This is a genomic window from Ruegeria sp. G5 (assembly GCF_056533365.1).
This window is the reverse complement of record NZ_JBQFOK010000008.1, coordinates 1-113257: the sequence shown is the minus strand read 5'-3', so window position 1 is coordinate 113257 and position 113257 is coordinate 1. Positions and strand designations below refer to the sequence as shown.

108 protein-coding genes, 2 tRNA genes and 1 pseudogene are annotated in these 113257 nt (G+C 55.1%); 62 read left to right on the top strand and 49 right to left on the bottom strand.

What is annotated here, in order from left to right:
- Nucleotides 1-35: 35 nt before the first annotated feature.
- Nucleotides 36-1037, bottom strand: a complete 1002-nt coding sequence (gene dgcN, locus ACR0BD_RS14535) for an N-acetyltransferase DgcN (RefSeq protein WP_480831495.1) — start codon at nt 1035-1037, stop codon at nt 36-38.
- Between the two features lie 295 nt (nt 1038-1332).
- Between dgcN and ACR0BD_RS14530 the strand changes: the two genes are divergently transcribed.
- Nucleotides 1333-2295, top strand: a complete 963-nt coding sequence (locus ACR0BD_RS14530) for an L-malyl-CoA/beta-methylmalyl-CoA lyase (protein ID WP_480831493.1) — start codon at nt 1333-1335, stop codon at nt 2293-2295.
- 45 nt (nt 2296-2340) lie between these two features.
- On the opposite strand, the gene ACR0BD_RS14525 is transcribed toward ACR0BD_RS14530, so the two are convergent.
- Both ACR0BD_RS14525 and ACR0BD_RS14520 read right to left on the bottom strand, forming a co-directional pair.
- Nucleotides 2341-2925: a PA14 domain-containing protein gene (locus ACR0BD_RS14525; RefSeq protein ID WP_480831491.1), complete on the bottom strand. Its 585-nt coding sequence runs from the start codon at nt 2923-2925 to the stop codon at nt 2341-2343.
- Between the two features lie 412 nt (nt 2926-3337).
- Entirely contained in the window at nt 3338-4171 is an 834-nt protein-coding gene (locus ACR0BD_RS14520; protein ID WP_480831490.1) for an AraC family transcriptional regulator, read from the bottom strand.
- Between the two features lie 122 nt (nt 4172-4293).
- Between ACR0BD_RS14520 and ACR0BD_RS14515 the strand changes: the two genes are divergently transcribed.
- Nucleotides 4294-5256 (top strand): acetyl-CoA carboxylase carboxyltransferase subunit alpha, encoded by a 963-nt coding sequence (locus tag ACR0BD_RS14515; protein WP_480831487.1) that lies wholly within the window; start codon nt 4294-4296, stop codon nt 5254-5256.
- A gap of 3 nt (nt 5257-5259) precedes the next feature.
- On the opposite strand, the gene ACR0BD_RS14510 is transcribed toward ACR0BD_RS14515, so the two are convergent.
- The 3 genes from ACR0BD_RS14510 to ACR0BD_RS14500 all read right to left on the bottom strand — a co-directional run bounded on the left by ACR0BD_RS14510 (nt 5260) and on the right by ACR0BD_RS14500 (nt 7872).
- Nucleotides 5260-6387 carry a lytic murein transglycosylase gene (locus ACR0BD_RS14510; protein ID WP_480831486.1) on the bottom strand — a complete coding sequence of 376 codons (1128 nt, stop codon included), beginning with the start codon at nt 6385-6387 and terminating at the stop codon, nt 5260-5262.
- 111 nt (nt 6388-6498) lie between these two features.
- A complete protein-coding gene (locus ACR0BD_RS14505; protein ID WP_480698725.1) occupies nt 6499-7146 on the bottom strand; it encodes a GntR family transcriptional regulator in 648 nt (215 codons plus the stop codon).
- Between the two features lie 30 nt (nt 7147-7176).
- A complete protein-coding gene (locus tag ACR0BD_RS14500) occupies nt 7177-7872 on the bottom strand; it encodes a M48 family metallopeptidase (protein ID WP_480831483.1) in 696 nt (231 codons plus the stop codon).
- Nucleotides 7873-7972: 100 nt separating this feature from the next.
- Here ACR0BD_RS14500 and ACR0BD_RS14495 point away from each other — a divergent pair, with 100 nt between their 5' ends.
- The 3 genes from ACR0BD_RS14495 to ACR0BD_RS14485 all read left to right on the top strand — a co-directional run bounded on the left by ACR0BD_RS14495 (nt 7973) and on the right by ACR0BD_RS14485 (nt 10336).
- Entirely contained in the window at nt 7973-8299 is a 327-nt protein-coding gene (locus ACR0BD_RS14495; RefSeq protein ID WP_480698729.1) for a TIGR02300 family protein, read from the top strand.
- Nucleotides 8300-8439: 140 nt separating this feature from the next.
- Nucleotides 8440-8515, top strand: a tRNA-Ala gene (locus tag ACR0BD_RS14490).
- Nucleotides 8516-8797: 282 nt separating this feature from the next.
- A complete protein-coding gene (locus ACR0BD_RS14485) occupies nt 8798-10336 on the top strand; it encodes a site-specific integrase (RefSeq protein WP_170766400.1) in 1539 nt (512 codons plus the stop codon).
- Nucleotides 10337-10486: 150 nt separating this feature from the next.
- Here ACR0BD_RS14485 and ACR0BD_RS14480 read toward each other — a convergent pair whose 3' ends face one another.
- Entirely contained in the window at nt 10487-10933 is a 447-nt protein-coding gene (locus tag ACR0BD_RS14480; RefSeq protein WP_480831481.1) for an N-acetyltransferase family protein, read from the bottom strand.
- A 400-nt stretch (nt 10934-11333) separates the two neighbouring features.
- On the opposite strand from ACR0BD_RS14480, the gene ACR0BD_RS14475 reads away from it, so the two are divergent.
- A complete protein-coding gene (locus ACR0BD_RS14475) occupies nt 11334-11894 on the top strand; it encodes a recombinase family protein (RefSeq protein ID WP_480831479.1) in 561 nt (186 codons plus the stop codon).
- Nucleotides 11895-13130: 1236 nt separating this feature from the next.
- Here the strand turns inward: ACR0BD_RS14475 and ACR0BD_RS14470 are convergent.
- Nucleotides 13131-13751 carry a thermonuclease family protein gene (locus tag ACR0BD_RS14470; RefSeq protein WP_480831477.1) on the bottom strand — a complete coding sequence of 207 codons (621 nt, stop codon included), beginning with the start codon at nt 13749-13751 and terminating at the stop codon, nt 13131-13133.
- 382 nt (nt 13752-14133) lie between these two features.
- On the opposite strand from ACR0BD_RS14470, the gene ACR0BD_RS14465 reads away from it, so the two are divergent.
- Nucleotides 14134-15252, top strand: coding sequence for a linear amide C-N hydrolase (locus ACR0BD_RS14465; RefSeq protein ID WP_480831474.1), 1119 nt, complete (start codon nt 14134-14136; stop codon nt 15250-15252).
- Between the two features lie 142 nt (nt 15253-15394).
- On the opposite strand, the gene ACR0BD_RS14460 is transcribed toward ACR0BD_RS14465, so the two are convergent.
- The 6 genes from ACR0BD_RS14460 to ACR0BD_RS14435 form a co-directional block, all read right to left on the bottom strand.
- A complete protein-coding gene (locus tag ACR0BD_RS14460) occupies nt 15395-16975 on the bottom strand; it encodes a recombinase family protein (RefSeq protein ID WP_480831472.1) in 1581 nt (526 codons plus the stop codon).
- Between the two features lie 18 nt (nt 16976-16993).
- Nucleotides 16994-17320, bottom strand: coding sequence for a hypothetical protein (locus ACR0BD_RS14455; RefSeq protein ID WP_480831470.1), 327 nt, complete (start codon nt 17318-17320; stop codon nt 16994-16996).
- A gap of 82 nt (nt 17321-17402) precedes the next feature.
- Nucleotides 17403-17687 carry a hypothetical protein gene (locus ACR0BD_RS14450; RefSeq protein WP_480831468.1) on the bottom strand — a complete coding sequence of 95 codons (285 nt, stop codon included), beginning with the start codon at nt 17685-17687 and terminating at the stop codon, nt 17403-17405.
- Nucleotides 17687-18043 carry a hypothetical protein gene (locus tag ACR0BD_RS14445; RefSeq protein ID WP_480831466.1) on the bottom strand — a complete coding sequence of 119 codons (357 nt, stop codon included), beginning with the start codon at nt 18041-18043 and terminating at the stop codon, nt 17687-17689. Before ACR0BD_RS14445 ends, ACR0BD_RS14450 begins: the two co-directional genes overlap by 1 nt.
- A gap of 19 nt (nt 18044-18062) precedes the next feature.
- Nucleotides 18063-19724, bottom strand: a complete 1662-nt coding sequence (locus ACR0BD_RS14440) for a type IV secretory system conjugative DNA transfer family protein (RefSeq protein WP_480831462.1) — start codon at nt 19722-19724, stop codon at nt 18063-18065.
- A 75-nt stretch (nt 19725-19799) separates the two neighbouring features.
- Complete coding sequence (locus tag ACR0BD_RS14435; protein ID WP_480831459.1) at nt 19800-19928, bottom strand: hypothetical protein; 129 nt, start codon at nt 19926-19928, stop codon at nt 19800-19802.
- A gap of 164 nt (nt 19929-20092) precedes the next feature.
- On the opposite strand from ACR0BD_RS14435, the gene ACR0BD_RS14430 reads away from it, so the two are divergent.
- From ACR0BD_RS14430 to ACR0BD_RS14420, 3 genes are all read left to right on the top strand, one after another.
- A complete protein-coding gene (locus ACR0BD_RS14430; RefSeq protein WP_480831457.1) occupies nt 20093-21001 on the top strand; it encodes a hypothetical protein in 909 nt (302 codons plus the stop codon).
- Nucleotides 20998-21339 (top strand): hypothetical protein, encoded by a 342-nt coding sequence (locus ACR0BD_RS14425; RefSeq protein ID WP_480831455.1) that lies wholly within the window; start codon nt 20998-21000, stop codon nt 21337-21339. Before ACR0BD_RS14430 ends, ACR0BD_RS14425 begins: the two co-directional genes overlap by 4 nt.
- Nucleotides 21340-22273: 934 nt before the next feature.
- Entirely contained in the window at nt 22274-22993 is a 720-nt protein-coding gene (locus tag ACR0BD_RS14420) for an MT-A70 family methyltransferase (protein ID WP_480831453.1), read from the top strand.
- A 3-nt stretch (nt 22994-22996) separates the two neighbouring features.
- Here the strand turns inward: ACR0BD_RS14420 and ACR0BD_RS14415 are convergent, their stop codons facing one another.
- Both ACR0BD_RS14415 and ACR0BD_RS14410 read right to left on the bottom strand, forming a co-directional pair.
- Nucleotides 22997-23596 carry a MunI family type II restriction endonuclease gene (locus ACR0BD_RS14415; RefSeq protein ID WP_480831451.1) on the bottom strand — a complete coding sequence of 200 codons (600 nt, stop codon included), beginning with the start codon at nt 23594-23596 and terminating at the stop codon, nt 22997-22999.
- Nucleotides 23586-23828, bottom strand: a complete 243-nt coding sequence (locus ACR0BD_RS14410) for a helix-turn-helix domain-containing protein (RefSeq protein WP_480831449.1) — start codon at nt 23826-23828, stop codon at nt 23586-23588. Before ACR0BD_RS14410 ends, ACR0BD_RS14415 begins: the two co-directional genes overlap by 11 nt.
- Nucleotides 23829-24355: 527 nt before the next feature.
- Here ACR0BD_RS14410 and ACR0BD_RS14405 point away from each other — a divergent pair.
- Together ACR0BD_RS14405 and ACR0BD_RS14400 are read left to right on the top strand one after the other, a co-directional pair.
- Nucleotides 24356-25258, top strand: coding sequence for an ArdC family protein (locus tag ACR0BD_RS14405; protein WP_480831447.1), 903 nt, complete (start codon nt 24356-24358; stop codon nt 25256-25258).
- A gap of 32 nt (nt 25259-25290) precedes the next feature.
- Nucleotides 25291-25551, top strand: a complete 261-nt coding sequence (locus tag ACR0BD_RS14400) for a hypothetical protein (RefSeq protein WP_480831445.1) — start codon at nt 25291-25293, stop codon at nt 25549-25551.
- Nucleotides 25552-25601: 50 nt separating this feature from the next.
- Here ACR0BD_RS14400 and ACR0BD_RS14395 read toward each other — a convergent pair whose 3' ends face one another.
- The gene (locus ACR0BD_RS14395) at nt 25602-26915 is read right to left on the bottom strand and encodes a hypothetical protein (RefSeq protein WP_480831443.1); all 1314 of its coding nucleotides are present in this window, start codon (nt 26913-26915) and stop codon (nt 25602-25604) included.
- Between the two features lie 114 nt (nt 26916-27029).
- A complete protein-coding gene (locus ACR0BD_RS14390) occupies nt 27030-27209 on the bottom strand; it encodes a hypothetical protein (RefSeq protein WP_273072590.1) in 180 nt (59 codons plus the stop codon).
- 86 nt (nt 27210-27295) lie between these two features.
- On the opposite strand from ACR0BD_RS14390, the gene ACR0BD_RS14385 reads away from it, so the two are divergent.
- From ACR0BD_RS14385 to ACR0BD_RS14375, 3 genes are all read left to right on the top strand, one after another.
- Nucleotides 27296-27535 carry a hypothetical protein gene (locus ACR0BD_RS14385; protein WP_480831440.1) on the top strand — a complete coding sequence of 80 codons (240 nt, stop codon included), beginning with the start codon at nt 27296-27298 and terminating at the stop codon, nt 27533-27535.
- 222 nt (nt 27536-27757) lie between these two features.
- Entirely contained in the window at nt 27758-27988 is a 231-nt protein-coding gene (locus ACR0BD_RS14380) for a hypothetical protein (RefSeq protein WP_480831438.1), read from the top strand.
- Between the two features lie 77 nt (nt 27989-28065).
- Nucleotides 28066-28434: a hypothetical protein gene (locus ACR0BD_RS14375; RefSeq protein WP_480831436.1), complete on the top strand. Its 369-nt coding sequence runs from the start codon at nt 28066-28068 to the stop codon at nt 28432-28434.
- A 391-nt stretch (nt 28435-28825) separates the two neighbouring features.
- Here ACR0BD_RS14375 and ACR0BD_RS14370 read toward each other — a convergent pair whose 3' ends face one another.
- The 3 genes from ACR0BD_RS14370 to ACR0BD_RS14360 all read right to left on the bottom strand — a co-directional run bounded on the left by ACR0BD_RS14370 (nt 28826) and on the right by ACR0BD_RS14360 (nt 31166).
- Nucleotides 28826-30148 carry a relaxase/mobilization nuclease domain-containing protein gene (locus ACR0BD_RS14370; protein ID WP_480831434.1) on the bottom strand — a complete coding sequence of 441 codons (1323 nt, stop codon included), beginning with the start codon at nt 30146-30148 and terminating at the stop codon, nt 28826-28828.
- Nucleotides 30145-30567 (bottom strand): hypothetical protein, encoded by a 423-nt coding sequence (locus ACR0BD_RS14365; RefSeq protein WP_480831432.1) that lies wholly within the window; start codon nt 30565-30567, stop codon nt 30145-30147. Before ACR0BD_RS14365 ends, ACR0BD_RS14370 begins: the two co-directional genes overlap by 4 nt.
- A 236-nt stretch (nt 30568-30803) precedes the next feature.
- The gene (locus ACR0BD_RS14360; protein ID WP_480831430.1) at nt 30804-31166 is read right to left on the bottom strand and encodes a hypothetical protein; all 363 of its coding nucleotides are present in this window, start codon (nt 31164-31166) and stop codon (nt 30804-30806) included.
- Nucleotides 31167-31185: 19 nt separating this feature from the next.
- On the opposite strand from ACR0BD_RS14360, the gene ACR0BD_RS14355 reads away from it, so the two are divergent.
- From ACR0BD_RS14355 to ACR0BD_RS14335, 5 genes are all read left to right on the top strand, one after another.
- The gene (locus ACR0BD_RS14355) at nt 31186-31371 is read left to right on the top strand and encodes a hypothetical protein (protein WP_480831428.1); all 186 of its coding nucleotides are present in this window, start codon (nt 31186-31188) and stop codon (nt 31369-31371) included.
- 50 nt (nt 31372-31421) lie between these two features.
- On the top strand, nt 31422-32309 hold the full coding sequence (locus ACR0BD_RS14350) for an AraC family transcriptional regulator (protein ID WP_480831427.1): 888 nt from the start codon (nt 31422-31424) through the stop codon (nt 32307-32309).
- A gap of 112 nt (nt 32310-32421) precedes the next feature.
- Entirely contained in the window at nt 32422-33375 is a 954-nt protein-coding gene (locus ACR0BD_RS14345; protein WP_480831425.1) for an alpha/beta hydrolase, read from the top strand.
- A 65-nt stretch (nt 33376-33440) separates the two neighbouring features.
- Entirely contained in the window at nt 33441-33950 is a 510-nt protein-coding gene (locus tag ACR0BD_RS14340; RefSeq protein ID WP_480831423.1) for a nuclear transport factor 2 family protein, read from the top strand.
- A 10-nt stretch (nt 33951-33960) separates the two neighbouring features.
- A complete protein-coding gene (locus tag ACR0BD_RS14335) occupies nt 33961-34656 on the top strand; it encodes an SDR family oxidoreductase (RefSeq protein ID WP_480831421.1) in 696 nt (231 codons plus the stop codon).
- Nucleotides 34657-35232: 576 nt separating this feature from the next.
- On the opposite strand, the gene ACR0BD_RS14330 is transcribed toward ACR0BD_RS14335, so the two are convergent.
- Both ACR0BD_RS14330 and ACR0BD_RS14325 read right to left on the bottom strand, forming a co-directional pair.
- Nucleotides 35233-36375: a serine hydrolase domain-containing protein gene (locus ACR0BD_RS14330; RefSeq protein WP_480831419.1), complete on the bottom strand. Its 1143-nt coding sequence runs from the start codon at nt 36373-36375 to the stop codon at nt 35233-35235.
- Between the two features lie 610 nt (nt 36376-36985).
- The gene (locus ACR0BD_RS14325) at nt 36986-38623 is read right to left on the bottom strand and encodes a winged helix-turn-helix domain-containing protein (RefSeq protein WP_480831417.1); all 1638 of its coding nucleotides are present in this window, start codon (nt 38621-38623) and stop codon (nt 36986-36988) included.
- Between the two features lie 143 nt (nt 38624-38766).
- Here ACR0BD_RS14325 and ACR0BD_RS14320 point away from each other — a divergent pair, with 143 nt between their 5' ends.
- Nucleotides 38767-39240 (top strand): SRPBCC family protein, encoded by a 474-nt coding sequence (locus tag ACR0BD_RS14320; protein WP_480831415.1) that lies wholly within the window; start codon nt 38767-38769, stop codon nt 39238-39240.
- An 83-nt stretch (nt 39241-39323) separates the two neighbouring features.
- On the opposite strand, the gene ACR0BD_RS14315 is transcribed toward ACR0BD_RS14320, so the two are convergent.
- Nucleotides 39324-41171, bottom strand: a complete 1848-nt coding sequence (locus ACR0BD_RS14315; RefSeq protein ID WP_480831413.1) for a dihydroxy-acid dehydratase domain-containing protein — start codon at nt 41169-41171, stop codon at nt 39324-39326.
- An 808-nt stretch (nt 41172-41979) separates the two neighbouring features.
- Here ACR0BD_RS14315 and ACR0BD_RS14310 point away from each other — a divergent pair.
- Nucleotides 41980-42366, top strand: coding sequence for a hypothetical protein (locus ACR0BD_RS14310; RefSeq protein WP_480831411.1), 387 nt, complete (start codon nt 41980-41982; stop codon nt 42364-42366).
- A gap of 169 nt (nt 42367-42535) precedes the next feature.
- On the opposite strand, the gene ACR0BD_RS14305 is transcribed toward ACR0BD_RS14310, so the two are convergent.
- Entirely contained in the window at nt 42536-42922 is a 387-nt protein-coding gene (locus ACR0BD_RS14305) for a RidA family protein (RefSeq protein WP_480831409.1), read from the bottom strand.
- Between the two features lie 119 nt (nt 42923-43041).
- Here ACR0BD_RS14305 and ACR0BD_RS14300 point away from each other — a divergent pair, with 119 nt between their 5' ends.
- Complete coding sequence (locus ACR0BD_RS14300) at nt 43042-43518, top strand: Lrp/AsnC family transcriptional regulator (RefSeq protein WP_480831406.1); 477 nt, start codon at nt 43042-43044, stop codon at nt 43516-43518.
- A gap of 636 nt (nt 43519-44154) precedes the next feature.
- Nucleotides 44155-44790, top strand: coding sequence for a glutathione S-transferase (locus ACR0BD_RS14295; protein WP_480831404.1), 636 nt, complete (start codon nt 44155-44157; stop codon nt 44788-44790).
- A gap of 110 nt (nt 44791-44900) precedes the next feature.
- Here ACR0BD_RS14295 and ACR0BD_RS14290 read toward each other — a convergent pair whose 3' ends face one another.
- The 4 genes from ACR0BD_RS14290 to ACR0BD_RS14275 all read right to left on the bottom strand — a co-directional run bounded on the left by ACR0BD_RS14290 (nt 44901) and on the right by ACR0BD_RS14275 (nt 49481).
- A complete protein-coding gene (locus ACR0BD_RS14290; RefSeq protein WP_480831402.1) occupies nt 44901-45278 on the bottom strand; it encodes a hypothetical protein in 378 nt (125 codons plus the stop codon).
- A 534-nt stretch (nt 45279-45812) separates the two neighbouring features.
- Nucleotides 45813-46205, bottom strand: a complete 393-nt coding sequence (locus tag ACR0BD_RS14285; RefSeq protein ID WP_480831400.1) for a GtrA family protein — start codon at nt 46203-46205, stop codon at nt 45813-45815.
- A 7-nt stretch (nt 46206-46212) separates the two neighbouring features.
- Nucleotides 46213-48441, bottom strand: coding sequence for a glycosyltransferase family protein (locus ACR0BD_RS14280; RefSeq protein WP_480831398.1), 2229 nt, complete (start codon nt 48439-48441; stop codon nt 46213-46215).
- A gap of 14 nt (nt 48442-48455) precedes the next feature.
- Nucleotides 48456-49481: a glycosyltransferase family 2 protein gene (locus tag ACR0BD_RS14275; RefSeq protein WP_480831396.1), complete on the bottom strand. Its 1026-nt coding sequence runs from the start codon at nt 49479-49481 to the stop codon at nt 48456-48458.
- Between the two features lie 118 nt (nt 49482-49599).
- On the opposite strand from ACR0BD_RS14275, the gene ACR0BD_RS14270 reads away from it, so the two are divergent.
- Entirely contained in the window at nt 49600-50469 is an 870-nt protein-coding gene (locus ACR0BD_RS14270) for a ChbG/HpnK family deacetylase (RefSeq protein WP_480831662.1), read from the top strand.
- 8 nt (nt 50470-50477) lie between these two features.
- Here the strand turns inward: ACR0BD_RS14270 and ACR0BD_RS14265 are convergent, their stop codons facing one another.
- The 3 genes and pseudogenes from ACR0BD_RS14265 to ACR0BD_RS14255 all read right to left on the bottom strand — a co-directional run.
- A complete protein-coding gene (locus ACR0BD_RS14265; protein ID WP_480831394.1) occupies nt 50478-51791 on the bottom strand; it encodes a hypothetical protein in 1314 nt (437 codons plus the stop codon).
- Nucleotides 51792-52380: 589 nt separating this feature from the next.
- Complete coding sequence (locus ACR0BD_RS14260; RefSeq protein ID WP_480831392.1) at nt 52381-53358, bottom strand: serine hydrolase domain-containing protein; 978 nt, start codon at nt 53356-53358, stop codon at nt 52381-52383.
- A 189-nt stretch (nt 53359-53547) separates the two neighbouring features.
- A pseudogene (locus ACR0BD_RS14255) lies at nt 53548-54319 on the bottom strand (transposase); the annotation flags it as partial.
- Between ACR0BD_RS14255 and ACR0BD_RS14250 the strand changes: the two are divergent.
- Genes ACR0BD_RS14250 through ACR0BD_RS14235 form a run of 4 tightly spaced genes read left to right on the top strand, consistent with a single transcriptional unit; the run spans nt 54229 to nt 56208 of the window.
- A complete protein-coding gene (locus tag ACR0BD_RS14250; RefSeq protein WP_480831668.1) occupies nt 54229-54555 on the top strand; it encodes a hypothetical protein in 327 nt (108 codons plus the stop codon). The pseudogene ACR0BD_RS14255 and the gene ACR0BD_RS14250 overlap by 91 nt on opposite strands.
- Nucleotides 54552-54893 carry a copper resistance CopC family protein gene (locus tag ACR0BD_RS14245; protein ID WP_480831390.1) on the top strand — a complete coding sequence of 114 codons (342 nt, stop codon included), beginning with the start codon at nt 54552-54554 and terminating at the stop codon, nt 54891-54893. The genes ACR0BD_RS14250 and ACR0BD_RS14245 overlap by 4 nt, the downstream gene beginning before the upstream one ends.
- A 2-nt stretch (nt 54894-54895) precedes the next feature.
- The gene (locus ACR0BD_RS14240) at nt 54896-55762 is read left to right on the top strand and encodes a copper resistance D family protein (RefSeq protein WP_480831388.1); all 867 of its coding nucleotides are present in this window, start codon (nt 54896-54898) and stop codon (nt 55760-55762) included.
- Nucleotides 55763-55773: 11 nt separating this feature from the next.
- Complete coding sequence (locus tag ACR0BD_RS14235) at nt 55774-56208, top strand: c-type cytochrome (RefSeq protein WP_480831387.1); 435 nt, start codon at nt 55774-55776, stop codon at nt 56206-56208.
- A gap of 60 nt (nt 56209-56268) precedes the next feature.
- Here ACR0BD_RS14235 and ACR0BD_RS14230 read toward each other — a convergent pair whose 3' ends face one another.
- The 7 genes from ACR0BD_RS14230 to ACR0BD_RS14200 all read right to left on the bottom strand — a co-directional run bounded on the left by ACR0BD_RS14230 (nt 56269) and on the right by ACR0BD_RS14200 (nt 63795).
- Nucleotides 56269-57765, bottom strand: coding sequence for a mannitol dehydrogenase family protein (locus ACR0BD_RS14230; RefSeq protein WP_480831385.1), 1497 nt, complete (start codon nt 57763-57765; stop codon nt 56269-56271).
- Complete coding sequence (locus ACR0BD_RS14225; protein ID WP_480831383.1) at nt 57765-58538, bottom strand: L-iditol 2-dehydrogenase; 774 nt, start codon at nt 58536-58538, stop codon at nt 57765-57767. Before ACR0BD_RS14225 ends, ACR0BD_RS14230 begins: the two co-directional genes overlap by 1 nt.
- Nucleotides 58535-59539 (bottom strand): ABC transporter ATP-binding protein, encoded by a 1005-nt coding sequence (locus ACR0BD_RS14220; RefSeq protein WP_480831381.1) that lies wholly within the window; start codon nt 59537-59539, stop codon nt 58535-58537. Before ACR0BD_RS14220 ends, ACR0BD_RS14225 begins: the two co-directional genes overlap by 4 nt.
- 12 nt (nt 59540-59551) lie before the next feature.
- Nucleotides 59552-60382 (bottom strand): carbohydrate ABC transporter permease, encoded by an 831-nt coding sequence (locus ACR0BD_RS14215; RefSeq protein ID WP_480831379.1) that lies wholly within the window; start codon nt 60380-60382, stop codon nt 59552-59554.
- Nucleotides 60383-60394: 12 nt separating this feature from the next.
- Nucleotides 60395-61261, bottom strand: a complete 867-nt coding sequence (locus ACR0BD_RS14210; protein ID WP_480698793.1) for a carbohydrate ABC transporter permease — start codon at nt 61259-61261, stop codon at nt 60395-60397.
- Nucleotides 61262-61370: 109 nt separating this feature from the next.
- Nucleotides 61371-62675 carry an ABC transporter substrate-binding protein gene (locus ACR0BD_RS14205; RefSeq protein ID WP_480831376.1) on the bottom strand — a complete coding sequence of 435 codons (1305 nt, stop codon included), beginning with the start codon at nt 62673-62675 and terminating at the stop codon, nt 61371-61373.
- 94 nt (nt 62676-62769) lie between these two features.
- Nucleotides 62770-63795, bottom strand: a complete 1026-nt coding sequence (locus tag ACR0BD_RS14200) for a LacI family DNA-binding transcriptional regulator (RefSeq protein ID WP_480831374.1) — start codon at nt 63793-63795, stop codon at nt 62770-62772.
- A gap of 113 nt (nt 63796-63908) precedes the next feature.
- Here ACR0BD_RS14200 and xylB point away from each other — a divergent pair, with 113 nt between their 5' ends.
- The gene (gene xylB, locus ACR0BD_RS14195) at nt 63909-65345 is read left to right on the top strand and encodes a xylulokinase (RefSeq protein WP_480831372.1); all 1437 of its coding nucleotides are present in this window, start codon (nt 63909-63911) and stop codon (nt 65343-65345) included.
- An 82-nt stretch (nt 65346-65427) separates the two neighbouring features.
- Here xylB and ACR0BD_RS14190 read toward each other — a convergent pair whose 3' ends face one another.
- The 5 genes from ACR0BD_RS14190 to ACR0BD_RS14170 all read right to left on the bottom strand — a co-directional run bounded on the left by ACR0BD_RS14190 (nt 65428) and on the right by ACR0BD_RS14170 (nt 71135).
- Nucleotides 65428-66507 carry a metallophosphoesterase gene (locus ACR0BD_RS14190; RefSeq protein ID WP_480831371.1) on the bottom strand — a complete coding sequence of 360 codons (1080 nt, stop codon included), beginning with the start codon at nt 66505-66507 and terminating at the stop codon, nt 65428-65430.
- Nucleotides 66508-66731: 224 nt separating this feature from the next.
- Nucleotides 66732-68225 (bottom strand): cryptochrome/photolyase family protein, encoded by a 1494-nt coding sequence (locus tag ACR0BD_RS14185; protein WP_480831369.1) that lies wholly within the window; start codon nt 68223-68225, stop codon nt 66732-66734.
- A gap of 166 nt (nt 68226-68391) precedes the next feature.
- Entirely contained in the window at nt 68392-68523 is a 132-nt protein-coding gene (locus ACR0BD_RS14180) for a DUF2256 domain-containing protein (RefSeq protein ID WP_480831660.1), read from the bottom strand.
- A 2-nt stretch (nt 68524-68525) separates the two neighbouring features.
- Nucleotides 68526-70055, bottom strand: a complete 1530-nt coding sequence (locus tag ACR0BD_RS14175; RefSeq protein ID WP_480831367.1) for an FAD-binding domain-containing protein — start codon at nt 70053-70055, stop codon at nt 68526-68528.
- A 117-nt stretch (nt 70056-70172) separates the two neighbouring features.
- Complete coding sequence (locus tag ACR0BD_RS14170) at nt 70173-71135, bottom strand: LysR family transcriptional regulator (RefSeq protein WP_480831365.1); 963 nt, start codon at nt 71133-71135, stop codon at nt 70173-70175.
- Between the two features lie 81 nt (nt 71136-71216).
- Here ACR0BD_RS14170 and ACR0BD_RS14165 point away from each other — a divergent pair, with 81 nt between their 5' ends.
- The 5 genes from ACR0BD_RS14165 (at nt 71217) to ACR0BD_RS14145 (ending at nt 80296) form a co-directional block, all read left to right on the top strand.
- Nucleotides 71217-72746 (top strand): trimethylamine methyltransferase family protein, encoded by a 1530-nt coding sequence (locus ACR0BD_RS14165; protein WP_480831363.1) that lies wholly within the window; start codon nt 71217-71219, stop codon nt 72744-72746.
- Nucleotides 72746-75139, top strand: a complete 2394-nt coding sequence (locus tag ACR0BD_RS14160) for a GcvT family protein (protein ID WP_480831361.1) — start codon at nt 72746-72748, stop codon at nt 75137-75139. Before ACR0BD_RS14165 ends, ACR0BD_RS14160 begins: the two co-directional genes overlap by 1 nt.
- Nucleotides 75136-77514, top strand: a complete 2379-nt coding sequence (locus tag ACR0BD_RS14155) for a GcvT family protein (protein WP_480831359.1) — start codon at nt 75136-75138, stop codon at nt 77512-77514. Before ACR0BD_RS14160 ends, ACR0BD_RS14155 begins: the two co-directional genes overlap by 4 nt.
- Nucleotides 77511-78824, top strand: a complete 1314-nt coding sequence (locus tag ACR0BD_RS14150; protein WP_480831357.1) for an aspartate aminotransferase family protein — start codon at nt 77511-77513, stop codon at nt 78822-78824. The genes ACR0BD_RS14155 and ACR0BD_RS14150 overlap by 4 nt, the downstream gene beginning before the upstream one ends.
- Nucleotides 78825-79075: 251 nt before the next feature.
- Entirely contained in the window at nt 79076-80296 is a 1221-nt protein-coding gene (locus tag ACR0BD_RS14145; RefSeq protein ID WP_480831355.1) for an amidase, read from the top strand.
- Between the two features lie 108 nt (nt 80297-80404).
- On the opposite strand, the gene ACR0BD_RS14140 is transcribed toward ACR0BD_RS14145, so the two are convergent.
- Nucleotides 80405-81010 (bottom strand): helix-turn-helix domain-containing protein, encoded by a 606-nt coding sequence (locus ACR0BD_RS14140; RefSeq protein WP_480831353.1) that lies wholly within the window; start codon nt 81008-81010, stop codon nt 80405-80407.
- Nucleotides 81011-81124: 114 nt separating this feature from the next.
- Here ACR0BD_RS14140 and ACR0BD_RS14135 point away from each other — a divergent pair, with 114 nt between their 5' ends.
- The 7 genes from ACR0BD_RS14135 (at nt 81125) to ACR0BD_RS14105 (ending at nt 85789) form a co-directional block, all read left to right on the top strand.
- Complete coding sequence (locus tag ACR0BD_RS14135; RefSeq protein WP_480831352.1) at nt 81125-82315, top strand: LLM class flavin-dependent oxidoreductase; 1191 nt, start codon at nt 81125-81127, stop codon at nt 82313-82315.
- Entirely contained in the window at nt 82308-82985 is a 678-nt protein-coding gene (locus ACR0BD_RS14130; protein WP_480831350.1) for a glutathione S-transferase family protein, read from the top strand. The genes ACR0BD_RS14135 and ACR0BD_RS14130 overlap by 8 nt, the downstream gene beginning before the upstream one ends.
- Nucleotides 82985-83467, top strand: a complete 483-nt coding sequence (locus ACR0BD_RS14125) for a flavin reductase family protein (protein WP_480831348.1) — start codon at nt 82985-82987, stop codon at nt 83465-83467. Before ACR0BD_RS14130 ends, ACR0BD_RS14125 begins: the two co-directional genes overlap by 1 nt.
- Nucleotides 83464-84360, top strand: a complete 897-nt coding sequence (locus ACR0BD_RS14120; RefSeq protein ID WP_480831346.1) for an alpha/beta hydrolase — start codon at nt 83464-83466, stop codon at nt 84358-84360. Before ACR0BD_RS14125 ends, ACR0BD_RS14120 begins: the two co-directional genes overlap by 4 nt.
- On the top strand, nt 84357-84731 hold the full coding sequence (locus tag ACR0BD_RS14115; RefSeq protein WP_480698864.1) for a nuclear transport factor 2 family protein: 375 nt from the start codon (nt 84357-84359) through the stop codon (nt 84729-84731). Before ACR0BD_RS14120 ends, ACR0BD_RS14115 begins: the two co-directional genes overlap by 4 nt.
- Nucleotides 84732-84959: 228 nt before the next feature.
- Nucleotides 84960-85382 carry an SDR family oxidoreductase gene (locus ACR0BD_RS14110; protein WP_480831344.1) on the top strand — a complete coding sequence of 141 codons (423 nt, stop codon included), beginning with the start codon at nt 84960-84962 and terminating at the stop codon, nt 85380-85382.
- Nucleotides 85383-85399: 17 nt separating this feature from the next.
- A complete protein-coding gene (locus ACR0BD_RS14105) occupies nt 85400-85789 on the top strand; it encodes an ectoine synthase (protein WP_480831342.1) in 390 nt (129 codons plus the stop codon).
- Between the two features lie 221 nt (nt 85790-86010).
- Here ACR0BD_RS14105 and ACR0BD_RS14100 read toward each other — a convergent pair whose 3' ends face one another.
- Nucleotides 86011-86631, bottom strand: coding sequence for an imm11 family protein (locus ACR0BD_RS14100; RefSeq protein WP_480831340.1), 621 nt, complete (start codon nt 86629-86631; stop codon nt 86011-86013).
- Between the two features lie 1046 nt (nt 86632-87677).
- Here ACR0BD_RS14100 and ACR0BD_RS14095 point away from each other — a divergent pair.
- The 7 genes from ACR0BD_RS14095 to ACR0BD_RS14065 all read left to right on the top strand — a co-directional run bounded on the left by ACR0BD_RS14095 (nt 87678) and on the right by ACR0BD_RS14065 (nt 98041).
- Nucleotides 87678-88682, top strand: a complete 1005-nt coding sequence (locus ACR0BD_RS14095) for a substrate-binding domain-containing protein (RefSeq protein ID WP_480831339.1) — start codon at nt 87678-87680, stop codon at nt 88680-88682.
- A 75-nt stretch (nt 88683-88757) separates the two neighbouring features.
- Nucleotides 88758-90263, top strand: coding sequence for a sugar ABC transporter ATP-binding protein (locus ACR0BD_RS14090; RefSeq protein WP_480831337.1), 1506 nt, complete (start codon nt 88758-88760; stop codon nt 90261-90263).
- An 8-nt stretch (nt 90264-90271) separates the two neighbouring features.
- Nucleotides 90272-91261, top strand: a complete 990-nt coding sequence (locus tag ACR0BD_RS14085) for an ABC transporter permease (protein ID WP_480831335.1) — start codon at nt 90272-90274, stop codon at nt 91259-91261.
- A complete protein-coding gene (locus ACR0BD_RS14080) occupies nt 91258-92262 on the top strand; it encodes an ABC transporter permease (protein ID WP_480831333.1) in 1005 nt (334 codons plus the stop codon). Before ACR0BD_RS14085 ends, ACR0BD_RS14080 begins: the two co-directional genes overlap by 4 nt.
- Nucleotides 92259-93266 carry a sugar-binding transcriptional regulator gene (locus tag ACR0BD_RS14075; RefSeq protein WP_480831331.1) on the top strand — a complete coding sequence of 336 codons (1008 nt, stop codon included), beginning with the start codon at nt 92259-92261 and terminating at the stop codon, nt 93264-93266. Before ACR0BD_RS14080 ends, ACR0BD_RS14075 begins: the two co-directional genes overlap by 4 nt.
- A 113-nt stretch (nt 93267-93379) precedes the next feature.
- A complete protein-coding gene (locus tag ACR0BD_RS14070; protein ID WP_480831329.1) occupies nt 93380-94888 on the top strand; it encodes an FGGY-family carbohydrate kinase in 1509 nt (502 codons plus the stop codon).
- Nucleotides 94889-96250: 1362 nt separating this feature from the next.
- A complete protein-coding gene (locus tag ACR0BD_RS14065; protein WP_480831327.1) occupies nt 96251-98041 on the top strand; it encodes a hypothetical protein in 1791 nt (596 codons plus the stop codon).
- 749 nt (nt 98042-98790) lie between these two features.
- Here the strand turns inward: ACR0BD_RS14065 and ACR0BD_RS14060 are convergent.
- Entirely contained in the window at nt 98791-98988 is a 198-nt protein-coding gene (locus ACR0BD_RS14060) for a hypothetical protein (protein ID WP_480831325.1), read from the bottom strand.
- Nucleotides 98989-99587: 599 nt separating this feature from the next.
- Between ACR0BD_RS14060 and ACR0BD_RS14055 the strand changes: the two genes are divergently transcribed.
- The 12 genes from ACR0BD_RS14055 (at nt 99588) to ACR0BD_RS14000 (ending at nt 111403) form a co-directional block, all read left to right on the top strand.
- Nucleotides 99588-99743, top strand: coding sequence for a hypothetical protein (locus tag ACR0BD_RS14055; protein WP_480698895.1), 156 nt, complete (start codon nt 99588-99590; stop codon nt 99741-99743).
- Nucleotides 99736-99948: a helix-turn-helix domain-containing protein gene (locus ACR0BD_RS14050; RefSeq protein ID WP_480698897.1), complete on the top strand. Its 213-nt coding sequence runs from the start codon at nt 99736-99738 to the stop codon at nt 99946-99948. The genes ACR0BD_RS14055 and ACR0BD_RS14050 overlap by 8 nt, the downstream gene beginning before the upstream one ends.
- Before the next feature lie 168 nt (nt 99949-100116).
- Nucleotides 100117-101487: a hypothetical protein gene (locus ACR0BD_RS14045; protein WP_480831323.1), complete on the top strand. Its 1371-nt coding sequence runs from the start codon at nt 100117-100119 to the stop codon at nt 101485-101487.
- A complete protein-coding gene (locus ACR0BD_RS14040) occupies nt 101475-101795 on the top strand; it encodes a hypothetical protein (protein ID WP_480831320.1) in 321 nt (106 codons plus the stop codon). The genes ACR0BD_RS14045 and ACR0BD_RS14040 overlap by 13 nt, the downstream gene beginning before the upstream one ends.
- Entirely contained in the window at nt 101788-102846 is a 1059-nt protein-coding gene (locus ACR0BD_RS14035; protein ID WP_480831318.1) for a tyrosine-type recombinase/integrase, read from the top strand. Before ACR0BD_RS14040 ends, ACR0BD_RS14035 begins: the two co-directional genes overlap by 8 nt.
- A 157-nt stretch (nt 102847-103003) precedes the next feature.
- Complete coding sequence (locus tag ACR0BD_RS14030; protein WP_480831316.1) at nt 103004-104641, top strand: recombinase family protein; 1638 nt, start codon at nt 103004-103006, stop codon at nt 104639-104641.
- A 180-nt stretch (nt 104642-104821) separates the two neighbouring features.
- On the top strand, nt 104822-105973 hold the full coding sequence (locus ACR0BD_RS14025) for a tyrosine-type recombinase/integrase (protein ID WP_480831314.1): 1152 nt from the start codon (nt 104822-104824) through the stop codon (nt 105971-105973).
- Nucleotides 105974-106158: 185 nt separating this feature from the next.
- Nucleotides 106159-107517: a hypothetical protein gene (locus tag ACR0BD_RS14020; protein ID WP_480831312.1), complete on the top strand. Its 1359-nt coding sequence runs from the start codon at nt 106159-106161 to the stop codon at nt 107515-107517.
- Nucleotides 107518-107834: 317 nt separating this feature from the next.
- Nucleotides 107835-108614: a hypothetical protein gene (locus ACR0BD_RS14015; protein ID WP_480831310.1), complete on the top strand. Its 780-nt coding sequence runs from the start codon at nt 107835-107837 to the stop codon at nt 108612-108614.
- A gap of 143 nt (nt 108615-108757) precedes the next feature.
- A complete protein-coding gene (locus ACR0BD_RS14010) occupies nt 108758-108967 on the top strand; it encodes a helix-turn-helix transcriptional regulator (protein ID WP_480831308.1) in 210 nt (69 codons plus the stop codon).
- Nucleotides 108957-109265, top strand: coding sequence for a hypothetical protein (locus ACR0BD_RS14005; RefSeq protein ID WP_480831307.1), 309 nt, complete (start codon nt 108957-108959; stop codon nt 109263-109265). Before ACR0BD_RS14010 ends, ACR0BD_RS14005 begins: the two co-directional genes overlap by 11 nt.
- On the top strand, nt 109262-111403 hold the full coding sequence (locus tag ACR0BD_RS14000) for a hypothetical protein (protein WP_480831305.1): 2142 nt from the start codon (nt 109262-109264) through the stop codon (nt 111401-111403). Before ACR0BD_RS14005 ends, ACR0BD_RS14000 begins: the two co-directional genes overlap by 4 nt.
- A 185-nt stretch (nt 111404-111588) precedes the next feature.
- Here the strand turns inward: ACR0BD_RS14000 and ACR0BD_RS13995 are convergent, their stop codons facing one another.
- Nucleotides 111589-112521, bottom strand: coding sequence for a hypothetical protein (locus ACR0BD_RS13995; RefSeq protein ID WP_480831304.1), 933 nt, complete (start codon nt 112519-112521; stop codon nt 111589-111591).
- Between the two features lie 483 nt (nt 112522-113004).
- A tRNA-Met gene (locus ACR0BD_RS13990) sits at nt 113005-113081 on the bottom strand.
- Here ACR0BD_RS13990 and ACR0BD_RS13985 point away from each other — a divergent pair.
- Nucleotides 113045-113233: a hypothetical protein gene (locus ACR0BD_RS13985; RefSeq protein WP_480831303.1), complete on the top strand. Its 189-nt coding sequence runs from the start codon at nt 113045-113047 to the stop codon at nt 113231-113233. The two genes, ACR0BD_RS13990 and ACR0BD_RS13985, sit on opposite strands and share 37 nt — an antisense overlap.
- The last annotated feature ends 24 nt before the right edge of the window (nt 113234-113257 follow it).

The following is a 113257-nucleotide window of genomic DNA, read 5'->3' as shown; positions in this document are numbered from 1 at the left end:
AACGGATCGAAGTTAAGAGACCCGGATCGCTTAGATCACAGAGCCGCCAAAGCATCCACCAGTTTACCAGCGCCGAAGCGATAAGGATCTGTCGCAGGCAACCCCATCTCGGCCTCGACTTTCGCAATGTAGTCTTTCGCTTCGTCTTCACCCAGATTCTGTGTGTTGATCGAAACGCCAACAACCTGGCAAGCCGGGTTTGCGATCCGCGCCAGCGGCAAGGCAGTGTCCCGCAGCTCCTGCAAGGTAGGCAGAGAATACTCGGGCAAGCCCCGCATATGGGTCCGCGTCGGTTCGTGGCACAAAATCAGCGCGTCCGGCTGGCCGCCATGGATCAGGGCCATCGTGACGCCAGAGTACGACACATGGAACAAAGAGCCCTGCCCTTCGATATGGTCCCAGTGGTCTTCGTCATTATTGGGCGTAAGGTATTCAACCGAGCCTGCCATAAAGTCTGCGATCACAGCGTCCAGCGGAACGCCGCCGCCTGTGATCAGAATGCCCGTCTGCCCGGTTGCCCGGAATGTGGATTTCATCCCACGCTCACGCATTTCGGCATCCATCGACATCGCCGTGTACATCTTGCCCGCAGAACAATCTGTACCAACGGCCAGACACCGCTTGCCCGTGCGCTTCTTACCATTCGCAATCGGATAACCCACGGTCGGAACACGTACGTCATGCAGTGTGCAGCCGTGAGTCTGTGCAGCGGCAACCAGATCACCTTCGTCGCGCAAGAGATTATGCAAACCAGAGGCAAGGTCAAAGCCCATCTCCAGCGCTTCGATCAAAACCGCTTTCCACGCCTCGCTGATAACGCCGCCGCGGTTTGCAACACCTATGACCAGTGTCTTTGCGCCCGCCTCTTTCGCCTCGGCAAGGGTCAGGTCTTTCATCCCCAGATCGGCCTTGCAACCATCCATCCGGAATTGACCAACGGCGTTTTCCGGACGCCAGTCCCGGATACCAATGGCAACTTTTGCTGCGAGCTGGTCGGGCGCATCGCCCAAAAACAACAGATACGGTGTCTCGATCATTGCGGTGCACTCCTTTGATTCCGCCGCAGGCTATGGGACGTGTCGAACGAGTGTTTCTCGTTTTCGACCGGCAGCACTCAATTGGTCGGGAAAATTTTGCGCCCTTTAGTCATCTCACGCAAAAATCTGTCGAATTCTTAAAGTGATTAAACTTTAACCATCGAAACAACCACTGAATTCGGGGAATGCTGCGATTGCAATGCTGCATCCGCACAAAGCCCCTTGCGAAGGTGCGCGCAATTTAATACCCACATGGGCGACAAAAACGTAATTTCCTTTCTCGCACGAGGTCCCGATGAGCTTTCGCATTCAACCCACCGCCCCTGCGCGCCCCAACCGTTGCCAGTTGTTCGGACCGGGATCGAATACAAAGCTATTCCCCAAAATGGCGGCATCTGCAGCGGATGTGATCAATCTGGATCTCGAAGACTCGGTCGCGCCCACCGACAAAGACGCCGCGCGTGCAAACGTCATCGAGGCGCTGAATTCTGTGGACTGGGGCAACAAGTATATGTCCGTGCGCATCAACGGGCTGGACACGCCTTATTGGTACCGCGACGTCGTCGATCTGCTGGAACAGGCTGGCGACCGTTTGGACCAGATTATGATCCCCAAAGTTGGCTGCGCTGCGGATGTTTATGCGGTCGATGCGCTGGTCACCGCGATCGAGCGCGCCAAAGGCCGCACCAAACTGATCAGCTTTGAAGTCATCATTGAATCGGCCGCAGGCATCGCCCATGTCGAAGAAATCGCAGCGTCATCCCCACGTATGCAAGCCATGAGCTTGGGTGCTGCGGACTTTGCGGCGTCGATGGGGATGCAAACCACAGGCATCGGCGGCACCCAGGAAAACTATTACATGCTGCGCGAGGGCGAAAAGCATTGGTCCGACCCCTGGCATTGGGCTCAAGCCGCTATCGTTGCCGCTTGCAGGACCCATGGTGTGTTGCCGGTCGACGGGCCCTTTGGCGATTTCTCGGATGATGACGGGTTCATCGCACAGGCCAAACGCTCGGCCACTTTGGGAATGGTCGGCAAGTGGGCGATCCACCCCAAGCAGATCGCTTTGGCCAATGAGGTCTTCACTCCTTCAGACGAGGCCGTTTCAGAAGCGCGCGAAATTCTGGCCGCGATGGAACAGGCTAAAGCCAATGGTGAAGGGGCAACCGTCTATAAGGGCCGTCTGGTCGATATTGCGTCGATCAAACAGGCCGAGGTGATCGTCGCCCAGGCCGAATTGATCGCGGCGAACGGTTGATAGCAAAGGCGTCTCAAAGGCGCCTTTTCTTCATACAAGACATTGCTAGCGGCCGAACGCCTCGTTTGGCGTCCATTTCAACTTTTCTCCGCTTTTTCCCCACTTCATCATAAGGCACGCCGAGCCGTACTTTTGATAGTAGAAAATTTGCAATTTGTACCACCCCGCCTGCGGTACTTCGACCTCGACTTGCTCATTCGCGCTACAGGGCTGCGAAGCTCCTGCACTCCCAACTTTTTGGCCACCGACCCAAGCTTCTATTCCATCATTTGAATATGTGACCAGTTCGTAAAGGCCCGGAGCATCAAATTTTATGTATCCTTCAATGTCAGCCGCAACATTATAGTGCTCGGGATGCGTCATCACAGGATCGCCCTTTTTCGTATCCCGGTAATCTAACCCTCGCAAAGGATCACCAGGCTCGGCTTGTGCACGAAGTAGGTTCTTGGCGCTACCAATTGACTGAATTTTTTGCGGAGGTTTACCAAGCCACGCATATTTAACTGAAAGGCCGGGTTTGACGCTTGACGGCTGAGGACTGGCGGGCTCCAAAACCAACGGCTCCGCAAACGTAACGCTTGCAACTAAGGATAACGCCGCAGCCATTGCTGCAACTGCAAAGAACTTCATAGTCATCTCCCTGAGTGCATGCCGCATCTCCGACGGCATTTTTTCTTCACACTAGGCCAAGGCATTCGACCCGACAAGCAGGCCAAGGTTCACAATTTCGCTGCTATTCGCAGATTACACACCAACCGAACAGGTGATAAAAGCAACGAAACCCATGACACTCTCAACGGCGTGGGCATTCCGGCGGTCCAAGTCTAAGCGCTGTATCGCGGCAATGGCGGCGGAACAGAGGCACCCGTTATCCCTGCCTAGTTTGTCCATTGCGCTGTCAATCTCTCATCCATCAAAGTCAGGGCCGCTCCCCAACAACAATTGGCGCGGGCCTTCAACGCCCGCGCCGGGTTCTTTCATGCGATCAGGTCATTACCGCACTTTTGTGCGCTGCTAGACAAAGACCTCTGAGGCAGGCAATCTACTTCAACGGCAGGCAAATCTCGGTCAAAAGATCCTCAGGCGCGGTGTCGCGCGGATCGTTCAGATAGATCTCGTAACATGGCTGATCGGCGGGTTCTTCGCCTGAACCCGGCAGCCAGTTGCCAAACAGGCTGTGATAGGCCGCGTGGATCCCGGAATACGGGCCCTTGTAGGTCAGAACAGCCGTTTTACCGCCGGGGATTTGCATATCCTCCATCCCATCCGGCGTTGCCTCACCAGAGAATTCGGCACCGGCGTAGCTGCGCAGTTGGTCTTCGGGCACTTCGTCAGGGCTATCAAGATAAACGCCGATCACCGGACCAAGTTTGGGCCAAAGCTGGCGAGCTTCGCATAACGCGCCGAAGGCCTCAAAGCTTTTGCCGATCTCGGAATAAGTGCCGGTGTGTTTCAGGCCGACAATACGCCGGCTGGGCTCGGTGCGGGTTTCAATTGGGTGCATGGGATAGTCTCCTGTTTTGAAAAGTGGATTTGCGGGCAAAAACTGACCGGCCTTTCGAAAAGCGGCCGGGCTGGCGCCGTAGGCGTCGGTAAAAGCCCGCGCAAAGGAGTTGAGGTTCGGATAACCGACATCACGCGCAATCTGCGCGATCGCCATGTCGGACTGCACCAGACGGCTGGCCGCACGGTGCAATCTGATCCGGCGCACGGCCTGCGCGCAGGTCTCGCCCGTAATGGCCCGAAATACACGGTGCCAGTGAAACCGCGACATGGCAGCGACATCCGCCAAAGCATCCAATGACAGATCCCCGGCAGGGTTGTCGTGGATATAGGCCAAAACGCGCAGAATGCGTGCCTCATAGCTGTTTGCCATCCGATCCGGTCCTCTTTCCTTGCCATCTCAACTGAACATATTGCGCATCCACAAATCTTGCTGAGTTGCATCCCAAGCGGCGTCAGGTCATATAGCAGGGAACTTCCGCGTTGAGAGGCGTCATGACCCAGTATCTGGATTTCGAAAAACCCCTGGCCGAGATCGAAGGCAAAGCCGAGGAATTGCGTGCACTGGCGCGTGCCAACGAAGAAATGGACGTAGCCGAAGAGGCCGCAGCATTGGACGCCAAGGCCGCCAAACTGCTGGAAGAGCTTTATGAAGACCTGACCCCGTGGCGCAAGTGCCAGGTGGCCCGGCATCCGGAACGCCCCCATTGCAAAGACTATGTCGAGGCGCTGTTCACCGAGTTCACGCCATTGGCCGGTGACCGGAATTTCGCTGATGACCTGGCTGTAATTGGCGGTCTGGCGCGGTTTAACGATCAACCCGTCATGGTGATCGGCCATGAAAAAGGCTCGGACACTAAGTCCCGCATCGAACGCAATTTTGGCATGGCCCGCCCCGAAGGCTATCGCAAAGCCGTACGACTGATGGAGATGGCCGGCCGCTTTGGCCTGCCCGTCATCACATTAATCGACACGGCCGGTGCCTATCCCGGCAAAGGCGCTGAGGAACGCGGCCAGTCCGAAGCTATCGCCCGGTCAACCGAAATGTGCCTGAAAATCGGGGTGCCTTTGGTGTCTGTTATCATTGGTGAAGGTGGCTCTGGCGGTGCGGTGGCATTCGCGACAGCCAACCGTGTCGCAATGCTGGAACACTCCGTCTATTCTGTGATTTCACCGGAAGGGTGCGCGTCGATCTTGTGGAAAGACGCCGAGAAAATGCGTGAAGCTGCCGAAGCGCTACGCCTGACGGCACAGGACCTGTACAAGCTGGGCGTCTGCGATCGCATCATAACAGAACCCAAAGGCGGTGCACATCGGGATCGGACCGCGACGGTAGACTCTGTTCGCGCCGCGATTGCCGCGATGCTGCAAGAGCTTGAAGGTAAGGACGCCGCTGCACTGATCCGGCACCGGCGTCAGAAATTCCTGGACATCGGCTCGAAAGGGTTGGCCGCATAAGCGTCACCCCCCAAGTCTACGCAGCAGGGATACAGAGGGTTCTCCGGTCACCGGCAAGCCATTGGCGCTTTGATAACCACTGATGGCGGATTTGGTGTTGTTACCGATCACCCCATCTGCCCCTTGCGTGTCATACCCAGCCGAGGTCAGCCTACGTTGTAGTTCCTTGCGATCTTCCAGCGTCAAACCTGTTGCATCCGGCCCAAACGACGTCTGAAACGGTGCACCACCTGCAATCCGGTCGGACAGATGCCCAACCCCGATCGCATAACTGTCCGAGTTATTGTAGCGTTTGATCACCTGAAAATTGCGAAATACCGCGATACGCGGCCCCGGCACCTGCGGCTGTAATACGGCAACCGGGTTACCCGACACCGATCCGACCTCGCCCCCCCACGGCTGCCCACGCACCCACCCCGAGCGCGACAGGTAGGCAGCCGTCGACGCCAACGCATCGGTGGGATCCTCCGACCAGATGTCACGGCGCCCGTCACCAGTAAAGTCCACCGCAAAGGCCTGATACGATGTCGGGATGAATTGCGTATGCCCCATCGCACCGGCCCAACTGCCGGTCATGTTCGCAGGCGAGGTGTCGCCGTTCTGCAAAATCTCAAGCGCTGCAACCAACTGACTTTCAAAAAACTGACCGCGCCGCCCGTCATAGGCCAGTGTCGACAAGGCCGACACCACCGGAATATCGCCGCGGCGCGCGCCATAACGGCTTTCCAACCCCCAAACCGCCACGACCACTTCTTTGTCGACACCGTATTTCGCTTCGATTTGCGAAAGGGTTCCCGCATGGCGCGTCATCATCTGCTGTCCCGTCGCAATGCGCTCATCCGATGCAGCAATAGCCAGGTAGTCCTCAAGTGAGCGTTTGAATTCCACCTGGTTGCGATCGCGCTCAATAACGCCGGGCAGATAACCTGCGCCCTGAAACGCCTGATTGATAGTGGTCTGAGAAATACCCTGCCCGGCCGCACGGTTTTTAAAGCTGGCAACCCATGCATCCCAGCCTGCGTTCGGAACAGCACGCATCCGGGACGCAGGGGCCGCAGATTGCGTCCCCCCTGAACAGGCGGCCACCAGCGAAGATCCGAGACCGACTGAGAATACTCGACGATTTATCATGACTGAAATCTGCTCTTGTTGTGATTTGGTTCAGCGTAGCCCAGACCGGGCCCCCAAACCAGAACAGCTGCACAGAATTCAGATATTCAAGGCGCATCGGCAATGGGTCGCCTAGCTGACCAGCATCCTTAACCCTTGCGTCACGTCGGATCGCACAGCCAGCCGCAATCCGGGCTCATCCCCGGCTTTCAGCGCTGCTATGATCAGCTTGTGGTAATGAGGCGGCTCGGTGCGTCGCAACCGACCGTAAAGCGCACGCATGGTCGGCCCCAACTGCAACCAGACGGTCTCTGCAATCGCCAGCATAGCTGGGGCCTGCGCCCGCAGATATAGTGTTCGGTGAAATTCGAGGTTCGTTCGAATATAGCCGACGGCGTCCCGCTTGGTGACCATCTCGGCCACAGTCATATTGATGCTTTGCAAACGGTCGATCAACGCGATATGGGCCCGCGGCAACGCTCGGCTGGCAAGTTCGACCTCAAGCAGGGCGCGCAATGCGGCCAGTTCTTCGATCCGATCATTTGTAAGCTCGGGGGTCGAGACACGGCCTGAGGATGACAGGAACAAAGCACCTTCTGCTGCAAGCCGCCGAACGGCTTCGCGTGCAGGGGTCATGGACACACCAAATTCTTTACCAATCCCGCGAAGGGTCAGCGCCTGTCCCGGCGCAATATCACCATGCATGATCCTGGAACGAAGGGCGCGATAAACCCGATCATGGGTCGCAGTCTGAGAGTCCGATGGCCGCGCGGTAATCATTTCCCTATGTGATCACAAATTGGCCCAGCGTCAACTCACGCTCGTGTCAAATCTGTACTGATGTAGCTGCGCCCCGTTGTCGCGCAGCCAACGGCGTTGCGCTTTGTAGTCACCGAAGATGCGTTCGACTTGCGCCCAAAAAGCTTGAGAGTGGTTCATTTCAACCAGATGCGCCACCTCATGGGCTGCAACGTAGTGCAGGATGTCGGGCGGCGCGAGGATCAAACGCCATGAAAACATCAAACCACCTGCCGAACTGCACGACCCCCATCGCGAACGGGTATCGCGCATCGTCAGGCTCGCGTATTTGCGCCCCAACATCGCGGCGTAATCATCGCACGCGCCGGTCAGCCGATCACGGGCCAATTCTTTCAGGAACCGGGCAAGGCGCTTGGCCTCAGATCCTTCTGGCACGGCAATTTCATTATCCTTCAACAGCACACGCCGCCCTTCTGCCGGAACGATTCGTCGTGCACGACCTTCGACGGGAATAGACTGGCCGAATTGAACCATCTCCGGGTCGGGGCGATCCTGCAGATGCTGTCGAATCCAATCTTCTTTGAGGCGCGCAAAACTCAGGGCTTCGGTCTCGGGCACACCGACCGGATAAGTCAGGGTAACGCGCCCGTCCAACTGGGAAATCCGCAGGCTGATCCGTCGCGCACGCGCCGATTTGCGCAGGGTCAGCGGCACCGGAGGCCTTCCGGGCAGTGCGTAATCTCCCATTGTCCTGTTTCTCCTGCTCAAAGGCTTTGACAGTCCCCGCCGCATGTGGCACGTGACCTGAATCGTTGACACGACTCACCTGATATCAAGGGGATTTGACATGCCCAAGGAAGAATGGGGCGTAAAGCGCGTTTGTCCGACAACAGGCAAACGGTTTTATGACCTGAACAAGGACCCGATCGTAAGCCCCTATACCGGCGAGATCGTGGAACTGGACACCGGCAAAAGCCGCATGATCGCCGCAGACGCAGAAGACGCAGCGTCGGCGAAAGCACGCGAAAACGCATCTGAGGACGATCTGGTTCTGGATGATGATGACAACGTCGATGTGGATCTGGACGACGATCTGCTGGACGATGATGATGACAGCGATGACAATGTCTCGCTGGACGACATCACCGACATGTCGTCCGAAGACGAGAACTGATCGCGGTCTGAGGCGGCGCTTCGCCGCCTCGCGCCAATCCCGGATTTGGGTCAGAAAGTTTTTGGCGGATTCCATTTTTGGACTTGCACTCACCGCCACTGTCTCATAAACGTCCGCCCACTGCTGCGGCAGAACATGTTGGGGCCTTAGCTCAGTTGGGAGAGCGCTTGCATGGCATGCAAGAGGTCAGGGGTTCGACTCCCCTAGGCTCCACCAAAACCTAACAATACAACTAGATAGCAAGCATTAGAGCGGTGTGACACACAGGTGTGACACAAAATGAAGCTGCATGCGTATCTCTCACTGTCCCGACATGGCATCTACTACTTCCGTTGGCCACTGCCCGACACAAGACCAAAACCCCAGACTAGACCATGCACCACACGTAGGACCCTTCGGGTGTCTTTGCGTACAAGATGCCCTAAAGAGGCTGGTACTCTGGCACGGCGTCTTGCAGTGTGCGGCGACACAATAACAAAGCACATAGAAGTATCGGGCATGAACCACCGCGAACTGCGCACAAAGGTACATGAGCACTTCACGGAAGTACTTAAGAAGGCAAAGGCACGTAGAGATGAACTCGGTCCCTATACCGAACTAGAGAAAGAACGCATCGCTGACACCATCCGACTTCATGAGGCGGACAACGAAGACTTCTGGGACATAATGAAGAAGGACTATGCCACTCAGCAGTACCAGTCCTTTTGTAACGCATCCGGCATTCCCCAGAAGCAACCAATCCAAACCAAATGGGCCATTCTTGATGAAATTCGGAAGGCTTGGATTGGCTTTCATGAAGCGATGCTGGAGCATAACAAGTCCTTCGAGACATACGATTTCAGCGCGCCGCCCAGCGCGCCCGTGAGCGTCCCCGAGGGCCCAGAGACTACTTCCGGCTGTAACGCCGCCAAAGTTGAAAAGAAGCCTCCAGAGGGGCTCTCCAGCCCGGTTCTGTCCGCCCTGTTCGCTGAAAGAAAAGCTGAGGCGGAACAGACAGGCCAATGGTCAGCCAAGCTGCTGAACGACTATCAGGCTTGGACAGACCTCTTCATAGAATTGCAAGGCGACCGTCCGGTTCTGGAATATAGAAAAACGGACGCACGAGACTTTAAGAACGTCCTGATTGAGCTTCCAAGCAACAGGAATAAACTACCGCAAACGATTGGCTTAACACCTAGAGAAGCCGTGCAAGCAGCTAAAGACCACGGCCTGCCAACGCTGTCCGTAAGTACAGTCAACAAGGCCTTGGGAAGGCTGCAGGGGATATGGAAGTGGGCTGACAAACAGTTGGACGAAGAGGTTGCAGACATCTTTGGGCCGATGAAGATAGCTGACAACAACAACGCCAGAAACCAACACGACCCGTTCAGCAAAGAGCAACTGCAAGCCATCTTCAACAGCCCCCTGTACACAGGGTGCAAATCAAGGCGGTTCCGCACAGTGCCGGGAGATACAGACTTGAGCAATACCAGTTGGTATTGGCTTCCACTGCTCGGCCTATGGACCGGCGCACGTCTGAACGAGTTATGCCAGTTGAACGTTGAAGACATTGACCATGAAGAGGGTATACACCTAATTCGGGTCCAAGAGAGCGACGAAGACCAACGCGTCAAGTTCGGCAAAAGCAGACTTGTTCCCATACACCCGGAGTTAGTTCGGCTTGGCTTCCTCCGCTTCGTACAGGCTCAGAGACAGGCAGGGCACAAGCGGATGTTCCCAGAACTAAAGCTGGGAGCGACAGGTTATTACTCAGATCAGGCCAGCAAAGACTTTAACCGCTACATCGACAGAATTGGTGTGAAGACTGCCAAGACCTCCTTCCACTCATTCCGCCATAACTTCAAAGATGCGTGCCGTCATGCTGGTGTGCAACCTGACATAAATGACATCCTCTTGGGTCATAAGCTGCCCGGTATGGCAGGGCGCTATGGCGACGGCAACGTACCTTTGCCCGTGCTAAGCGAAGCGATCTGCAAGATCAGGTACAGAGAACTGCGTTTAGCGCACGCCAAAGAGTACCGAGAAGCTGGAGGCTGAAGTTGGGCACAATGCGGTCGTTTGCTGCAACTAACTTTAAAGCCTACTTTGTGGACAAAGCACCAATTCGCTGCAGCTGCGCCAATGTCCGCTGCAGGGGATCAGTCGCTCAAGAAGAGCCAAACCCATGCAAGTCCGAATTGAGAACCATCACATTTTCAGCTGGTAGGTTATCCAGTTACTTTTCGTTGCATGTCGATCATACACTGACCTAGCTCTATAGTTGGTGTCAGAGGTCATCCAACGAACCACATCCAAGCCTTGTTTCTTGGCATACTCGCCGACCGAAGCGATCAACTGATCAACGACACCCTGTCCGCGTGCCGAAGGCGAGACGAACATATCGTCGATGTAAGCTCCTTTGGTTGCAGGCATTGGGCGCTCATATTCTCGAAAGTGTACGAAACCAATCACGTCGCCCGCATCGTTTTCGGCGATGAAACAAGTCGTCTGGGCTGTTTCATCGTGTATCCAGTCCCAAACGCGATCTCGCATCTCAGCGGTTTGTTGATCGCCGCCAAATTCGCAGTAAGCCTCGAACAGCGTATCCCAATCCTCTCGATCACGCTCCGCGACTGGCCGGACTGCCACTGACATCTCTACCTCACACTCGTTTCTTGAAATGAGCTTCCCTTACAAATCAATAGATCGCAAGGGCAGAGAAAGCCGCCATTCGTGCAACGCGCAACATCCAGCAAAATGGGCTCAGGGCGGTCATTCGCTGCATACAGCGTCAATGTCCGCTGCTTAGGCCGAATTTACTGTAATTTTTTGGCGAATTTTTTCGAGCCCGTATCTATAGCTCCGGACAGCCTGAGCTCCCCCCATGGGGTAGTCAGCATATGTCTTGGCCCTTTTGTATAGTATTGCTGTTTCACAAGGCCCTGCCCCAGCGGCACAACTGGCACACACGCAAATTGTATCTCACAGACATTGACTTCGCCTTTTGAGACAATATGTATCTCAATATCTAGGACTTTGAGAGACAGAAAAGATCATGCTTGTTGGCTATGCTAGGACTTCCACTTTGGATCAAACGGCTGGGCTTGATGCTCAACTACGGGAACTCGAACGGGCCGGGTGCGAGAAGGTATTCACCGAACAGGTGTCCTCGGTGGATGTAAGAGCGCGTGAGAAGCTCACAGAGGCGCTGAACTTCATCCGAGAGGGTGATCACCTAGTAGTCACCAAACTGGACCGTCTGGCGCGCTCTATGGCCCACCTTATGGAAATACGCAGCCAACTTGATACCGTTGGGGCGCACCTAACGATCTTGGGTTTAAGTCTCGACACTTCCACTGCCCAAGGCAAGCTGATGTTGAACCTTTTGGGAAGCGTTGCCGAGTTCGAGTGCGAGATCATGCTTGAACGGCAACGAGAAGGAATTGCAAAAGCAAAGGCTGCTGGTAAGTACAAGGGGCGCAAGCCTACCGCATTGGCTAAGTCTGATGACGTTTTGGCGTTATCCGGTGAAGGCGTCGGCGCTACCAAGATCGCCAAAGAGCTAGGCATAAGCCGTGCGTCTGTTTACCGGATACTCAGTGCCGGCCCAAGTTGACCGCCCCTTCTCCTGAAAAAGGTGCTCTAGTCGCTGTGAGGTCGAACTAAAGCTTTCTGAACCTGCATCGGCATGCACTTTTGCCGGGTCATCTGTCTTCTTTGCATTCCGGTAAAGTCCCAGAAGTTTGAACCAAGTTCCGCCAATCCCTCCCTCTTACGAACCAAGACAGTATGACAGATGAAGCGTGAAACATTCCGTGAAACATTTGCTCATCTGTCTGCCCTGTTGGATGTATAGATTAGGTTATGAACCGGGTTAGTACCGATGCAAGCCTAGAATATTATTTGTTATATTCTAAAGCTCACAATGGATCACAGCACAATACGATACACATAGTATATACACATGTGGCTAACCGAATTGTATATACTTAGTATATCACAATAGTTCCACTTAGAGAATATATGATCAGTATATTTGTGCCGAATAGGATAGATAAGTAGATACCTTATAGCACCTCACAGGTGTATATACATGGTATATCCAATATATAGTGATGCCGGATAACAATATGCCTAGGGCACCTAGTGGTTAACCAGTACCAAACGAACACTAATGCTCTAAGTATATTCGTATGACAACAACAGTATATCTATTTGTTTTCAATTTCTTTTCACTCTATCGGCTGGAAACTTCAGTTAAGGGCACACTGTCAATAGCATCCTTATCAACATAGCCCGGGGCTGCATGCTGCATAATGCGAATAGGACAACTTGGTTGATACTAACTTGCTCTATGTTCTGTGGGCGATAGGTGAAAGACTTCTTATCGGTAGATGGACTAGATGGCATTGACCGGACCTAACACCTATAGAAAGCACCACATGCACTAAACATAAACGAACTAGATCGAATGCTTGTGAGTGCATTCTTGCAAGATAGACGACCAAAGCCGATCCTGAAGCTAGAATACCACACCGGTTAAACAAGCGCCGCCATACGCATGCATCCACTGGTCTGTGTCAGCATGGGCACAGGAGAGAGAAAAACCCGTCAGGGCTGGGCTCTAACACCCATGGGGCACAGCATACCGTCCATGGCTTTCAGTGAACTGCCGACCATAGCATAAGGCCGTACCAAGAGGTTCACGTCTGAATTGGTAGACTATTGGGCAGCGTAAATGACACCGCCGCCTTTAGACCGCTACACGCACCACGTGGCAACATCTTCCGAACTCCACACATAGGACCTTTTAGCGGACCAAACAGCATTGCCGAGAGGCAACTTAGAGGTCTTACTTCTTCTGCTTGAGAGAAGCCTGTCTCGCCTCAAACCGTTCCCAAACCTTGATATGCCCCTTTTGCCTTGCATCAGCCAGCCACAGCTTCTTTCGTACATCCGGCACCTCTAGGCTTCTGTACTTACCATCTGAGAACTTGGGCCAATCTATCGCCATCCCCAGCTTGACCATTTCTGCAGAAAGATCGCGCCCATCCTCAAGGTAGCACTTTGCCACTGTACGACCGTGGGTATCCTCAGCAGTAACCACTGCCCTCACCTTTTGCCCCTTGCAAAGGGACACAAAAGCCCACTTGGCCTTCTTGCCGTACGGGTGGTTAATCTCCGGCGCATCTACGCCAAACAAGCGCACTTGGGTTTTCTGGATTTTGATGGTGTCGCCGTCCACAACATAGGCTGAGCCTTCCAATACCTTTTCTGTTGGTTCTGGTACGGCACTGTCAGCATCAAAACGCGGGGGCTGCTGCACCACTTGGGGGCGGGATGCGTCCAATCTCGGCTTCAAGTCCGATGTTGGTTGGTAGGTCGGCTTAATGTTTTTATCGGGCTGACGTTTGCTACGCACAACGAACAGCACAACCACCCCAGCAGCTACTAGCAGTATCAATACTTCCACAGGATGGGTCCTTGTAAATGGTTTGGTTCAAAACACATGCAGAGAAGCCCACAGACGCACTGCACGTTATGGTTGATATTGGGATGATTGCGAGGTTTTATCCAGCGAAAAAACCCACGTTGCTCGCCTAGATATTGCAACCTTTGAAAAGCGGACGAGCAGAAAATTCAAACACGCGACAGACCGGTAGTACTAGTCACTCTGCGAAAAAGTGCGCCGTGTAGCGCGCGTACCTGCAAACTTGACTATGGGATTGGCCAAATCCGACCGTTGCTTGAGCAAAATTATTTGGGCACGTGCGGCACAGCAGGCAGACATATCAGCGTTACGCCTTTAGGCTTACCCCATAGTTACCCAATTTAGCAGCAGGAGACTTACGAAGATGGTTCACAGATTGATAAAGCTCGGCGCACGCGCTGGGGTCGCCTTGGTTGCATCCGTTTCAATGGCTTGGGCCTGCACAGGGATCATGCTGACAGGAACGGACGGAAGCATCGTTCGAGCAAGAACAGCGGAATGGGGCCCATTCGATCTTGAGACCAAGATCAATGTCATACCAAGGGGCTTCGCTTACAGCGCAGGGGAGATGCCCGACGGACAAGAAGGGGCCGCTTGGACAGGACGCTTTGGGATGGTTGGCATTAGTATGCTGGACCACGGAGCACCTGCTGATGGTATCAATGAGGCTGGATTGACTGCCGGACTGTTCTATTTGCCGGGGTTTACAGAATACCAAGAGTATCTGCCCGATCTTGCCGACAACACTATACCCGGCGACCTTCTAGCTGCCTACGTCCTGTCTATGTTCGAGACAGTTGAGGAGGCACAGGCCGGTCTTGAGGCCATACGTGTTGTAGGAGTTGTTGACGAGACGCTCGGCTTCCCGTTTCCGTTTCACATGTTGGTCGCAGACCGCTTTGGTGGCCGGATTGTCGTAGAGTACATTGACGGTGAACTGACCGTCTTTGAGGCTCCGCTTGGTGTCATCACCAACTCGCCTAATTACGACTGGCACATGACCAACCTCAACAACTACGTAAATCTGACCGCTATCGGCCTTCCCGAAGTCGAAGCCAGCGGCGTCACCTTTGCCCCGCTGGGCGCAGGAAGCGGAATGATCGGTCTACCCGGTGATTTCACACCTCCGTCGCGGTTTGTCCGCGCGGTCGCATTTTCTCAAACAGCACGTGAGACAGAGGGCGGTTATGACACTGTGCGCGAGGCTTTCCGAATACTCGACAACTTCAACATACCAGCCGACGCAGCAGAGGGTGCTCAGGATGATGTGCAGTCTGAAGACTTACTATACAGCGCGACACAGGTAACGACTGCAAGCAACTCACAAGACCTGACCTACTACTATCACACTATGTACGACCGCACTGTGAACATGGTCGATCTCAAACAAATCGACTTCGAAGCGATGGGTGACGAGATGATAGTATTCCCAACAAGTGGCAATCGCGAACCCACAATCGTCGATATGACACCGACCAACTAGTCACATGCGCACTTGGGCCACGGAAGCAACAGAGTGGGAACGTGGCCCAAGACATCAGCCCAAACGTACTAGTTGCCTATGTTCGGGTGTGACACTAAGGTGAGACACAGTACAAACCACCACACTACAATAGTGTTTACTATCAGTGCATTAGGCGTTCGGCGGCGTTTCCCCTAGGCTCCACCATCTCGCCTTTTGACGTTGAAATTTCCGCTAACACCTTGAAAGGAAAGGCGATTTCAGCGGTTCGATAACCCGAATTCGCCGAGTACCGCAAAGGCTGCAAAAAGGCCAGTCTGAGCACTGTCCTCTTGAAGGCCAAGCTGCCATTTTCGTAGAGATTCCAAGGGCTTCCCAAAAATTCGAGCGCTGGTTCGATAAACTCCTCTAGCCTCCCCTTCGGCGGTACGATTCGAGCAGCTTTTTCGCTCAGCAGCAGCTTCTCACGCTCCAGCTTCGCTATCTTGCCTTCATAGGCCTTAATGACACTAGCGTTGTCTGCCTCAACGATCCGTTCCAAGAGCGTTTCGATTTGCTTTTCCGCATCGCGCAGCTGTTTTGTTAATTCGTCCTTGTCCCGATGCGCTTCGGCAAGGCGCATATTCCAAGCATCCTTGAACATTACCTTGGCGAGCATGAAGAGCTGGCGCGTCGGCTGGAGGCCTTTCAGGATGTCTGCGAAGCCGCCTTCGACCTTATCGCGAGGGATCGATTTGCGCTCGTTCTCGCAGCCCCGTGTGTCGCACAGGTAGTATGCGTAATGCTTCGAGCGCCCCTTCGACCAACACGAGGTCATTGGCTCACCGCAGTCATCGCACAGCACGAAGCCGCGCAGCGGGAAGTCCTCGCTGATATCTTTGCGAGCGGGAGCCTTTGCCTTGCCTTTCATCCGCTCCTGAATGCGTTCGAACGTCTCAAGGCTGATAATCGGCTCGTGATGCCCCTTTCGCGGCGTCACACCCCACTTGGGCGCTTCGACATAGCCCGCATAGGTCAGATGCGACAGAAGCCGCTGGACGCGCTGCCAGCGGATTTCGCCTTCTGGCGTGTCTTTCGGGAAGGCAGGCTTTGACTCAAGAAAGCGCTTCACCTCGGCCTGCGATTGCAGATGCCCCGAGGCAAAGCCTTCAAGAGCTTCGGCGAGGATGGATGCCACAGGCTCATCGCGCACCATGATTTTGCCGTGCGTTCGATCTGCTTGGTATTTGAAACCAGTGGGCGCAGCGAAAACCCAATATCCTTTTTCGACCCGCGCCTTCATCTTCTGAATGACTTGGCGGCGGTTCTGTTCGCGCTCAAGCTCGCCTTGAGCGGCGAAGATTGTCTCCACAAACTTGCCTTCGGGAGAGTCATCCAGCTTGAAGTTAAGGTACTCGATGCGAGCGCCGCGCGTCTGGAACTCGCGCCGCAGCTTGATGTGAAACTCGGTATCACGCGCAAAGCGCTTCAGATCATCGAAGATGATTACGTAATTCTTGTTGGGCTGTGCATCGAGGTAGCTGAGCAGCGCAACCATCCCAGGGCGGTTCATGAAATCGCCGCCACCCGATGCGTCATCAGGGAAGACCGCCTCGACTTGATAGCCCTTCGCATCAGCATACTGGCGGCAGCGGTGCTCCTGGCTGTCGAGGCCGCTGCCTTCCAGCTTCTGCTTTGTAGAGGACACGCGGCAATAAATAGCTGCCTTCGTGTCCCCCTGATTGCTTGTGTTATGCTCGTTCATCTGTCCTCCAATCCAGCCCTACGGGCTGAAACCCTTTGATCTCGGACTTCCTGTGCTGTCCCCCAAACTTACCCGATTGAAGGCCTCTTTGGGGCTTTCAGGACTGTTTGCGGGGAGTTTTCCACAAACTTCCTGAACAGGATGCACGCCGAAGCCGAGCTCCACGAAAGAGACAATGATCGACCAGAGCGCTTCGAGGAACTCTTTCTTCTGGTCGTCAGTCATGCCCGAGCCGTCAAGGTATTCCTGATACCTTTCAACATCGATGCGCACGACAGGTTTTGCGGACGCATCGAACCACTCACGCAGGTCTCCCAGACCTGTCGTCATCAATTCATCCTTCATAGCATCTCCCTCCCGAGGAGAGCCTGTTTTACCTTCTATCATTGTACCATTTTCTCCTATTTCCATACAAATTTTGGGGTTTCTAGAACAGGATGCCATCGTCCAAATCTCCTGTATTTTCGGTTACTTGCTTGTCTTTCAGCTTGGCTTCATGACGGCGCTTGTAGACCTCACGAAGCACCTCGATCTCCACTTCGACGCTTGAATAAAGCTCAGCTTTCCTGAGGTTGTCTCGCTCTTCGATAGCCGCCCGAAGAAGCTCAGCTACGAACTTTTCGAGGTCATCGCGGGACTCGAAGGCAGCGACTTTGATGAGCTTGTCCCAGACGGTCTGGGTGAAACCGAGCGTCAGAAAGCATTCTTCCATCACGATTTCCCTCCAATGAGCTTGTCCCAATCCAGCGGCAGCATCGTCACGACCTGACAGCGCTCGCCGTATTCAGGGCGTTCAACACGGCGGCCTTGCACGCCGTAGTAGGCGCACCAGGAAACGGTCGTGCAGGTTCCGAAGCCGCGCATCGGGTGGCTGCACTGGTATTCCCAGCCGACATGCGGCGTGCCGATCACCACGACGAAGCCTGAAAGTCCTGCAAGAATGACGATGCCAGGGCGCAGCAAGACGGCTCTGGTTGCAGCACCAATGCGGCGGCGCATGCGCTTGAAAATACCTTCAGGCCGCTTAGGCGGTTTGCTTCCCAAGACTTTGACTTTGGGCTTATTCATTTTCAGTCCCTTTCCTTCGTCAGAATTCGTAGGCAAGCCGCGCGAACGGCTTCTCATTTGGGAAATCACCCTCGACGGGGTTTGGCTTCGCCCAGCTGCGCCACGGCGAGAAGAACCAGAACGGCAGGCGCTTTGCCCTGATTGCTGGCAGCCGATTGACCAGCAGGAGCTGCTCGTCAGCAGGCATTCGCCTGATCTCATCAGGAGACATGAGCGGCCTGCCTGTCTCGGACAGGCTTTCGCCAATGTCGTCAGTTTCAGAGCGGCCAAGGTTGTAGTTTCGTGTTTTAACGGTCTTCTCGCCGAGCGCCTGCGAAAGCGTTTTTGCCAGTTCGAAATCTTGAACCGCGAAGAATTGTTTCACTTCGGCCTGCGACAGCAGCGTCCTTGCTGTATTCGGACCATAGAGCCGAATAAGTTCGGCCAGCTCCTGAACGAACATCCAGACGCGAACGCCGAGCCCAGGCAAAGCGGTCAGGCTTTCAGCTAGCCCCGAGAGCTTGCTCATGTTGGCGAACTCATCGAGCATGAACAGAACTTCGCCGCGCTCTGGCGACCGCGCGACTGCCGTGATTGCGCGATTGACGATCAGACCGAGCGCCGCGCCGTGAGAGGCGATCCGATCCTGCGGAAAGGCGAGGTAGATCGAAACCGCGCCGCTCTTCAGTTCGGCGAGTGATACATCCGAGCCACTGACTGCATCGGCGAGATAGCCGCCAGGTTCATAAATTTCGAGCGCCTGCACCGCGCCCGCGCGGAAGTCAGCAAACTGATCGGGATTGTCCTCGATCTGATGGGCAAGGTTATCGCCGATATCGGCAAGAAGACCGCCGAGCGCGTCCGAGCGGCTCATTGCGTACACTGCACGGGCAAGCCGCTTGGGGTTTGCAACGAGCCTCCACGCCTCGGGTAGTGTGCAGAGCTTGGGCGTAGTAAGCGCAAGATAGAGCATCACGCCGCGCAGGATTTCTCGCGACCCATCGCGGAAAAAGCGATTGCGTGTGTCTTCAGGCTCGGGAAGAAGCTGAAGTGCGATAGCTTTGACTTCATCGGTCAGGCCGCGATGACGCGCCGCATCGCTCGCCAGTGAGATCAGCTCTTCCAGAGGATTGATGCGATTTTGCGGTAGGCCATGTAGCCCCCACGGGTTCAGCACGACGACTCGCTGACCGAAGCGCTCGTGGCGATGTTCCGCCGTGACCGCCGCCAGCTCGCCTTTGGGATCGGTGACAACTACTGAGCCCGCATAATGCAGCAGGTTAGGAATTACGGCGCTGATGCCTTTTCCCTGACGTGCTGGGGCGCAGGTCAGAAGATGAGCTTTGCCGCTATAGAACAGTGGTTCATCTTCGAGCGTACCGAGATACAGTCCTTGCGGGTCATCCAAGCCAGCGTCTTTGCAATCTTCCAGTGTTGCGAACGCGGCCTCGCCGAATGTGCCCGAAACCTCTTCGCTGGCTTTGCGCTTCTCGCGCTGCTTCCAGGCGTTGTAGTAACCGCCGATGCCGCCGAGTGCCGCCAGCGCACCAAAGAACTTGAATGTGCCGACATAAAAATCATCTGCCGCGTCGGGCGTTCCGCCCATGACCTGCGGCCAGTAACTGGCGACAGCATAGAACGAGACCCCGAGCAGCAGGGCTGCGGTCGGCGATCCCTTCTTATGATTGCTGTTATTGCTCACCGCAATTCTCACCAGTTTAGTTTTTTAGTTTCAAGATTGGGCGAGGCAGGTTTAGCCGCCTCGCCCGAAGGCAAATCACTTGGCTTGCTTGCCAGCGTTCACCGCAGCATCGATCTCTTCCCTCGTCTTGGAGGGAAGCCCGTTGGTAGGAACCGTTCCGCCGTTCTTGCCAACTTCGAACCCGTGTTTTTCATGAGGTTTCATTTGTTCACTCCTTTTGGTTCAGATCGACAGCACACCGTTTGGCCGCTGTCCCGAAACATGTGGCGGGTTCTCAGAAGCGAAAAACCTCAGAAAACTAACTTCTTGCCCCGCAAATTCTGTGCAAATGTCAGCACAAATGCGGGGATTTGCAGGAGCCGTTCAGGATGCCGTGGCAGGAAACAGACGAGCATAATCAGAGGCTCTTTGACGCTCTGTCCGACCTCGCCCGCGAGAAGGGCGCGTTGGAAAGGTTGGCAGGAGCGATCAACGCCGACGACCGCGCTCAAGCGTCAGACCGTGCGAGGCAGGGAAGCAAGCACAAGCCACGCAAGACGTTGATCGCGGAATCAACGCTTGTGCGATGGCAGGAAGAAGGTCTTGCCCGTGTGGCCAATGCGCAGTCTCACAAGAAGCGCATTGTCTTCGAATTCCTTGAACGATCCAGCGACTTCCGCACAGAACTGTTCAGACCTTTGAGCGGATTGCCAGCAGGGCTCGCAGAATTCGCCGCCGAGCATCGTGCCCGAATCGGTAAAGCCTTCGCTCCTGAGCTTGTTCAGTTGGATGGATGCTACCGAATGTTTCGGCCGGCCACCCATATTGAGCGATTGAGCCACGAGCGAATTCAAATATCTCGCCTTCGGATCGAAACCAGCGGAGGTGTAACACGGTACTCAGAGCAGCAAGACTTTATCGATCCCGATCATCCGAACTTCAGTCAAACAAGAGTAGACGAAGGCATCGTTCTAACGATGACGGGGAACATCGTTTTGCTTGGCTTGAGTGATAACGGCTATGAGTCGAGAATATATTCGACCTGGCTCTGCTATCCGCGCCTTGGAACCGACGAGGAAGTCAGACGGCTTTCCGGCCTGACCTTCTCCGTCGAGGGCACGGAAGCTCGACGTGCTCATCGCTTCGTAGCAAGTCGCGTTAAAGAAGACTGCGACAAGATTGAGATGGAAATCGTAAGGCCGCCCCACGAGCGACTGACGCAAGATATACTCGACGCGCTGGATTTTGGCGGACTAGAATCCATCATACTTTCCTCTTACATGCCGAAGTCATCATGAAAGTCCTGTTCGTTTGCACCGCCAACAAGCTCAGAAGTCCGACCGCCGAGGACGTGTTCAGGGACTATCCTGGCATTGAGGCGATCTCGGCGGGGACGGATTCCGAAGCGCCCAGGCCGCTGACAAGAGAGCTTGTCGCTAGTGCCGACCTGATCTTCGCGATGGAGAACCATCACCGCGAATGGATAAGGCGTAAGTGCAGGAAGAACCGTCCAGCAGAGAACCGCATCATCACGCTCAATATCCCCGATGAATATGAGCGTGGTGATCCCGAGTTGATCGCGCTCTTGAAGGAGAGGATCGAGCCTCGGCTCTCCAGCATTCTCAGCGCGACTTGAGAGTGCTGTAGTACAAAGTGGCGCTCTTTGGTGCGCCGCAATAATCATTGTAGTACAAAGCCTTAAAGGCCGCCGTAAGGCGAAACCGCAAGATGTGTTTTGTAGTACAAAACTATCTTGGCAGGGGGCTCGCTGCGCGCCCCCGTTGCATCCCCCAGGCCGTGGCTCTGTCAGGGGATTGACCCCATCCAGAGCTAGCAGAACGTATCGCCGTTCAATCACTCGCGGGAGACTTCGCTCTCCCCGCACCCATCGACTTGGAGGGCGTTCCTGCCCCCAAGACCCCTGACAACTCCGTTGAGACCACTTCATGGAGACCAAAGAAGCGAGCATTCGCGCTACCCTTCCTTGGAACCATCCCATCGACCAATGAGACTTCGAGCCCCTTGGAACCCTGACCAACCCTGCGCGGATTGGATGCCGCCATCTTACCGAAGATGGATCACTCTCGGGGGTCTATCACCACCCCCAAACCCAGCTCGTCAGACTTGGAGAATTGCCTCTCCACCGACACCGATCCATGCACAATCAGCCCGCCTGATTGATCCGCGCCACTTCATGGAGACGACTTCATCGAGACCATGGAAGTTAGCTTCGCGCTACCCTTCCTTGCAACCTTCCCATCGACCAAAGTACCTTCGAGCCCCTTGGAACCCTGCACCACCCTACGCAGATTGGTTGCCGCTATATTGCCGACGTCGGATCACGATTGAGGCCTTAGGTACATTCTCTTCAATAGAAGAAAACACGACAGTACCAGCGCTGTGGAAAACCGCATGCACGTGAAGCAAGTCACTTGCTTCATACTGCATATCGCGCCTACTTATAGTTCGACGTCTAGATGATGAGTGGCCTACGTGTTTAAAAGTCGCGAGTAGGGGGTTGCGGGTTGGCTAGATGGATGCTAACTATAGTGTACAAAGTGAGGACGAGCATGAACAAACAAAAGCACCTATTTGACGACGACAGCCCCTCAACCAACTCCACGCCGGAGCGGCGCCTAACGGGGTACACCATTTACAATGCTGAACAGGAGCGCCGCACTCAGAGAAATGATCTGCCAGACCTCTACCCAGATTTGCCAGAAAAGAAGTATGATATCATTTATGCTGATCCTCCATGGGACTACGGCGGGAAAATGCAGTTCGATAAGTCCAGCACAAGTGCTGAGAATATGAACTGGAAAAAGAACATTTTCATTAGTTCAGCAAACTTCAAATATCCAACTCTCAAATTAAGAGAATTGAAAAAGATTCCTTTGCTTGAAATTGCGAAGGATGATTGCCTATTGTTCATGTGGGTGACTAATCCGCACCTGGCTCATGGAATTGAATTAGGCCAGTCTTGGGGGTTTGAATACAAGACTGTCGCATTTGTTTGGGACAAAATGGTTCACAACCCTGGAAAATATACAATGTCCTACTGCGAATTGTGTTTGGTTTTCAAGCGCGGCAGAATACCTACCCCGCGAGGAACTCGAAACGAGAAGCAGCTACTAAGGTCGCCAAGAGGAGAACACAGCGTCAAGCCATCTGAGGTTCGCGATGCGATTGAGCGCATGTTCCCTAGCCAAGAAAGGATTGAGCTATTTGCGCGGCAAAGGCCAAAAGAATGGGATGTTTGGGGTTTGGATGTGCGCGAACAGTATGAATAACTCTTAATCGAGGAGGTGAGACAAATTCTCTTCAAAATGCTCAAAAAGAAGCTCTGGGTTTGGCGATTGACGCCAGAAGAAGAAATGGCTCTCGAATCCTTCATACCAGCATGTGATTTCACGAACTCGGCAAGGATCACGTGTAATATCGCCTTGAAAAACTGTCCAAAATGGAAGGCTCGGCTCAGAGATACCGCTGGCTTCGCGAAGTATTTTTAACAACCCTGGTGTAAAGAATTTGCATGATCGTTCGTGCGCATTCCCTCTGCCATCGGAGCGCTTACCGCCCTCGACCCATCCGTCTTGTCGCTTAACCTCGACGTAAAGGGTCTTATCTGTCTTGGTGTTGTCAATGGCATAGTCGGGAAATACTCCATGACGAGTAATCGGCACCGGAGGATTGTAAATCTCAGAAATAACCTGGTCGGAAAGCGGGAAATCTACATAAATCTTTTGGAACTCTTTTGGGTTCGCACGAACACGATACTCAGTATCCTGAAATACTTTCTGAAAGCTATCGAAAAAAGCTCTCTCGGCTGCGGCAGCGTTCCCACCCCCGTAGTCTTGCCATTTCCTGCGAAGTCGATTGTGTTCACTTCCCATCTTCGTAACCTTCAAAAAGCTCGGAGATAGAAACGCCGAGGGCGATAGCGATCTTCTCAGCAGAAAGAACGGTTACGTTCTTTTCGCCGCGCTCAATCATCCCAACGTATGTCCGATGAACCCCCGCCCGATCAGCCAATTCTTCTTGTGAAATTGACTTTTCCTTACGCATCCGTCGGATGCGACTGCCAAGGTTCTTCAGTTTTGCTCGATCTGCCGAATTTTCTTTCATTTCTAATTAATGAGAGTAGCTATCTGCTAACTTTGGTTCTACATACTAAAGTTAGCAATTTTGCTTTGACTTCAGGCCTTTGCCTGTAGCGTATGCACTCTTGTTAAATTCGATGCGGCCTTGCTCAACGGATTTGGGAACCCACGAGGGACAGAGCGCCAGTCATCAATGAATTTGAAAGGAATGAAGGTTCATCTAGGCGCACCCCTTCGGGTCGAGCTGTCGTGAACCGAGCCCGCCTATGGCGGTCTCGGCCATGCGGCTTCCATCCCTTGCGCTGATCTGATGCCATCCCTGGCAGGCTGACTTTCTCTTTCTTGTTTGGGGTCTGCGACCCCGTTCGCCGTCAAGGCCAAGCCCTTCGCCCCAAGCAAGCTTGATCCTGCGGGCGAAAGGCTCTGTCCGTGGCTCGGCTGCGCCTGCGCCCGCGCCAATTCCGAGCCTTTCGGCCTCTGACGGCTTCTCCCCTCTCTTCGCCAGAGCGGCAGATCGGTTGCATGCGCAACCGATAAAAGGAGAAAAAGAAAATGAAACAAGACGTTTACCAGAAAGTCACAGACAAGATCATCGCCGATTTGGAGCAGGGCGAACTCACATGGCTAAAGCCGTGGAGCGCTGGCAACATGGATGGGCGCGTGACTAAACCCCTGCGCCATAACGGCCAAGCCTATAGCGGCATCAACGTTCTGATGTTGTGGGGCGCGGCGATGGAGGCGGGCTATTGCTCCCCGTACTGGATGACCTATCGCCAAGCCCGAGAGCTGGGCGCACACGTCAGAAAGAGCGAGCGCGGCAATTCTGTTGTCTATGCCAACACCATCACCAAACTAGAGGAGCAGGACAACGGCACGCAGGAAGAACGCACCATACCGTTTATGAAGGCGTACACCGTCTTCAACGTCGAGCAGATCGAAGGCTTGCCCGAGCACTACTATCTAAAGCCAGAGCCTGTCATCGACCCCGCGCAGCGCATCACCCATGCAGAAGACTTCTTCGCGGCGACAGGCGCGGACGTTCGGCACGGCGGCAATCAGGCTTTCTATAGCGGCGGCAGCGATCATGTGCAGATGCCTGTGTTCGAGTGTTTCCGCAGCCCCGAGGCGTACTATGCGACCTTGGCGCACGAGCTGACGCATTGGACGAAACACCCCAAGCGTCTTGACCGAGAATTCGGGCGCAAGAAATGGGGCGATGAAGGCTACGCCCGTGAAGAGCTGGTTGCCGAACTCGGCGCGGCGTTCCTTTGTGCCGATCTTGGCCTGACCCCCGAGGCTGGCACAGATCATGCCGCCTATATCCAGAGCTGGCTCAAGGTGCTGAGGAACGACAAACGGGCGATCTTCTCGGCAGCCGCCCACGCCCAGAAGGCAGCAGACTTTCTGAATGGCCTTCAAGCCCAGACCGAAACAGCAGAAGGAGTCGCCGCGTAAGCGGCGGCTCCGCCACGGCGGAGGGCAAGAAAATGGAACAACATACAATCGTATGGCGCGGCGTTCAGATCGAGATAACATTCACGCCCGAGGCGTTCGGCATGGTCGATCACATCGAACTGCGCACCGAAGGCAAAGCACCGTTGCCCGTCACCGAGACAGGCTACCGCTCGCACTTCACGCACAAGGGAACGGTGACGGAATACGGCGGCGCAGTCGCCTTTGTCACGGCATGGCTCGACCACGAGGCCGAGCGCACAGGCTGGCGCGGGGCGCAGCTTTCCTTGTTCTAAGGGGCAGAAAAATTCGCGGCTGACCTCACGGCCAGCCGCTCCCAAAAAATTTATATTTCGGAGTCTAGCTTATTCTGAGCTTCCTTCGCGGCATGATTTCCTGCCGTCCATGTCTTGTGAACAAGCCATTCCTCGGCGAGGAAGAATTCACCGCCTAGAACTTTAGCTTTCTCATCAACTAACCGCTTTTTCATCGCGTCTTCACCAGCGATGGCTACTTTAGCATTGGCATAAGGTGGCTCATCAGGCAGCGGTGAGGGAAACAAGACCGTGCACTTGAATGACCCTTCTGGATAAGCGCTCTGAATTTGGTTTCTTCGGGCAAGGGGGCTTTTTGAGAAACCTACCTTAATAATCGATTTGTCTTCGACGTCTTCGGGTGAACAGCCAAGGTAAGAAGCGATGTTTCCTTGAAGCTCCAAGATGTACAGGTACTTCGGCCCATCGGTTTCGCCTACCGTATATGGTTGTGACGGAGGGGGGACTGCGCGGCTCGGAGACAGCGCATTGTCCAAGGTTTGAATCGTGGGATCAGCCAACCCTGTGCTTCCATAAACATGCACCTCTTGAACGTCTAGCTGAAGCAGCTTTTCGGCCTCGTCCGCACTTACCTTCACTCCGCTTGCGCCGATAAACTCAGGATGGGCGCTGCCATATGCTTTCGGGAAGATATCCTCGACCCGCTTCCAGTCTTCGGGCACGATGCTCCAGCCGCGAGTTGCTTTGACGGCATGAAGCCATTTGCCTTTCGAATCGGGATTTAGTTCCTTTTCCCGCCAACGATCTCCCGAGATGTAGTTCTGGGCGTGCCCTGCCTCGTGCGAGAGCTCTAGAACGCCCACCACCTTGCCGCGCATGTCTTCAGGGCCTTTGCCCTTCGTTACATAGATTGCCACGAGCACACCAGGCTTGGACTGGCTCAGGAAGCGATTGCGCTTTCCTTCATCGGCGAAACCAATGCAGCCCCATTGAGACGGATCAAAACCCCAGAAGGACGTCAGCCAGACTTCGCGTCCATCAGGGAGCTTGGTGGGTTCTGGGAGCAGCTCAGGTGCGCTACTCCAATCAAAGTCGAAGACCTCCTGCTGAGCTGCTTCAATCTCAATGTCGCCGAGGACGTTTCGGATGTAGGCCATTGCGTCCTCGTGAGGATACCGCTCACCCTTCCTGACCAGAATTGTCGTCAGTGGCGGCAGCTTATTCTCAGCAAGGTAGTGAAGGATGACTTCGAGATGTGCTCCTAGACCACGACCGTTTGGATGGTTCCAGCCGACAGCTTCCCCCACCTGCTGGTATGTTGTCCGTTGCCGAAGTGCAGCCTTCTGCGCTAGAAATCTGGCGATCTCAAATTGCAATGAATCCATATGCTTAAGCTACCATGATCTGCCAGTGTTCCAAGCGTGTATCTTCTTATTTGCACAGGAACATACTTCATTCTCGCGAAGTTCGCGGCTGACTTCACGGCCAGCCGCATCGGGTTAGAGCCCTGGCGCACGGGTCGCCAGCTCATCTTCGATAGTTCGCATCGTCACAAGCGCTTCGCGCTGTTCCTGCGAGCCGCGCGGGGCGGCAGTGAAGGCGATGAACGCTTCTTTGCGCAGACCGTACAATTCAGGCGTGCTTAGCGTTGCTGCTTCAAATCGAGTGACAAGTTTCATGTCATCCTCCTTTGGCTTCAAGGAGGCTCCGAACCGCTCAGAGCCTTTCGGCTCGCACCCATCATCATCGGCCTATGAAGGCACTGATGGTTCGGATCGACGCCAGAACGTCACAGGCGGATGCGCAGGGAGCATGTGTGCGGTTTGCGGCTGCTATCGCCCATAGCACTACAGGATTGATCTCGGTTGATCGGAAAGAAGCGGGCATCGGGTTTGCCCGCCGTCACAGTGCGCTCGCCAAGGGCAGCGCCAGCGTTTCCAGACGCGGATTATCGCCAGAAGATGCGCAAGACACGAAGCAGGGCATGACGGATGCGGCTGGCTGAAGGGCAGTCGCCGTTTTTCTGACCGTGTAGCTCTCACCCCTCTGATCGGGGCGGGCTTGCATTGAGGACACCCAAGAACCCTGACCGAACGCGGCTTCGGTCTTCAATGGCCTGCCCGCACCACCTGGCTGCGCCAGCCGTGTTGACCATGAATCCCGTGCCTTTGCCTTCGGCCTGACGGGAGGGCGTTAGCAAGCCACCCCAAACAAAGGAGATGAGATCATGGCACGCGAAAAAACGAAAACTACCCCAGCACTTAACGCCCCCGACTTTCTGGCCTGGCACGTCACGCAGAGAGGCGAGAAATCCTTCTGGAACAAAGTCGGCGCAGCATGGGAGCACAAGGACGGACAGGGCTACACTCTTCAGCTTGAGACTTGCCCGATAAACGGACGGATCGTCCTGCGGGCTCCGCTCGAAGATACCCCGCCGCAAAATGAAGGGCGCTCCTAGAGCGCCCCTCAAATCCAAGCTAGTGAACCCGCCAACCAATCGGCGATGCAGCCACGATGAACACGGAGTATAAAGGCATGTCCGAAGACGAGATCGAACTCACAATCACCATAAGCCGCAAAGCGTTCGAGAAAGCCAAGACGCTGGCGAACGATCCCAAGGGCCCTGCTGGCGAACTCGCAGGCATGATTACCGCTGAAGAGTATATCGAGCGGATGGTCGAGATCGCGCTAGAGGATTTACGCCACCTAAGGCTCAAAACCACGCTTGCGTCGACGAGGCGGCGAGCGCTCGCGCGCCGTCTCGCCTTCTCCGCGTGTCTTAACGTCGTCTTCGGCTCCGATGACGATTTCTTTCAAGCATCTTCACTTCCAATTCTTCGAAAGCGTCCCTTACTTTTGCTTTTACAAGCTCTGGGAACGTCTGATTCAAATCCTCGGGCCTGAGCTTCAACAACTCCTCAGCGGTAAGGGAATTGTCGTCCCTCGTTGCCAGCCACACATTGCGACGCGATAGATGCTCTTTGCCAATTCTCAACCGACCTTGCTGTAGCTCGACTTCCACCTCTTTGTAGAGACGATCCAGGCATGCTCTGTACTTCGCGTAATGTCGCTCACGCTCATCGAGCGGAGGGAAGTCGCCTTTCTCTATTTGGACTTCAAGCCAAGTGTTTGAGAAGCACTGCTGGTCACGCGCTTTGTGAACTTGACCACGTTCCTCCTCTGCGGCTATCCGCGCTCTCTGAGCCATCCATTCTCGCATCACTGGCTCGTAACGTTCCCAATTCCATTCAGCTGGGAAAATGCGATCTTCATCCATAGGTTGCTCCTTTCACAATTAATCGATCCCAAACTTCGGTTCACGAGTTCTTCGCACTTGTGACCTACCGTTCCTTTTTTCTCTTTCTTGCTTTGGTTCGTGACGTTCATCGCCTCGCACTCGGTCTCGGCGATCAAGCTTCGTGAAGTGCACGATATCTTCCCGCAGACGTAGGAGCTCTTCCTGGGCGGCTTCCCGCTGTGCTCGTATGTCACGCTGGATAGCCTGCCGCTCTTCGATTTGCTTGAAGATCAGCGCGTCTTTTTCCGCGCGGTCACGGCGCAACGCTTCAAGAGCTTCGCGTTCATTCTGCGCTCGAACCTTGGCATATTTGCCTGTCAAGCGATGCCAGATGCCCGAGACACCTTTCGGCAGACGCTCAGCCCGCTTGCGGGTTTCGGCCTGCCAGCGCTTTTCATGGGCTTCGGTGAGCTGACGGCGCTCTTCTTGATGCCGCCCGACAATCTCCGCCTTACGGAAGTCGATCTGCAAAGACCGCCGCGCCGCGTCCCGTTCGGCCTGTTTGATGAACTCTTGCAGCTTGGCCGTCATACTGCCCGCGATATCGGCCTTAACCTGATCGACCGAGCGCAACTCTTGCGGATAGCCGAGCTTGGCTTCAACGTCCTTTGCCTTCACGCCGCTATAGCGGGCAACGACATAGACCTCGCCGCGATAATCGACCGCGACGAAACCGCGACGATCACCTCTCGCGAGCCAGAACCCGCGCTCCTTGAGCGCTTGTTCTAAGGCTGCGCGATTGTCAGATGACTCCCAGACCTTCTTGAAGACAGCTTTCAGCTCTTTCGGGTCGAGACCAGCTCTCTTAGCCTGCTGCCATTCTTGCTGTGTGAACGTGAACGGATCGCGCAGGCGGCGATCTTCCAGACCGCGCGGCATATCCCAACCGTGTTCTAGGTAGAGCTGGCGCGACACGTCACGCAGCTTGATCTTGTAGTGGTTCAGGTTCAGCGCCCGCATGCGCTCACTGTCGATCCGCGACCAGACGGCGTGAGCATGTCGCCGTCCGTCCTTCTCATGGAAGACGATAGCGCGGGGCTGACCTTCCAGCCCGAGCTTCCCTTCGACTTGCTCAATGGCCTTCTCGAAATCCTCGATGGACGCATTCGCGCCTTCAGGCGGATTGAAGCTCATCGAGAACAGATGCTTTTCGCAGCGTGTTCCCCGCGCGATGGCATCGGCCTCGCCGAATGCCTCGACGAGATCATCACTGATGAAGCCGCGCACGTCATGCAGCTCGACATGCTCGTTGTCCCGCATCGCAAGTAGGTAGCGGGCGAGCTGTGGAGCATTGCCTCGCTCTTTAGCTTTCAAGATCATGGCTCGCTCCCTGGCACTTTGCCGAGAGCTGCCAAGAGCGCCGCCCGCATTTCCGAGATTTCGCGGCAGGCTTCCTTGATTTCGGCTTCGGTCTCAGGCGTGACGGGCAGTGAGCCCGTGTTCACCGCCTTGGCGAGCTGGTTCATATTCTGGGACAAGCGGGACTGACCCAGTGCCCCCGCCATGCGGCCAAGGGCTTCTTTGTCCTGAACAGGGCTATTGCCGCGCTTCTTGCGCGGTGCAGCATTTGCGCCAAAAAGGCGCTCGCGGATGTAGGCGGCAAGGGTCTCGCTGCCCCTTTCGGCATCCAGCCGCGCCCGTTCTTCATGGGTAAGACGTAGCGAAAACGGCGGTGGATAGTCCGCTTTCTTCGCCTCTGCCTTGGCTATCTCATTGAATTCATGGCGCGAATTTGTCATTTTCGCACCCCAGACTCTTAGAGTCTACAGATGCGAGATGGCGTTCCCACTCTTCAAGAGCCCGGAAAAGCTGGTTCGAGCTTTCTCCCGTTAGGCCCACCATCATTTCAAGACAGCCATATAAACGAGTAACCTTATGGTTTTAAAAAGGGTTTTCCAAGGGGCTGTTACAAAGAGATGTTACAGCGAAACCTCTTGAGAATATGCCTGGTCACCCCTGTCTGTACCGGCGTGGATCAACCTATCATCACCATGCAGCCGTTCCGAAGGACATTGCTGACTCGTACGGAACGGGCGAATAAACCTTCTCTCCACGCATCAAGAACAGGGCTGAGGTACTTGTTAGGGACCGTGTCGAAGCAGTGCGTATTGATCGCCTTTTTGAGGAACACCGGAAAGCGCGGAACAGGCGCAGGTGGAAGGATGCAGAGAAGCTTCTGGAAGAACTCTCCCCCATCCAGATAGCTTGGGCAAAGCAAGCCCACTTGCATCACCTCTTGAATTTGGACGAAGAGGCTCGGCTGGAAGGCTTTGAGGACCCGGGTGATCCAAACGAACCCATCACCTATGAACCGCGCCCAACCTTCGATGAATGGCAACAGGCAAACCAGGACATGAATGAGAATAGCTTACACCTTCAGGGCTTATGTCGCCCCACTGATTGATACCGGAGTGTTGACGCCAGTTCTTGAGGATCACCTGGCCCCCACCCCCGGTATTTTCATGTATTTCCCACGCGAGTATAAATCCATGATGCCCCTGAGGCTGTTCATAGACCACATAAAGCACCAGCAACGTGATTGAGCCTGCACGCGCAGACCTCACATATCAAGCATTGCCAGCCGGAGCCGCCCTTGCCCCTTAGATACGCTGATATCTATCCGTCAGAACCGTTGCTGAACAGTGACGAGATGCAGCGCCCTTCGGCCGCAGGGTTGATGTCCGTGCGTTATTTTCGGGCCGACCCTGATCGGATGCCGGAAGAGGTGTTTTCGGAACACCACGTCCTTCTGAACCTGCAGGAAAAGGGACATCGCGTGCAAAACTGGCGGGACGGCACGCTGCGGGATTTCACCTTTTGCAAGGATGAGGTTATCGTGACCCCGGCAGGCATGCGGTCAGGCTGGCGGTGGTACGGGCAGTCCGATGTGATCGTGATCACCCTTAACCCGGACAAGGTCCAGCGCTTTGCTCAGTCCGAACTCGCTATGCTGCTGGCACCGGAGCAGTTTCACGATCAGCCGCAGTTTTCCGATCCTGACCTATGTGCCGCAGGTGTCATTCTGCGCGACGCGCTGGCAACGGACGACATGTCCTCGGCCGTGATGTTCGAAGCCATGAGCCGGGTTTTTCTGGTCAAACTGCTGCAGAAATACGGCAAACGCCGCGCGGAAGAGGCCGAGCTGTCGGCGCGCTTTACCTCTCAGCACTATCAACGGGTGCTGACCTATGTGCAGGACCATTTGGATCAGACGATCACCGTCGATCAATTGGCGTCTGAGGCGGGCATGAGCCCCTCGCATTTCGCGCGGGTTTTCAAGGAGACGCTGGGCTCGACCCCGATGCAATATGTCATGGCCTACCGGGTCGAACAGGCAATGAAAATGATCGAGGACCCTGCGCGCCCTCTGGGGGATATAGCCTTAGCTTGTGGGTTCTCGGATCAGGCGCATTTCACGCGCAGTTTCAAACAGTTGGTGGGCCAGACCCCGCGCGCGTTCCGCGCAGCGAACGCGGTCTGAAGCAGGATTTTTCAAAAACGCGGCAGTCCAGTGCAAGTATCCCTGCCACCGACAGCGTATCTCAGGTGTCATCGGGCTTGTGCCCATCCAGATAGATTTGGGAGATACCGCTATGAACACACTCACTCTGACCACTGCCGCAGCGTTGATGGCTTCGACAGCCGCTGTTGCGCAGGTCGAAACTCGCACGGTCACGTTCGAGAACGAAGGCGCTACCCTGTCCGGCACGCTGTACCTGCCGGAAGAGCGCGGGACCGAGCCACTGCCTACAGTCGTCGTGACCGGGGCCTGGACCTCGGTTCAGGAACAGATGCCCGCGAACTATGCCCGCGAGATGGCCGAGCGCGGCTTTGCCGCCTTCACCTTCGATTTCCGCGGCTGGGGCAAATCGGGTGATCTGCCGAACAGCGTGCGCTTTGTCGAAAGCCCAGATGCGAAGACATCGGATATTAAAGCGGCCATCGCATTCGTCGCGACCCTGCCCGAGGTGGATGCAGACCATATCAACGGTCTGGGGATCTGCGCGTCGGCAGGGTACATGGTGGATGCGGTCTCCGGCAATCCACTGGTTCAGCGGCTGGGCCTGGTTGCACCATGGTTGCAGAATGAAGAGATCGTCGAGGCTGTCTATGGCGGTGCAGAAGGTGTCGCCGGGCTGATCGAGGTGTCCCACGCCGCCGAGGCCGCAGGTGGTCAGATCATCCCTGCCGCAGGCCCCGAGGGTGCCGAGGGCGTGTTGATGCCGATCGGCGGATATTACTATGAAGCCGACCGGGGCGGGATCCCGGAATATGACGACAAGTGGAACAATGCGGGCTGGGAAGGCTGGCTGACCTATCACCCCGCCGACAACCCGCAGCGTTTGGACAAGCCGCTGGCCATTGTGCACTCGGAAAGCGCGGCAATTCCTCAGGGCGTTCAAACCTTCCTTGCCGGTTTTGCAGGTGATGCTACAGCGCAATGGCTGGAGGATGTCACGCAGTTCGATTTCTACGACAATCCCGCGGATGTCACCCGCGCAGCCGACACGGTCGCTGACCACTTCCGCGCCGCTTCCAGCAACTAAGGCCTGTCTGGACGCCGAGCAATCGTTCGGCGTCCACCCATATCTATTCTATTCGGAGCACCCTCATGCGCAAAAAACTCACATCGACCCTTGCGGCCGTTTCCATGATCGGAACCGCAGCTTTCGCAGAACAACAGGCCGATATCTCGACCACAATCACCGACATCGCGGCAGGTGCAGACCGCCACGACTGGACCCGCGTGCGCGGCGCGTTTGCCGACACAGTCACGACGGATTACACCAGCCTCTGGGGCGGAGACCCGGTCACGCAACCCGCTGATGAGCTTGTGGCGGGGTGGTCCGCCTTTCTTCCCGGTTTCGACGCGACGCACCACATGGTAGCCAATCACACCGTAACCTCTCTGGCCGGCACATCCGCCACGGCACAGGCGGATTTCACAGCAACCCATCGTCTTGATGACGGCCTATGGGTGCTGGGTGGCCGCTATGACTATGAGCTTGAGAAATCAGACGGCCGCTGGCTTGTCACATCAATGACCATGACGGCACTCTGGGAATCCGGCGACCGTGGGCTTGTGGCTCTTGCCGGCCAGCGCGCGGCCGAGGCGAATTGAAGGAGTAACCATGACCAGTCAGCGCATCGCACTCGTGACCGGCGCCAATCGCGGTATTGGTAAAGAAGTGTCCCGCCAATTGACCCGGGACCATGGGATGAAGGTTTTGGTCGGTGCGCGCGATTTGGCAAAAGGGAGGGCTGCTGCGGATGAAATCGGATATGGGGCCGAAGCCTTGCAACTGGATGTGTCTAGCCCGGACTCTGTTGCCGCAGCCTTCTTTTTGACGATTGAATCGGCCTATGGTCGCCTTGATGTTTTGGTGAACAACGCGGGTGTGGATTATGACGCCGACCAACAGGTTCACTTTGCTGATCTGGACCGGGTACGACGAGCGTTTGATACGAACCTTTTCGGTCCTTGGGAGACCACGATTGCGGCGGTACCATTGTTAGAACGAGGCACAGACGCCCGGATCGTCAACGTGTCCTCTGGTGCGGGGTCGCTGACCAGCATGTCCGCTGGCACACCCGGCTATGGCGTTTCCAAAGCGGCCTTGAACGCGCTGACCCTCAAGACCGCCGCCGCGCTGAAACCTCAGGGCATTCTCGTCAACGCCGTGTGTCCCGGCTGGGTAGCCACAGATATGGGCGGCGGGGGACGTCCGGTTTCTGAGGGCGCCAAAGGCGTTGTCTGGGCAGCGACCTTGCCGAAAGGCGGTCCAACCGGAGGGTTCTTTCGCGATGGCGTTGCCATAGATTGGTAGGTTCAGCCGAGCCTCATGAAATCAATCAGTGCCTGACCCGATCTGGTAGCACGCGGCGGCTGGGTTAGAAAGCGAACATATACCGTGTTTTACGTGCTTCGTTCGTAACCTGCAACTAAAGTAATTCACCGCACACCATATCCAAAAGCGTCATTGCAATGCCCAAGTTTCCACGGGCGGTCCACGCATTGACGTCAAGGTCGGTTAAACTGTGCGCGGTGTACTTCGGGTGCAGCGTTTCCCGTTCTCAAATACCCGCGGCTGAACTGCTATCAGTACGGGTAAAGCAAGAGAGTCGTGTCCTGGATATCGGGCGGTGGACTTGGCGATCTCAACCTCAAGTGTTGAGCACTACGTGTTCACCGATCTGTTCACAACTCTAATCGGACATTACCCTCTCGAACCAACGCTGCGCCCATCATAGCCCTCCTTGACCCAAAGCAACGGGGGCAACTTTTGGCAAGACCGCGTAGAAACAAGCGACCACGGCGAATGTCACTTTGCCAAAGAATAGATAGTTTAGCGTTGCAAAGCTGAATTGGGCGTGGGTTGTGAATATCCGCGCCCAATGGTCAGTCAGTTCGCGTAGACAGCCGTTTCGAACGCTTCATATGTCCGCATATAAGGCTCTTCGACGAAAGGCAGCGACTGCGTAAAAATTACGCCTGCGACATCTGATGCGCGGTCGACCCAATAATGTGTGTTGCACACACCCGCCCAGCTTTGCGTCCCCGCCTTGCGGCGTCCGGGTACATCTGCTTCCGAACGGACGGCTGCAAAACTGTGGGTTGTTCCTCCGGGCAATACGACATCCGCCGTCACAGGCGGTGCAATGGTTACCATGCGCTCAAAAAGCTTTCCTTCCATCTGGTCTTCGAACATCTCGGCGAACGCGGCTTCGGACAAGAGACGATTGCCGTCCAACTCGCCACCGTTCAGGAGCATGCGAAGGAACTTCATATAGTCCGGTGCCGTGGAATACAGGCAGTGCCCCATACCATAAACTTCGGGATTTGGTGGCGGAGCCAATTCGAACGGAACAAATTTACCATCCTCGCCGCGCGCTTGAACGCCGGCCAGACGGTCAGTCAGCGCATCGGGTTCAAAAGCTGTATTGTTCATGCCAAGGGGGCCAAAGATTTCCTCGTGGCAGAACTGGTCTATGCGACGCCCATCCACAGCCTCAACAACCTGGCCCAACCAGTCTGTGCTGGGCCCATAGCCCCACCGCTCACCCGGATCGAACATCAAGGGATAGAGCAGAGATTCCTTTGTTCCCGACAAGATGCTGGGGTGGCCAGTTGCTTCGAGGTACTTCGCTGTTTCAGGGCACCAGAATTCGTATTCCAGCCCACTGCGGTGCGTTGCGAGGTGCCGTATCGTTGCCGTTGTTCGTGGCGCGCGCATAATCGGCTTATCCCCGTCCCAGCCATCCAGCACTTGCAGTTTGTTCCAATCGGGAAGGATATCGGCGACAGGTGTGTCCATCGACATCTTACCCCGATCAATCATGATCATCGCAGCCAATGATCCAACGGCCTTGGTTGCAGAGAAAATCCTGAACACCGTGTCCTCACCTGCGGCACGACCTTCAGCAGCCTGTCCTGCACTTCCTGAATAAGTGACGCCTTCGGCATTAGCGCTCATCGCGACGACAAATGGCACGTCTTGCGCTGCCACGGCATCATTCAAAACCTGATCTATGGCCTCTGATGGCATTTTTCCCTCCCATGAATTGGTGACGAAGGATAGCAATTCATGCTGCACCAGCCAACTTTGTTGCCAAACCATGCAGTGCGAGTGTGCTCACTTATGGGCCATCGTGCACATCCGAAGCTCTGGCAAGATAGGGTGTTTACTGTATGAGAAGCACAGCTGCCACGACCTTTGAAAAAGCCTGCGTCACTAGCTATTGGCAATAAATCTTTATTTTTGTAACTCTTGCAGTCGCACAGTGAAAACCAGGCTTCGATGCGCAAACTGACGTGAGACAAGCGAGACTCGCCCCGATCACGGACAGAAAACTACAACGCGTAAAAGGTGTTCTGCCACCAACATATGGTCGAAATAGGAAGAGGTATCGGACCGAACGATAGGTCATGGAACAGCCGAATTTACCAGTGCTTCGCACTTCGCCTACCATTTTCGGCAATGGCTCAACCTATATGCCACTCTCAATTTCACTTAGCGTGCAAATCCTCACCCGGCAGGGTGTGCAAAGCCCCGGCGATAGCAAAACCGAAAGCAACATCAGCAAGCCTAATCAAAGCGCTGGAGAAGTCACCTAGAGCGGATGTCTGAACTTCGAAACTTTAGTTCCAACCGCGCCCTATTCCGGCAAACCCGCTTCGCGCAAGTCGCTAAGTACACGTTCCAGATCTGAGGCGACAACATACTTGCCTTCATAGTTGTGAAGTACGTCCTGTAGCGAATACTCAGGGTCGAAGTCTATCAACTGCTCTACCGCTTTGCGCGCCTCAGCCTGATCGCCACGGCACATCTGGATGATTGCAAGCACGCGATAGGCCATCGGAGGGATCTCGGACATGCCGTTCATGGTTTCCAAAGCATCGTCACAATTCCGCGTGTGCCATTGCACCCATGCAAGGTTCCATTTGATCCAGTCCTGATGAAGCGGGTCCAGGCGAACAACGCGCAGCATCAGGTCTTCGGCCTCGTCCGCCTGCCCGCTATATGTCAGGGCTTCGGCCAGCGCGGCCATTGCGCTCGTATCGTTTGGGTTGAGTTCCAGTGCTTTTCGAAAGCGTGCCACTGATTTTTCAAGCTCGCCCTCCTGGATATGCATGTATGCCATCGCCGTATGCGAATCATAGTACTCGGGACCGACCTGCACGGCCTTGCGTGCATAGCTGCGTGCGGCATCCAACTCGACAATTGGGTCTTCATCTGTCCATCCCCAACGGTATCTGTTGATGTGAACGAATGTCAGCCCGACATATCCGTAAGGTTGCGTCGGATCGGCTTCAACTGCCGCCAGGTTGGCAAGCCGGGCCTTTTCATTGCCCTCGGGAGTGAAGGAAAAGAGGTGCTGACGCGCTTTCCAATTCAAAAGCAGTGCAGTCAGCTTAGCCTCGTCCGACTTGATCGCTTTCTGGCCTTCTATAGTGATGACGCGTTGCGCCACGGTCGCGACGGTTCTCTGCACGATTTCATCCTGCATGGCGAAGACATCGCCTAGGTCACTGTTGTATACATTTGACCAAAGGCTTTGACCTTGAACGGCATCAATCAATTGGACGGTCACGCGCAGCTGATCACCGCTCTTTTGCTGGCTACCTTCCAAGAGGTAACGGACACCAAGAGCACGGGAGATTTGGCTGACGTCAGTGGTACTTTCTCGAAAACTGAAGCTTGAGTTTCGCGCGATAACAAAGAGTTCGGAATACCGGGATAAATCCACAATGATGCCCTCAGCGATAGCGTCACTGAGGTATTCGGCATCTGCGCCGACGCTTAGGTCTTCGAATGCCAGAACTGCAATCGACGGCTTGTTGGGCAAAGGCGGCTTGTCCGAAGAGGTAAACCTTTCCTTCCCCACCCCCCAGAATGCACCTAAGCCCAACATGAAAACTATGATCAGGCTGAATGCAGCCAATTTCATGCGGTTGGTACCCCCGCCAGTCCCGGATGTAGCCATTGCAGCGGACGTTCCTGTAGAGAGAGGCGTCGGAACCAATCGATAGCCTTTCTTGGAAAGCGTTTGAATCATCTTGTGATCAGTATCATTCAATGCCCTGCGAATATCCGCGATACATTGAGATAGGCTGTCATCGGTGACGGCTGCCTTGGCCCATACGTTTTCAATTAATTCGGCCTTTGAAACGGTCTCGCCTACCCGATCAACGAGATATGAAAGAACTTCGGAACTCTGGCGCCGCAGATGCACCGGGTTCCCGGACCCATCGCGCAACTCATCCGCCTCAACAGAAAAAACGAAGTCGCCCAAGGGAACATCACTGAAAGATTTCAGATTTTTTTCAGCTTTTTCTCCGGACATTTCGACCGCCTCCATGCGCCAATAAGCCTGCGAAGACTCTCATCATGAGGCAAGAAGATTCTGCTGCTTTTAAACTCTCGAAAGGAAACAACATGACACCCATAACCAGTCTCTCAGCCATTGCCGCCAGTCTGCTTTGCGCCACGATGGCGTGTTCAGGAGAGTTTCAGGTAAAACGGTCCCTAGAACTTTCACCTTCAACGCCAAACGTTTGGCACCTGATCGGTGACTTTTGCGACATTGATGATTGGCATCCGAATGTATCGTCGTGTGCGCTGAAAGTCATGGATGGCTCGCTGGTCCGCGTGTTGACCACAGAAGCCGGAGACCAGATGGTTCAAAAGCGCATCGCGCAAGAAGAAGGGCTTTCCTACACATACAAGATGGTCAGCTCCTCTATGCCCTTAGAGAAATACACGGCCACGTTGTCAGTACAGCCCGGGGATAGCCTGCTCATCGAGTGGATTGCGAATTTCTCATCCGATGACCCAGCGATGGAAAGCTATGTGGTCGACAACATTGAAACCGGATTGTCAGCGATAGAAAGCAGCCTTGCATCGCATTGATATCGGATAATGTTGGCGAGCTTAGGACCCTCCAGACTAGCCGAGGTGGAACTGAACGATTTGCTAGGCTATTGGTCGAGATGTCATTTCCTCCAGCGATTTGTGGGAGAAAATGCAGAGCGCATCGGCTCCCGCGGTGCGTTGAGCCACAACTCACGACCTGAGTGTATACCCCCGCCCTGAACAGCGGGTACAGCAGACGTTCGCATGCGATGCAAAAGACGGGTGTCCGCAACTCCACAATTTGGATGAACACCGCCATTTCCGGCGACTTCTGCTTCCCACTGCGCACGGCGTTCGGCGACGATGTCTGAATCTTCCAGGACCGGTGCATTAAGTTCGTTTACGTTCAGATCAGCAACGATCTCGTCACCGTCTTTGATCAAGGCTATTGGCCCCCCAAGCGCCGCCTCAGGCCCGACATGACCGATAACCAGCCCGACTGACCCGCCCGAGAAACGCGCGTCCGTCATTAGGGCAACAGTAATCCCACGCTCACGACACAGCGTCGTGATCCGCGCAGTGGCATCCAGCATCTCTGGCATGCCAGGAGCACCCGAAGGCCCCTCGTATCGGACAATGATCATGTCATTGTCTTCGAACCCCATCGGATGAGTATCGAGCATTTCGAGTAGACGCGCCTCACCTTCGAAGACCCGCGCCCTGCCTTTGAATACGTTGTTCTCAAGGCCACGCTCCACGCCGGCCAGCTTGAGGATGGCGCTGAATTCGGGCGACAGATTTCCGCCCAGCAGGCGCAACCCTCCCGTTTCCTTGAACGGGGCCGAAACGGGATAGATCACTTTTCCATCCGGCGCAGCAGCGCCCAGTCGTTCGACCTGTTCGGCCAGGCTTTCGCCTGTACAGGTCGGGGCATCACCGTTGACAATACCGGCGTCTATCAACTCCTTCACAATCACCTGCACACCACCGACACGGTCGATATCCACCATTGAATAGCGGCCATAGGGGCGCGCGTCGGTCAGGACCGGAACGACTTTCTGCGACCATTCGTTGAATTCTTCGGGTGTTACAATGTCCTTCCAAAAATTTGCATAACCCGCTGCGCGCGCGATTTCCGGCGCGTGTAGAACAACATTGGTTGAGCCACCGATCGCCATCGCGACAGCCAGTGCATTGCGCAGCGAGTCACGGCCGACGATATCCCTCGGACGTGTGTCATTTTCGATCAGACTTGCAAGGTAGCCCACCAATTGTGATGGGAACTCTTCCATACGACGCGGATCATCGGACGGCGGTGCCACCATATGCAAAGGTTGCATGCCCAAGACCCCGATAAAGGTTTGCATCGTATTGTAGGTAAAGATTCCACCACATGATCCGATACCCGGACAAGCAATGCAGGCAATACGCTTACGGTAAGCGGCGTCCTCGTTTCCGGCAACCTGGTAAGCCGAGATAATATCCAGCATTTCACCAGTTTCAGGGTCCTTTGAGGGATGAATGGAGCCGTCCGACATCATGATGGCAGGCTGATTGTGCTCGAGCAGTGCGGCCAAGGTTCCAACGGGCGGTTTGTCACATGCGACCACGGCGATCGTTCCACCCAGCCCGGATGCAGAGAGGTGCTCGGAAAACACGTCATTGGTCACTTCGCGCCCAATGAGAGAATACCGCATCTCACGGGTTCCGTTGCGAATACCATCAGACGTTGCGATGGAATACTCGGGTTGGACCAGGCGCATAGCGATCTTGCCGGCATCCATGCCGATCTGGTTCCGCAGCGTTTCGTGAATCGCCTCTACTTTCGGCTGCACACCAAGATAGCACTGGCTGTCGCCCTTCGTGCCCACAACGCCAACAGAGGGTGCGTGGATCAATTCCTCATCCGTACCAAGTTCACGCGCAATACCATAAGCTTGGGAATTTCGCCCGGGGTGGTTGTCGATCAGCACAGGGTTCTTGGCCATTGGTTTCCTCCGGAAATTACGTGAGATCTTTATCGACTGAAGTTGGCCAATCAGGTCGCCATTCCGGCAAATCCAAATGCAAAACAAGGCCCTAAAGTCCGTTTACTTCGAAACGTAAACAAGTTTTTTCGTCAATGATACTTAAAACGCTAAAACGAGTTCGACAGGAGCAACGAGGCGCGGCCTCCAAACTCCAAGTTCCCATGCTGCCTTAACGTTGACTTTCACAGATATATTGCAAAGCAACCAGCACATAGCGTTCCCCTGCAAGGTTTAGAACGGCCAAAGTGGTAGCGATTTTCTGACGAGCTAACCTGCCAACTACGCAAATTGCAGAGACGGTCAGAGCCCGAGCGTCATTTGGCCTTTGCGGATCCGGTGCATCAGGTCGTTTCCATCGAGCGTTGACGCCGCTGCGGTGAATGCTTTTAACCCCTGCCCAGTACACCTGTTACTGGAACAATGATCCTGTTCTGCGATCCCGTTCAGGTACTTACAACCGACCATCTCGATTGGGATGGGGCAGCTAAAGCCTGTAAGCAAATTGTTGATTGCGGCGCCCACAGAACTCGCTTTCAGTCGGTTGGCGGTGGTCAAGGTTCAAAATTCTTTGGATATCGATTCATATTGGGCGTAACTATAGCCACAGGAAAACCGTCGGGTTGGTGCGCGATTGGATATAGTATCAAAACGCTCAGACCTCTTTGTGGAGGAACACGACAACGGTACGAAACTAACGCTGCGCGCGCGTAACCCATTGGTGTCGTGGTTCGCAACGACAGTTGGAGCATTTCTATCCTTAGGACCAATGACACTAATCGCCTACGGCTTCTCAGTGCCCAACTATTCTACGGTGCTAACTGCGACGGGTTTAATGGCACTAGTGTTTTGGTTGACTTGGCATGTAGGATGGCGTCCGCGACAATTTCACATTGTATTTTCGCGCGGCTTTTTGCGGGTCAACAAACAGCACTTTGATTATGCGGACATCCAGTCCTACGGATTAAGCGAGTATGGAGGCGGCATTGTCGACCCAGTATCAATCGGCGTGCCACGCAACATAACGATCGGACCGCATATCTACATAGATATCGGCGGAAAATACTTGCCGATTACCGTAGGCTTGAAAAAAGAACAGGCGAAAGAAGCCTTGAGATTGTTTAGCATTTTGTTTGACGCACATCATTCAAGTTAACCCATAAGCGAATGGTCTGCTTCGGGCACTTCACTGATATTGTCTTTGCCGAAACGGATCGTCCGCAATCGGATATCAACGCAATTCGTTTTGGTCTTGTCAGGCTGGCAAAACCCGGACGAAGTGTGCTTTCGTTGCGGTTGCGCAAGTGATCGCTTGTTCAAAAAACCTAGCTCATGGCGATCAGTTCAATCTCGACCAGCCAAGACGGATCGAGTGTTGTCACAACTATCGCTGTCGTCGGCACGACATGGCCACAAAGCGCAGCTTCGCGGGCCGCTTGATTCTTCTCCGCGTACTCAGGTCGAGCGAGGTAGCTGGTCAAGCGAACGATATTTTCAACTGTCATATCAGCCTCAACCAAGATGCGTTGCAAATTCTTCCAGATCAAATCAAGCTGCGCTTCCAGATCAGCAGGAGCAGATCCATCTTCGGACAAACCCGTTGTACCACTAACGAATAATTGCCGTGTCGCACCAGAGACCTCCATCCCATGAACATAGTCGCGTGTTGCTGGGTAAATTCCTTCGGATGGGTTTATCTTTCTTAACTTCATCTGAATATCCTTTTGAATTATGGTGCGATTGCCGAAGAAAAAAGTTGTGAAAAGGCGTATCTAGCGATATGATAAAAGAAACAGAAGATCTTCAGCGAATTGTTCAGTCAAAGCGCCCTTTGGATGAATTCGACCGAAAAATATTAACCGCTCTGACAGACGACGGCCGCGCAACCTACGCTGATGTCGGTGAAAAGGTCGGGCTTTCCGCCCCTGCCGTCCACGAGCGTGTAAAGCGGCTCAGGCAACAAGTCATCAAGGGGATCCGTGCGCAACTTGATGGCCCGTCATGCGGAAAGAACTTCCTCGCCTTCGTTCATGTTGAGGCGGATGGCTGGGGAAAAAACGAACGCATGATGAGACTTCATGACTTTCCCGAGGTTGAAGAAATGCACTCCGTTGCCGGTGATACCTGTGTGATCATCAAAGTGCGCACTGCGAACGCACAAGCGCTCGAAGAGTTTTTGGCGCAGCTCTACATTCTGCCGGGTGTAAAAAGCAGCAAGAGCTATGTGGTTCTGTCAACATATCTTGAGCGCGGGGTTCAAGCGGAGGTGACGACCGAATGGCCCGACGTGCCGCTACCGACATCTTGAAACCGTTATCAGGCGTCGTGCTGCATCGTGCATTTTGGGTAAATTCCCATCCCAATTTGATGCGTGAGGGCAAGGCTTTGGCCAGGAACGCGCAAACTGCACTTCTTGGAGTCGTTTTTCAACTTTCTGCTTCGTGAAGGCCAATGATTGTCACGTCTGAAGATATAGACAAACACAAGCGCTCGAGAAAAACTTTGGCCGGATGAGACACGCTTTTATCCGGTCATGAAGGACGGATATTTGCTTCGCACATAGTTAAGCTTAGTGGATCGGGTCACAGATATGAACGAGCGGAGATGCTCTTCGATCCCGATCCAGAGGTTGCAATAAATGCGTTGCTACCTCTTCTCAACTAATAAGTTGACCGGGTCACTCCTGACGTAGTCCTTGCGACTTACATAAGCGAGGTGCGGTAAGGAGACGAAAACGAAATCGCACGTTAACACAAGAAGAAGACGATGAAGAGCGCAGCATCATTGACTATGGCTCCCAAAGCCGAATTTGACGAAGGTGCAGCGTTTTTACCTTTACGGAAGGATCGCCACCCCTCTACGTCTATCAACAGTTAGCATGAGCACCAATTGGCAATCGATTGCAGGTTTGACCAGCCACGTAGATCTGGAGATAAATCCTCGTATGGATAACTACCCTATCTTTTGGACGTTTCGTCGCTGCCCTTACGCGATAAGAGCACGGCTCGCACTTGCGAGTTCACGAGTAACAGTCGAGTTGCGCGAAATTCTCTTGCGGGACAAGCCAGAGGCTTTCTTGCAAACATCTCCATCCGGCACAGTGCCCGCGCTTCGCCTTCCAGACAAAGTCATAGATGAAAGCCTGGAAATCATGGTTTGGGCGCTACAACAAAATGACCCGCAGCGGCTTTTGGACATGCCTTCAGAAGGTTGGGACTTGATTTCGGTGAATGATGGCCCGTTCAAAGCTGCATTGGATCACACAAAATACGCCACGCGTTATCCGGATCTGGACGTCAATGAGGAACGCAAGAAGGCGATGGGCTACTTACACGGACTCAACGAACGGCTAGTTGGGCGGGCTTGGCTGTTCGGAGATAGGCCCACCCTAGCCGATCTAGCGCTTCTGCCATTTGTTCGCCAATTTGCACATATAGACCGGGCGTGGTTTGATGCACAGGAGTGGCCAAGTTTAGTGGCTTGGTTGGATCAGTTCCTGGACAGTAACGAATTTGAACTTGTAATGAGAAAGTACACGAAGTGGTCAGAAGGCGATGGGCCGATTTGGTTCAAAAGCTGAACCGAAGACGTCGTAACCGAGCCTAAGCGGAAATGCAGCGGTATCGTTTTCTTATTCGATAGCATCCCGGAAGCAGACACTATGGCTGACGCAATCCACAAAGAGTTTGTTCAAGGTATACAGTAAAAAGCAAGGCCTGATCCAGAGAACGAGGAAATTTGCTCAACCAGTGTACCATGCTTGATGTTACAATCGGTTTGCTCATTCACCGCCCGACCAATTTGGCGCACATTTTGGCCTTTGATGTTTGTCGCTACCAAACGCGATATTTGTGAGTTAGGGAAAACAATTTTTCTCACGACGAAAGGCTTCTTCGGCCCTTGTAATGTAGTTCCCGGCAATTTGGCATACTCCCTCAGCGCTCTGGCTTGTTGATTTTTGTTCAGATTGCCTGCGTGAGGAGATTGATACGTCTTAATTGCCACTTCTGCGGCTACGCTTCCAGAAGCTAGACCGATCAATACCGTTAGTATCGTGAAAACCCGCATTTAAATACTCCAAGTCAATTCCTATCGAACCTTAGGCTGCGAGTTTGGTGACTTTGTGGCAGATATTCGAGAAAAGCGAGTAAACCTCGCTCTCGAATAAACCGAAAGGGTGCGGGCGGCCCATGGCTGCCATCCTCAATGACCAGCATCGCTGCGATGCGGCTTCCCAGAAACGGGCATGATCGTCTTCGAAGAGCTTCGAAAGCGCCAGTGACGGAAAAACTGGCAGAACCACTATTCACTCCTACCGAGCAACAGTTCGCTTCCGAGCCTTCATGCTATCGCCGGGGCTCCGGTAAGAAGCGCTGTGCACAGGATAAAGTCCGTCGGATAACGCTATCAAAAACCACGCGTTAAACCAATGAAGGTCAATGATCAAAAACTTGCAAAAGATTCCACGGCGCCTCGGAGAAGACTATTGTCCTTTGTTTTTCCTCTATTGCCCGGTCCTCAGCACTAAGCTAGCGGTGTCTTTCCAAGTCGCCAACAGCGAGTTATGACGACCTATCCGTTCAGCAATTGCTGCACGGATGGTCAATTCTTAAAGGACCAAAACTTGTTCAGCCCAAAGGTGACGATTAACAACAGCCCCGTTGTCAGAACCTGAGCGATTGGATAGGGCAGTCGCAGAGAAAGCGTTAGAAATGCCATTAGAACCGTATTCAGCACGACAGCCAGAAACGCGGTGAAAAAGAATTTTGGCGCGGTTTTGCGGTGCTGGGCGGTTGATTGGAAAGTGATGTTTCTGTTCAGGACATAGCTGACGATGGCACCGACAAGCGCTCCGAACAGGGACGCTGTGACCGGTTGTACCCGGGCCGCTTCGACCAGACTGAACAAAACCGCATAGTGGCAGATTGTTGCAATCGCGCCGACACTAAAAAAAGTGGCGAACTGGCGTAGTATGGATGTTTGCCTCATGCCCATGCTGACCTCATCTTGCTGAGGCTAAGCCCGCAATCGCACCGAGCAGGTTGTCACGTGTCAGCGGATCAAAGCGGAAGACAACTTGGCTCTGCTCAGCGGGGATAGGAACGGATCGAAACAGATCGTCATGTTTTACAATTTCAACCACCTGTCCGTTCACAGTGGCACTCCAGCCTGGATAGTAGAAATCGCGCAGAACGAGCGTTCCTGCGTCGCCCGAGCCGACCTCCATCTCGATTTCGGAATTTTCGTAGGTTTTGACCGAGATCTCGCGTTCCAGTCCAGACCCATTGCCCGAGAGGACAACGGCACGGGGCAGAGCTTGAGTGTTTTCATAGAAGTACGCCGTGCGCCATTTGTGCTTTGCCATGCCCAAAAGGGTAAAGTGGTCGGCACTGAAACCGGGGTCGATTTCATCCAGCGGCGCGCCGCTGACGACATAGCGCAGGCCAAGCTGTTTTGCCATTTCGCTATCATAACCCGTCATTTTGTCGCCAAAGCGGCGTTTGGTGCTGGCGTTATTTTGCATGTCCGGCGCTATATGTTGCTCGAATCCAGAAAGGCGTAGTGGGTTGTAACCCAAAAGCCCCTGGGACTGGACCACTTGCGGCAGGTTCTGGACCACAGGACCCAACCCGATAATCTCGGTGCGCCAGGGCACGCCGAGCGGGTCTGTCTTTGACAACAGGGGCAATACTTGCGCAAAGATCGGATGATCACCGGGTTGTTCGAGGACCTGATATGCCTCGGGCTGCCGGGCATTCATGCGGGTGTTGGACGAGTGAAAGACGAGATCTGCCGCCACAATGCCCACGAGTGCGACAAGTGCCATCTGGCTTGGCCGTCCAACACGCTGCGCGAAGACAATCGCGACAACGCTGGCCGCAACAATAACCCCCGGAACAATGAGGCTGTTGGCAAAATCTGCCAGCCGCTCATAGCTGAGCGCCAACCCAAACATCCGGCCAAACAGAGCCAGCAGGGCAATCGAAACCAGCAGGACCAGCAGCCAATTGCGATGGGTAAAGCGCATCTGCAGACCTTGCTGGAACAGGGCACCGGTCAGTAGGGCGAGCGAGAACCCAAAGATGAACAAGGCGTCTGAAGGGCGGCGAAACAGATCCACGCCGGGAATTGCGTCATAGAAGACCCGAAAAACCGGTGTGTAGCGACCAAGCGCGTAGATGGCACAAACCAAGCAGGCGATCGCGAAGAACCGAGCCTCTTTTGCGAAAAGCTGGCGTTTGAGGATGCCAAACCAGACGATCGCCACCAAAGGCACCATGCCGCAATACATGTGCAGCATTCCGCGATGGATCTTGAGCCCTTGTTCGCCCCAGATTTGGCTTGTAGGCCCCCAATACTTACCTCCGTCCAATCGCAGAGATCCAAAATACTCGGGCAGTATGAAGGTAAACAGCGCTGCGGGATGTAGCGATTGCCAACTGGCCTGCAGATAGGAGAATTCGGGCCGGTTGCTGTCATTGGCCAGTTGCAACAGCAATATCACAGGTACCGCAATCAGCAGCAGGGACACAGTTCCGCCAATTGCGACAGGCAGATGGATCTTCCGCATGGCCCCGGGTCGTTGGTGCCTAAAGTCTTTGAACATAGCCGCCAGCCAATAGGCGAATAGCAGCCACGCCCCCAGATAGGCCACGTGATTGCGGTCGATCAATACAAGGGCCAAGGCGATGCCAAAGGTCAATCCCCTCCAGACGCCGCCATAAACCAGCACGGCCTTGAGCCGCCATAGTGCTACGGCCAGCCACATATAACTGACGGTCATCAACATATGTTCCAGCCGCAGGCTGGAGGGTCCGGCCATCATATAGACCAACGCGGCGATCAATGAGGCCTCCCACCGCCATCCGCTGACTTTGCCGAACCCGAAAATGGCAAACGCGCCGATCAGCAGATGCAGCAGATGCACTGCATCTACCAGATGCATACTGGGCGCGGGGCTGATCAGGATGGGAATCCAGAAGGTCGGGGTCCAAATCGCCGATTGGGGGTCGGCGATCATTGGAAAGCCACCGTAGTGATGTGGGCTCCAATCAAAGCTGCTACCGGAGTGCCAGGCGTCAGCAACGAACCGGATCATCGGATAGAAGTGGTTTTTCGCATCGTAGGGGATGATCCGACCATCCAGAAACCAGGGCCAGCAGAATGCGAGCCAGATCACGGTGATGGCCAGCAGGCAGCATGCCGAATTACGTTGGTCTTTGGACAGCATGAAGAGGGCCCGGGTCAGGAGGACAGCTGTTTGATTTCGGCAACCTCAAGGTCGCGAGACCGGGTCTGATCAAAACCACGTTTTGTGCTGATCAGATAGAGCGGACGTTGTTTTACCTCTTGCAAGACCCGACCCAGGTAATCGCCGATGATGCCCAAGCCTAGCAGTTGAATGCCCGAGAAGAAGCAGATGGCCACCATCAAAGACGCGTAGCCGGGAAGGTCGATGCCAAAGATCAACGTTTTGGCAAAGATGAACCCACCGTAAGCAAAGGACGGGATCGCGAGGAACAGTCCGACATATGTCCAGATCTTCAACGGTACCGTGGAAAAAGAAGTGATGGCCCCGAGTGCGAACAGATACAGCCGCAGGATGCTCCAGGCGGATTGGCCCTCGGCGCGGGGGGCGACTTCGAACGGGACGGCGACACGCTTGTAGCCAACCCATGCATACAGTCCTTTGGTGAACCGCTCTCGTTCCGGCAACGACAAAAGCGCGTCAACGACCTTGCGGTCCATCAGCAGGAAGTCCCCGAGCCCTTTCATCAATTTCACATCCGAGACTGCAGAAAACAACCGGTAGAAACTGCGTGTCATAAAGCTGCGCAGGGGGCCGTCACCATCGCGGGACGTGCGCTGCCCATAAACAAGCTCGGCCCCGTTTTTCCATTCGGCATAAAAGTTCTGGATGATTTCGGGCGGGTGCTGAAGATCGGCATCAATCTGGATGACTGCCTGACCCGAGGCATGGGTCAGCCCGGCATTCAGCGCAGCTTCCTTGCCGAAGTTCCGGCTGAAAACTAGGCACTTAATCCTGTCGTTCTTCTCGGCCGCCTCAAGTATACGGGTGGCGGTGTCGTCACGGCTGCCATCGTCAATCAGGATGATCTCGTATCGCGGCTCGGTCTCGCTGACCACTTGAATCAGCCGGTCCAACAACTGATCAACGTTCTTGGCTTCATTGAACATAGGCACAATGATCGAAAGAACCGGCGGGGCCGCCGCTGGGCCGAACCGGGAAATCTCAGAGCTGAATGTCATTTGAACCCCCGATTGAGTACTTGAGTTGTTTTCTTGGAAGACCCTGTATTTGCGGATAAATGATTGAACTTGCAGAGTCGAACAACGGGCGCTCAAGCTCTCTCAACATCACGTGACAATGACCGAAGGAACCGTAACAATGATGCATTTCACGCTGTGTTCGGATGATTTCGGACTGCATCAGGGAACGGATGACGGGATTGTCGAACTGGTCCGGGCCGGGCGTCTGAATGCGGTCAGTTGCATGAGCGTGGGCGAGACTTTGGAAAAAAACGCGCCCAATTTGGTGCAGGCCGCCGCATCAGCGGAACATCAGGTTCAGATCGGGCTGCATCTGACGTTTACAGAGTACGCTCCGTTGGGGGCCATGCCGCATCTGGCCCCGGGTGGGGTCTTGCCCACGGTCGGAACATTGATCAAGCGCGCGCATCTGCATCAGCTGAACCAGACAGAGATCGTCGAGCAGATCAAACAACAGGTGCACATCTTCTCCGAGACGTTTGGCAGATCACCCGATTTTCTGGACGGCCACCAACATGCCCATATCTTACCCGGTATCCGTGACGCTGTGATTGCGACCGTGAAAGATATGCCGCGCGGCGTGTGGGTCCGTTCCTGCGATTTGCCCATGGCAGAGATTGGACGTCTGGGCGTAGGCAAGCGCCGCGCTGCGGTCATCTCGACCCTTTCGCGGGGTCTTAAGCGCAGGCTGCTGCGCCAAGGCATTCCCACCAATGACGTGTTTTACGGGGTAAACGATTTTGATCCGGACCAAGAGTTTGGCGGTTTGATGCAACGCTGGCTGACTGCTGCCAGGAACGCGAAAAATTCGGCGCTGATCATGTGCCATCCCGGGCATGCCCATGATACCGGCATATGGGATCCGATCGCAGCCCGTAGGCCGGATGAGCTGTCTTATCTGGCCTCGGCGCAGTTTTTGCAGGACATGCAGGATAATGACCTAACCCTTGCTGCGCCAAGGTCCTGAGTTTGGGCTTAGAAAGCATAGTCCTGAAAGAACTCAAGCCCGACATCCGGGTGCGTTGTCGCAAGCCCCAACATCCAGGTTGAGAAATCAATCGCTTCAAGCCGTCGAACCTGCAGGCTGGGATCTTTGGCGGAACATCGCCACATGAATTCAAGGTTTTCGTGTTCGTACCGGCAGGCACCGGTTTCCCAAAGTGTCTTAAGTTCGGTCAGAATGGTCTGCGTCCCATCGGTCATGTCCACTGGCAGAAATCCGGCCATGATCGCGGGTGATGCTGTTTGATTGGGATTCTGACCCAACCGCGCCACGCCATAGCGGTATTTCTCAATTTGGTTTTGCTGATCGAACACGATCTCGGACCCTGCGCCCAGCCCCCACAGACCCGCCGCCGCGCCATTGTTTTCAAACCACTGCCGGTCGGCTTTTTTTAACTCGCGCAGTTCTTCCAGGAAGGCCGGATCGCGCGCGTAGTCGCCGCACAGATAGAAAGCAAACTGATGCGTGAAATGCGAAGGTACGCTGCCGCTGGGTTTACCCAGAAGCGTCAGGTTTTCATATTTCGGCATTGGCAGGTCTTCGACCTCGTCAAAATGGCTGTGCCAGAACAAGGTGGCGTCCCCTTCATTTCGGGTCAGCCGTTCGAAACGGGCCGCCATGCAAGGCAGTAGGGCGTATTCGTCAAAGGGAATGGTGGCCACACTGTCAGTAGGACGTTCGGCCTCGGCACCGTAAAAGACCAGATGGATCGAGCCCCGTTTGGGGTCACGGATGGCCGTAGTCCAATTGGTCGACATCACCAATTGCTGTGCCAGTTCCGCGGCCCTTGGGATAGGCGTGTTCTCGCGTTTGGCTTTGTCGACCAGATAATTGCTCAAAATCGCGGCACCCGCGCTGAGGATGGCGGTATCGATGGTTGAGTATTTGTCTTTGCTTCCTTTCGGCACTGCGCCCGTCTTGGCGTTGAACCAATGACGGTACCACCCATTGGCAGAACGCTCTACGGCGAAGCTCGTGTGTTGGTTCAGACCCAGCAGGTGTTCAAGAGTGATCTCGGCTTTTTGTTCAGCATCAGATATCACGCCGGTTGCGTCACCAATGGCAAGGCTAATCAATCCCATTCCGCTTGCAGCTATCGATGAAATCGGCGACCCGTTTCTGTCGTCCAGACGTATCGAGTCCAGATACTGACCAGTCTCGCCATCGCGGAATTTCTGATCATAGAGCAGCAAAGCATCCCGCAGGCGTTCAGCTGCAAAGGCGCTCAGATCATCAGCCCGGACCGGGGCTGCCAAAACCAAAGCGCATAAAAGGAAACGGAGCATGGAAATCTCTCGGTAACAAGTTGACAAAAATCAGCTATTCGTGAAGCGCCCGCTTGGCATCACACAATTTGGTGTGCACAGAAAATTGTGAATTGCCCGTGATCATCTTTGGGGTTTCGGTATCTGATGCAAGCTCTTGGGTATTAACGAGTTCAGATGCCGCGGGTGAAAGAGCCTCACAGGATGGACATTGCCGCTTCGTCAAACCGAATTCACCTTGGTTTAAGCGGACTCAGAGCTTTTCCAGCGACTAGCAGAGCGATTTCCAAGACTTTGCAGTACGTCTGAATCGCCGCGCAGTTCTATCCAATGTCAGTGAAGGCACTAAATGGCGGCTTTGTCGGGTGTCGCACTTGGGAAGCCCCTTTGAGCTCACCACGGGCCAGCAGTTCCAGTCTGAGTGCAGGACCGTATGTATGATGTACTCCAAATCACAGGATCTGCCGACAAAGAACAAAACCCTCACGATTTCTCTAGTTCAGAAACTGGAATTCGTCATCTCCATCGAAGAAAAGGATCGCAAACACGACCAGATTTGAAAGGAAACAAAAGACTCTATGCAGTCATCCGACGGTTCGGGGCGTTCGGCCTATGCGACTTCTATTACCGGGCCATCCAACAGCCGAACGAGATCTCCGAAGTAGCCACCTGATCGGGCGGGCAACGTGGGATCAGAAGTTATCACGACGGCGAGGTTTCGTTCGAAGTGTGCCGCGATGATTTGGCCGCCATAGCCTCTCGCTAGGGAATAGCCGGAAGGCGACAAGAACCATCCGTATCCGTATTCCAGACCTGACCAAGGGGATCGAGCGTAGGGTTTGGTTGAAGCCTCAATCCAATTTTGGGGAATGATCTGAGTCCCCTGAAAGGCCCCGCGATTAAGCAATAGGGTTGCGATCTCCAACATCGCCGTGGGTTTCAGGGCCATCTCATTTCCGCCAAGATAGTAGCCTTGCGGGTCTCGCGTCCATGCGGGTATCTCAATTCCCAGCGGGTCACCGAGCCGCTCCCGAGCCTGCTGAAGAAGGGTCTTCCCTGTAGCTTCAGCAAGCGCAGCCCCGAGGAGATGTGTTGAACCTGTTGAGTACAGCATGCGCGTCCCCGGCTCTGCCACCATCGGACGGGTCAGAGCGTCTGCAATCCAGTTTTGTGAGCGCACCCAATCACCGTAGTTTGGGCCTGAAGTTCTTTCGAGACCCGCCCGCAGTGTCACCAAATCCTCCATCGAAATCTCGGCTGCTCCAGGAGTGGCATCTGGCGGAAGAATGCCGGGCGCGACCTCGCCAAGAGTCGAATTGATCGACGGGATTTCGCCGTTTTCGATCGCCACCCCAAGAAGCAGGGAGACGATGCTCTTCGAGCAGGATTTGATATTAGCCAATCGGTTGAGACCGGGGCCACGAGGCGCCTCGGCAAAGACTGTGTCGTCGCCTCTTTTGATCTGAAGGGAATGTAGTTGCGGGAGTTGGCCAATCGCTTCGCTTAGTGCACCGGCCCGTGCCCTCGCGATGTGCGGAGCAGCAACTACACTAGTTGCGGCTGCAATAAACTGTCGGCGACTGATCATACCAGCACATGTGGCTACGTTTGCCGAAATTTCCAGTCCCGCGGATTTCTCATTTTGTGACTGTCAGTTGTCTTAGTTGCTAAGCAACTTCCGGGCTGTAAAACGTAGGCGCCGACTTATTATATTCAAAAGTAATGCATTAATGGCGCAGAAAACAACGCGCCAAACTGAGCGCGAGCGCCTGTCGCGTCAGACTTTTCGCGCTTGCTGCGGTGCAAGAAAGATCTCAGCCAATTTGCGGAGGTTCTGGGCGGTGGCGGCGAGAAGGAATTCGTCTTTCGTACTGCATGGGCCGAGCAATCGGAGCCGTCCCATCCCGAGGATGCGTTCGAGGTGGGCAAAGAGCATTTCCACCTGCTCCCTGAGCTTTATGGAAATGTCGTATTGGCCGGTCTTGGCGATGTCGCGAGCTACTTAGTGCGCGTCTTCGCTAACCCGAACTCGACCTGTAGGTTTGGTATGGTGGCTTCTACGTCGACAATCACACCATGGTCAGTAGCGATCCGGTAGTCGTCCGAATAGCTAAAGAATGCCGAACCTTTGCGTACAGCGGTCCATTAGCTTAGGGAGTCGGAATGAGACGTGAACTTTGGCTGGACCTCGCTCGCAGCTCCGAATGCTGCCTGATCCAGAGTGCCCGGATATTCACGCACCGCACGTGGCGCATCAGCAGGATCGATGTCAGACGGTCCCATTCTTCCTTGGGTGTCGAGTGTTGCTTGTTGGCATCCGCTTTGGTTAGGTTGACATCGATGGCGATACGCTGCCCGCTCACCAAACCTTCCGCGATGCAGCCGGCAACGGTCGTCTCGAACAGATGATGCAGTAATTTGCTTTCCCGGAACCGACCATGCCGGTTCTTGGAAAAAGTTGAGCGATCCGGTACGCGGCAGTTCCGATCAAGGCGACAAAACCAGCGATAGGCGAGATTCAGATGCACCTTTTCGCAAAGCCAACGTTTTTATGGAATATGACCACTATGAAATTGATACTGCAGGCTGGGTGCAATTTTTGCATATGCGATCAGCGGCAGTAATTAGAGTAAATCAGAGCACCCATTGTCCGGCTCTAATGGCCGTGCCGCGCAACAACAAACCGCCTCCATTGTTCAGGCGGGTGCTGGACGCGGTTTTTTCAAACTGTTTGAATACCAGTCAGTTCATACTGTGCGCCAATAAATTGAGGGATGCCCTATGAAGAAGATGCTAATGCTCGCACTTATGGTTTTGTTCCCAAATGGCGTACTTGCGCATTCCAAGATTGAGGAGACGACCCCCGGCGACGGAACCACGGTAACCGACGTACCCGCTGAAATTGGCCTCAACTTCTCAGATGATATCCGGTTAACGCGGGTTGAAATGGTGCACGAAGAGCACTCGGCCGTGGGTTTGGATTTGGGTAATCAGACGAGCTTTGATCAGGTCTTCACCATCCCACTCCCAAGCAGTGGAAGCGGAACATATGTCATCGAGTGGCGTGGTCTGGGTGAAGACGGTCACGCGATGCAAGGCGAGTTTTCCTTTACCGTAGAATGAGCATGCCAGACATTTGGGGAATTGCTGCGATCCTCGCAAAACTCGTTCTTTACGTTGGCTTTGTAGGATCCTCGGGACAGGTCGCCGTTATGTGCATGTATTCCGGCTTGGTAACCCCCATCAGCGAAATGATGAAACGCCAAGCCATGATCCTTGCGTGGCTTGCCCTTGCCGCAACAGTAATTGGCTTCATGCTTCGTGGTGCCGCCTTAACGGGCGGGGCCGACGGCATGGTCGACCCAGAGATGCTGAGTTTGCTTTGGCAGACATCGGCCGGCGAGGTCCTTGTTTACCGTCTTGCGGGCGCAGTTTTGATCCTTATCGGGCTTTCTGTTCAAGGCTTTGGGCGATGGGTGGCCCTCGCCGGTGGTATTTTGGCTTTGTGGTCTTTTACGCAGATTGGACATGTGCCGGCGCTTGAACGCTTTGGTGTTCAGGCCTTGCTTTTGCTGCATCTGGCGTGCGTTGCCTTTTGGATCGGTATCTTTAGTCCATTGCGGACTATGGCTCGAATGCCCGAACACCTTACAGATGCTGCAAGACTTGGGCACCGATTTGGACAAGCTGCAACCGTGATTGTGCCGATATTGATCATAGCGGGCCTTTGGATGGCCTGGCTTCTTGTCGGCGGTCTCAACGCACTTTTCTTCACCAGCTACGGGCAGGTGTTGTTGTTGAAAGTGTTACTCGTGGGGCTGTTATTGTTCCTTGCCGCTGCGAACAAGCTGCGGCTTGTTCCAGCCATGCAAAACCAAGACGCAAAGGCAGCCGGGCACCTTGCCCGATCCATCGAGGTTGAGGCAGTAATCGTATTTTTCGTGCTTGCAGCTACAGCCACGCTAACGACCGTGCTTACGCTGCCGAACTGAGGTAGGTTGAGATGAACAAACACATATTTGCGTTAGCCCTTTGTTGCATAGCGACCATTGGGACGGCAGATCATGAGTTGTTGGACAGAGACCTGGAAAATGGTCAGAGCCTTTATACCGAGCATTGTGCTGTATGCCACGGAGCTGATCTGGAAGGTCAACCTAATTGGCAAACACCCGATGAAAACGGCGTGCTACCTGCCCCACCCCATGATGTGACGGGGCATACCTGGCACCACGATAACCAGCTTCTGTTCGACTACACCAAACTTGGTGGCGCCGAAACGCTGGCAGCCCGCGGCATCAGTGATTTCAACAGCGGCATGCCGGGCTTTGACGGCACGTTGACGGATGGCGACATATGGGACGTTCTGGGTTATATCCGCTCCACCTGGCCAGACGATATTCGTGACATTCAGGCAAGTCGCAACCTTCCCCACGACTAGGTACCCTTATCGGGACAATGCGGCCGGGCTTTATGCAGCGCGGCTGTTCAAGTCGCGCATTTACGCCGGTTGCGCCAGATAAGTCTGCAACGCGTGGCGGCATCCGTCTTTCCAGATGATCTCTAACCAATTTGCGAAGGCGGTTCCAAACCGATCGTCTTGCCCCAAGGATCCGTAAATCTTGGCGTTTTCAATCCACAGCATTGGATTAAGACGCGCGGCTTTGGCTGTGTCCTGAAGCTGATCCCATATCGGATCATTCGCGGCGATCTCAGTTCCGTCTTCGCGTGTCCCTTCACACATTCTGCACCAAAACGCTTCGGCCAGCGCCAGCCCCGAGATCGACGTGTTTGCGTCCAGCGCATCGCGCAGAGTTGGCAACAAAAATCCGGGGTGTCTGGACGATCCGTCAAATGCCACGCGACGTGTTGTGTCGTGAATAGCCGTATTTTCGAACCGCCGGGTGATCAAATTCAGGTAGTTGGCGGGCGTCATACCCGGGACCGACGCCACATGCCCAAGTATGTCCCTTGCCTGAACGGTCGCAAAGAAATCGGATATGACCCTATCCTGCATACAGGCCGATATCGTGGGAATGTTCAGTACTTCGCCCACATTCGCCAGGATTTGGTGACCTCCGTTCAATATCCGCAGCTTCATCGCCTCGTAGGGGTGAACATCCTTTGTGATCGTTGCGCCAACGTCTTCCAAGGGGGGACGGCCTGCGCAAAACGCATCTTCGATAACCCATTGGCGGAAATTCTCATGTGTGACTGGGGCACGGTCATCAATGCCCAACGCCCGGGTTTGCGTCTTAACCTGATCGGTGGTGGCCGGCACAATGCAATCCACCATGGAATTTGGGAATGCCCCATTCTGATCTATCCAATCCGCCAGATCCGGATCGGACATTCGGGCAAGCCCAACGACACATCGGCGCAGGATCGCGCCGTTCCCTTGCAGGTTGTCGCAGCTCAGCGCCGTGAAAGGCGACACCCCCGCACTTTTGCGTTGGCCAAGTGCCGCGACGATGGCGCCAAAAACAGTTCTGGGCTGATCCGGGTGCTGCACATCATGACGGACATCATCATGCGATGTGTCGAACGCTCCGGTTGTGGGGTCCAGATAATACCCGCCCTCTGTCACCGTCAAAGATACGATGCGAATTGCGGGGTCCGACATTTGCCGGATCAAGGTCGCATTCCCGCTTTCGATCGGCAAATAGTCAACCATTGGACCGATGACCTGCGCCGAAACTCCCGCCGGGTCAAGTTCGATCAAGGTGGTCAAACAGTCCTGCGCCAAAAGCTTTTGCCGCATGTCTGCATCGTAAGAGCGCACCCCGGCACCAATGATGCCCCAGTCCATCGCTTTGCCGCTTTGCATCAACTGGTGAACGTACCACGCCTGATGCGCACGGTGAAAATTCCCGAGACCAATGTGAACGATGCCAGGCTTTATGTCAGCCGCACTGTAGAGTGGACGCTGAACGCCATCTGGCAGCGCATCCAGTGTGTCACGTGCAAGCTTGATTACCGAGTCGGCCAGTTGTTCCATCAGCTCATCCAGTTCCCACCATCCACATTGTAGGTCTGCGCCACGATGTATTCCGCCTCGTCCGAGGCCAGAAAGACAGCCATTCCAGTCAGGTCTTCGGCACGTCCCATGCGGCCATAGGGGACAGCTTCGCCAACTTCACGTTTTTTCTGCCCCGGCGCTTTGCCTTCGTGTTTGGCAAAAAACGCGTCGACCCCATCCCAGTGCTCACCGTCCACAACACCCGGTGCAATGGCGTTTACGTTGATACCGTGGGCGATAAGGTTCAACCCGGCCGATTGGGTCAATGAAATAACCGCAGCCTTGCTGGCACAGTAGACGGCAACCAAAGACTCCCCCCGCCGACCGGCCTGAGACGCCATGTTGATGATACGCCCCTTGGTACCGTGTTCCATCATATGGCGTGCGACCGCCTGCAATGTGAACAGCGTGCCCGCAACATTGATATCAAAGACACGCTGATAGTCTGCACGTTCAATTTCTGCGATCGGGGCCGCCGTAAAGATTGCTGCATTGTTAATCAAAACATCGATCGGACCTAGTTTCTCTGAGACATCGGTCACTGCCTGATCAATGCTGTTCTGGTTCGTGACGTCCATCTCTACGGCCATTGCGGCTGTGCCGATTTCGGCAGCAGCTTCTGTGGCACGCGTTATGTCGATATCAGCCAAAGCAACGCGCGCGCCCTCGGACACATACGCTTTTGCAAAGGCAAGACCGATCCCGCGGGCCGAACCCGTGATCAGTGCGGTTTTGCCTTCCAGACGCATCATTCTATCCGTAGCCCTTGCGCATCAAACTTGTGAATTACGTCCGCGCGGGGAGTCAAATGGATACGGTCGCCGTGACGGAATCCGACCTCGCCATCCGCGCGAACCGTGATGGTTTCGGCCAGACCTGTTTCGTGCACATGAAAGAACGTGTCCGAGCCAAGGTGTTCTGACACGCTGACCACACCGGACCAGGTGCCTTCGGTGTCAGAAACCGCGATATGCTCGGGCCGGATACCGATTGTATGTGCGCCATGTTTGGCTGCCTCATCCCCTTGGATAAAGTTCATTTTAGGCGAACCGATAAAGCCAGCTACGAATAGGTTACGCGGTGTTCGGTACAGCTCTAGCGGGCTGCCAACCTGTTCAATCACCCCGGCCTGAAGAACGACGATCTTGTCGGCCATGGTCATCGCCTCGACCTGATCATGCGTCACGTAGATCATCGTGGTTTCAAGACGCTCGTGCAGCTCGCTTATTTCAAGCCGCATGCCGACACGCAGGGCGGCATCCAGGTTCGAAAGTGGCTCATCAAACAGAAACGCGGCCGGTTCGCGGACAATTGCGCGCCCAATGGCAACCCTTTGACGCTGTCCACCCGACAGTTGCCCTGGGCGGCGATCCAGATAATCCGCAAGGTTCAGAACACTGGCTGCACCTTCGACACGTTTGTCGATTTCTGCCTGCTCTAGCTTGGCCATGCGCAAAGGGAACGCGATGTTCTTACGCACAGACATATGGGGGTACAGCGCGTAAGACTGAAACACCATCGCCAAGCCGCGCTTGGCGGGCGGCACATCAGTGGCATCAGCACCGTCGATTTCGATGTGGCCGGTTGTGATGTCTTCCAAACCCGCAATCAGGCGTAGCAAGGTGGATTTACCGCAGCCCGAAGGGCCGACAAAGACTGTGAACTCGCCATCTTCTATGGTCAGGTCCAATGGAGGGATGACCTGTACATCGCCGAAGCTTTTGGTCACGGACTTGAGTTGAATACGTCCCATGTGTCGTGTTCCTTATTTCACAGCGCCGAAGGTCAGGCCGCGGACAAGTTGTTTCTGGCTGAACCAGCCAAGGATCAGGATTGGCGCAATTGCCATGGTCGAAGCCGCGCTGAGCTTGGCAAAGAACAGGCCTTCCGGGCTGGAATAGCTGGCGATAAAGGCCGTCAACGGGGCCGCATCAACGGCAGTCAGGTTGAGGGTCCAGAACGCTTCGTTCCAGGCAAGGATAAAGTTCAACAGCACAGTCGAGGCGATACCGGGAACTGCCATGGGCGTCAGGACGTAGAGGATTTCCTCTTTCAATGTCGCACCGTCCATTCGCGCGGCTTCCAGAATTTCGCCCGGAATTTCGCGGAAGTAAGTGTACAGCATCCAGACAATGATCGGCAGATTGATCAGCATCAGCACCACCACCAGACCAGCGCGGCTGTCCAACAGGCCCAACTGAATGAACAGCAGGTAGATCGGATACAAGACACCAACCGCAGGCAACATCTTGGTGGACAGCATCCACAACAGGATGTCCTTGGTCCGCTTGGAGGGCACAAAGGCCATGGCCCAAGCTGCAGGGACTGCGATGATCACGCCCAAAAGGGTGGAACCGCCTGCTATGATTACCGAATTCCAGAGAAAGCGCATGTAATCCGAGCGTTCCTGCACGATGGCATAGTTTTCCAGCGTCCAGTCGAAGTTCAGAAAGATCGGTGGGCTGGCAATCGCCTGCGCTTCGGTTTTAAAGCTGGTCAGGATCGTCCAAAGGATCGGGAAAAAGATCAGCAGACCAACAGCCCAGGCAAGGGCAGTGTTCAGCGATTTGCGGCGGGTTGTGACGGCGCGGGCCATGATACTACCTCCTCACGCGTCCAGATTTTTGCCGACGATGCGCATCAGGAAGATGGCAACGATGTTGGCAAGAATGATTGCATAGACACCACCAGCCGATCCAAGGCCGACATTCTGGCTTTCCAAAACGCGCTGGAAGATCAGGTAGGTCAGTGTACGGGTGCCGAATGCGCCGCCGGTGGTCACGAAAATCTCGGCGAAGATCGACAGAAGAAAGATGGTCTGGATCAGGATCACGATGGTGATCGCCCGGCCCAGATGCGGCAGGATGATATGGTAGAACCGTTTCAGCGGCGGTGCTCCGTCCATCTCGGCAGCTTCCAGTTGTTCGCTGTCCAGTGACTGGATTGCAGTTAGCAAGATCAGCGTTGCGAAAGGCAGCCACTGCCATGACACGATCATCACGATCGAAGTCATCGACGCCTCGGACAGCCACGAGATCGGCTCGGCTCCGAAAAAGCGCCACAGATGCGCCAGAAGACCATTGACCGGGTCCATAAACATGTTTTTCCAAACCAGCGCAGATACGGTCGGCATGACAAAGAAAGGCGCTATCACAAGGATACGTACGACGCCCTGCCCCCACATGGGTTGATCCAAAAGCATCGCCAGCAAGACGCCAAGAACCACGGTGATCACCAGAACGCCACCAACGATCACCAGCGTCGCCTGGACCGCGGGCCAGAATGTACTGGAGGAGACGAAACGAATGTAGTTATCCAGTCCGACCCAACCCAGATCACCACCGCGCAGCGGCAGGTATTTCTTGAATGAAAAGTACAGTGTCATCGTCAGCGGCACCAGCATCCAACCAAGTAGCAAAACTACGGCGGGTGCCATCATCAACCGGGCAACGGATCGGGAGTGTTGAGTAGCCATGACGCAAACCCTCTCTGTTCAGGCGTAACGCAAGCCTGCGAGAAAAACACGATTTGTGAAAGTGAAGAAGCGGGGGGCAGCGATCTGCCCACCCACTGGGGAGAAGACGTCAGTACCCTGCGGCTTCCATCTCTTCGGCGGTAAAGGCCTGCGCTTTTGCAAGGGCTTCATCGACCGATTGCTGTCCGGCGTAGACCGCCGAGAACTCTTGGCTGACTTGTGTCGCAATACCCGCGAATTCCGGGATCGCAACGAACTGGATGCCAGTATAGGGGGTCGGCTGCGCACAGCAGTTCTGGGGGTCAGCCGCAAGGATTGACTTCAGCGTCATCTGCGCAAAAGGGATGTCCTTGTAGTTGTCGTTCTCATAGAGAGACGTCCGCGCACCCGGGGGAACGTTGGCCCAGCCTTCGTTCTCGGCTACCAGCTCGATATAGTCTTTCGAGGTCGCCCATTCGATGAACTTCTTGGCGGCATCTTCCTGCTGCGTACCAGCCGGGATCGCAAGCGCCCATGCCCAGAGCCAGTTGGCGCGCTTGTCGACACCTTCCGCATTCGGGGCCAGAGCGAAGCCGACCTTGTCAGCTACGGTCGAGTCATTCGGATTGGTCACGAAAGACGCCGCAACCGTGGCATCAATCCACATTCCGCACTTGCCTTGCTGGAACAGTGAGAGGTTTTCGTTGAACCCATTGGTGGCATACCCTGCAGGGCCCGATTCATTCATCATGTCTACGAAGAAGGTCAGTGCCTCTTTCCACTCTGGTTGATCGAACTGGGGCTTCCAGTCTTCGTCAAACCAGCGCGCACCGAACGAGTTTGCGGTGACAGTGATGAAGGCTCCGCCTTCGCCCCAACCGGCCTTGCCACGCAGACAGATGCCGTTGATGTCGTTATCGCGATCCGTCATTGCAGCAGCCGCTTCGCGGATGAACTGCCATGTTGGTGCCTCTGGCATTTCCATGCCAGCTTTCTCCATCAGGTCTGTGCGATACATGATCATCGAGCTTTCGCCGTAAAACGGCGCAGCATAAAGGGTGCCATCGTTGCTCAGACCACCTGCCATCGCAGGCAACAGGTCCCCGACGTCATACTCTGCTGACATGCCATCCAGCGGCACCAGCCAGCCGTTTTGACCCCAGATCGGCGTTTCGTACATGCCGATCGTCATGATGTCGAACTGACCACCTTTGGTCGTGATGTCCGTGGTAACGCGCTGGCGCAGAACGTTTTCTTCCAGCGTCACCCACTCGACGTCAATGCCGGTCGCCTCGGTGAAATTGTCGGTATAGCCCTGCATGCGGATCATGTCGCCATTGTTCACTGTGGCGATCGTTATGGTTTCCGCTTGGGCCGCTGCCGTGGCGACAAATGTCAATGCAGTCGCCGCACGAAGTGCGTGTTTGAGATACATCCCTGTCCTCCCTGAGCTTGGATGTCGTGCAGGAAGGGTAGATCGAATCTTGTCGCGGCGTCAATAAAAACTTTACGCGCGTTAAATTTTGAAGTCAGGCGGACTCACGCAAAACCAAGCGCGCCGGGAACAAAGTTTCGGCACGCGTGTCGAATTTCCCACCATTTTCAATGAGTTCGAACAGAGACTCGGCGCTTTTTGCCGCCACGTTGTCATAATCATGGGCCGCGGTTGTCAAAGATGGGCACGTGAATTTTGCAAAGGGATGGTCATCATTCGAGGCCACGCGCAGACTGCAATCTTTGCCCCGGCCGACACGAATCCCCTGCTCATAACAGGCCGCAAGAAACCCGATTGCGAGACGGTCGTTACTGCACAGAACCGAGTCTGTCTTTAATTGCCGTTCTTCCAAGACCTTCAACGCACCGCGCTTGCCGATGTCTTCGAAAGCCCATCCCCTGCCCTCAACCTTGATGACATGCGGTTCCAGCCCGAGGCTTTCCATGACGTCAACATAGGCCTTGCGGCGTTTGTTTGCGTTCGGGTTTGCCGGGGTGCGCATTTCAAAGAAGGACGGGGGCTCTCCGGTTCGGATCATGTACTCTACGGTCTGCGAAACGAAGCTGAAGTTATCGGATCCGACGAATGCCGCACCAAGGCCATCGAGGTTACTGTCAAAAAGGATGGTCGGGACATCGGCGCAGAACTTTTCGATCGCCAAGCGGTCAGATGCGCGCCCCAAAGGGGCCAACAAAACACCCGCAGGTTTGAGAGATCGCAAACTATCCAGAATTTCGTTTTCCAGCTTTTGCTCGCCATGCGAACTGAACAGCGTGGGGCGATAGCCAGCCGCGATACAGCTTTGTTCAAGGTATCTGGCGATCTCTGCAAAGAACGGATCAGCCAGGTAGGGCACGACGATGCCGATATTCTTTGTCAGCTTCCTGTTTTGGTTAATCGCGTAGATGTTTGGCCGGTAGTCAAACCGCTCAAGCGCCTCTTCAATGCGTGCGCGTGTACTCGCGCGAACGCTATCGGGGTCGTGAAAATACTTGGATACAGTTGGCCGCGATATACCGCTGACAGCTGCGAATTCCTCCATGTTCTTTATCTTGGTCATAACGTCGGGGTCTGCGCCTGTTTCTTTCGTAACTTTACATATTCTTTCCGCGCGCCAAAAAATCAATCCCCTCGCCCTTGCCGCGCAAACCTGTGAAAGCTACAGATTCCCATATGTACATAGGGATCGACATTGGGACGTCGGCGGTCAAGGTCGTGTGTTCGGACACAACCCGGATTGTCGCGACAGCCGCAGTTGAATTGGAAACCTCCTCTCCGCAGCCGGGCTGGTCCGAGCAACCGCCGGATATCTGGTGGCGCGCGACCTGCGACGCGTTGCACACCTTGGGCACGTCCGTTCGGCTCAGCGACGTGAAAGCCATCGGGCTGTCCGGCCAGATGCATGGGGCGGTACTGCTCGACGCAAACAAGACCCCCATCAGGCCCGCGATTTTGTGGAATGATAGCCGGTCGGTAGCAGAGTGTGATCAGCTGCGCCAGGCCGTACCGCAGATCGGGACAACCTCGGGCGTCCTGCCCCTGCCCGGTTTTACCGCGCCAAAGATCATGTGGCTGAAACGCTATGAACCAGAAAACTATGCCCGCATTTCGCATATCTTACTGCCAAAGGACTACGTCGCCCTAAAGCTGCACGGTCATCTTGCAACGGATATCTCTGACGCGGCGGGTACTATGTGGCTGGACCAGAGCACGCGGGATTGGAATTCGGACGTCGCAGCAGCAAGCGATACCTCGCCCGATTGGCTGCCCCCTTTGCATCACGGGCACGACGTGGTCGCGGCAGTTTCTGCCAGTGCGGCGTCGGAAACTGGCTTAAAAACTGGTACGCCGGTTGTAGCGGGCGGAGGGGACGCGGCCACAGGTGCAGTTTCGCTTGGGGCCACTGAACCCGGACGGGGTTTCATTTCGCTGGGTACCTCTGGCCAGCTTTTCGTGGCCGACGACACTTATAAACCCAACCCCGAGAAATACGTTCACGCCTTTGCGCATACGTTGCCAGATCGCTGGTATCAAATGGCGGCTATGTTGAACGGCGCACGCCCGATTGCCTGGATCGCGGAACAATTGGGCGTGACCGCCGGTGAAGTCATCACGCTAGCCCAAACCGCCAATACTGAGCGTGTACCTATTTTTCTGCCCTACCTGACCGGAGAACGCAGCCCCCACGGCGACCCTCATATTCGCGCCTGCTTTTTCGGCCTCGAGGACGCAACGACCCGGGCTGAAATCTGCCGGGCTGTGGTGGAATCCGTGGCCTTTTGCTTTGCAGACGCTGCCGAAAGTTTTGGCGAAACCATACAAAACCTACCCGCACTTTCCGCGATCGGAGGCGGAAGCCGTTCGGACCTGTTGCTGGGCTTGATTGCATCCGTGATAGACAAACCGATCGAACGATCGGCCGGGTCAGACACTGGTCCGGCTTTCGGCGCAGTCAGGCTCGCAGCTTGTGGCGACACTGCCCTAAGCATCAGTGACCTGTCCGTCCAGACCACCAGCACTGCAACATTTGAGCCATCACCTTACGATGCACTGTCGGAACGATTGGAGCGGTTCAGAACCTTTTATCAAACAGTGCGGGTTATTGCATGAAAGGAACTCAACTGTGGTCCCGCCCTGACACAGGTTCGCCAATGAGAATTGAAAGATGATCGGGTGCTGCCGAAACTATGCGTCACTCGCAGGAAAGCGATCGTTTCGCCAGCTCGCAGCGGTTTAGCACCAGCCCTTTTGCGTCAATCGCGTCAATCAGCCAACCACCATCAGGTTGCCTGTTCAGCATCAGAAAACCGAACTCACCATTGTTGACGATGGTCCGCGCTAGGCTCCCCGCAACTTCAACATCATTGGCAATGCCGGAAGGCATGGGATCAAGCTGCGTTCCGCTGTTGCCGACGATGCCCTGAACAGGCCCATGCAATAGGTCTATTGCTTGAAAGGCATGAATATGGCCGGACAGAATAAGACTGACCGTCTCTGGAATAATAGCGCCAAAAGCCTCGCGCTGTGTGTCGTCGCCATCGATCAGCTCACCAAAGGCGTGCATGTTCACCCATAGTGGGCGATGCGTAAGCAGCCATGTTTCATTGCTGGTACTTGCAAACACGTCCCTGGCCATTTGCCCGTAGACCGGCAACAAATCAGGGCTGCTGAGCGGTGCGGGACCAGCAGAGGAATCGAAGGACACAAAATCAAGATCACCTACCGAGGCGCTCCAGGGGTCGGTCACTGCAGGGCAGTTTGCCGGGACAGAGCCAGATGCAAAATAGCGAAACCATCCATTGTCGCCGCGCCCGCAGTTTTCGTGATTTCCGCGAAGAAAGATAAACGGGACGGTTGTCAGCAGCTTATCTGCCGGTTCCAACCAATCGGCGGACCAAGCCTTATAATTATCACCGAATGGAGATCCGCCGCATTTCTCGGGATCCGGGCATTCCGATGATCGGTAAAGGTAATCTCCGACGTGGATTACCAGATCCGGTGATTTTGACACAATTTCTTCCACTATGGATTTCAACGGCCAGGCGGCTGGATCATTGCAATCCTGAACGCGGCTTCCCCGAATGCGGCATCCGGTATCCCCAAGCACGATAATGCGTTCTGCGTTTGGGCGCAGAATTGGCAGCGGGTTTCCATTGAGCGACAGACTTTCCGTGGCTATTGGCGCGCGGTGCTCGCAGACGCTTTCCTCGAAAGCGTCGCTCGGTTCTGCACGTTTGGCCATCGCAAAAAACTGCCCATCGACTTCAATCATTGGACAGTCGGGTGTCGTCGAAATCGCACGAACTATGATTGTGTTATCAGGTCCCAATTGCACCCATTGATGCAATACGTCCGCGGCCAACGCGGTAACGGTCCCGCAAATCCCAACCCCCGCCAAGAACATGAATGAAGCAATCCGAGCCAGCAATTCTGTACCTCTTTTGAAAGTCAAACCAAGCTTATAGCCCGAGCTTCAAGAGTCCAGTAAACAGGCTTTCAAAACTGCTGATCCAGAAATGTGTTAGCGGCATTAAGGTGCTGTTGCTTGGTCTCGGGCCCCATTCGCGCCGCTGCTTTACACATCATGGACCATCTGGGATTGCGGGCAAGATCGTCCTGATGCTTGAAAATGAACCTCCAGTACAAACCGTCCCAGGTTTCTGCCCATGGACCTTTGCCCCAATGGCTCATCTTTCGGATATAGTTCGAGCCTGAAAAGTAAGGCTTGGTGGTAATAAGCCCGCCGTCGGCATGCTGGCTCATGGCATAAACGTTCGGGACCATGACCCAATCATAACTATCAACGAACATCTCCATGAACCACCGATACACCTCATTCGGGTCAATCTCGCAGAGAAACATAAAGCCCCCCAGGACCATCAGGCGTTCGATGTGGTGGCAATAGCCTGTTTGCAGGATACGCTGGATCGTGTCGTCGATCGGTCCGATGCCAGTGGTCCCGTCGTAAAAAGACGTGGGCATCTTGCGGGTATGGCCCCAGTTGTTTGAAGTGCGCATCTGAACACCAAGGTGTTCATAGGTTGCCCTCATGAACTCTCTCCACCCGATGATCTGGCGCACAAGACCTTCGACCGAATTGAGCGGAACGTTTCGTTTCCGCGCAAAGGACAACGTTGCGTCGAGCACTTGTTTTGGCGTCAACAGTCCGATGTTCAGCGCAGGCGTGAGAACAGCGTGCCAAAGCCAGCTTTCACCCTCCAAAATAGCGTCTTCAAAGTCGCCAAACCTGTCAAAGCGGCGTTCCAGGAATTGATGCAACCACGCTTCCGCAGCCTGATGAGACGTTGGATAGTAAAGCTTATCTATCGTGCCCAGCGCATCTGGAAACTCAGACAACACACTGCGCTTGGCAGCTTGATCCACGGCGTCATGTTCAGGCCAATCTATCCAAGGCAAGCTGTTGATCAGCGTTTTGGGAACCTTTTTGCGATTGTCTTTGTCAAAGCTCCATTGACCACCAAGAGGCTGATCGCCCTCCATCAAAACACCAAACCGGCGGCGTTGGTGTTTGTAAAAGTCGGCCATGAACCAGCGTTTGCGGTCCTTGATCCAAAACTCATTGTCGTCAGGCTTGTTCAAAAAGCCCGGCGATGGGCGGAAGTCCAGGACTAAGTCCAAAGCGCGCGCAGCCTTTTCCAGGCGTCTGCGTGCAATGAAGTCCACAGAATCTACCATGACTATTTGATCAATCCCCTCTGAGGCGAGGCGTTGAAACAGTCGAAGGCAGGCATCCGCTCGCTTTTCATAAGGGTAGATCTCGGCATTGACGCCTTTGGCGCGCAAGATCTGATGAAAGCGCGCCATGCTAGCACGGTGAAGCCATAGCTTTTGCTTGTGCATCCGCATCGGATATTGCGCGTCGCCGAAAAATAGAGGGTCTTCAAACAACACCACACGATCCCGGCTCTCATCTAAACCGGGGTGTTCAACGAACAGTTGATTGGGCAGAAGCACTGCGGCTGAGGGCATTTATCGTCTCGTGGGTTCTGTTTGAGTTCGACTTAAGTCGCTGGCATCTCAAGGCAAACAAGAGTTATTGCGGCGCCATGCGCGTCGGTGACCTTGCACCCCAGCAAACGGGCTGAAGATCAGCCGTAACTTTCGACGGCCAAAGACTGCTTCGGCAACACAGGATTCAAGAAGATCGCCGACACCGAACCGAGCAATAGCGGACCTCGTCCCACACCTTCGCCCATTTCTTGCGCCATGCGAACGGACGACCGCATGTGGCGCATGTTTTTTGAGCGAGCTCCGATTTCTTGCGCATTTTCATTGGGCATCTCCAAAAGGAAGACTCAGCTGCACCGCCCCGTTTTTTGATCCGCGCCCGCGTTTTGGACGCCCTGCCTTGCGGCTCGCATGTTTGGCAACGATCGCTTGCGCCTCAGCTCGGAACCTGGGACCACGTCGCACTGCCCAGACACGCTCACGCGCGGCTTTTGTCGCGGCAAGATGGTCAAAGATACGATCTGGGTAACGTTGCCCGATCACAGTGTAGGGCGTTTCCGACCTCCAAGGTTCGTGGATGTATTGGTCAGGAATTTCCACCAGTTCAGGCAGCCACTTTCGGATAAATGCGCCGCTTGGGTCCTGATCATACCCTTGTTTGACCGGGTTATAGATGCGCACCGTATTGATACCTGTCGTGCCCGATTGCATCTGAACCTGGCTCCAGTGAATGCCGGGTTCATAGTCGGTGAACATCCGCGCCAGATACTGCCCCGGCGCGCGCCAATCCAACCACAAATGATAGCTTGCCGTTGCCATCACCATCGCGCGCATCCGAAAATTCAACCACCCTGTCGCCTGCAATGACCGCATACAGGCATCCAGAAACGGGTATCCTGTCTCACCTACGCACCAAGCGCGCAAAAGTTCAGCGTCAGGGATGTCAGGACGCAGACTGCCGTAGTCCGAATGCATGTTTTCGAACTCGATCCGGGGGTCGTCCTCAAGCTTTTGGATAAAATGGCAGTGCCAGTGCAATCGTCCGGAAAATGAACGTAACGACTTTTGCCAGTTTCGCGCCCCTTTCGGCAGGTTATGGCGGCGCTTTTCACAGGCTTGGGCAACTTCGCGCATCGAGATGGCGCCCCACGCCAGGTACGGCGAAAGCCTTGAACACACCCTCGCCCCGTCAACCGGACTGGACATCGCGCGTTGGTAGTATTCTCCGCGATCGCTCAGAAAACTCGTTAGGCGTTCCATGCCAGCGCGCCGCCCCCCAACCTGACGCTGCGGGCAAGGATCATCGAACAGACCCAGATCGCGGATCGTTGGTATTTGCCCCGGCTCGACGCTGACGGGGTGCAGAAATGGTGCTCGGCTGACGGGTTCCGCCATGACCCGATCCCAACGTGTCGCCCAACCATCCCGGGACTTTAGCTTTCGCCAAACGCCGTGGTTTTGCACCTGGAACCAGGGCACGCCCTGTTCGCGGCACCACGCTGCGACACGCAGATCACGCCTGTAGCTCCAATAGTTCCCCGTCTCTTCATGGGACCAGAGCGCGTGCAGAAGCCCGCTTTGCTTTAACGTCCCAAGAACTTCGGTAATGGGCCCGAAACGCACGACCAAAGGTTGACCCATCCGAGCCAGGTCGTCACGTAATTCCACAAGCGTCTCGGCCACAAAACTCCACTGCCGCGCGGACGCATCCGGTTGCTGCCAAAGCTCGGGCTCAACAACATAAATCGGCAGAACAGGTCCTTGTTGCGCTGCCTGCACCAACGCACGATGGTCTTCCACACGTAAGTCGCGTTTGAACCATACGACCTGCAATTGCCCGTCCTTGCGCATTGTTAAGACGAAACATTAATTAGGCCAGGTCGACATCTTATCCACCTGAACAAAGACGTGTTGACTTGGGAAAAGCACCAAGCACCGCCGAGTGTTCTCTGTCTCAAAGGATCTGGTTCAGCTGCAATCCAAGCTCGTTTCCGCTATATCACCCATCTGTGCTTTGATCTGCTTCGACAGCTCTTGGCTCGATAGGTCTGCGAAAGCCTTTGGCAGGTTCTGCAATTCACCCTTTCTGGCAACGACTGTCAAAGTACGCGACAGACCGGAAACCGGCAGCTCTACTATTCGAAGGCTCATGTTTTCGACCAGCCCATCGATCAACAACGTGGGGGTCAACAGGCTAAATCCCTGCCCCGCGGACACACATGACGTCACCATGCTGGAGCGGTCCGCCTGAATGACCTTGCCCGGTTCAAACCGCAGGCGCCTTAAGTGCTGGGCGATTTGTCGGCCAGCGTTTGTGGTATCGCCAAAGCGAACCAGCGGCAGTTGCCTCTGGATCGCGTCCAAACTGTTCGTCGGACCATCATACGCCTTTGGCAGAACCAGCAGGTACCTCTCGGTCAGCACGTGATGGCGTTCCAACCCATCCATATCCAAAAACGGGTTCGAAGTAATCGCCAGATCGGCTTGTTTGGTCCGCAGAAGGTGTTCGTGGTTGCCGCTCTGCCCGGCGTGGAGTGTTATGTCTTCGACCGAAAACACCCGTTGGGCAAGATCGATCAACGCAGGTGTAAGGGTGGTCGCGATTGAGGCTTGGATGCCGACACGCAGCAAGGTCAGGGACTTTTGACCAACGTGGCGCAGTTCCGTTTCCATGTCCGACAGCGCGTCCAGAATTTTCTGTGCTTTCCCGTGCAGTCGTACCCCGGCGTAGGTCAGCCGTGCCGGGCGCGTGCTGCGATCCAGTAGCACCGTACCAAAGGCTTTCTCCAGCGCCGTGATATGTTGCGAGGCGGCAGGCTGCGAAAGGTTCAAAAGCTTTGCGCCCGCGCGCATCTGGCCGGTTTCTGCCACTGCAACAAAAACCTCAAGCGAGCGCATCAGCCCGGGTGGCAAACTACGGCGATCCAGCATCTACGCATCCTTAGTATAAATAATCTTTATACAGTTGAGATTTTCTTGGTTTGCGTCAAGTGCTGCGGCATCACTGTCGGCATGGTTACTTCCCGGTTATCTCGACGCCGTAAGGCCGCGTCCAATCGCCTAGGATCAGAGCCGCGAGCGCCATTCATTCGGCGACAGCTTGCGACCTTTAATGTGCTCAGTAGCGAGGGACTGGAGCAAATCGAAGCCAATGCCGACACCATCCTCGCCGAGACGGGGATGGAGTTTCAAGACGATCCTGCGATCCTCAAGATCTTCGCGCAGGCGGGCTGTGATGTGGACGGCACCCGCGTGCGCTTTGCCCCTGGTTTCTGCCGTAAGATGATCACCGCAACCGCGCCCGCGCAGTTCACGCAACACGCGCGCAATCCGGCCAATAGCGTTCAGCTGGGCGGCGATTCCAGCGTGCTGTGCCCGGCCTGGGGACCACCTTTCGTACACGATCTGGATCGCGGCCGTCGCTATGCCTCGCATCAGGATTTCATTGATTTGGTAAAGCTCCACCACAGTTTGCCATGGCTGCACCATTCCGGCGGTGTCGTGTGTGAACCGGTCGATCTGCCAGCCAACAAACGCCACCTCGACATGCTGTACGGCCATATTCGGTATTCCGACCGGGCATTTATGGGGGCTTTCATCGGAACCGAACGTGCCGGTCATGCCATTGACATGGCGCGGATTGTGTTTGGTGAGGATTTTCTGGCGGAAAACGCGGTGCTCTACTGCGTGTCGAACACAAACGCACCGCTGGTGATGGACAGTCATATGTCCGGAGCTCTCAAAACGTACGCGCGGGCGGGTCAACCTGTGGCTTGCACGCCTTGGGTTCTGACCGGAGCCATGTCGCCCTCAACCGTTGCGGGGACGTTGGCGCAGGTACTGGCGGAAACCATGGCGACAATGGCGCTGACCCAACTGGTAAACCCCGGCGCGCCCTGTTTGATGGGCAGTTTTGCCTCGACCATGTCGATGAAATCCGGCGCGCCTACCTTCGGCACGCCCGAAGCCGGGTTGATGGTGTTGGCTGCCGGACAGCTTGCCCGCAGACTGGGGGTGCCCTTGCACACCGTGGGCACACTCAGTTCGTCAAAGCTGCCCGATGCCCAAAGCCAACAAGAGGCGGCGTGGGGCCTGATGATGTCGATGTTCGCGGGGGCCAATCTTATCAATCACGCGACCGGCTGGCTGGAGGGCGGCCTCGTCACATCCTTCGAGAAAACGATCATCGATCACGATCTCTGCGGCAAGATCGGACGTTTCTTTGACGGCATCGACATGAGCGAAAACGCACAGGCGATGGAGGCCATTGCCGCCACCGGGCCGGGGCAGCATTTTCTGGGGTCAGAACACACGCAGGCGAATTTCATGTCCGCCCTGTTCCGCCCATGGACGCCGGATGACAATTCCTTTGAGCAGTGGCAGGCCGCAGGTGAAAAGGACGCCGCGATGCGGGCGAATGCGATCTGGAAAGAGCGGTTGGAGGCGTATGAAGACCCCGGCCTTGATCCCGAGATTGACGAGGCCTTGCAAGACTACATCGCGATGCGCAAGGCGGAACAGCCGGATCGGGATTATTTCTGATGTCCCGTACCCTCATCATCGGCGGCGGGGTCATCGGGCTGAGCGTGGCCTACCACCTTGCCAAGCGCGGGGCCGCGGATGTGACAGTGCTAGAACGCAATCAGCTCACCTCGGGCACCTCCTGGCACGCGGCGGGGATCGTCGGGCCCCTGAGGGCGACCCCGAACATGACCCAACTGGCGATGGCTGCGCTTGAGGCATTCCCCGCGCTTGAGGCCGAGACCGGAATGTCCACCGGCTATCGCCGCACCGGTGGTTATTGGCTGGCGCGTGAGGTCGCACGGATGGACGAGCTGCACCGTATCGCCGATCTGGGCGCGGTGCAGGGGTTGTCTCCACAAGTGATCTCGGCGCACGACGTGCCGTTGCCGATGCTGGACCTGACGAACCACGTAGGTGCGCTGCACGTGCCCGAGGACGCCAATGTCAATCCAGTGGACCTCTGCATGGCCTACGCCCGTGCGGCCAAAACCCGTGGCGTTACAATCCGCGAACAGGTTCAGGTCGAGCGGCTATTGACAGAGGGCACACGCGTCACCGGCGTTGCCCTGCCCGATGGAACCGAGATGCTTGCCGACAAGGTGGTGATCGCAACCGGCGCGTGGTCGCGTGAACTGGCGGCGACAGCGGGTGTTGGCCTGCCCCTGCAGGCGGTCGAGCATATGTACGTCGTGACCGAACCGATGCCCGATTTGCCCGACCCGTTTCCGGTGATCCGCGATCTGGATCGGGGTATCTACATCAAGGGCGACGCGGGCAAGCTGGTCATCGGAGGGTTTGAACCCAACGCGAAATGCTGGGACCCCTACGGCCCCGAGGGCAACCGCGCCTTTCTGGAAATGGCCGAGGACTGGGAGCAGTTCGCACCCTTCATGGAGGCCGCGCTGGAGTTGTGCCCGTCGCTGGAAACCGTCGGCATCCAGCATTTCATGAACGGCCCTGAAAGTTTTACCGCCGATACCCGCCCTCTGGTCGGTGAAACCCATGTGGATGGGTTGTTTGTGGCGGCTGGCATGAACTCGGTCGGCGTGATGTCCTCAGCCGGGATTGGGCGGGCGCTGGCGGACTGGATGGTCGACGGCCACCCTCCGATGAATATGTGGGAGGTCGACGTGGCGCGCGCCGATCCGATCTCGGCAAGGCCCTATCATATGGCTGCCCGCATGGAAGAGGCTGTATCCGACTTGTTCGCGCTACATTGGCCTTACAAGCAGCCCAAAGCCGGGCGGGGCCTGCGAAAATCCGCTTTGCACGACCGCTGGGCGGCACTCGGCGCGCAGTTCGGTCAAACAGCGGGGTGGGAGCGCGGGCTTTGGTATGGCGATGCGCAGCCCTATTCGGTCGGGGCCCAAGGCTGGTGGGCCAACGCGGCCAAGGAAGCAAGCGAGATGGCTGAAGGAGCCGTCCTGCTGGACCTTGCCCCTATGACCAAGCTGCGCGTGGACGGGAATGAGGTTTACGAGGCGCTGAACTGGTTGTCGTGCCGTAGCCTCGCCCCTGATGACCACGTCCGATATGCGCCCTTCCTGAACGATCAGGGCGGGGTTGAGATTGACGCCACGGTGCAATGCTACGCACCAAAAGGGGCGCGGATCACCAGCCCAGCCGCAACCCGGAAGCGCGATCTGGCCTGGCTGCGCCGCCAACTACAGGGCTTCGACGTTTCGCTATCGGATCAAACCGAAGACTTCGTGATCCTCGGCCTGATGGGTGGCAGCGCGCGAGCAATGATGGAGGACCTGGCGGGTCGTGATCTGAGCGATTTCAGGCTGGGGCAAGTGCGCAGGCTTATGCTTGGTGACAGTTCTCACTGGGTGCAGCGGCTAAGTTTCGTGGGCGAATATGGCTATGAAATCTGGCTGCCCACCTCGGCAATCCATCGCCCCAGCCCTGTACCGGGACAGGTATTTGATGCCTTGCACGCGCTTGGTGCGCGACCGATGGGCTTCTACGCACTGGACGGTTGTCGGATGGAGAAAGGGTTCCTGCATTGGGGTCATGAGCTTGATCCGACGATTACCCCGCTTGAGGCCGGACTGGGCTTTACGGTCGACTGGACCAAGGACTTCATCGGCAAGGATGCCCTTGTCACGCAACGCGAAGAAGGTGTGCGCAAACGATTGGTGCTTATGCAGATCGAAGGCGACCCGTTGATGTTGCATGATGAGCCTGTCTTTGAAGCAGGGCGTCACGTCGGCTTCACCACCTCGGGCGCGCGGGGCCCACGCACCGGGCTGAACCTGTGCTTTGCGATGATCTCAACCCAACAGGGCGAAACACTGGCCGAGACCTGCGCGCGGCAATTCACCGTTCAAGTCGCCGGGCGATCCTATGTGGCCACTCCGCTGCACCGCCCACCCTTCGACCCGACAAACGAAAGGATGCGCGCATGACCCAAGCGCAGGTTGTCATCATCGGAGGCGGCGCAATGGGCGTGTCGCTGATGTACCATCTGGTCAAGGCCGGGTGGTCGGACGTATTGCTGGTGGAAAAGAACGACCTGACCCATGGCTCAACATGGCACGCGGCGGGGCTGTGCACGCATTTCGCGCATAACCCGACCATTCAGGAGCTGCGCGCCACTTCGGTCCGGCTTTATCGCGATATCCTGCCGGAAGAGACGGGGCGGGATTGCGGCTTCCACCGCTCGGGCGCGATGAGGATCACGCAGAACCCGGATCGCATGGACGAATTCCGCCACGTGGCAGGCCTGTCGGACTTCACCGGCTACCCGCTAGAGGTCCTGACACCCGAGCGTATTGCCGAACTGCACCCATTGGCGAGGCTCGACGGGCTGATCGGCGGCATCTATGAGCCGGATGACGGCCACGTCGACCCCACGCTTGCCACGCAGGCAATGGCGGAAGTTGCCCGTAAGAAAGGCGCGCAAATCTGGCGCAACTGCCCTGTCACCGCCATCCGCCGCGAGGGTGCACAATGGGTGATCGATACGGCCAAAGGCATCGTGGAAACCGTGCATGTCGTAAACGCGGCGGGCACTTGGGGGTGGGAAATCGGGCATATGATGGGCCTGAACATCCCCTCGGTCCCGGTGCTGCATCAGTATCTGGTCACCGATACCATAAAGGCGGTCACAGACCGGATCGCGCGAGGCCTGCCCGAACTGCCCATCATCCGAGACCCCGAGGAAAGCTGGTATGTGCGGCAGGAACGCGACGGGCTGATCCTCGGCCCCTACGAGAAAGAGGCGCAGGTCTGGTCCGTCGATGGCGTACCGCCCGAATTCGGCGCGGACCTGATGCCGCCTGATCTGGACCGGGTCGAGCATATCATCATGGCCGCGATGGAACGCATCCCGGCGCTGGAAACCGGCGGGGTGAAGTCGGTCATCAACGGCCCGATCACCTTTACCCCCGACGCCAACCCGCTGATCGGCCCGGCGCATGGTTTGGCAAACGCATGGCTGCTGACTGGCTCTTCAATGGGCGTGATGGAGGGTGGCGGCGCAGGATGGTTCCTCGCCCACTGGATGACTCACGGCGCGCCGCCGATGGATGCGCTGGCGGTGGACAGCCGCCGCTTTGGCTCATGGGCGGATCGCAATTATCGCGTGGCTAAGGCCATCGAGTGTTTCGGTCTGCAATTCGGCGTGCATTACCCGCACGAAGAACGCCCCGCCGGGCGTGGCCTGCGTCTGTCGCCTCTGCATGACCTGATGGTGGAACGCGGCGCGGTGATGGGGGCCGCCCATGGGTGGGAACGGCCCAACTGGTTCTCGGACACACCTGACGCCTCAGCAGATGAGACTTTCCGCCGGGCCAACTGGTTCGCCCCCGTTGCAGCCGAGGTCGACGCCGCCACCAACCGCGTGGCTCTGGCAGACCTATCCGTATTCTCAAAGTTCGAGGTCAGCGGCCCGGACGTGACCGCCTTTCTTGAGGCGCTTGGGGCGAACCGTGCACCTGGTGTCGGAGGTATCGGCCTGACCCACGCGCTGACCCCTGCGGGTGGCGTGTTGTCCGAATTCACAGTGACCCGGCTAACCGAGGACCGCGCCTATCTGACATCGGCAGCTGCGGCGGAAGAGATCGACTTTGATCTGCTTAGAAACCGGGCTGCCGGGTTCGACGTCACGATCTCAAACGTGACCGAAGACTATGCCGTTATCGGGGTAATGGGGCCAAAAGCCCCGAATGTCCTTCCGAGTCTCGCCGATATGCCGTGGCTTTCTGCGCGCGAAACCGAAGTGAACGGAGTCGCCCTGCGCGCGTTGCGCATGTCTTATCTGGGCGAATGCGGGTGGGAGTTGCATGTTCCGCGTGGCAATGCTGTGCAGTTGTTTCTCACCCTGGAACAAACAGCGCAGCCTCATGGTCTTGGCTATTACGGGGCGTATGCCGCCAACTCGATGCGGCTGGAAAAGGGTTATCGCGGCTGGGGCAGCGACCTGACTACAGAACGTAGCCCGCTTGAGGCCGGCCTAACCCCTTTCATCCGCAAGCATCTGCGCGACGCGCTTGCGCGTGAGAATCCCTGGGACATGGTCTTGCTCGAAATCGAGGCGGGCGAGGTCGATCCATTCTACGCTCACACCCTCTGGCAAAACGGGCGTGCCGTGGGGATTGTCACCTCAGGCGCATACGGCCACCGCACTGGTAGGGTTCTGGCGCTGGCCTATCTGCGTGACACTACTGCGCGCGACAACCTGACCGTTTCGATTCTGGGGCAGCAGCGCAAGGCAAAAATACTGCCAGAACCCCCGTTTGATCCCGAAAACATCCGTATGAAAGCCGGAGCCAACTCATGACTGATCACCCCCTTCACACCGATTGGAACTTTGACAGTACCGCCGCCCGGCGCGATCAGTATTATGCGGCCTCGCTCACGCGGTTTACGCCTTTTCGCGAACCGATTGTATTCCAGAAAGGCCGCGGTCAGTACCTTTGGGACACGCAGGGACGAAAATACACAGACCTTCTGGGCATGAATGTCTGCATTTCGGTCGGCCATTCCCATCCGCGCGTCGTGGCCGCGGCCACCGCGCAGGCGCAGGAACTGACACATTGCACGACCATGTTTTATCATCCGACGCCCGCACATCTGGCCGAGGAACTGGCCGCGACCATGCCGAAAGGTCACGACTGGGTGGTGCATCTGACAAACTCAGGCTCCGAGGCCATTGATCTTGCCATGACCATGGCGCGGACCTTTACGGGAAACCTCGATCTTCTGGCCCTGCGGACGGCTTATCACGGTCCAACGGCCGCCGCGCAGTCCATCACCGGGATATCCGGCTGGCGTCACCCCGGCATGCCCGGAAACGTAGCCTTTGTTGCCGATCCGAATCAGTATCGCGGTATCTTTGGGCCAGGTACCGACCCGTATCTCGACGAAATCACTCATACGATCAATGCCGCCACGTCCGGTCAGGTCGCGGGGATTTTCGTCGAAAGTGTGCAGGGCTATGGCGGTATTCACCAGATGCCCCCCGGCTATATGTCAGGCGCTGCAGAGCGTGTGCGTGCAGCGGGCGGGCTTTATATTGCTGATGAAGTTCAGTCTGGATTTGGTCGCACTGGCGATCATTTCTGGGGATTTGAGGCAGACAACGTTGTGCCCGACATCATCGTCATGGCCAAAGGTTTGGGCAATGGCTTCCCGATTGGTGCGGTCGTAGCAAAGAAACATGTGGCTGAGCCGATGGCAGAAAAGTTCATGTTCCATACCTACGGGGCAAACCCGACATCAGCTGCCGCCGCCCGCGCAGTGCTTGCCGTTATGCGCGACGAGGGCCTGCAAGAAAACGCCAAGACCGTCGGGGGTAAACTGCTAGAGCGTCTTTATGATCTAAAGGACAAACATCAGGCCATTGGCGATGTGCGCGGGCACGGGTTGATGCTGGCGTTGGAATTTGTGACCGACCGCGACAGCAAAACCCCCGACAAAGAGATGACGACAGAGGTTTTCGAAGCCTGCCGCGCTCAGGGCATAATCCTGTCCAAGTCCGGGCCTTTCCAGCAATGCCTGCGTATGGTTCCGCCCCTGTGCTTGTCGATGGAAGACGTGGATCAGGTTACAGCAAGCCTCGATCGGGCTTTGTCGGATGCGGCCACTTAATGGCCGAGCCCAGCACCCAACACCAGTTGCTTGCAGCAATGCCGACACAAATGCGAACATCGTGATTTACGGGTCGTAAGATGGCAGTTACCATCTGCAGAGCCGCTGTTTGGCTAGCCTTACCATTGACCTGAGCAACGGCAGGGAGCGAAGGGAAACCCATGTCCTCCACCACCAATAATCAGCTAGCAGACACCCTTTCTGCCCTCGCGCGTACTGAAAAAACGGTGCGCGCGTACCGGCACATTCTGGTGTACGAGGACGACATTCCCAAAACCCCAGACACCGCGCCCATTCAGGGATGGCCATTTGCGGTAAAGGAGGTGTTCGATGTGGCCGGCGTCGCGACATCCGGAGGGTCGAAAGCATACGCAGACCGCATACCTTCGCAAGATGCTACGGTTGTCAAACGGCTTCAGTCGGCAGGGGGCATTCTCGTCGGCACCCAGATTGCGCATGAACTGACCTGTGGCTTTGATCAGCCACCAACACGAAACCCTTGGGATCTGTCCTGCTATCCGGGCGGATCCAGTGCGGGTGCTGGCGTTTCGGTTGCCGTCGGCTCTGCGCGGTTTGCACTTGGTACTGATGCGGCAGGCTCTGTTCGCATTCCCGCTGCGATGACCGGAACAACGGGTTTGAAACCAACCTGGGGGCTCGTCAGCTCACACGGAGTTATGCGTCAGGCGTCGGCGCCATCTATTGACCACGTGGGTATCATCGCCAGAACAGCGACAGAGATCGCCCAAGTCCTGCCAATCCTCGCGGCCCCCGATCCGTGGGATACAGCGACACTGCAAAGCCGCCCGATAGTAGGCGGCCCGGTCTTCCGCTCCCCAAAAGTCGCGATTCTGGGCGAAGCGACTTTGGAAGCAATTGCGCAAACCTACGCGCTCGACCCTGAAATCAACGCCGCCTTTTCCGAGGCATGTGCTGTTTTTCGTCAAACGGGTGCAGAGGTTGTCGAGGTCGACCTTCCTACACTGCCTCAGGCCGTTGACGCAATTGTCACGTTTTTCGCGGCCGAACTCGCGTGGGCCAATGCCGAAACTCTACACCAGCGACGAGGTGATTTTTCACCTGCGGTGGCGGAGATGATCGAAACCGGGTTAGCGACACCCGAAGATCAATTGGTAAATGCCATAAACACGCGATCAACGTTGCGTCGGGAAGTGACTACCGCGCTGGAAAATGCCGAGGCTCAAGTATTGATGACACCGACGACGCCACGCCCGGCCATGCCTCTTGCGCGTTTTGACCCAACACAGGAATTGGCGACCCTGATACCTTTTACTTGCGGCTTCAATCTGACCGGTCACCCCGCAATCAGCGTTCCCTGTGGTCAAACCAACTCTGGCCTTCCGATTGGACTACAGTTGGTTGGCCGCCATTTTCAGGAAGCTGCGCTTTTGGAGATGGCGGAGGAGTTTCAAAAGCTGACCCAATGGCATCAGATGCGCCCTGACGTTTGAGATGTGCGCGAAACAAGAATTCTATTCTTGGACAGGGGCTTTCAACCAACTTCCTTGTCCGATCAGCCCCCAAGCGGCTTCGTACTACCAAAAGTCGATCGCCAAAAATCACCAAGTGATACGTATTGGCGACATTGCCCAGACCATTGTGGCCTCTTTCTCAGTCTTGTTCCGAAATCGGTGCGCGATCATGGATGGGTAGGAAAAGCTGTCCCCTTCGCGCAATGAAATGACCTCGTCCCCCAATCGCAGTTCGACTTCGCCACTCAGGACGATGGCGTGTTGCTCACCTTCGAAGGAATAGCCTTCCAACGGTTCGGGTGGTTCTCCTGCACCCGGGCGGAAGCGTGACAGGATCAGGTAGCAATGGCCGGATAATGTGCTTGAAAGCAGTTCATCTTCAAAACCCAATTCCTCGGTTGAGCGTGTGTACATAGCGGACAGCGCCCGGCGGTTTTCACGCCGCACGACGTGCTTTCGCTCAAGCGGTCCCTCGCCCGCTTGTTTGGGAAAAAACCAATTGGGATCAACCGAAAGTGCCGCGCTGATTTCGCCAAGCAGATCGTCCGACACCTTGGCCGCCCCAAGCTCGATCCGGCTGAGATAGGCTTTGGAACAAGACACGGCCTCGGACAGGTGCTGCAGGGTTAACCCCCGAGCCTTGCGCACTTCGCGAATTTCACTGCCAAGCCGTTCGGCGTCAGTTTGGGACACGTTATTTTTCATAACTTCAGGATAAATGATTTTAGTTGACTTTTCGAGTGAAAATCAACTTAGTTGAAAAGCAGGAAGAAAATCAACTGCACTTTGGCCAACTGGGAGGATGTTATGCGCTTTGATTTGATTGCCAATTTCAGCCCCGGCGAGACGATTCCATGGACGCGCACGCTGGAAATGATCCTCGAACAATGTTCGCTGGCCGAACAGGCGGGCTTCACCACCGCATGGTTTACTGAGCATCACTTTGCCCATAACGGCTATATGAATGCGCCGCCTAACCCGATCCAGATGGGGACCCACGTGGCTGCGCATTGCAAGAAACTGCGGGTTGGCACGGCTCCCATCATCCTGCCGGACTGGCACCCGCTGCGCGTCGCCGAAGATGCGGCGATGCTGGATAACATGACCCAAGGCCGGTTCGATTTCGGTGTTGCGAAGGGCATCAATGAACGTTCGACCCTCCAGTTCAACAGGGATGCGGACCGGCGCGACAATGCCAAGGTCATGCGGCTCTATCAGGAAAGCCTTGAGATTATCCTGAAAGCCTGGACCAACGAGGCCTTTACGCACCACGGCGAATTCTATCAGTTCCCGGTGCCCGGCTGGAAAGAGACCAACAGGTTCTTTGACCCTCTGGACCCGCGCTATCACGGCGAAGACGGCGAGTACAAAGCGATGTACGTGCATCCGCGCCCGTATTCCGACCCGCACCCGCCGGTCTGGCTGATGTCGAATGCCCCGCCCACGTTCAAACTGGCCGGAGAACGCGGCTGGGGCGTGATTTCGATGGCGGCTGGCCCCAAGGCGACGCTGGCCTGTTGGGAACCTTATCGCGAGGCCCAATCAAAACGCGAAGGGCGCGAGGTAAAGCTGGGCGAAGGTGTTGGTGTTTGCACGGCGTTTTACGTTGGTGAAAGCATGGAAGAAGCGGTGAACACAATCCGCGGCCCGATCAATGCCTACTACGAATTCCTTGGCGGGTCGCGCCCCAAGGGCGAATGGACCAAACACGGCTATCTTGACGTGGGCGAAGACATGACGTCCGAGGATGAGGATATGGACTGGTTCGATTTCCTCAATAAACGTGGGATCATCGTGGTGGGCGACGCCGAATATGTTGCAGATCGCTTTGCCGAGCGGCAGGAAACCATCGGCCTCGATCACCTCATGCTGATGCAGCAATATACAGGTGTGCCTTACGAGAAAATTCTGGCCAGCTGGCATCGCCTGTTCGAGCATGTTGTGCCCAGGTTCGGCACGCAGTCCATCGCTCAAAAAAGGGTGCTGGAACATGCTTGAGATTTGGGGGCGCCCCTATTCATCGAACGTCATTCCGGTGATCTGGACAGCGAATGAGCTGGGTTTGGACTACACCCTGCAACTGGCCGGTGGCAGCTTTGGCAAGCTCGACACTGAAATGTACGCGCAGATCAACCCCAACAGAATGATCCCGGCAATCCGGGATGGGGATTTTGCGCTGTGGGAAAGCCTCGCCATCGTGCGCTATCTTTGTGACCGGTATGGTGCCGGAACGCTCAGCCCGTCCGACATCCAGACCCGCGCGATTGCGGATCAATGGATGGAGTGGTCGGCCAGCCGTGCCTTTGGTCCGGTGATCTATCTGTTCTTTGCCACGGTACGCACGCAACCCGACCAGCGTGACCCGGAAAAGATCGCCAAGTTGCGTGACGAAGCGCATGACGCCCTGACCATTTTGGACCAACACCTTGCGGACAACCCCTATGTCTGCGGTGACAGCTTTACTATGGCAGATATCCCACTGGGCTGCGTGGCCTACCGCTATTTCAACGTCGAGGTCGATCGCCCGCCCTTGCCGAATGTCGAGGCTTGGTATCAACGGCTGACGGCACGCCCCGCCTATCGCGATCACGTCATGCGTCCTTTCGGGACAAACCCCGATGAATGGGCCGCGTTGGAAAAAGCCTGTGCCAGCGAAGGGGTGTTGTGATGGACGTCCGGGATTACCGCCGCGCCCTTGGCGCTTTTCCGACAGGCGTGACCATCGTGGCCACCTATGACAATGCCGGAGAGCCATGGGGCCTGACGGCCAATTCCTTCACGTCGGTCTCATTGCAGCCGCCGGTGATCTCGGTCTGTGTTGCAAAATCGGGCCGAGTCTTCCCGACCCTGTCGCAATCGGATCATTTCGCCGTCAACATCCTGTCGGCCGATCAGAAAGATCTTGCGATGCACTTCGCCAGTGATGTCGAAAACCGGTTTACCGACACCGAGTGGACACCCGGAACCGCGACGCCTTTGATACCCGGTGCCTCGGCGCAATTGGAATGCACGGTTCACGGCAGGATCGATGCAGATGATCATGAAATCCTGTTGGGCCGCGTCATCAACTATACCCAAATGCCCACCCCCCCACTTGTCTATTGCCGCGGCGCGTTCTTCTCTGCGCCCCAACCCGAGGCTTCGCCATGAAAGATCATCTGACCTATCACACCCGCTTCAGCCCAGATGAGTTCGACGCGCAATACAATCTACGTGCCGGGCGGCCCGACTATGAAGAGACCGTCATACCCGCCTGGATCCGCGACAGCGAGGCAGCGCGCGCCACATCCGATTGCAGTCTGGATATCCGTTACGGTGAAGGTGAGAGACAAAAGCTGGATGTCTTCCGCTGTGGGGACGTGGATGCGCCGACGCTGGTTTATGTGCATGGCGGTTATTGGCAGCGGGGCGACAAATCGATCTACAGCTTCATTGCACCGCCCTTTGTTGCAGCAGGGATCAATGTTGCGATCATCGGCTATGACCTCTGCCCATCCGTGACCATCACGCGTATTTCCGAAGAAATCCGCGAAGCCATCGCCTATGTCTGGCGCAACGCGCGCGATCTGGGCATCAACCCGGACCGTATCACCGTGATGGGTCATTCGGCTGGCGGCCATATCACTCAGATGATGATGGCGACCAACTGGCCAGCGTTTGGCGCTGACCTTCCAGCGGACCTGATCAAATCCGGCATCCCGGTCTCACCGCTCAGCTACCTTGAACCGGTGCGTCTGACCGAGGCGTTGAATGCCGGTATCCGGATGACGCCGGAAGAGGCCGAAGCCGAAAGCCCGATGACCAACCATCCCCCGATTACAAACGCCCCTCAACTGGTCGTGGTCGGCGGCGCGGAAACGGATGAGTTCCACCGTCAAGCGCGAATGTATGTTGAAAAATACCAGACCCCAGACCGCCAGATGAGCCTCTATGTCGTGCCTGACGTCGATCACTTTGACGAGTTGAACACACTTGTTGACCCAACGAGCCCCTTCTTCAAACACACCTGCACAATGCTTCAAGGAAAAGGACCACGCGTATGACCGAATTGACCCGAGAGCTTGTCGACTCTGTCGGCGATGCCTTCAACGCAAATGATATCGATGCCGTGATGAAGCATTTTGCTGAGGATGCCACCTTTGATCATGCTATTGGCCCCGATGAACATGGTGTTCGTCTTGAAGGGGCCGAGACAATCCGAGGGGCCTTTTCCGCATTGTTTGAAAAAGTCCAGAACGTCCATTGGGAGACACTGGATTGCGCCATCTCCGGCAACAAAGCCTATTGCGAATACCGCCGCACCGCGACGCACAAGGATGGCAGCAAAGAAGAATTCCTAAGCGTTGATATTCTGACCTATCGCGACGGTCTGATCGTTCATAAGGACACTTACTACAAGCAACGGACAAGCTGACCTAACTACCTTATGGCAATCCAGAACGCGGTGGCTGTGTCGTTCGAAGAAAGCTCCGCGTCGTTTGTTTCGGTTCTTTTGTGCCGTATTCTGTAAACACAGGGACAGGGTTGTTTACAGAACTGGAGTCATCGGTTGCCTTGGGAGCCTCTGAGGGCGAAGAATCTGCAAGCGACGGTTAATGGCACCATGGCCATGTAAGGCTGAATAGACGCAATCGGCATCACCATGGGTAACGGCGGATCGGTCCCTGAAGTCACCAAGGCCTTCAGCTTTAATCCAGATTTTGACGAACCATTTTTTAAATTCAGCGATGATTTTTGGCGTGACTGCTTGGACATATGTGTGCTGAACGTCGTCCGTATCGTCACACCGATCTTACTCGCGGAAGCCGGCGATGCGTTGCACAGCGTCTCAAAGCTTTACGGAGATCGCTATGCACGCCACAATATTCGCATGTACAACCTGCTTCCCGGTTTTTGCGTGAATGTGACCCTAGCGGATCGGCCCAGCAAGGAAACTCCTGCACATCGCCCTGCAACCTTCGCAGAGATCGTGCAGGCCTTAGTATTTCTCGCCAGCGAAGGGGCTAGGTGCATCAACGGTCAGAATGTTTTGTCCCATGGCGGTATGAACCGCGCAGTACGGTAACTGAAAGGCAACAAAGAATGATTGTAACGACGCTCAATGGTATTCTAGGGACAAAACGAGATGTGTCCGGACCGGGTTGGAGCAGCAGGCGATTGCTTCTGGCCTCAGACGGAATGGGGTTTTCGTTGACGGATACGATCGTCAAAAAGGGTGCCATGCTTGAACTAGAATACACGCATCACCTTGAGGCCTGCTACTGTATCGAGGGCAAAGGCCAGATCAGAGCAGCCGACAGCGAAACCTGGCACCCACTTGAGCCTTTTACGCTTTATGCTCTGGATCAACATGATCGGCACGTAATACACGCCTCAGAAACTGACCTAAGGTTCGTTTGCGTCTTCAATCCAGCCCTTAGCGGACGTGAAGTGCACCGCAAAGACGGGAGTTATGCGCCAGCTGAGTCCTAAGAGCGGACTTAGTCTACGTCCCAACAGCTTGACCAGAACCTATAGTCTTGCGGACGTCATATCGGTCAGTCGACATCGCCGCTTGGAAAGAGCTTCTGCAACTCATCGCGAATTTTCTTATCTTGGAGCAGCGCCTAGGGGCAAAAGCTATGGACGTTTTAGCCAATAGGGGTCGCCATAAAATCCTCTTTAAACTTGATCTCTGCGCCGAAAAAATAGTCCTAGATCACGATGCACTTACGCAGTTTGAAAGGGCGTGAGACCTTTGCGGCACGCAGGGCCTGAGCCAATGCATCGCTTACAAAAAATGCGTCCCGCATTTGCGTATCCATCCACAAATCGGGCCCTTCCAACGCATCTGCACTAACCGCAACATCCTTGTCCTGCATGGCGCCCGGCGGCTGCCAGATATCATAATCTGGATAGGGTTTTCCTATGCGCGGCGATTGCTCCGTCAGAACGGCAGTCTTCTGGGCACCAAAGTTCAGGCAAAAATACTCCCCCTCAACCGAGGTCGTGCGGTCATGCTGAAACAGCTTGACCGGATATAGTTCACCCTCTCCCAGATCGAACTGGCGCAAAACATCGGCGCAGTCAGACGAAACCGTCCACAGGCCACCACCCATAAAAAGATCGGGTTGTTTCTTTTCCTTCTTGTCCCTGTATTTTGCATACATTTCTTTAGGAAAGCGTTCAGGCAGCTGACGTACCCCACGTCTGTTCTGTACCACAGCCTCAATGGCGCGTTTCCTATCGTTCAGAACGACGTCTGCCTCAAACCCCTTTATGCTGGAGGTGGTTGTCATCGCATCTCTGATCCAGATCATTGGTTTCTTGGCCATTCAAAGCAGTCCTGTAAAATAGAGATTTGGATAACCTCGTACTCCGACCTCTCAAAGCAACATTTCTAGCACGTTACGTTGGCAACTCAGCGAAGACACGATCAAGTCCTTCAACGCAATAAAGCACATTCTGGTCCGCACCCTAAATGCCGTTATTTTTTTTACTATGCACTCAAGCTTGTTTTCTTGTGGTCCAAGATTTTTTGGCCAGTTAAGCGCCTTTAATAAGAGAGTGTCTGGCTTTTACGATCTGTTTGACTACGCGGTTGATTTGAGATGAAGCAGAAATCGCATTTCGATGCCCTTCTCTTTGATCGTTTCTCGTCGTTTTAGAACGGCCTTGGGTTCTACCGCCACTTTTTTGGGGGAAATGAACTATCAACCTATGTTGCGGGTCCGACACACCAATTTTTCCGCCCCGCTTGCTTCCACAGTGCTTCCATTTGTGTTTGGCGCACAGCAAAAAAGCCTCGCGTGATGCGAGTATAAGTTATTGATATCCTGATGTTTAGTTTGGTTTCGGGAGGGCGCAACCAGCGTTGCCGAACGCAACTAAGATGTCAGGTGTGGGCGCTAACCCGGAATACACAACTCGTCACTAAACTTCTGCTATGCGGACAAAATGAGCTTTAGCTGCGGTCGCTCGAATGGCAGCTGCTGGCGGATCGCAACCGTGACCCCCGGCAGTTCGGGCGCAAAAGAGACAGCTAGCAATACCAGAACCGCTGTGGCGGCTGGTGGCATTGTTACACAAATGGCATGAGAGATTCACTATTTGACTTCAGTATTTTATCTGGTGGGCGTGAGTAGTTGCACCCCTGTGAAGCACAAGACGAAGAACTGACGGGCGGCAAAAAACTATGTTCTTGGCCGGTGTGTTCGCCATGTTGAATCCCTTGTGAAATCACTCAGTAAGAGGAGTTATTCTTTTTGAAATAATTTTCGCTATCTGTGAAAAATTTACAAAATGATTGACACGTAGGTCAAATTTGACGAACGCTCCTGTCCAGAAGCCGGAACTCTGGCTGCAAATGGGAGGAACAGAAATGAAGTTATCTTGTGTGCTTGGCGTGTTCGCGGCTGCGGCCATGACTATTTCCACGACTACGCAAACGCTTGCGGACGAAGGTGGCAAACGCGTTTATTACTACGCGACGCAGTTGCTGGGGCATCCATACTTTCTCGATGGACATCTTGGCCTGCGGTACGCGGAGGAAAAGTTTGATGTTGAAATCCGGAAAGTTGGCGTTCAGGACTGGGATCCGTCGGCGCATGCCGCTGCGGTTGAACAGGCGATTGCCAAAAACCCTGATGGCATCATCACCTCGTTGTGGGAGCCCGGCGCTGTTCCGGCGATCAAGCAGGCCATGTCGCAGGGTATTCCGGTTATCGTGGTTGAGGCTACTCTGCCTGACCATGGCGCTCTGACTTTTATAGGTCTGGACAACTATCAGTCGGGTGTTACGCAAGCGAAAGAACTGATCCGCCTAGCCGGGACCGAGGGCACATATGTTGCGTCAGGCAATTGGGGCGCTTCGAACACGGATGCCAAGATTCAGGGCTTCACTGACTACATCACCGCTAATTCAAATTGGACCGAGGCCGGCCGCGTAGATGACAAGGCCAATACGGCGGCAGCCATCGAATCCAGCAAGGCCATATTCAATACCTACAAGGATATCGACGCAATTGTAGGCTTCGACGCCTCGTCGGGTTCTGGCCTGTGCATTGCTGCGGATGAACTGGGGATCGACATCTCGGACATGACGATTGTGGTCAATGACCGCGAACAGCCGGTTCTGGAATGCATCGCGGACGGGGTGATCGACAGTTCAATCATCAACAAGACGGCATTGCAATTCTACATGGCGATACAGGTTCTGGAAGCGTACAACGACGAAAAAGTCGGTCTGGCCGATGTTCCGATCTCTGCCGATAACTCCTCGTCCGGCATCCTGTCCGCGCCTGCGAATATCTTCATGGGGGCCGGTGTGATAAACGCCGAAAACGTGGCGCAGTTCATGCACGACAACATACCGCAGTACGAATAATCCAGCGATATTGGACAATCGGATCTCTGCATTTGTGTGGAGGTCCGATCCTTCGAACTATCCCGGTGTTTTGCCATGACCAACATTGTCGAGCTTCACGACGTTCACAAACATTTCGGTGCAGTGCGGGCCCTGAGCGGCGTGAGCTTTGCGATCGGGACAGGCGAGGTGCATGCCCTGCTGGGCGAAAACGGCGCCGGTAAAAGCACAGCCATGCGCATTGTTAAAGGTGAGATGGCCCCAACATCCGGCGAGGTATGGATCGACGGGAAAGTGATCGAGCGCCACAACCCGACTGTCTCGGACACACATGGCATCGCGATGGTTCATCAAGAACTGGCTGTGTTCAACGGGCTATCCGTGGCCGAAAACCTGTTCGCCCCTGCGCCGCTACGCGGCGCGTCCGGGTTCATTCAGAAAGCAGAATTGAAAGCCCGCTCTACCGAACTGTTGTCGCTGTTCAATCTGAACCTCGACCCTGATTTGCCGCTATCCGAGTTAACACCGGGTCAAAAACAAATCGTCGAAATCCTGCGCGCAGTGGCCAAAGAATGCCGTTTGGTGATCCTGGACGAACCCACATCCAGTCTGAATGCCGAGGAAACGCGAGTCTTTCTGGACCTTGTCAAAAAGCTGCGCAGCGATGGCAAAAGCGTGATGTTCGTCTCTCATCGTATTCCCGAAGTTCTTGAGATCGCGGATAAAGTCACCGTTCTGCGTGATGGCCAGTTCGTCGAAACGGTCGACAATATGGACTTGACCGAAGACGATCTTGTGCGGCGCATGGTCGGGCGCGATCTGGCGCAAAGCCAGAAGGCGCAACATGCGACCGTGGCATCCCAGACGCCTGTTTTGGAAGCCCGTAGTCTTGCTGCTTACAACGGGTTGGAGCCCGTCAGTTTCGACGTGAAAGAAGGCGAGGTTCTGGGGGTTTTTGGTCTGGACGGCTCTGGAACATCAATTCTGTCAAAGATGCTGTTTGGTCTGTTGCCCGCGGAATCGGGTGACATCTTTGTGCATGGTGAGAAAATCCAGCACCATGCGCCGCAACAGTTCATCGCCGCAGGTCTGACCTATCTTTCCCCGAACCGGAGCGAAGCGGGGTTGTTCCTGGAACGCCCCTTGCAAGACAGCATCTCGATTCCGATCCTCGGGCGGCTCAGCAAGCTGGGTTTTGTCAGCGAGCGAAAAATTCGAGACGTGGCGCAGGCCTTTAGGGACCGGTTCGCGATCAAGGCCGCTTCGGTCGAAACTCCACCGTCGTCGCTGAGCGGCGGCAACCAGCAAAAGGTCATGATGGCCGCCTGCCTGACGCCCGAACCGCGCGTGGTCATTGCCAATGATCCCACACGGGGCGTTGATGTGGGGGCGAAGGCAGAAATGCACAAATCCCTGCACAAACTGGCTGAAGGTGGGGCGGGGATCATGGTCTTTTCGGCCGAATTACCTGAACTGCTAGGCCTGTGCGACCGGATCATGGTTCTGCGTCAGGGGCGGGTGGCCGGCGTGCTGAATAAAGATGACCTGAGCGAAGAATCCATCATGGCACTAGCTGCCGCCAGCGCCAGTGTCGCTGCATAGGACCAAGAATGACTGACATCGCACACCCTCGATCAACGACCACGACATATGCCGCAAGACTGCGCGCAGTGTTTTCGGGCAGCCACGCCCTGATCCCGATTGTGATCGTATTTTTCCTGTTTCTGTCGCTCACTCGGGACCAGTTCTTTGTGTATTCCAACATCTATTCGCTGGTCTACGCCCTGTCGATCGACGCCATCGCGATAGCCGGTTTTACCTATGTGATGGTTACCGGCGAGATCGACCTGTCGGTAGGATCGGTCTATGCGCTGGCCGGAACAGTGACCGGTTGGATGATGAAAGAGGCCGGGCTGGATATGAACGTGGCGATCTGCATCGGCATCGCTTCGGCCACGGCAGTCGGGTTGTTGAATGGGCTGCTGGTGACGCGGTTGAAGGTCAATTCGCTGATGCTCACCATCGGTACTCTGATACTGGTTCAGGGGATCGTTGGGGTTCTGGTCAGCGATCTTGTGGGTAACACCTATTCGCGCGCTTTCCGGTTGGTGGCCCGTGAACGCTGGTGGGGGATCAACACCACGATCTTTTACGCCGCAATTGGTATCGCCTTATTGCTTGTTCTGCAGGCGCGGTCCGGGCTGTTCCGCAAACTTTATCTGATTGGCGAAAGCGCCGAGACCGCGCGGGTTTACGGTGTGGCAACTGATCGGATCAAGTTGGGCGCATTTGTGGCCTCATCGCTTTGCGCGGGCATTGCGGGGGTGTTCGCCGCATCGCGGTTGACCCATGCTTCGACCGAGATGGGGGTCGGACTGGAATTCACTTATGTGACGGCCGCCGTGATCGGGGGGGCGTCACTCTTTGGCGGACGGGGCGGCATTTTTGGTTCGGTCATGGGGCTGTTTTTTCTCGCGCTGATCTCGAACGCGCTGGTCCTCTTTGGGGTCAACCCTCTGGCGCAGCAGGTGGTGACAGGCGTGTTGCTGATCTCGGCCGTGTTTGTCGACATGATCAGCAGAAAGAGGCAGGCGGCATGACGGACGCATCCCCATCCATGCCTTCGGTAACGTGGCTGGGCCGCCTGCGCGGACGGCCTGAACTGCCTGCGGCGATTGCGACGGCGGCCATGTTGATCCTGCTGCTGGCCAACCCGTATTTCTTGAACCCCAACAATCTGGGATCGCTGCAAACCAGCATGGGGCCGCTGATCATCGTGGCCATCGGGATGACCTGGTTGTTCATCATCGGCGTGTTCGACCTGTCGGTGGGGGCAGTAATGGCCCTCGCCGCCCTGACGATGGCCGCTATCCTGTCGGCGGGCGCGCCGCCTGTTTTGGCGGTATTGGGGGGTCTGGGAGTCGGTGCCATCGCGGGCGCGGTCAACGGATTTCTGGTGGCCCGCCTGGGACTAAATGCGCTGATCGTCACGCTGGGCGTCTTCAGCATCTGCCGGGGTGTCACGGATCTGGCCATCGGCGGCGGGCGGACACAGCCGTGGATGTATGTCTCAGGCGAGGGGTTCGAGGGTGGCATCGACACGCTGGGTCATCTGCATCTTGGGCCTCTGCATATCTCGATCGCGGTCGGTATCATTCTAGCCGCCATCGCGCATGTGGTTCTGACCCGCCATGCCATTGGCCGAAGCCTGTTTTACGCTGGCGACAATCCTAAGGCCGCTGAAGCGCTGGGTGTGCCTGTGGCGCGGATCAAGTTCACCGGATTTGTCCTGAGCGGCACCCTCGCGGCATTGGCGGGTATCCTGATTGCCTCGCGCACCGGTTTGGCCAGCCGCCATATTGGCACTGGGGTCGAGCTTGAGGTTATCATCGCCTGCCTGATCGGCGGCTCGACCATCATTGGCGGACGGGGTTCTGTCATCGGGTCCGTACTGGGGGTTGCGTTCATCACCCTGATAAACAATGCCTTCAACCTGTATGAAGTCGCCCCGCAGTGGCAGAAGTTTGTCGTTGGGTTGGTGCTGGTGGTAGTTATTTCCGTCGACGGCCTGCGGGCTCTGGCAAAAGGACGGAAAGCGTGACCCCACCCGACGCATCCACGCCCCCCAAGGAAAAGGCGCTGCTGAAAGACATCAAGCGGCAGCGGCTGATCAGGGACGTGCTGACGCTCTATTACATAGAAGGGCATAACCAGACAGATATCGGCAAGTCACTGGGGATGTCGACGGCAACGGTCAACCGCCTGATCCGGCAGGGCCACGATCAGGGCATGGTTGCGATTTCGATCAATGTCCCGCATGCGCCGCTTTTTGATCTTGAGCAGAAGATCCACGAAATTGCTCCGCTCGATCAAGTCGTTGTGGTGCCCAGTGTCGCCGATGACCCCGCCTTGGCCCGGCGCAATGTCGGAGCTGCAGCAGCGCAGGTCTTTCTGGATAAACTGCCAGGCTGCAACACCATCACACTGACCGGCGGTCGCGGCGTTGCTTCTTTGATTGAACATGTTGAGACCGACAAGAGTTTCGAGGTCACAGTCGTGCCAATGAACGGGGCCGTTCAGGGGCGGCATTACTCCGATACCAATTACCTTGCCACCCAGCTGGCCGAAAAACTGGGTGGCGGACAGGCCATATCGCTACATGCCCCCCTGTTTGCAGCCGATGAGGCCGAACGGGATGTGATCCTGAACCTCAGCTCGTCGCGCGGGGTGCTGGCCCATGCCCGTGCCGCCGATATCGCATTGGTCGGGATCGGCAATGTGCGGTCGCCGGATTCCACCATGAACGAGGCCAGTGCCATAAACGCCGAATCCCTGCGCACGCTGGAGGATGCCAATCTTGTGGCCTCGGTCGGCTGTCTAGTCATTGACGAAAACGGCGCCCCGGCCGACCACGACTTGAACCGTCGTGTGGTCTCGCTAAGCGGGGATGACATCCGCAACATCACCTATGTCATCGGCGTGGCCTTTGGGGTGGAAAAGACGACGCCTGTCATCTCTGCCCTTAAAGGGGGCTACCTGAATTGTCTGATTGTCGATGAAACTGTGGCCTCGGCTGTTTTGACCGACCTCGATATGGACGCGTGAACAAGAAACTCGCCGGAAGGACTACGCTATGTACCAGCATCACATACCCCCGATGACCGTATACCGGCCTTGCGGTTCCCCAAAGGCTATTGTCGTGAAGGAGAGGCTGGACCATGCCTGACACTCGAAAATACGTGCTGGGGCTGGATGCCGGAAACACCGTCATCAAGGCCGTTCTGTTCGATCTGGAAGGTCATCGAGTGGCGCGTTATGCGCTGGACGGGCACACGGCCAAACCTGCGCCAGGCCATGTGGAACGCGATCAGGCTGAACTGTGGCGAAACGCCCGACAAGTGATTTCCGGCTGCATCGCCAAGGCTGGCATAAGTTCGGAAGACATCGCGGGCGTCGGCTGTGCCGGGCATGGAAATGGTCTGTACCTTTTGGACACCGATGGCGAGCCTTTGCTTGGCATTCAGTCTCTGGATACACGTGCCGATGCTCTGGCCACGCAACTCAGGGCTCAAAGCGGCACAGAACTGCACCACTTATGCCGCCAGTTGCCTTGGCCCGCGCAGACACCAGTTCTGCTGGCCTGGGTCAAAAAGCATCGTCCAGAGATCTATGCGCGCATGGGAACTGCGATGTTGTGTAAGGATTTTGTGACGTTCCATCTGACCGGCGAACGCACGAGCGAGATCTCCGATATGTCCGGGTCCGCAATGCTGAAACTGCCTGAGGCGCAATACGACGAAACGCTGTTCCGCCTCTACGGGCTGGACGACATTCACGACAAACTACCCCGTTTGCTGAATCCCACGGACATCGCCGGGCATGTCACAGCGCGTGCCGCGCAGGAGACCGGGCTGGCTGAAGGCACCCCGGTTGTTGCGGGCTTATTTGATTCCGTCGCCACCTCGCTTGGTTCAGGCGTGACAAAAACAGGCGAGGCGCTGGTGATCGCCGGCAGTTGGAGTGTCAATCAAGTCTGTTCCGCCACGCCCGCAGATGACCCGTCGATTTTTCTGGTGTCGAAATTCGGTGAAAACCGCTTCATCAACATGGAAGCCAGCGCAACCTCTGCCGCTAATCTGGAATGGTATGTGCGCGAATTTGTCGAGCGCGGCGAACATTTTGACGACCCCTTTGGCCGCTGCAACAGGTTGCTTGCTGAAGTGGACCCGGCACTTGATGATCCATTCTTCCATCCTTTTCTCTATGGCTCAGGAGAAGGGGCGTCCCATCGTGCGGGGTTCTACGGGATCGGCGGTTGGCACAAAGAAGCTCACATCATCCGTGCGTTGTTCGAGGGCGTGGTTTTCGAACATCTACGGCACATCAAAGTGCTGGATGCGGCCGGGCTGGAGTCCAGAAAAACCTTCTTTTCCGGCGGCGGTGCCCGCAGCCCCTACTGGTCGCAAATGTTCGCCGATGCGCTTGGAACCCTGGTCACGGTCGCTGTTGAACAGGAAACGGGCGTATTGGGCGCCGCAGTCGCGGCCGCCGTCGGTGTCGGACGTTTTGGCAATTACGAAGATGCGATCGCCGCCATGACCCGACCCGGAGAGGTTCTGCGGCCGAATGTTGACATGAAACGACATTATGACGTCAGGTATCAGACTTATCGTGAGTTGACGGAAGCAATGGGCGGGTTCTGGCAAAAATCTGCGGCCCTCGGATAAACCGAATTCCATAGACACGGTTCATCTAAGACGTTGGTTTGGCTGCAGATCTGTTTTGTTGCGCAAAACGCTGGAAGAGCGGAGTTCCCGTTTCCCCGGACGGATTTGTCCTACGAACCAGTGACGGGTAGGCCAAAAATCGGTGCGTCCACCGTCATCGCTTCGAAAGCCTTGCAAAATATGAGCCGCACAACCTGTGAGTGGTTTCATTTCAACATTTGCAAGCCTCCGCATCGGGCACTTGCACCGCGGTCATCAAAAGAGAGATTCAAATTAGCAGCCTAACCTGTGCAGCGTCCGCTGGATCGATACAGACTTGCCGCGATTGTATAGCTGCGAAGGCTCTTCGCAGAAAATAGCAATGACCGGCATGGAATTTCTCGTTGAATCCGCCGCGTTAATGACAAACGACGGTTTCGCCGAAAAGCCTTAGATTGTCATTTTCCCCGTACCGCAAACGACACCACTGCCTATTTTTAAAATGGAATGGGGGCACTATTGCGAAAACGACCATATTGGGTGAGTTCACCTAGACCTTTACATTGCGCCCGCAGCGAAGATTCGGCTTAACGAGCTGCGCCGCAGAAATGACCTGACCGGATGAGTGGCTGGTTTAGGCCGCGCTTACAAACACCACTGTCAGCTATATGTCGCTTTGCAGCTATTGGTACAACGCGCAGCATTTGGAACTGAGGGCTCTGTGTTGCCGTTCTCTACCGCTTGCATGTTTGACTGGTCGCAGCCCAAAGTGGACATTTTTTTGCTCAGTTTCGGGTGGAATCGAACCTCTTTCACTAGGGTTTTAACTAGCTTTTTGATCTGCATACACTGTCTCAAAATTTCTTAACCTGCAGTGGATTCATGAAAAAAGCTTGGTCTTTGCGTTAGGCAGTTCATTTGAACTGGTTTTGCAAAAGGAAATTTATGCTCACTGTCCTCGCCCTCAACGAAGCCGCCCAATTAGCGCACCCTGACGATAGCCTGAGTTGGCATTTATATTGTCATGGTTGTTCGGTCTGGTACTACATGGATGGTACAAATGGCGAGTGTGGCGTTTGTAAAAATACTTCGAGAACATACATAACAAGTACTTAGAGGCAATCATGCGAACAAGGTCCGGAGCGGGGGCATCGGTATCATCTGGTGCGAATTTTCAAGCCCGCGTTGGTGCGTATTTGATAGCGAGTAGGCTTTGTACCACTCCCTCTGCAATCTTGGGCGATGAAACCTTCCAATGCTTAAGCTTTGAGACAACAGAAGCTGTTGATGACATCAATGTCGTCTTCGCAGACGGGTCTGTTGTTTACATACAAGCGAAGGCGACAATTTCTTTTTCTATAAATTCTGGCGGCGAACTACACAGTGTATTGGAGCAGTTTTGTAACCAAAAAAATTCAAGCTGGCGCTAAACTTCTCCTCGTTACGAGTAGTCGCGCCTCAAAGAAGGTCATCAATGATCTGCGTGCAGCATTGAACGCCTTCCGTACGGCTTCCAATGCAGCTTTCTTTAGAGATCAGCCCAAGGCGCTAAGAGAAATCATTACCCAATTAAGATCAGCAATTCGCGACATCAGCGCAGGCAGCGGGAAAACTTACTCCGAAGAAGCAGCCAACGAACTAATACGAATAATGTCGGTGGTAGTTCTAGACATAGAGATGTCTGACCCTTTGGAACATGCAGTTATACTGAATTTGAACGCTAAAGGATGCATCGCAGCAGAAGCTGTGTGGGGCAAGATTATCGCTGATTGTTTAGGCCACTCAAAGAACCGACGAACGCTATCGGCGAAACACCTTTTCGAACAGTACGGTAAATACCTCTCTTCTCCCGAAGAAACCAAAGAAGAGATATTTCATAGTTTCTTTGAAATCGAAAAAAGAGGTGATGGGCTTAGAGCCGGTCGTGACGTGTTTTTGTGTGATCTACCTGCAGCGCGCGGACCGCACCCCAAAGGACTAGCCGTTGTTGAAACTTACAGGTTTGATGAAGATTGCAACGAGCGTCTTCGCTTTTCTGATCAAACGGTAACATTTGGTGATGGATTTAAAGCGAAACTACTACTTCGTTCCGCCACCTATGATGGACTTTTGCGAATGTTGGAGAAGCGGCCCGAACTGATTGGTGGCCGCGAAGTTCATTTCTGCCCAATAAACTCCGACGAAAATTTCGAAGAAGGACCTTGCGCAAGAATTCACGCACAGCGGTTGGACCAAGCGTTTCAAAACAACCCAACCCCCCTGAAGTGCGTGATTTGCGGAAAGGCGGTTTCAACTAATAACACACAGATTGTAGAGCTTGAGCCGATGGAAGAACCAACGGTTGGAACATGCCATGACGCATGCCTTGAGCCTTCCAGCAGAGTTTTGGGACTCATTCAGAATGAGTTCTTTTCTTCTCATGACGAGCTGGTGAACTTTGACGTCGAGGCTTGGTCTCAAGCAATTGATGGAGGGCAGATGGTGTTTCATAACGCTGACACCTTGGCGGGTGGAAACAAACCTATCATCGCTTGGGGTGGAAGTACGCTTGAAGGACCTCCCGGTGAATACGTTGTGGAAATATCTCTGGTGGGTGGTGGTCGTGAAATCGTCACAAAACGAAATGGAGTTCATAGATTTGATCTGGACGGTGCTAAAGCATTCTGCGCTCAACTTGGTCAGATGTTTGAAGATGCCCGCAAACAGGGAAATCCGTATTGTTACACAGATCAATCGAAAGGTTTTGGGCCTAGGTCGCAGTTGCTTGAGTTGTTTGGAGCTAAGGAAGCGATCATCCCGGTTGAAAATGCCAGGCACAGAAGGTTCGACGCTCGGTTTGCGGCAGGATACTCGCGGCCCGGTCAATGGTATGCACCTCTGTTTTACCTTAGAAGCTTAGATACCGGTGACGTGTTTTCGGTAGAGAAGACAATCTTCCTGCTTTCTGACCCTATGAATCTTGTAGCGCATCTAAGGAACTGGGAGGACATTGGGCTAGTCGCAGAGGATTACGAGCTACCGATACTCGGTACCGATGCCGAGCTCGACAATTTTATGAAATGGTGTGCGGGAAACGGCACCGCCGTCGTCGTGAACCCTTTGTTTGATCCATCTTCAGGGGATCTTGTTTCTGGGTATCCTTTGCAGCCAATCGACGAGATCGCCCCGCAGTAGATTAACGTCACTATCTTCGATTAGTATTCTGATTGCTCGGCTCGGCGCGAGACCGCTTGAGGCTAAAATTCGCACGGTCACCGGATAGCAGGATTACGCCGTCTGCGTGACTTTGCAAAGTCTTCTTTCTGCGCAAACCGCATCTATGCGACGCGTCAGTCGGCAGTTCTTTTGTCACCGCAAACTGTGAGGAACTAAGTCAGAAACTGCCGAGGTAATAGTCGAGACATCAGCTTTCAGAGCTTTCAATATGACAATCGTTTCCACGATGTCCAAACGACGCTCAGCCAATTCATACTTCCCCACGTAAGACGGCGGTTTGCCCAACAACTTGGCCAACCCGGCTTGTGCCAGCCCCCCTCCTGTCGGAGCCTGACGAGTTCGCTCAGCAGGAATTGATAGGCCTCTGTTCTTACGGCACCAGCCACTGCTCATGACCTCAGATGTGTGGACACAAGCAGCTACCCCTGATATGGGATTAACCCCAAATTGGGGTTAATCTGAATGTACTAACCCCATGATTATTCGAAGTTTTATGCGATATCGCACGAACGGAGACCGATATGACCTTTGACCCGCGCGCCCCAAAACCGCCCTTCGATTTTGTGCCTCGTAAACGGACCCCACCGGTGGACAAGCCTCAACTCTATGGACGGTTTTTCGGTGATTTGGCTAATTGTCAAAAGCTACGCCATGATATTCGAGATCGGGCGGCATACCTACACTGTGTCGGTCACCTGCCATCCCACTTACGACCACGCGCAAACCAAATCCTGCTCTAGGTTTCGGAGTATTTCCGTCGCCCCTCCAGTTTGGATGGTCGATTGGGTGAACGTCGGTTGAAAGAAGACGCGATCCGGGACTTGAAGATCAATGACCACGATATGGTTAGAGAAGTCCGTGAACGTGTGAGCCAAGGCTACCGCATCCAGCACAGTCGTCGTCAAGGAACTCGGTGCGGTTTTAGCAAGATTTTCATGTTCAAGCGCAATCCCGATCAAACGATTGGGGAAAAGATCACTTTAATGCTGTCCGGTGCGGTCAAGCGAGGTTAGGACTGATCCTGCTGCCCGCTGCGCGAAGGAGATCGGGTACCGGGTTGACACATATCGGCGTTAGTCGACTGGAGTGGCCTCGCCGCTTGTCAGAGAGAGGAGGTACCCAGGCACTCACCCGGCACCCTTGCGCATAAAGGTATCACGTTGGGATAACCATCCCAAGCAAAAACAGATAAAAATACTTATTTTCATTAGCTTACACATGTAGACCCTGACCTGATCTCAGCGTCGGTAACCGTAGAATAACCACGCCGTGCGGCCTTTGACAGTCTCGCTCCATCAAATATCCTTACCCCGCTTGTAACCACCAGCCGTGTTGGCTGGGCCGCCAGTATTGGGATTGGATAGGACGGCTCTTCGTCCTTGACGCACTCGATGGCAATGATCCTGATCTCTATTGAGATCAGTGTTTTGTCGTTTGGAGTGCACTCCTAAGCCAAAACATCGCGATCATTGTCTCGAGCGGTTCCTTTAAAAGGAACGTATCGATGACGTGTTCGTCTTCTGCTCCCTCGGGCAACCTGCCCAAACTCGATATCCCTGAACCCCTGATCAACCTCGTGCGCCTGTTGGCGCGCGAGGCTGCACGGTCGGATTTTGCAACCCGTTGCAACCGCGAAGGCCCGGAGGCGGATCATGGTTGATCTGCCGATTTCAGAGGAGGCCGTCTATCTCAGCGTGCGCGATATCGCCGCTCTGTTCCGCATCAGCACCAAGACCGTTCGTCGCTGGATCAAGTCCGGTGACTTGCCTGCAACTCGGCTAGGTCGCGATTGGCGTGTTGCCCGCAGTGATTTGCTCGCCCTTGCCAAGCGACGCGGCAATCAGGCTGCGGCCCATGTTCTCTAAAGTATTCATATTCATCCGCTTTTCCGGCGTTCGGGAAAACGGGGTCATGGATTTTGGGTTCAAATTCACGCCCTTGGTTTCCCGAATGTCCGCAAGAGGACCACCATGGGTCTGCCTGTCCTCGTTTGTCCCCTTTTGTCCCCAATCACAAAACCCAAGAGGTTTATCATGACACATCACCAAGAGATCCAGCTACCAACAACGCTGGCCGAGGTTCTGGACGTTCTGAAGTCCAATCCAGACCCCGACAAGAAACGTCAACAGTCCAAGCTGTCCGCGATCTCGCGCATCAGTACATACATTAACCGTCCTCCATCGGACATTCCGACAGACATCCCGCAACTGCGCAAACTTCTGGCAACATTGCATCCCGCCGCCTGCGGGGTGAAGCCCAAAACCCTCAGCACCACCAAAAGCGATCTGGCAAGCGCGTTGCGAGCGGTCGGGGTGTTGCAAGATTTTGAAGCCAAATCTGAACTGACCCAGGAGTGGGATGCGTTTTTGACGACTGTGCGGTCCACCCATCAGGTGTGGGGCTTGATGCGGTTTGCAGGCTATTGCAGTGCCCGGTCGGTCTCACCCAAGGACATTGGTGGCGAAGTGGTTCAGGCGTTTCAGGCAGCCCTTGACGCTGTGCTGCTGAAGACTGAACCGGCCAAGTACATTCAATCCCTGATCGATACGTGGAACCATGTTATTGGCAAACACGGTCTCGATCTTCCCCGGCTGGACCGCTTGTCGTCTGACCGCTACATGGCCCGCCCGCTAACGGACTACCCGGAGAGCCTGCGAGCAGAGATCAAAGCCTATATCGACCGGTTGGCGCAATGCGATCTGTTCAGCGAAGACGGTCCTGACAAACCGCTGCGCGAGACCAGCCTGCGCAACACCGAAGCCCATCTGCGGCAGATGCTCGACGCGCTGGTAACCTCCGGACAAAGCCCGGAGAAGTTCACCAGCCTGTCTGTGCTGGTTACGGCGCAAAATCTCAAATCAGCCATCCTGAAGATCATAGATCGGCGTGGGAGCAACGGTCTGCCGTCCGGACTGAGTAATATTGCTGCAACCTGCATCGCCATTGCACGGCACTACCTGAACACGGAGGAAGACACCCTCAAAGCGCTTAAAGTCATTCATAAACGGGTCGCTGCAAACCCGCGCGGTATGAGCCCCAAGAACGCGGAACGTCTTGCCCAGTTCAATGATTGGGAGAACGTGGCCTTGTTGTTGAGCTTGCCAGATACGCTGATAGCACGGGCGGATGACAATCCGATCCGACGCGACAGCGCACTGGCGGCAATGCATGCAGCAGCGCTGACCATTCTCCTGAGCTGTCCCATGCGCGTCAAAAACCTCGCGGGCCTTGATTTGGAAAAACACCTGATCACAACCCGCTCCGGTACCCATACTCTGTATTCCATTCGTATCGAGGGAATTGAGGTCAAAAATGGAGAGCCGATTGAGGTCAAACTGAACGCCGTAGTTCCAAGCTTCTGCACCGCTATATCATGCAGTTCCGACCACAGGTGTCGCAGGTAGGAGGACGCGCTCTGTTCCCGCGCAGCAGTGATGGGAAGCCACGCGCACCCGGCAACTTTGGTGATGAACTCACTCAGCGGGTCTATCGAGAGACGGGTTTGAAGGTTCACCCGCATCTGTTCCGCCACATCGCGGCCAAGCTGTACCTCAAAGAGCGCCCCGGTGACTTCGAGACCGTCCGTCGTCTGCTCAAACACAAACGTCAACAGACCACCATGGATTTCTACGCGCCGCTCAGCAACCAGTGGGCGCATGAACACTACGATGATGTGGTTCTGTCCAAGTGGAAAGGTAAGTCCGATGACTAACGCCATTCCTCTTGTTCTTCTTTATCAAGATTGGCCCCAGGCGGATAAAACCGCCTGGGAAGCCCTGTTCGCGGAAGGTGACATCTTTGACGGTACAGGCCCCTGTGCGAGCTGGTCCGAAGGCAGTCGCAAGAAGCGGTGCCAGAGCTACCGATACTGGCTGTCATGGGTGACGCGCCATCAGCCTGTCCTTTTGGATCAATCCCCGCCGGAGCGCATTACCAAAGATGCCGTGCGGGGATATCTGGAGGAAGCGGAAGCGCGCGTAGGCCTTATGACCCGCGAGAATATGATCTGTGACCTCTATGTGCTTGCAAAGGCCATGCACCCGGCAGGAGATTGGGACTGGTTGAACAAGCTGTCCAACCGCCTGATACATTTGGCGGACCGGAAAAGCCTGCCGAAGCCTGTCGCCATCTCAGCGGCAGACATTCTTAACAAAAGCTTGCAATGGCTCGAAGATGTGGCGAATGATCCGTCCCTTAGTGATCTGAAGCGTGCAATTCACTTTCGCGCGGGATTGATGATCGCCTTTCTGATCTGTCGGCCCGTGCGCCGTCGTACGTTGCTGGCACTGACAACGGACCAGCATCTGCGCAAAATCTCGGAAGGGTTCGAGGTGCATCTTTCGGTGGAAGACACCAAAGACAAAAAAGCGCGCTGGTTTCCTCTGCCCAAGTTTCTGGTTCACCCGATGAAGTCTTACCTGGACATTCATCGTCCGGTCCTTCTCGGTTCTAAGTCATCCAATGCGCTCTGGATCAGTAAGTATGGCGACCCGATCACACCCGATGGCCTGTCGCGTGAGTTTCCAAAAGTAGTCAAACGTCTGCTTGGGACAGAATTACGCACGCACAAGTTTCGGCACATAGCAGCGACCAGCATCGCCGAGACGGACCCGGAACATGTCAACATCATCCGGGATATCCTCGGACATGCCACGTTGGACATGTCCCAGAAGCACTACAACCGGGCCACCGGACTGTCTGCCTGTGACGACTACCAATCTCTCCTGCGGGCAAAGATGAAGGCCTTGGGGCGCAAACGGTAGGCTTTTGCGCCCATACGTCGATCTTCGCTTCGGCCAAACACCTATGAACAAAGCATTTTTCATTGCAACGGGTTGCAATCGAAAGTGGAAGACACAGCCCAATCCATGCCTATAATGGGTTGGGCCAACTTGTTTCTCTGTCCGAAAGGCCCACCCTATGCGCGCCGCCATCTATGCCCGCTACTCCACCGATCTGCAAAGCGACGCCTCTATCGAGGACCAGCATCGGCTGTGCCTGCCTCTGATTAACAGCAATGGCTGGCAGGAGGCAGAAACCTATTCCGACCGAGGGCTGAGCGGGGCATCTCATCTGCGTCCCGGCTACCAGCGACTGTTGGAAGACGCACGCTCCAATGTGTTCGATGTTGTTGTGGCCGAAGGTCTCGACCGGATCAGCCGCGATCAGGAACATATCGCGGCCTTCTTCAAGCAGATGCGGTTTCAGGGCATTCCGATTGTCACCGTGGCTGAAGGTGAGATTTCCGAACTGCATATTGGTCTCAAAGGCACAATGAGCAGCCTGTTTCTGAAAGACCTGGGTCAGAAGACCCATCGCGGCCTTGAAGGACGTGTGCGCAAAGGCAAATCAGCCGGTGGGATCACCTACGGCTACGATGTCGTGCGGGACATGAGCGTCGACGGCTCCGTGACAACAGGAGAACGCAAAATCAACGATGTTCAGGCTGAGATTGTCCGACGCATCTTTCGTGACTACAGCCACGGACTAAGCCCACGGACCATCGCCGCCAACTTGAACAATGAAGGCATCCCAGGACCACGCGGTACTTGGGGCGCATCAACCATCTATGGCAACCACCAACGCGGCACCGGTATTCTTAACAACGAACTCTATATCGGGCGGTTGATCTGGAACCGGCAGCGTTTCGTCAAAGACCCAAACACCGGCAAACGACAGGCGCGACTGAACCCACCGGAGGACTGGGTGATTGAAGACGTGCCCGAGTTGCGGATTGTATCCGACGAACTTTGGAACACGGTAAAGAAACGCCAAACAGAGACGCGCAACGCCGCGATCAGCGATGGCATCAGGAAACTGGGCCTAACCAAGCGGGCACGGCATCTGTTTTTCGGCATGCTGACTTGCGGAAGCTGTGGCGGTGGCGTCATCCAAGCCGGCAAACATTATTTCGGCTGCTCCACTCAACGGAACAAAGGCACCTGCGACAACCGGTTGACGATCAAACGCGCGGACCCAGAAGATCGCGTTCTCTCCGGCCTCAAGGAACAGTTGTTGCACCCCGATTTGATTGCGGAATTCACCAAAGCCTATCAAGAGGAATACAACCGTCTTGCCGGTTCCATTCAACAGGAACGGGGTAACGCGACACGTGATCTGGCGCAGATCGAGCGCATGATCGCACATCTCATAGACGCCATCAGCGATGGCATGTTTCACGCCAGCATGAAGGATAAATTGACAGCGTTGGAGGTTCGCAAATCGGAACTCGAAGCCCTGATCGCCTCCGCCTCTGATGAACCACCGGTTTTGCTGCATCCCGGATTGTCCGATGTGTATCAGGAACAAGTCGCCAATTTGACCACAGCATTGCGCGATCCTTCTTCGCAAGCTGAGGCAACATCCATCATTCGTGGCCTATTGTCGGAGATTCGGTTAGTCCCCGAAGATGGGACGTATGCAATGGAACTCATTGGAGAACTGGCGGGATTGCTTGCGCTGGGAGCATCCCAGAATGAACAAAGCCGCCCTGCGGCGGCTTGTTCGAATCTAATGGTTGCGGGAGTAGGATTTGAACCTACGACCTTCAGGTTATGAGCCTCATAGGCGTGTAATTGATGTAGTTTGCGGAAGATATTTCTTTATATATTTATCAATCCCTTATGCAGTTGCCACTTAACCTTACGATTTCCGCAGATTGCTCATATTTGCTCCAAGGTGTAGCACCAGTGTAGCACCAACGATTTTTGGTAGCACCAGACATCTCAAGGATACGACGTGGCCAGTCACCGTTTAAACTTCACCAAAGCCGCCCTCCTAAAAGCACCCGCCGCCGAAAAAGGATCGCGAGACTACTACTATGATGAGCGGGAGGCCGGTTTAATGCTGGCTGTGACCACCGCAGGGTCGAAGAGCTTCTACCTCTACAAACGCATAGAAGGGCGCCCAGAACGGCTTCTACTGGGTAAGTTTCCAGATATGACTGTGGAACAGGCTCGTAAGGCTGCTGCTAAAGCCAAGGGCGGCATCGCATCTGGGGCGAACCCTCAGAAAGAGAAAAAGGCCATTCGAGACGAGATGACCTTTGGCGTGCTTTTTACTGAGTACATGGACAAATATTCCAAGGTTCACAAGAAGTCGTGGAAGTATGACGAACGGGAAGTAAACAAATATCTGTCGCATTGGTTTCGTCGAAAGATATCCAGCATTGACCGGGCCGAAGTGGAACGGCTTCACGCAAAGGTTGGAAAGGATAACGGCCTTTATCAAGCCAACCGTTTGCTTGAGCGTATCCGCTCTATCTTTAACAAAGCGATTGAATGGGGCTGGAAGGGTGTGAACCCGGCAGTCGGCATCAAGAAGTTTCGAGAACAAAGTCGCGACAGGTTTTTGCAGCCTGACGAATTGCCACGTTTCTTTGAGGCATTGGCAAATGAACCAAATGAAGCGGCACGAGATTTCTTTATGATTTCGCTGCTGACTGGTGCGCGAAAATCAAACACGCTGGCGATGATGTGGAAGGATATCAACTTTCAATCGGCCACATGGCGTATTGAAGAAACAAAGAATGCGGACCCTTTGACGGTTCATCTGCCTCATCAGGCGGTTGAACTGCTCATTGAACGGAAACTGAAATCAGACGGCCCTTACGTGTTTGAAGGCTCTGGCAAGAGCGGTCATCTTGCAGACCCCAAGAAGGCTTGGAGCCGGATTTTGAAAGAAGCCGGAATCGAAAACCTGCGCATTCACGACTTGCGTCGTACCTTGGGTAGCTATCAAGCGGCAACAGGAGCCAACGGATACATCATTGGTAAATCACTTGGTCATCGGTCGCAGCAGTCCACGGCCATCTACGCAAGGCTGAATCTGGACCCCGTAAGAGAGAGTGTAGACAAGGCGACAGAGCTGATGTTTTCCCAAGATACGTAACGCAGGGAGCGGATTTTCGCTACGCGACAAAGGTGTTCATAGGTTATGTCGGAAGTACCAATTTGTCTTAAAAAACATCATTCAAGCGTATCAGGTGTAGCCGCTAGAAAACACGCTTAAAAGTAAAATAGTCCCGCAATATCCCCCGGGTATGTCCGAGAATGAATAGCGCAAGGAATTAATGAGTGAGTAAGACGCTAAAGACGTTTATTCCGAGCAATGACGATACTGGTGACTGGTTCGCTACAGTAAATAGAACCGCGCCTTCGGGTGAGTTTTTCAAAGTCGAAGCCATACGAAAGATAGAACCTGATCAAGCTTTTAAGGCTTTCAAAACTAGATCAAGAAGTCCATTTGAGAATTCAGTTTTCCCGTGTTTTCTAAATTTCGGTAGGAAGGGAACTCTTGGAAACGTAGAGGTCATTGCTCAGGGCGTCGGCGAGGCGGGGCCAGATGTTGTTTTTGAGACCCAGTCGATAGAAGCTGAAGCAAAGTATATTCTTTTTGGCGAAGGTTTTGACATTGACCACCTTGCAGCCTACGCGGCTGTTACTTTTCTCCCCTCTGGCTTGAGGCCATGGATGAAGGGCCAAGAAAACCGGCCGTTACCAGACCATTTTTCCTCCAGTAGTACCGATATAGAGTCCTTTGATCTGGTTGGAATTGGCAAGTTACGAGTCTTTTTCGCCCATGAAGGGGCTATGGAAATTGGCTCCGAAACAAAAACTTTCGTTCCATATGTCTCTATAGAGTTCGATCATCCAAGGTCTTTCGTGCAGATTGATAGCATCTGCACATTGCTAGATTCGTTATTCTCATTCTTAACGATGACAGCAATCGAGCCAACTGAGCTAATGCTGACGCCAAGCGGCAAGCATCCTGACATGATAGAGGGCCACACCCTGCTTCGGTCGGGAATTCAGTGGAACATCAAGTCAGACAGAAGTATGTTTTCTAACTTTTTGTCGGCAAAAGATGTTCCTTCAATAAAACCGATCATCTGCGACGTGATGAATGCCTATGGTGAAGCAAGTTTGATGTTGGAGGCGATAAATGAGGCTCTGCATTTTTCGGAAAACTGCAATAAGAGTTTTGGGTTAGTATTCCCGAAACTTGAAAGATTTCTAGATAAGTGGTTCAGCGGTGACGATGAGGCGAGCTTTCGAAGTAAAGAGGAAAAATTCTTTCAATACATCAAGGCCAGCAAAGACGAAGAGATCATTGGTTTCTGTAACAAGCACATTAGCCTCAAGAATAGAAAAAAGCGTGGAACCAAACAGAAACTACACCTTGCGATTGAAACACTAAATCGCTCCTTAGGATGTAATATGGATGTTGTTCTTTCAGAGAGAATTTTTGAATTTCGAACCTCACAATTCCATTCCTCTGGTTTGGCGAAAATCTTTAGTGCCTCTGAAAACTGCCAAGAAGTATCGAGGGCTTGTGAGTTCATGTTGATTGCTTTCACTCTGGAAGTCTTGAAAATCCCTCGTAAGACCTACGCGCCAAAGCTAAAGTCTTTATTCCCCGACATGTACGCGTGACCACAATCGATTACATTCCCAGCAGAGCATGCGGAGAACTTGGGAGAAAAATCGAAAACTGGATGTACCAAATAGCCACTTCAGTACGTAGGTCGGATTCCTGCTAAAACTACGCACAATGCTCGAAAACTGCCTTTTGATCTCGTCCATTGCGTGTGAAAGGCGGCTTTCCAAAAAATTCCCCGCACAGCGGTCGTGATATCGCTCAACGCCCGCGAGTGACGGTTCTGAGTCCAGTACGGTGCTGTTTTACCGTCTGTACTGTCAGCGCTGTCAGCCTCTGGCGTTTGGCTCGGTTTTGCTGAACAAGCGGCACTATGGAACAAGCTGACACCACCCTATCCGACACTGAAGCGGCACCCATTGCACCTTGGCAGCGTCTTATGACGGGCCACAGCTTTCTGTCTGAGCTAAATCGCCTCTACGATAAGCGGTTTATGCTCGAACTTGAGATACTGATGGCCGCCCCCAGTCCCGACGTGGAAGACCTGAACAAAGGCGTTGAGGCTGCAGCGCGGGCCTATATCCGCGAACGCCGTAACATGCGACGACGCAAGCCGGGTGCGATGGAGTATCGCCGTCTGTCCGCATTGTCGGATAAATTGGAAGCGGTTTCTGCTGAACTTGTCCGGGTTCAAGGCTCGCCAAACTGTTCGGGGAAACTGGCCGATGCGCTAGACACGCTGACTCAATCAGCGGACCCGAGCGCCGCCGGAATAGCCAATTTGATCGACGGTGCATTTGGTCCCGGCGATCCCGTTAGCCACATCGCGGCATTTCTGGACCTGTTGCAAAATGCCGCTGCGCAAACGGTTGCTCTGGGCGAGAATGACAGCCAAAGCCGCTACTACGGGGCCGATCTGGATCGCTGGGCGCGCAAACCAAAGAAGACCGACAGCCAACCGGTGGCCGCCTTGGCGCGCGCTTTTCGACCCTATTGGGAACGCAACGCCATGCGCCCTTTCAATGCGGGGCGTTACGACCCGGCCACCAAGCAGAACAAGGCATATGCGGTTGACGCGATTCACTTGATTGCTCGGAAGCTCGATCCGGACCTGACACGCGCCAAAGTTGTCACCGTGATGCGGGTGATTTAGCCACATTTTCGCCACATTCCGTGGCGATTACCGAGCCTATTTTCCTACCCGGAAACTGCATTATGTTCCCTGCTTCACGCGTTTCAGCCTGTCCCATAGCTCTCTAGGTTTCTCTTCATCGATCTAACTTGATGGAGATAATCATGATCGCAAAACAGGCAGATACCTTACTCAAACCCGAGCAAGTCGCAGAACGTCTCGGCGTGTCCACAACCACCCTTGCCACGTGGCGCTGCACCAAGCGCTACCCGCTGGCCTATGTCAAAGTTGGCCGCTTGGTCCGCTATCGCGCTGGAGATGTGGACGCGTTTGAGATTGCGCGCCTTCAGGAGGTGGTTGCAAATGACTACTAACTGGAAGCCCATCGAGTTTGCTGCAATCGCAGAACTGGCACGGGTCAATCTGCAAAGTCTACTGGCGGAATGGTTGCCCGATGGCCGGATCATTGGGCGCGAGTGGGTGGCGCTGAACCCCACCCGTGCAGATCGCTCGCGTGGCTCGTTTCGGATTAATCTTGATAGCGGGCTTTGGGCGGACTTTGCCACGGATGACAAAGGCGGCGATGCCATCAGCCTCTTTGCCTATCTGAACGGGGTGCAGCAGGGACAAGCCGCCCGTGCGCTGGCCCAGCGTCTGGGGGTGCAGGCATGAACGCTCTGCAAGACCTCCGCCACCCGACAGCCGGAAAGGCTGACACCCAGCATGTCTACCGCAGCAAAACGGGTGCGCCTGTGCTGGTTGCCAATCGCTATGAAGGCAACGGCAAGGGCAAGTTCTTTCTGCCCTATGACGTAAACAAGGACGCATGGAAAGCGCCTCAGTCCCGCCCGATCTATCATCTGGACCGGGTCGCCCTGGCGAACCCGGATCAGCCGGTGATCTGGGTGGAAGGGGAGAAGTGCGCCGACGCTCTGACCGCCTTGGGATATCTGGCCTCTACCAGCTTTGGCGGCAGCAAAGCGCTGGCAAAGACGGACCTATCCCCTCTTGCGAGGCGCATCGTTATCATCTGGCCCGATCACGATGAACCGGGGCAGAGCTATGCCGCCACGCTGGCCAAAGAGCTTATTACGTTACATAAGGCAACGCCGCTGATCCTGCAGGTCACTGACGCTCTGGTTCAGGCACAGGACTCAGCAGGTTTGATCCCTATACCTATACATAAGGGCTGGGACGTGGCCGATGCGATTGCCGCAGGGTGGAGACGCGGTGAGATAGACGCCCTGATCAACAGCGAGGCGTGTGACCTTCCGGATGCGACTGCTGCTTACCTAACGAGTACTGTTCAGCCTGCTGCAAATGACGCACAGCCCCCTATGTATCGTAGGGAAAACCCCGACCCGTATACGTTATCTATACATAGGGACGAGGCCGCACCTATACGTACGGAAGACAGTGCAGCGCTGGTGGACGGGTTGGAACTTTGGAACACACCGCAGGGTGAGCCCTATGTAACGATACGGGCCAAAGGCCACTTTGAGCACTGGCCCGTCGGGTCATCAACCTTCCGTAACTATCTGGCCTATGCCTATTACAAGGCCGAAGGCAAAGCGCCGTCCAATGCCGCGTTGGATGACAAGCGCCGCATGCTGGAAGGGGTGGCAAGGTTCGAAGGCGACACTTACCCCGTGTCCGGCCGCATCGCATCTATCGGTCGCACAGTCTATCTCGATCTGGGCGACCAAGACTGGCAGGCTGTGGCGATCACCTCGGAAGGCTGGCAGGTGGTCAGTCATCCGCCCGCGCGGTTCCGGCGTTCGCCCGCCATGCAGGCCCTGCCCGTACCGGAACGGCATGAACACGGCATCGACCTGTTGCGTGATTTCCTGAACGTGGACAGCGAGGATGATTTCCGCATGCTGGTGGCGTGGGTTCTGGGATGTTTCCACCCCAAAGGCCCCTACCCGATCCTGATCCTGTCCGGCGAGCAGGGCAGTGCCAAAAGCACCACCGCGCAAACCCTGCGCGATCTGATCGACCCTGCCAGTCCAAGCACCCGCAGCACGCCCAATTCCGAGCAGGATTTGGTGATTGCCGCCATGCACAACCATGTTCTGAGTTTTGACAATCTCTCAACCATTCGTCCGATGATGGCGGACGCCTTCTGCCGGATTGCCACAGGCGGCGGCTTTGGCACCCGCAAGCTGCACACCGACAGCGACGAGGTATTGTTCAACGCCACCCGGCCTTGCCTGTTGAATGGTATTCCCGATCTGGCCGCTCGTCCTGATCTGGCGGATCGTGCCATTGGCATCCACCTGCCAGTCATTCCACCCGGTAAGCGCAAAACCTTGGGCGCGTTCAATCGCGATTTTGCCAAGGCCAAGCCCTACATTCTGGGCGCGCTGCTAGATGCGGTTTCCTGCGCGTTGGGTCGGATTGACTCTGTGAGCCTCTCAGAGGCCCCTAGGATGGCCGACTTCGCAAAATGGGTGGTAGCCGCCGAAGATGCGCTTGGATGGACTCAGGGCGCGTTTCTGGACTCCTACGCGGCCAATCGTGCTCGCAGCGATCAAGCCGCCGTTGAGGCCAACCCGGTTGCGCTGGCAATCCTGTCTCTAATGGATGGGCGGCAGCATTGGAGTGGTACGGCAACCGAATTGAAGCAAACCTTGCGGGATCGTTTCCCGGCACTGACCGAAGACAGCCAGAGCTTTCCCCGGTCTGAGGCACGGTTTGGCGCGGCGCTGCGCAGGGTTCAGCCGGTTTTGCGGCGTCAGGGTGTGAACATCTCGTTCACCCGCGAAGGCAAAGCGGGAATGCGGGTGATTGACCTGACCAGCCGGTGAGATTCCACGCCGTAACGAATGCTCAAGCGCTCGACCTGAACAGTCGGGCGCTTTTAACTTTGTTCTATTCCTTCGGATGTTTTGCACAGCGCCTTTGTCCGCTATGCGGGACAAAACTACCCTTCTTGAATCCTAGAGGAATGTCCGAATAGAAACATTCTAAGAAAAAAATTAGGCGCATTCACCTACGGCGAGATGATGGAAAGCGTTGTCTCAAGCGTTTGGCGAGCCATTTCACGGGCTTGTTCGACAGGCATAGCATCGAATGTCGGGTCCAAGTTACTGGTGCTAACGGTCAGACGTGATCCGCTGCCAAATGGTTGCCAAACCCAACACTGGGTCGCACTTCCATCTTCCGACAACAAACAAACGGAACCTTCGATCAAATCGCCTTGCCTCTCTTTTCTAAGCGACCCTCCTTCTCTCCAGTAGGGCATGGGAAAGCCGGGCTCTGAATCTGGGGCGATTATGACTTTCCCGATATGACGGTATGGATAAGGGGAGTATCGATCGCACCAATCAGGCGGATCGCCAGATTCACACGCAGAGGTCAAACGTGGATAGTTCGCCCTCGGGGTTATCCACACCACATCCATATCGATTTCTTGCTCGCCATTTCGACTAATTCTACACATCTTCGAATAGTCAGATTTTCTGTCTAACCGACCGAAGAAATCAATGTTCTTCCCCTTCTCAAGACGGGGACGCAGCTCTGGTGGAAGGCTCAAAGTTTCACCGGCTACGCGAACTTGAAGTGGCTTTCCAAGACAAGCGCTTGGGACGTATTGACGCCAAAGCGCTTGACCCGCGTAGGCACTGGCAGCGATAAACGGAGCCAATACAGAAATCGATATTGAGACCTGCGCCAATCTCATGACGCTTCCCCATCCTGCACCCAGTATTAGAAATGCAATAGATGGAACAATAGTAAAGATATACCCCAATCCAGCGTGATCACCAGTTGGCGAAGTTGACCACAAGAATCCCGCAGGGAGAGCTAATGCCAATAGAAGAAGCGGGATTCGGACCTTCCATCCAAACCGAAACGCCAAGGCCGAAAGCAGCGCCACACCCACTAAAACAAGAGTATAAACTGTGGGGTTGTTGAGCGGGAACATAAATGGGCACCTTTTTCGACAAGTTGTCAGAGGATTTCCAGCATTGCAACCAATGGTCGATAGCTACCTGCTTTACTCGCCACGATAGTCCCGGATTGTTGAAAAGCAGACGTTGGTTTTATTGCACGTGACAGTAGCAGTGGGCTCACAGCCGACATTCGAGCGATCGGCTTGTGGGATGATATTCCCCTACCCGGGGTATACGCGGGGCCGGGTATACCCCGGGTAGGGAGAAAATCCCGATGAGTGCGTCTATCGGCAACGCAATTTCACTTGGCTGACGGTGCTGACAGTGCCGACGGGGACTGTGTGCTGGTTTTTCTTCAGGTGAGAGAATCGGCGACGCTGACGGCTGGATTCGATTCTTCCAAAGTGCTGTTCTTTGCTGCGTGGCGTAGCACCGGTGTAGCACCGGGTGTTGGCGCTCTAAACGCAAGAAGCGCCCCATGCGGCGCTAAGTGTTTGTTATATCTCTATAAATTTTGGTTGCGGGAGTAGGATTTGAACCTACGACCTTCAGGTTATGAGCCTGACGAGCTACCGGGCTGCTCCATCCCGCGACACTTTGGTGGTCTACCGCCTGTTCGGCTACTTGAGACCGTTTGTTGGCCTACCGCTTACGCTGTTTGAGGCCGGGTCGTGTTTTTTCATCGTGTTAGAGAGGATTGGGCTTTTACTAGGTTTGGCGGTGACCTACTCTCCCGGGGCTTAAGCCCAAGTACCATTGGCGCGGCAG

What these genes read in the sequence shown, in the direction of transcription:
- ACR0BD_RS14260 (WP_480831392.1), bottom strand. Translation starts at nt 53,358, where the DNA reads ATGATCAGTCGCCGACAGTTTATTGCAGCCGCAACTAGTGTAGTTGCT.
- ACR0BD_RS14295 (WP_480831404.1), top strand. Translation starts at nt 44,155, where the DNA reads ATGGATAACTACCCTATCTTTTGGACGTTTCGTCGCTGCCCTTACGCG.
- ACR0BD_RS14235 (WP_480831387.1), top strand. Translation starts at nt 55,774, where the DNA reads ATGAACAAACACATATTTGCGTTAGCCCTTTGTTGCATAGCGACCATT.
- ACR0BD_RS14290 (WP_480831402.1), bottom strand. Translation starts at nt 45,278, where the DNA reads ATGCGGGTTTTCACGATACTAACGGTATTGATCGGTCTAGCTTCTGGA.
- ACR0BD_RS14010 (WP_480831308.1), top strand. Translation starts at nt 108,758, where the DNA reads ATGATCGCAAAACAGGCAGATACCTTACTCAAACCCGAGCAAGTCGCA.
- ACR0BD_RS14475 (WP_480831479.1), top strand. Translation starts at nt 11,334, where the DNA reads ATGCTTGTTGGCTATGCTAGGACTTCCACTTTGGATCAAACGGCTGGG.
- ACR0BD_RS14205 (WP_480831376.1), bottom strand. Translation starts at nt 62,675, where the DNA reads ATGTATCTCAAACACGCACTTCGTGCGGCGACTGCATTGACATTTGTC.
- ACR0BD_RS14095 (WP_480831339.1), top strand. Translation starts at nt 87,678, where the DNA reads ATGAAGTTATCTTGTGTGCTTGGCGTGTTCGCGGCTGCGGCCATGACT.
- ACR0BD_RS14410 (WP_480831449.1), bottom strand. Translation starts at nt 23,828, where the DNA reads ATGAAAGAAAATTCGGCAGATCGAGCAAAACTGAAGAACCTTGGCAGT.
- ACR0BD_RS14435 (WP_480831459.1), bottom strand. Translation starts at nt 19,928, where the DNA reads ATGAAACCTCATGAAAAACACGGGTTCGAAGTTGGCAAGAACGGCGGA.
- ACR0BD_RS14085 (WP_480831335.1), top strand. Translation starts at nt 90,272, where the DNA reads ATGACTGACATCGCACACCCTCGATCAACGACCACGACATATGCCGCA.
- ACR0BD_RS14090 (WP_480831337.1), top strand. Translation starts at nt 88,758, where the DNA reads ATGACCAACATTGTCGAGCTTCACGACGTTCACAAACATTTCGGTGCA.
- ACR0BD_RS14455 (WP_480831470.1), bottom strand. Translation starts at nt 17,320, where the DNA reads ATGAAGGATGAATTGATGACGACAGGTCTGGGAGACCTGCGTGAGTGG.
- ACR0BD_RS14340 (WP_480831423.1), top strand. Translation starts at nt 33,441, where the DNA reads ATGCGCAAAAAACTCACATCGACCCTTGCGGCCGTTTCCATGATCGGA.
- ACR0BD_RS14520 (WP_480831490.1), bottom strand. Translation starts at nt 4,171, where the DNA reads ATGGCAAACAGCTATGAGGCACGCATTCTGCGCGTTTTGGCCTATATC.
- ACR0BD_RS14170 (WP_480831365.1), bottom strand. Translation starts at nt 71,135, where the DNA reads ATGCTGGATCGCCGTAGTTTGCCACCCGGGCTGATGCGCTCGCTTGAG.
- ACR0BD_RS14465 (WP_480831474.1), top strand. Translation starts at nt 14,134, where the DNA reads ATGGTTCACAGATTGATAAAGCTCGGCGCACGCGCTGGGGTCGCCTTG.
- ACR0BD_RS14160 (WP_480831361.1), top strand. Translation starts at nt 72,746, where the DNA reads ATGTCCCGTACCCTCATCATCGGCGGCGGGGTCATCGGGCTGAGCGTG.
- ACR0BD_RS14200 (WP_480831374.1), bottom strand. Translation starts at nt 63,795, where the DNA reads ATGACCAAGATAAAGAACATGGAGGAATTCGCAGCTGTCAGCGGTATA.
- ACR0BD_RS14050 (WP_480698897.1), top strand. Translation starts at nt 99,736, where the DNA reads ATGGTTGATCTGCCGATTTCAGAGGAGGCCGTCTATCTCAGCGTGCGC.
- ACR0BD_RS14125 (WP_480831348.1), top strand. Translation starts at nt 82,985, where the DNA reads ATGGACGTCCGGGATTACCGCCGCGCCCTTGGCGCTTTTCCGACAGGC.
- ACR0BD_RS14485 (WP_170766400.1), top strand. Translation starts at nt 8,798, where the DNA reads ATGAACCACCGCGAACTGCGCACAAAGGTACATGAGCACTTCACGGAA.
- ACR0BD_RS14220 (WP_480831381.1), bottom strand. Translation starts at nt 59,539, where the DNA reads ATGGGACGTATTCAACTCAAGTCCGTGACCAAAAGCTTCGGCGATGTA.
- ACR0BD_RS14375 (WP_480831436.1), top strand. Translation starts at nt 28,066, where the DNA reads ATGTCCGAAGACGAGATCGAACTCACAATCACCATAAGCCGCAAAGCG.
- ACR0BD_RS14415 (WP_480831451.1), bottom strand. Translation starts at nt 23,596, where the DNA reads ATGGGAAGTGAACACAATCGACTTCGCAGGAAATGGCAAGACTACGGG.
- ACR0BD_RS14210 (WP_480698793.1), bottom strand. Translation starts at nt 61,261, where the DNA reads ATGGCTACTCAACACTCCCGATCCGTTGCCCGGTTGATGATGGCACCC.
- ACR0BD_RS14480 (WP_480831481.1), bottom strand. Translation starts at nt 10,933, where the DNA reads ATGTCAGTGGCAGTCCGGCCAGTCGCGGAGCGTGATCGAGAGGATTGG.
- ACR0BD_RS14045 (WP_480831323.1), top strand. Translation starts at nt 100,117, where the DNA reads ATGACACATCACCAAGAGATCCAGCTACCAACAACGCTGGCCGAGGTT.
- ACR0BD_RS14330 (WP_480831419.1), bottom strand. Translation starts at nt 36,375, where the DNA reads ATGCCATCAGAGGCCATAGATCAGGTTTTGAATGATGCCGTGGCAGCG.
- ACR0BD_RS14230 (WP_480831385.1), bottom strand. Translation starts at nt 57,765, where the DNA reads ATGGAACAACTGGCCGACTCGGTAATCAAGCTTGCACGTGACACACTG.
- ACR0BD_RS14105 (WP_480831342.1), top strand. Translation starts at nt 85,400, where the DNA reads ATGATTGTAACGACGCTCAATGGTATTCTAGGGACAAAACGAGATGTG.
- ACR0BD_RS14055 (WP_480698895.1), top strand. Translation starts at nt 99,588, where the DNA reads ATGACGTGTTCGTCTTCTGCTCCCTCGGGCAACCTGCCCAAACTCGAT.
- ACR0BD_RS14265 (WP_480831394.1), bottom strand. Translation starts at nt 51,791, where the DNA reads ATGCTCCGTTTCCTTTTATGCGCTTTGGTTTTGGCAGCCCCGGTCCGG.
- ACR0BD_RS14495 (WP_480698729.1), top strand. Translation starts at nt 7,973, where the DNA reads ATGCCCAAGGAAGAATGGGGCGTAAAGCGCGTTTGTCCGACAACAGGC.
- ACR0BD_RS14155 (WP_480831359.1), top strand. Translation starts at nt 75,136, where the DNA reads ATGACCCAAGCGCAGGTTGTCATCATCGGAGGCGGCGCAATGGGCGTG.
- ACR0BD_RS14505 (WP_480698725.1), bottom strand. Translation starts at nt 7,146, where the DNA reads ATGATTACCGCGCGGCCATCGGACTCTCAGACTGCGACCCATGATCGG.
- ACR0BD_RS14225 (WP_480831383.1), bottom strand. Translation starts at nt 58,538, where the DNA reads ATGATGCGTCTGGAAGGCAAAACCGCACTGATCACGGGTTCGGCCCGC.
- ACR0BD_RS14510 (WP_480831486.1), bottom strand. Translation starts at nt 6,387, where the DNA reads ATGATAAATCGTCGAGTATTCTCAGTCGGTCTCGGATCTTCGCTGGTG.
- ACR0BD_RS14165 (WP_480831363.1), top strand. Translation starts at nt 71,217, where the DNA reads ATGGTTACTTCCCGGTTATCTCGACGCCGTAAGGCCGCGTCCAATCGC.
- ACR0BD_RS14400 (WP_480831445.1), top strand. Translation starts at nt 25,291, where the DNA reads ATGGAACAACATACAATCGTATGGCGCGGCGTTCAGATCGAGATAACA.
- ACR0BD_RS14100 (WP_480831340.1), bottom strand. Translation starts at nt 86,631, where the DNA reads ATGGCCAAGAAACCAATGATCTGGATCAGAGATGCGATGACAACCACC.
- dgcN (WP_480831495.1), bottom strand. Translation starts at nt 1,037, where the DNA reads ATGATCGAGACACCGTATCTGTTGTTTTTGGGCGATGCGCCCGACCAG.
- ACR0BD_RS14285 (WP_480831400.1), bottom strand. Translation starts at nt 46,205, where the DNA reads ATGGGCATGAGGCAAACATCCATACTACGCCAGTTCGCCACTTTTTTT.
- ACR0BD_RS14275 (WP_480831396.1), bottom strand. Translation starts at nt 49,481, where the DNA reads ATGACATTCAGCTCTGAGATTTCCCGGTTCGGCCCAGCGGCGGCCCCG.
- ACR0BD_RS14005 (WP_480831307.1), top strand. Translation starts at nt 108,957, where the DNA reads ATGACTACTAACTGGAAGCCCATCGAGTTTGCTGCAATCGCAGAACTG.
- ACR0BD_RS14355 (WP_480831428.1), top strand. Translation starts at nt 31,186, where the DNA reads ATGAGAATAGCTTACACCTTCAGGGCTTATGTCGCCCCACTGATTGAT.
- ACR0BD_RS14035 (WP_480831318.1), top strand. Translation starts at nt 101,788, where the DNA reads ATGACTAACGCCATTCCTCTTGTTCTTCTTTATCAAGATTGGCCCCAG.
- ACR0BD_RS14130 (WP_480831350.1), top strand. Translation starts at nt 82,308, where the DNA reads ATGCTTGAGATTTGGGGGCGCCCCTATTCATCGAACGTCATTCCGGTG.
- ACR0BD_RS13985 (WP_480831303.1), top strand. Translation starts at nt 113,045, where the DNA reads ATGAGCCTGACGAGCTACCGGGCTGCTCCATCCCGCGACACTTTGGTG.
- ACR0BD_RS14405 (WP_480831447.1), top strand. Translation starts at nt 24,356, where the DNA reads ATGAAACAAGACGTTTACCAGAAAGTCACAGACAAGATCATCGCCGAT.
- ACR0BD_RS14395 (WP_480831443.1), bottom strand. Translation starts at nt 26,915, where the DNA reads ATGGATTCATTGCAATTTGAGATCGCCAGATTTCTAGCGCAGAAGGCT.
- ACR0BD_RS14175 (WP_480831367.1), bottom strand. Translation starts at nt 70,055, where the DNA reads ATGCGCAAGGACGGGCAATTGCAGGTCGTATGGTTCAAACGCGACTTA.
- ACR0BD_RS14335 (WP_480831421.1), top strand. Translation starts at nt 33,961, where the DNA reads ATGACCAGTCAGCGCATCGCACTCGTGACCGGCGCCAATCGCGGTATT.
- ACR0BD_RS14245 (WP_480831390.1), top strand. Translation starts at nt 54,552, where the DNA reads ATGAAGAAGATGCTAATGCTCGCACTTATGGTTTTGTTCCCAAATGGC.
- ACR0BD_RS14135 (WP_480831352.1), top strand. Translation starts at nt 81,125, where the DNA reads ATGCGCTTTGATTTGATTGCCAATTTCAGCCCCGGCGAGACGATTCCA.
- ACR0BD_RS14030 (WP_480831316.1), top strand. Translation starts at nt 103,004, where the DNA reads ATGCGCGCCGCCATCTATGCCCGCTACTCCACCGATCTGCAAAGCGAC.
- ACR0BD_RS13995 (WP_480831304.1), bottom strand. Translation starts at nt 112,521, where the DNA reads ATGTTCCCGCTCAACAACCCCACAGTTTATACTCTTGTTTTAGTGGGT.
- ACR0BD_RS14385 (WP_480831440.1), top strand. Translation starts at nt 27,296, where the DNA reads ATGGTTCGGATCGACGCCAGAACGTCACAGGCGGATGCGCAGGGAGCA.
- ACR0BD_RS14320 (WP_480831415.1), top strand. Translation starts at nt 38,767, where the DNA reads ATGACACCCATAACCAGTCTCTCAGCCATTGCCGCCAGTCTGCTTTGC.
- ACR0BD_RS14345 (WP_480831425.1), top strand. Translation starts at nt 32,422, where the DNA reads ATGAACACACTCACTCTGACCACTGCCGCAGCGTTGATGGCTTCGACA.
- ACR0BD_RS14390 (WP_273072590.1), bottom strand. Translation starts at nt 27,209, where the DNA reads ATGAAACTTGTCACTCGATTTGAAGCAGCAACGCTAAGCACGCCTGAA.
- ACR0BD_RS14525 (WP_480831491.1), bottom strand. Translation starts at nt 2,925, where the DNA reads ATGAAGTTCTTTGCAGTTGCAGCAATGGCTGCGGCGTTATCCTTAGTT.
- ACR0BD_RS14305 (WP_480831409.1), bottom strand. Translation starts at nt 42,922, where the DNA reads ATGAAGTTAAGAAAGATAAACCCATCCGAAGGAATTTACCCAGCAACA.
- ACR0BD_RS14315 (WP_480831413.1), bottom strand. Translation starts at nt 41,171, where the DNA reads ATGGCCAAGAACCCTGTGCTGATCGACAACCACCCCGGGCGAAATTCC.
- ACR0BD_RS14240 (WP_480831388.1), top strand. Translation starts at nt 54,896, where the DNA reads ATGCCAGACATTTGGGGAATTGCTGCGATCCTCGCAAAACTCGTTCTT.
- ACR0BD_RS14215 (WP_480831379.1), bottom strand. Translation starts at nt 60,382, where the DNA reads ATGGCCCGCGCCGTCACAACCCGCCGCAAATCGCTGAACACTGCCCTT.
- ACR0BD_RS14445 (WP_480831466.1), bottom strand. Translation starts at nt 18,043, where the DNA reads ATGAATAAGCCCAAAGTCAAAGTCTTGGGAAGCAAACCGCCTAAGCGG.
- ACR0BD_RS14070 (WP_480831329.1), top strand. Translation starts at nt 93,380, where the DNA reads ATGCCTGACACTCGAAAATACGTGCTGGGGCTGGATGCCGGAAACACC.
- ACR0BD_RS14460 (WP_480831472.1), bottom strand. Translation starts at nt 16,975, where the DNA reads ATGAACGAGCATAACACAAGCAATCAGGGGGACACGAAGGCAGCTATT.
- ACR0BD_RS14270 (WP_480831662.1), top strand. Translation starts at nt 49,600, where the DNA reads ATGACCGAAGGAACCGTAACAATGATGCATTTCACGCTGTGTTCGGAT.
- ACR0BD_RS14515 (WP_480831487.1), top strand. Translation starts at nt 4,294, where the DNA reads ATGACCCAGTATCTGGATTTCGAAAAACCCCTGGCCGAGATCGAAGGC.
- ACR0BD_RS14180 (WP_480831660.1), bottom strand. Translation starts at nt 68,523, where the DNA reads ATGCGCAAGAAATCGGAGCTCGCTCAAAAAACATGCGCCACATGCGGT.
- ACR0BD_RS14370 (WP_480831434.1), bottom strand. Translation starts at nt 30,148, where the DNA reads ATGATCTTGAAAGCTAAAGAGCGAGGCAATGCTCCACAGCTCGCCCGC.
- ACR0BD_RS14420 (WP_480831453.1), top strand. Translation starts at nt 22,274, where the DNA reads ATGAACAAACAAAAGCACCTATTTGACGACGACAGCCCCTCAACCAAC.
- ACR0BD_RS14110 (WP_480831344.1), top strand. Translation starts at nt 84,960, where the DNA reads ATGGGTAACGGCGGATCGGTCCCTGAAGTCACCAAGGCCTTCAGCTTT.
- ACR0BD_RS14365 (WP_480831432.1), bottom strand. Translation starts at nt 30,567, where the DNA reads ATGACAAATTCGCGCCATGAATTCAATGAGATAGCCAAGGCAGAGGCG.
- ACR0BD_RS14185 (WP_480831369.1), bottom strand. Translation starts at nt 68,225, where the DNA reads ATGCCCTCAGCCGCAGTGCTTCTGCCCAATCAACTGTTCGTTGAACAC.
- ACR0BD_RS14190 (WP_480831371.1), bottom strand. Translation starts at nt 66,507, where the DNA reads ATGATTGAAGTCGATGGGCAGTTTTTTGCGATGGCCAAACGTGCAGAA.
- ACR0BD_RS14425 (WP_480831455.1), top strand. Translation starts at nt 20,998, where the DNA reads ATGAAAGTCCTGTTCGTTTGCACCGCCAACAAGCTCAGAAGTCCGACC.
- ACR0BD_RS14120 (WP_480831346.1), top strand. Translation starts at nt 83,464, where the DNA reads ATGAAAGATCATCTGACCTATCACACCCGCTTCAGCCCAGATGAGTTC.
- ACR0BD_RS14115 (WP_480698864.1), top strand. Translation starts at nt 84,357, where the DNA reads ATGACCGAATTGACCCGAGAGCTTGTCGACTCTGTCGGCGATGCCTTC.
- ACR0BD_RS14500 (WP_480831483.1), bottom strand. Translation starts at nt 7,872, where the DNA reads ATGGGAGATTACGCACTGCCCGGAAGGCCTCCGGTGCCGCTGACCCTG.
- ACR0BD_RS14450 (WP_480831468.1), bottom strand. Translation starts at nt 17,687, where the DNA reads ATGGAAGAATGCTTTCTGACGCTCGGTTTCACCCAGACCGTCTGGGAC.
- ACR0BD_RS14080 (WP_480831333.1), top strand. Translation starts at nt 91,258, where the DNA reads ATGACGGACGCATCCCCATCCATGCCTTCGGTAACGTGGCTGGGCCGC.
- ACR0BD_RS14310 (WP_480831411.1), top strand. Translation starts at nt 41,980, where the DNA reads ATGACACTAATCGCCTACGGCTTCTCAGTGCCCAACTATTCTACGGTG.
- ACR0BD_RS14015 (WP_480831310.1), top strand. Translation starts at nt 107,835, where the DNA reads ATGGAACAAGCTGACACCACCCTATCCGACACTGAAGCGGCACCCATT.
- ACR0BD_RS14150 (WP_480831357.1), top strand. Translation starts at nt 77,511, where the DNA reads ATGACTGATCACCCCCTTCACACCGATTGGAACTTTGACAGTACCGCC.
- ACR0BD_RS14430 (WP_480831457.1), top strand. Translation starts at nt 20,093, where the DNA reads ATGCCGTGGCAGGAAACAGACGAGCATAATCAGAGGCTCTTTGACGCT.
- ACR0BD_RS14380 (WP_480831438.1), top strand. Translation starts at nt 27,758, where the DNA reads ATGGCACGCGAAAAAACGAAAACTACCCCAGCACTTAACGCCCCCGAC.
- xylB (WP_480831372.1), top strand. Translation starts at nt 63,909, where the DNA reads ATGTACATAGGGATCGACATTGGGACGTCGGCGGTCAAGGTCGTGTGT.
- ACR0BD_RS14000 (WP_480831305.1), top strand. Translation starts at nt 109,262, where the DNA reads ATGAACGCTCTGCAAGACCTCCGCCACCCGACAGCCGGAAAGGCTGAC.
- ACR0BD_RS14280 (WP_480831398.1), bottom strand. Translation starts at nt 48,441, where the DNA reads ATGCTGTCCAAAGACCAACGTAATTCGGCATGCTGCCTGCTGGCCATC.
- ACR0BD_RS14530 (WP_480831493.1), top strand. Translation starts at nt 1,333, where the DNA reads ATGAGCTTTCGCATTCAACCCACCGCCCCTGCGCGCCCCAACCGTTGC.